We start from the raw sequence: 109,640 nt of genomic DNA on the forward strand, positions 1-109,640 counted from the left end.
CTCTGGCCGCGCTCGGTGACCAGGTAGCGGAAGACCAGGCGCATCATCGCCTCCATGGGGACCCGTCCGATCCGGCCCGGGATCTTGGAACTGCTCGACCGGGCGCCGACGGCGACGATCCGCTCGACGCGCGCGCGGCGAGCGGACTCGAAGGCCGCGAAGGCACCCGCCTCCGAGTCGGAGTCGCGCAACGACGCCGCCATGACGACCGCATCCTCGAGGGCCATCGAGGCACCCTGCCCTGAGCTCGGCGACGGAGCGTGCAGCGCGTCGCCGAGGATGGCGAGCCGCCCGCGGTGCCAGACGGGCACGTGCGGCAGGTCGTAGGTGTTGTCACCGGCCAGTTCGAGCTCACCGGACTCGATGAGCGCGCGGGCCGGACCGGCATCGACGCTCGCGAGCTCGGCGAGGTGCTGCTGCCACTGGTCGAGGCTGGTGGACGCCCGCCGCTCAGTGGTGATCTCCGGTTCGGGCACGTTGACGAACCACACCACGTCCCCGTCCGGGGTTGGGTGGGCGCCGAAGAAGGACCGTCGCCCGAAGATGAACGACCACGACTCCTCCGGAAGCTCCGCAGCCAGGGCGGTGTCGCGGGTGATTCCGCCGAAGTTGGTGAGGCCGACGAAGCGGGGGGTCGGGGCGTCGGCGTCGATCGCCCGACGGACTTTGGAGTGGACGCCGTCGGCACCGATGACCAGGTCCGCGGTCAGCTCACTGCCGTCGGCCAGCTGCACGCTGGCGTGGTCCCGGTCCGTGCGGGCCGAGACGACTTTGGCGTCCTCGCGCACCTCGATGCCCCGGGCCCGTGCCTCCGCGGTCAGCAGCCAGCCGAGGTGCGAACGCTTCATGGTGAGGGCCTGGGTGCCGTCGGCGAGCGGTGTCCCGGCGGTGAGCGTGCCCAGCCGGCGACCGGTCGCGCCGAACATCACGTGGCTGCGGGTGCTGGTGCCGACACTGTGGGCGAGGTCGAGGGCGCCGATGGCGTCCAGGGCGGACAGGCCGTTGGGGGCCAGGCCGAGGTAGGACCCGGCGTCCCGGTCGATGTGGGCGCGGGACTCGAGGACGACCGCCTCGATCCCCACCTGGTGCAGGGCCATGGCGGTGGCCGGTCCGGCGATGCCTCCTCCGACGACGAGTGCCTTCACGGTGCTAACCTTTCTTACGACAATCGGATAGTTCGATAATCGAAAGGATTGCACGCGTGGCACGGACCCGTCAAGCGGCCATCGAGGAGGCCGGGAGGGCGATGCAGCGCTATCAGCGCAGCGTCCAGTCCTTCGACGACGCCGTCGGACGGGCCCTCGGCCTCGGGCCGGCGGACATGCGTTGCCTCGACATCCTCAGCGAGGGACCCCGGACGGCCGGCGAGCTGAGCGCGGCGACCGGGCTACGTCCGGCGGCCACCACGGCGCTGATCGACCGGCTCGTCGTGAAGGGTTTCGTGGTGCGCCGGCCGAGCGAGTCGGACCGGCGCCAGGTCCTCGTGGCCATGACGGAGGAGGGTGCGCGACGGACCTGGGACGCGTACGGCCCCATGGTCACCGAGGGTCAGCAGGCCTTCGAGTCGTTCACCATCGCGGAGCTGGACCGGATGCGCGACCTCCTCGACGGCGTCACCGAGCTGACCGACCGGCACCGCGCGCGGGTGGACGTCGAGACGCGGTCGGCCGCGCCGCGGCATACCTCCTAGCGGGACAGCAGGACTAGCGGGACTGGAGGGCGTCGAGGGCGACGGCCATGCCGAGGCCCACGCGCCAGTCGAGCTGCCAGCCGTTGCTCGCCTGGGGCATGTGGATGTCGTAGCGGTCGCGCAGCGAACGCTTGCGCTCCGAGGAGAGCACGAGGCTCCCGTCCGGGGCGTTGAAGTCGAAGTGGAAGATGAAGGGCAGCGGGATGTCGCCGACGACCGGCAGCAGGTCCCAGACGCGGCGCAGGATCGCGATGTTCTTGTTGCGCTCGGTCCCGAAGGCCTGCAGCCCGTCCGGGGTGCCGATGTGCCACGACGAGCGCAGCAGCGACTTGCCGAAGTCCTTGCGGAACCAGCCGATCGGGTTCCCCGCGGCATCGAGCACGTCATAGGTCGCGCCCAGGTCCATCCGGGTTCGGGCCTTGAACGAGAACACCGGCTGGGTGCGGGCCTCGTCGGAGTAGAAGGTCACCTGCTCCTTGAACGCCATCCGCTTCTGCTGGGCGACCGCGATGACCGGCCCCTCGGCGCCCGACGCGTCGACCGCCCGGATCTCGTAGCGGTTGACCATCATCGTGATCTTCTGGCTGAGCGAGAAACGCTCGTTGACGGCAGGCTGGCTCATGGCGACAGTGTGCCCGACCGCGCAGCCGCTGCTGACCGAACCCCTGGGAAAGTCGATAGCCTCGGCGCATGGGGGACCCTCCCGAGCCGGGCGCCGTCTCGGCCCGGTCGGCCGAGCGGATGAAGTTCTTCACCGACGCCGTCGTGGCGATCGCGATGACGCTGCTCATCCTGCCGCTCATGGAGAGCGTGGCCGAGGCCGGCCGCGATGGCGTGACCACGTCCGGCTACCTGTCCGAGCACGGTGGGCAGCTCTTCAGCTTCGCGCTGAGCTTCGTCATCATCGCGAGCTTCTGGGCCGGCCACCACAGCCTCTTCGAACACGTCGAGCGCTACTCGGTCCGGCTCGTCTGGCTGAACATCGCCTGGATGTTCACCATCGTCTGGCTACCGGTCCCGACCGCCATGGTCGGCAGCATGGCGGAGGACGGTCCGCAGAAGGCCGTCTACATCGAAACCCTGATGGTCTCCAGTGCGGTCATGGTCGTCATCAACCTGCTCCTCCTGCGCAGCCCGGACCTCTGGGTGGCCGACTACCCGCCCAGCGGGGGTGACCTCACGGCCGCGATCGTCCTCACGCTCCTCTTCGGTGCGCCCTGGTGCTCGCGCTGGTTGTCCCGGGGGCCGGGTACTACCCGATGTTCGTGCTGTTCCTGACCGGTCCGCTCCAGGCCCTGCTGTCCCGTCGGCTGAAGCACCGGCGGGCACAGCGCGCCGATGGCTGAGCGGTCGCGCGACGCGGCGGTTCGCGAGCAGTACCTCGCTTTTGCCCGGGGTCAGGCGGCAGGGGTCTCGCCGAGCTACGAGGCGCTCGCGCTCGCCGTGGCTGAGGACACCTCGGTGAGCGCGCTGCTCGCGGGGCTGCCTCGTGGCAAGCAGCAGCCGAACCTGCTCTTCGGGGTCGCCCGTCACCTGGGCGGCCCCGTGTCCTCTCCGGTCGAGTTCTGCGCGTGGGTGGTGGAGCAGTGGGAGGACGTGCGTCCCGAGCTCCTGGCGCGGACCACGCAGACCAACGAAGCCGGCCGCTGCGCAACCCTGCTCCCCGTCCTCGCCGGTATGCCGGGTCCGCTGGCCCTGCTCGAAGTCGGCGCCTCCGCGGGGTTGTGCCTCTACCCCGACCGGTATCGGTACGACTACGGACGAGGGGTGGTCGGGGACGACGACGGCCCGGTGCTCGACTGTGCCTGGCGGCGTCCAGAGCCGCCGCCGAGCGCGCTGCCCGAGGTGGTCTGGCGCGCCGGCCTCGACCTCAACCCGCTCGACGTCACCGACGAGGACGACCTGCACTGGCTGGAGTGCCTCATCTGGCCGGAGCAGGCGGTGCGGCGGGATCGACTGCGCCGGGCTGCCGCGGTCGCGCGGGCCGAGCCGCCCCTGCTCGTCATGGGCGACCTCGTCACCGACCTCCCCGGCCTGGCCGCGCGTGCACCCGCGGACGCGACCTTGGTCGTGTTCCACACCGCGGTGCTCGGCTATGTCGACCCGGACGGGCGGCGACGTTTTGCGGACGTGGTGCGGGAGCTGCCCGGCCACTGGATCGCCAACGAACACCCGTCGCTGCTGGAGGGCCTCGTGGTGGTTCCGCCCACCCGGCCACGCAGGGACGGGCCGGAGCCCTTCCTCACTGCGCTGGACGGCATACCCGTCGGCTGGTCCGGACCACATGGACAGTCCTGCGACTGACACCCGCCGCGACTGACAGACTGAGGCCGCCATGGCTGACCTGATCATCACCTCGCCGTCGAACCCGCGGCTGAAGTCGCTCGCCGGACTCCGGCGGCGCCGGACCCGCGAGGAGACCGGCCAGACCCTGATCGAGGGGTACGAGGAGCTGACCCTCGCGCTCGGCGCGGGTGTCCGGCCCGAGGCGCTCTACTACTGCCCCGAGCTGATGCTCGACGCCCCCACCCAGACCCGCGTCGTCGAGCAGGCACGGCGCGACGGGGTGGAGACGGTCCAGGTGTCGCGGACGGCGTTCGAGCGAGCCGCGTACCGCGAGGGGCCCGACGGTTTCATCGCGGTGGTTCCCTCGGTGGTGCGCGCGTGCGCCGAGCTGACCGTCGGCCCCAGCGCGCTCACCGTGCTCTGCCAGGCCGTCGAGAAGCCGGGCAACCTCGGGGCCATGCTCCGCACTGCCGACGCGGCCGGCGCCGAAGCGGTCGTCGCGGCCGACCCGGTGACCGACTGGGGCAACCCGAACCTCGTCCGGGCGTCGAAGGGCACCGTCTTCAGCGTGCCGGTCGCCAGCGACTCCACGGCGGACACGCTGGCCTGGCTCGACACCAACGGCATCGCGCTGATCGCCACGACCCCCGACACGGACCTGCTGCACACCGAGGTCGACTACACCGGTGCGGTGGCCATCGCCGTAGGGGCGGAGAAGTACGGCCTGACCGACGAAGTGCTCGACCACGCGGCCCACAAGGTGCGGATCCCCATGGTGGGGAAGGCGAACTCGCTCAATGTCGCGACCTCTGCCGCGATCGTGATCTACGAAGCGGTGCGACAGCGAGGCGCCTCGGGGACGCCCTCGCCCCACTGAGCACACCCGTGTCAAGAGCACCCCCTGACGTATGTCACGATGTCGGGTATGCGAGTTGACCACGTTTCGTATGCGGCAGAGCACGACGGACTGCAGGCGACCGCGGAACGCCTCGCCAAGCTGATCGGGGTCGACCCGGTCGATGGGGGAATCCACCCGCGGTTCGGTACGCGCAACGTGATCCTCCCGCTGGCGCATGAGCGTTACGTCGAGGTCGTCGAGGTCCTGGACCACCCAGCATCGGACAAGGCGCCCTTCGGGCAGGCCGTCCGGGCGCGTTCCGAGGTCGGGGGTGGCTGGCTCGGGTGGGTCGTCGCGGTCGACGACCTCGCCCCCTACGAGAAGCGCATCGGCCGCGAGGCCGTGGTGGGCAACCGGCACCGTCCCGACGGGGTGGAGCTTCGCTGGCGCCAGCTCGGGATCAAGGGCCTGATGTCCGACCCGCAGCTGCCCTACTTCGTCCAGTGGGAGGACGCCTCGCTGCACCCGTCGACGGCGGCCATGACCACGGTGACGATCGACAGCCTCCAGATCGCCGGCGACCCCGAGCGGGTGCGCGACTGGCTCGACCTTCCCGCCGACCAGACGTCGTCGGTCATCGACTTCACCTTCGTGGCTCCGCACGGCCATCCCGGTCTGCTGGCGGTCACCTTCGACACCCCCACGGGCAAGGTCGTTGTCTGACCTGAACTTCCTCGACGAACGCCCTGCCCGACCCCGGTCGCCGCGGGGCGTCGTCGCGTCCGGGACTGTTCAGGACGGTCGTGGTTGGGTCGCGGCTGGTCTGGGTCGCCGCCGTCCGGTCGGTTACTCGGGGGCGCTCCGGGCCACCTCGCGCACCATCACGCAGTTCCCCAGTCCCTTGGGCCGGTCGTAGGTGAAACCCTCGCGTTCGTACATCGTGCGGGTGCCGTTGTAGAGGAACGACGAGTTCTTCTTCCGGACCCCGCCGGTGTCGTGGGGGTACCCCTCGACCAGGCCGCCTCCGGCGTGCGCGATCAGCTCCACGGCTCCGCGCAGGGCGACCGCGGCCAGACCCTGACCGCGATGGCTGCGCTCGACCTGGATGCAGGTGACCCGGTAGTCGGGGAGCCGCTCGGTCGTGGCGAGGTACTGCTTGCGGTGGTGGATGTTGGGCAGCTCCTCGGGCGTGCCGTACTCCGCCCAGGCGATGGCGAGGTCGCCGTCGTAGACGAGCGCCGCGTGCGCGATCCCCTCGTCCACGCGGCGCTTCTTGAACGCCCGGTTGTCCTCCGCGGTGCTGTCCGGCTCCCGGTCCTCGGGGTGGAACCACGTGCACCAGCAGTTGGCGAACATGCCCTTGTTCCGCTCGACGAGAGCGGCGAAGTCGTCGAACGTCACCGGCGTGAGTGCCTTGATCGTGTGGTCGGACATGCGTGGCAACGTACCCGTGATCCCGGGCGCTCGGCATCCGGTGGGTTGCCGCTACGCCACCTCGGGCTCCGACCCGAAACGGCGAACCTCCTGTGGCCAACCGCAGCCCTCCGCGAGCTTGCCCGCCCACATCGTGGCGGTCTCGTCGTCAACGACGTCCACCACGGCGAACCCGCCGAGGAACTCCTTGGTCTCCACGTACGGTCCGTCGGTCACCAGCACGGCGCCGCTCGTCGCATCGGCGCTGTAGACCGGAGCGCCCTCCTCCAGACCGCCGGCGAAGACGTAGACCCCCGCGGCCTTCATCTCATCGATGACCGCTACGGACGTGGCCACGCGTCCGCGGAACCACTCCTCGCTGTGGTCGCCGACCCACTGCTGGTTGAAGTACAGGAGGTACTTGGGCATCGCTGCTCCTCATTCTCGTGACGGACCTCGTGGTCCGCGTTCACCTTCCCCACGAACGTCGACAAGCGAATCCGACACTTCCCGGGGAATGATGAAACCATGCCGGCGGTGAGCCCTGGGGATGTCCGGCAGGCGTACGCCGCGCTCACGCAGGCAGCCCGTCAGTCCCAGGTGCGGTAGCTGCTCGGGACCCGTTCGTCGTCCGCGTCGCGTGCCGGCCACGGATGGTCGTCCGATGCATGCGCGGTGTTGTCAGGCTGCTTGACGACGTGGAGCTGTGGCTTCCAGTGCGCGACCCTGTCTGGAAGGACCTCGATGTCGTTCCACCGGGCGCGTTCGCCACTCGGCGGTTGGTAGGCCGCCGCGCCGGGTGATGGCGGCGGGTCGCCGCCGGGCCGGGCAGCAAGCTCGGCAGCTGTCGGAGGTCGTACGGCCAGCCCGTAGCGGTTGGTGACGACCAGCCCGTCCGGTCGGGTGGGGTTGCCGGTGATGCGGAAGTCGCCGCGGTCGATGGCGTCGTGGTGGAACGGGCACAGGCTCACCTGGTTGTCGACGTCGGTCGCGCCGCCGGCCGCCCACTCGTGGAGGTGGTGGATCTCGACGAAACGGGTGGCCGTGCAGCCGGGGAAGCGACAGCCACGGTCACGGTCCTCAATCAGCCGACGAGAGCGGCGCGGGAGGATCCGCATCGACCGACCCACGCTGACCGGCCGTCCCTCGGTCTCCCAGACCGGCTGGACCATGCCGTCGGAGAGGAAGCGGTCGAGGAGTCGACGCGGGATCGCGCCACCGCCGTTGACCCAGGCGCCATCGGTTGAGAGGTGCAGGTAGACCCGGTAGTGGCTGGCCCGCCCGGTCGACGTCACGGACGAGAGGGACCGCTGGGCCAGCTCCTCGAGTGCTTCCGCGTAGGTCGGGCGCTCAGTCGCCGCGATGCCGTGCGTGACCCGGGGAGAGCCAGCCGAGTCGCCCTCACCTGAGGATGCTGCCAGGAACAGCGCGTCCTTGGCCTCCCTGAGCGCCTGCTCGACGAGCGCGCCGATCGGCGCGGGGGCGCTGTAACGCAGCTGGAACGGGCCGTCGTGGTCGTAGTGCATCGAGAGGTCAGGGCGGGCGCAGGCCCGGCGCTCGGACTCCTGCTGCCCGGGAAGCGCGGCAGCAGCCAGGTCCGGCGCGGGCGAGTCGGCCGTGCCGTCATCACCGGGCCCTTCGGCATCCGCCGCCGGTGCGGACGCGAAGGCGTGCCGACTCAGCGCGCGACGCAGCTGGGGCACGGTGGCGTGCTTGGCGAAGTCGGCCGCCGACTGCTGGTGGCTCGTCGGCGCATGGTGGGCCACGACGGCGGTCTGGTCGAGCGACAGGAGCCCGTCGCGCAGCGCCTCGGAAGCCGCCGTCAGCTCGTGCCGCCGCCTCGCGACCGCCACCACGTCTCGCGCGTGCGACGGTGACAGACCGGCACGCACGACGAAGTGTGCTCCGGCGAACGGAACGCGCCGTCACCCCAGTGCTTGCCGTGGATGACCTCTTCGGCCAGGTCGACGAGCTCACCGTGCACCCGGTTGAGCTGCCCCGCGACCTCGGCCGTGCGCGTCCAGAGGTCACGCTGGATCTCATCGCGCTGGGCGGCCAACGGGCTGATCGACATACGCCCATCGTACACCTGTTCGAATGAACAGGCCAGTGATCTACAGGGAAAAGCGCTGCTGTGCAACGGATTTGGCCATCAGCGAACAGCTCACGCGTCGCCGAAGAACTCCTGCACCAGCTTCTTCGGCGCCGAAACCGCCCACGCGTCGGTGATGACCTCCGCGAGCTCCGAGCGAGTCAGCCGACCGAGGTCGCGTTGGCGAAGCAACACCGCGTTGTAGCCGTCGAAGTGTGGCGTCGTGAACCACGGCCCGTCACCCTCGATGAGCGCTTCCTTGTCGCTCTGGTCGGGCACGCTGAAGATGATGACGTCCTGCATCCGCTCACCCGTGTCGGGATCGATGGCATCCGGCCGCGGCTCGCGGAAGTGCAGGAACGACTTCTTGCGCACCACGTATGCCGGGTTGCCCCACGACTTGCCCTCCTCCACCCCGGGGAGGGACAGCGCGATCTCAGCGAGGTCGGACAGCTTCGCCTTGCGTGCGGCCATGCTGGTGACGCTACGCCGACCGGCCGCCGCGCGCCTCCGCGTCAGGTACCAGCGCCTGGATCGACGGCAGTAGCGCGAGGCCGTTGACCACGACCGAGAACACCAGGAACGTCACGGCCCACCCGTGGTGCCCGGCACCCCACAAGCCGAGACTGGCCAGGCCGAAGACCAGCACCTTGGTCACCGGACGCACCACGGGACCACCCAGCGGCGCCTTGGGCGACGCGAATATCCACCAGACTGCGACAACCACCAGGGCCATCACGATCGCGAGCAGTACTCCACTCTCGTGGTTGCCCCACACGGCCGCCGCCGCCGCGGCCAGCAGCTCGTCGACGAACACCAGCGCCAAGACCAACCAACCCACTGCCACCATGCGCCAACTCTCGCACGGAGGCCCGGCCATACGACGCGATGCGGTCGCGCCGGGACCACGCGGCATACCGGTCAGTCGAGGTAGTCGACCAGCTCGGGAGCCGCGCCGATGTAGCTCTGAGGAGTCATCTCGGCCAGGCGCTTGGCGACGTCGTCCGGAAGGCCAAGGCCCGCAACGAACTCGCGCAGGTCGTCGCCGGTGATGCGACGTCCGCGGGTGAGCTCCTTGAGCCGCTCGTAGGGGTTCTCCATGCCGGCCACGCCCTGGGCGCCGAGGGCGCGCATCGCGGACTGGACCGGCTCGCCGAGGACCTCCCAGTTGGAGTCGAGGTCGGCGGCCATCGCGGCCGGGACGGCGTCGAGGCCGTCCAGTCCGCGCGCGGCGTTGTCGATGGCCAACAGGGAGTGGCCGAACGCCACGCCGATGTTGCGCTGCATCGAGGAGTCGGTGAGGTCGCGCTGGAGCCGGCTGTTGACCAGGGTCGACGAGAGCACGTCGAAGAGCGCGTTGCTGACCTCGAGGTTGGCCTCGGCGTTCTCGAACCGGATCGGGTTGACCTTGTGCGGCATCGTGCTCGACCCGACGGTGCCCTGGCCACGGACCTGTGCAAAGTAGCCGAGCGAGATGTAGGTCCACACGTCGGTGCAGAGGTTGTGCAGGATCCGGTTGAACCGCGCGATGTCGGCGTAGAGCTCGGCCTGCCAGTCGTGTGACTCGATCTGGGTGGTGAGCGGGTTCCACTGCAGTCCAAGGGATTCCACGAACTCGCGACTCAGCGCGGGCCAGTCGGCACCGGGCACGGCCGCGAGGTGGGCGCCGTAGGTCCCGGTCGCGCCGTTGAGCTTGCCGAGGAACTCGGCCGCCCCGATCCGGCGCAGCTGGCGGCTGAGCCGGTGGGCCAGGACCGCGAGCTCCTTGCCCATCGTCGTCGGCGTCGCGGGCTGGCCGTGGGTGTGCGCCAGCAGCGGCACGTCGCGCAGGTCGGACGCCATCGTGGCCACCGACTCCACCAACGCGGCGGCGCGCGGCAGCCAGACGTCGGTGACCGAACCCTTGACCATGAGGGCGTAGGACAGGTTGTTGATGTCCTCGCTGGTGCAGCAGAAGTGGATCAGCTCGGCGAGCCCTCGGTCCTCGTCGCCGGGGGCGATCGCGGTGAGGCGTCGCTTGAGGAAGTACTCGACCGCCTTCACGTCGTGCTGCGTCTCGCCCTCGATCTGCGCGAGCTCGGCGATCTCGTCGGCACCGAAGTCCTCGACGACCTGGCGCAGCTGCTGCTGCTCACCCTCGGCGAGGGCGCGGACGCCTGGCACCACCTGGTGGGTGGTGAGGAAGATCAGCCACTCGACCTCGACCCGCACCCGCTCCCGGTTCAGCGCCGGTTCGGAGAGGTGGTCGACGAGGGGCGCCACCACACCGCGGTAGCGGCCGTCGAGGGCGCCCAGCGCGATAGGAGGGGTCGCGTCAGCAAGCGAAGCCATGAGCCACAGTCTCCCAGAGTGCGCGGCCACCTCCGGACACCGGTATGCCGGGCGCCTGCCGCCCTGACGCGCGGCCCCGACGGCGGTGAGCCGAGTTGGCATGACCTGGCCTGACGCGCCCGCGCGCGAGTCAGGCACGCGGCATACCGTGAGCAGCATGCGATACACCACGCTCGGCTCAAGCGGCACCGTCGTCTCCACCCAGTGCCTCGGCACGATGACGTTCGGCGCGGAGGCCGACGAGGCGACGTCCGGCGCGATCATCGAGGCGTTCGTCGAGGCCGGCGGCACGTTCGTAGACACGGCAGACGTCTACTCCAAGGGCGTCTCCGAGGAGATCATCGGCCGGTGGCTCAAGGCCCACCCGGCGGACGCGCGGGACCTGGTGATCGCCACCAAAGGCCGCTTCGCGATGGGGGACGGAGCCAACGACCTCGGGCTCTCGCGCCGCCACCTGCGGCGCGCCCTCGACGACTCGTTGCGGCGCCTCGGCGTCGAGCACATCGACCTCTACCAGATGCATGCCTGGGACGCCGTGACCCCGCTGGAGGAGACGCTGCGGTTCCTCGACGACGCCGTCACCGCCGGGAAGATCTCGTACTACGGCTTCTCGAACTACCTCGGCTGGCAGGTCACCAAGGCGGTCCACACGGCTCGCGAGCACGGCTGGTCTGCGCCGGTGACCCTGCAGCCGCAGTACAACCTGCTGGTCCGCGACATCGAGCACGAGGTGGTCCCGGCCTGCCTCGACGGTGGGCTGGGGCTGCTCCCGTGGTCGCCACTTGCGGGTGGGTGGCTGACCGGCAAGTACCAGCGCGACACCACGCCGACCGGGGAGTCGAGGCTCGGTGAGGACCCCGAGCGGGGCATGGAGGCGTGGGAGCCGCGCAACCGGCAGGAGCGCACCTGGGGCGTCATCGACGCGGTGGGTGAGGTCGCCGTGCAGGCTGGGGTCACGTCCGCCCAGGTCGCGCTGGCCTGGGTCGGTGCTCAGCCCGCCGTCACGTCGGTGATCCTCGGCGCCCGCAACGTGGAGCAGCTCGCCGACAACCTCGCGGCCGCGGACCTCGACCTCACGGCTGATCAGCTCGACCGGTTGAGCGTAGTGAGCGCACCTCGGATGGACGACTACCCCTATGGGACCGCCGGTGTGGGCCAACGGCACCGGGACCTGGACCCCTCGTCGACCGACTGAGTCGCCGGAGCCCCGCCCCGCCCGTCAGCCCGGCGAGGGCGCAGCGAGCAGAGCCTCCACGCGGTCGAAGGGCTCCTGGTCGCGGTAGCTCGCTCGTGCCGCCCGGCACAGGTCCAGGGCGGTCGCACCGTCGCCGTCGATGCCGAGCGGATCAGCCCCGAGCGCGAGCAGGTGGGCGACCGCGCGGTCCCGCCCACCCTCGGCGGCGAGGCGCAGCGGGTGGCGGCCCCAGACCGCGTCAGCCTCGTCCAGAGCCGTGCCGGCAGCGACCAGGACGTCGATCACGTCGAGCCGCTGGTGGTCGGCCGCCATGGCGAGCGCGCGCAGGCGAGCCTGCTCGTCGGCGTCCTCCACGAAGCCGGTGACCTCCCCAGCGGCTGCTGCCTCCTCGATCGACGCCGGAGTCGCACCGGCCGCCACCAACACGTCGACGACGGCGGTCATGCCGAACACGGCGGCGTGGAGCAGGGCGGTCGCATCGGGCACACCTCCCGAGGAGGACGTCGAGTGGGCGTCGAGGTCGGCTCCCGAGGCCACGAGCTCCTCGGCCACGGCGGCGTCGCCGTAGCTGGCCGCCGTGATCAGCGGTGTCTCGGAGTCGCCGGCCTCGCCGTCGACCGGAGCTCCCGCCTCGAGCAGCGCCCGCGCGAGCTCTCGTGTCCCCGCCACGTCACCCCACACGCCCGTGGCGGTGTCGTACCGACGCATCGCGACGTACCCCAGCGGAGAAGCGCCGCGCGGGTGCCCGGGCAAAGGTCCCATTGGTGTGGCGGCTCGACCGGGTTCGGCGGCCAGCAGGTCGCGCAACGCCTGCGCGTCCCCGCTCTCAAGGACGACGAGCAGGCGCTGGTCGGACGGTGCGTCCTGAGGGGCCACCAGCGGAACGTATCCCGCTACGACCCCCCGGGGCCAGAGCCGCGCTGCCCGTGCGTCACTGGAAAAGTGCGTCAGTAGAACCCGTGGCGGTCGAGCGCCGGCACGAGCTCGACCTCCTCGTACGACAGGTGCTCGAGCAGGGTCGTCGACAGGCGGTCGACGACCCGCTGCAGCTCGGCCGTGCCGGAGCCGCCGGACACCAGGCCGACGAGGGCCTCGTCGAGCTGTTCGAGCACGTCGTGGATGACGAGGTGCTCCGACTCCAACCGGTCCAACACCGGCGTGAGCGCGGGATCGCTGCGGCGAAGGTGGGGGAACACCGAGCGGTCCTCCATCCCGTGGTGCCCCGTCACGAACCGGCAGTACTGCGCGCAGTAGGCGCCGAGCGTCCAGTTGTTCTGGCGCATGGTCAGCTCGTTGATGGCGTTGCGCGCCCGGTGGGCCTGCTCCTCGCCGTCCACCACCTGCTCGACGATGTCACGCAGCCGGGTGAGCTCGGCCCGCAGCCCATCGTGCACCTCGACCAGGTGCGCCCCCGCGCCCGAGTGCGCCTGCGCTGCAACGCCTTCTGTCTCCGACGCAGGGGTATGCCGGCTCGTCGCCTCCCCATCGCCGCGGACCGGGACCGCACTCACCGCGGACTGGTCTGGGGACCCCTCTGGTGAGGAGGGGGACGAGGACGACGGGGACGGTGCCGCGGCGCGTCGGTCGCGCTCGTCCTGCACCAGCTCGCGCACTGCCGGGGCGACCTCGCTCGCGAAGCGATGCACGTCCGTCAGCGACGACACGGGGGCGATGAAGGTGCTCATGCCTTCCTCGAGCGCGAGCTCGGCCAGCTGCTCGGCGCCGACACGGGGGGTGATGTTGTAGAGGCGACGGATCGCGGCTGGGTCCCGACCGGCCTTGCGGGCGGCGTCGTCGATGGTCTGGTTCATCTCGCGCAGGGCCGACGGCTCGGCATACCCCATGCTCGGGAGCCAGCCGTCCGCGAGGCGACCGGTGAGGTGGAGCATCCGCGGCTTGTAGGCACCGATCCAGATCTCGACCGGGTGCGCCGGCGCGGGGCCGGGGTGCAGGCCGACCACCCGATGGTGCTGGCCCTCGACCCGGACCGATGGCGCGCCGTCGCCCGCCCAGACGGCGCGGATCACCTCGATCGCCTCGGTGAGTGACTCGATGGACTCACCGGGGGACAGACGGGTGCCTCCCGCGGCGACGATGGCGTCCCAGAAGGCGCCCGTGCCCAGCCCCAGCTCGACCCGTCCGCCGCTGAGCCGGTCGAGGGTCGCGACGCTCCGCGCCAGGACCACCGGCGGGCGCAGCGGAAGGTTGCCGACGTTGAGGGCGACCCGGACCGAGGTGGTCCGGGCCGCGATGACCGACAGCAGGGTCCAGGCGTCGAGGTGCTTGGCCTGGTAGGGATGGTCCTGGATCGTCACCAGGTCGAGCCCGGAGACGTCGGCGGCCTCGCTGAGCTCGAGCGTCAGGTCAGCGGCGGTGGCGTCAGGGCTCGGGAAGATCCCGAACTGCAGGTCGTGTCCGTAGTCGGTCATCAGCGCTCAGTTCGTCGGCATGGTCTCAGCTGGGTGGCGTATCAACTGGTCGGCACGGTGCTGGGTTCACCGTAGGCGGCGGGGCGCTGGTAGTCGCCCAGGACCTCGGCGAGAGCCAGGTGCCGGCGGGCATCGCCGTGCCGCGCCTGCCGCTGCAGGGTGCGTCCGAGCAGCAGGTGGAGGTAACCGTCGTCGGGGGCGTCCTCGACGAGTCGGCGCAGCACGGTCTCCGCGCGTCCGAGCTGGGCAGACCCGAAGTAGGCCCGGGCGAGCAGCAGCTCCAGCTCGGCCGTCCCGTGCAGCGTCTCGTCCACGCGGGTCTCGTCGACCAGCTCAGCCAAGGCCTTCGCAGCGGCACTGAAGTCGCCGTGGTCGAACTGGCTGCGGGCCCACTCGAGCCGCAGGGTGATGGGGGTGCTGGTCGTGGTCATGACCCGTCAACAATAGTTCGATATTCAACTATTCCGGGCGCGGCAGAGCGGGGGTCAGTTGTCCGCGAGCTCGCGACGGACGTGCTCCACGACGCCATCCGCGGCGGCCACCACCTCGGCGTAGGTCTGGTCGAAAGCGGAGTCGTCGCCGTACCAGGGGTCGTCCATGTCGAGGTCGCCGGCGCGCTCTGCGGAGGGGTCGAAGGAGCGGAACAGCCGGATCTTGGCGCGCTGCTCCTCGGTGCGGGCGATCCGGGTCAGCTCGCGCAGGTGCCCGGCATCGGCGGCGAGCACGAGGTCGACCTCGGGCAGCCAGGACGCCTCGAACTTGCGGGCGATGTGGTCGCGTCCGCCGAAGTCGTCGTGGCCGTTGCGGGCAAGTACGGCCAGCGTGCGTGGGTCGGCAGGGCTGCCCACCTCCCAGGAATGCGTGCCGGCCGAGTCGACGACCACCTCGTCGCCGAGCCCGGCCTCGTCGAACCGTTCGCGCAGGACGAACTCGCCCATCGGGGAGCGGCAGATGTTGCCGGTGCAGACGACGGTAACGCGGTAGGGACGCTCAGCTGCCATGTGCCCATTCAACCGGTGCCTACGCTTGCGGATTCCACTGGCTAGGGTCGAGGTATGCCGCGTCCCGTCGTCCTCGTCGCGGCGCGCTGGGCCGACACGATCGGGAGCCCCGACCGCCCCGGGGTCTACGCGACCCGCACCGTCGTCGACGCCGTCGTCCGCGCGGGCGGCGAGCCAGTGCTGGTCTGGCCGGACTCACAGGAGCGGGCCGAGGCGCTCGTGGCGATCGCCGACGCGGTGCTGCTGCAGGGTGGCAACGACCTCGACCTGCGCCCGTTCGGCGTCCCTGACGTCCATCCGCGCGAAACACACTCGCCACCGGAGCAGGACGCCGCAGACGTGTCGATCGCGCGCGCAGCTGCCGCGGTCGGGCTCCCGATCCTGGCGATCTGTCGCGGCATGCAGGTGCTCAACGTGGTCCTCGGCGGCACGATCCACCAGCACTTCGACGAGACGACGGTGCCGCACGCCAACAACGCCCACGACGTCGACGTCGCCCCGGGGACCGTGCTGGAGCAGGTGATGGGCGCCGGCTCCTTGTCCGGCTGGTCGAACCACCACCAGGCCTGTAACGGGCTCCCCACTGGGCTGCTGGTCAGCGCCACGACGCCCGACGGTTGCATCGAGGCGTTCGAGTCAGTCGATGGGAAAACCATTGCGGTGCAATGGCATCCGGAGGTCGACGCAGCGACCGTGCCACACCAGCAGGCGCTGTTCGACTGGCTCGTGACGGCTGCCCGTGCCACGTCGAGCGAGTCCAGGACTCCTCAGCCCGGGACTTCTCAGTCCGGGTAGCCCAAGGGGTTCCCGCGCTGCCAGCGCCACTGGTCGGCGCAGATGTCGTCGATGGTGCGGGTGGCCTTCCACCCGAGCTCGCGCTCTGCGCGGGAGGGGTCGGCATACGAGGCAGCGATGTCCCCGGACCGCCGCGCGACGACCTCGTAGGGGAGCTCGTGACCGCAGGCCCTCTCGAAGGCGTGCAGCACCTCGAGCACCGACGTCCCATGACCCGTGCCGAGGTTCCACGTCGAGACCCGCTCGTCGGTGCTGCCGAGCCTGGTCAGTGCCGCCAGGTGGCCGGCGGCCAGGTCCTCGACGTGGATGTAGTCGCGCAGGGCCGTCCCGTCGGGGGTGTCGTAGTCGTCGCCGAAGACGCTGAGCTTCTCCAGCTTTCCGACCGCCACCTGTGCGATGTACGGCATCAGGTTGTTCGGGATGCCCTGCGGGTCCTCGCCGATGGTCCCCGAGGCATGGGCGCCCACTGGGTTGAAGTAGCGCAGCAGCCCGATCCGCCAGCGCTCGTCGGTGGCGGCGACATCCCGCAGGACCTGCTCGATCATCACCTTGGTCCAGCCGTACGGGTTGGTCGCCGAGGTCGGGAGCTCCTCCTTCATCGGCACCGGAGGGTTCTCGCCGTAGACGGTCGCGGAGGAGGAGAACACCAGCCGGAAGCACCCGTGCCGCTGCATCGCCCGGACCAGGGAGAACGTCGAGTCGAGGTTGTTCTGGTAGTACTCGAGCGGCACCTCGACGCTCTCGCCGACCGCCTTGAACCCACCGAAGTGGATCACCGCGTCGAACGACCGCGCCGCGAACAGGGACTCGACCTTGTCGCGGTCGGTGAGGTCGAAGGCGTGCACCTCGAGGGGGGTCCCGGTCAGCGACTCCAGCCGCCCGACGACGGTCGGCTTGGAGTTGGAGAAGTTGTCGACGACGACGACCTCGTGCCCCGCCGCGACGAGCTGGACCACCGTGTGGGACCCGATGTAGCCGGCACCGCCGGCGATGAGGACGCGCATGCTCCTACCGTATGCCGCGCCGCGGGCTCTCGGCCCACGTCGCCACACCCTGAGCAAACCAGGGGTGGGCGACGAGCGAGAGCCGCGCGGGCGGCATACCAGTGCTGTTGGTCAGCGGCCGCTCTTGGCACGCTCGATGACGACCGGGCTCGCCGGGGCGCCGTCCTCGGGCGTGCCCTCGGTGCCGGGGTCGATGCCACCCGCGGCGATCTCGTCGAGCACCTTCATCCCGGCCTCCGTGACGTGTCCGAACACGGTGTAGTCGGGACGCAGCCGGGAGTCCTTGTAGACCAGGAAGAACTGGCTGCCGTTGGTGTCGGGACCGCCATTGGCCATGGCGAGGGTGCCGCGGGTGTAGTTCTTGCGGCTGCCGTCGGGGAAGCCGGGCCAGTTCGGCAGCGCCTTGGCCGAGTCCAGCTCGTCCTTGAACGCATAGCCCGGGTCGCCCCAGCCGGTCCCGAGCGGGTCGCCGCACTGGAGGACCGACAAGGCGGACGGCGGTGTCTGGTAGGCGGTGAGACGGTGGCAGACGGTGTCGTCGAAGTACTTCTGGTGGGCGAGGAACACGATGTTCTGCACGGTGCACGGCGCCAAGGCGCGGTCGAGCACCAGGGGGATGTCGCCGTGGTTGGTCTGCAGGGTCACCATCTGCTCGCCGAGGCTCGGCGTCTGCCGCGGGTCCTGGGGCAGTCCCGTCCAGGTGGAGTAGGTCTGGTCCGCAAGTGGCGTGTAGGCGCACGGACCCTGCGTGGGCCCGTCACCCGGGGAGTCCGCTGCTGAGGCCGAGGTTGCGGGCGTGACGGCAGCCAGGGTGGCGATGGCGGCCGCGGCCGCGAGTGTCCTCAACCTGGTCAGGTTCGATGTGCGCATGGATCCTCCAGAGGGGTCTCGGCCGGGTTTCGGCCATATCGGACCCTAGGGACAAAGGCCGCATCGCGCGCGGCGAGCCGGCGGTCCGTGGCCCCTCAGGCTGGCCGCAGGCTGCGGGAGCGACCGCGGAACTCGGCGACGAGGGCGCCGTCGGACTCGCGTGTGACCGTCACGTCGGTGATCCCACTGCGTCCGTAGGCCGCCCGCACGCGGCCGTCCGCGATGAGGACGTCGCCGAGGCGTGCGGAGGCGACGAACGTGATGTCGGCACCTGCCGCGACGGTGAGGGCGCCACGGCTGTTGCAGGCCAACGCGAAGGTCGAGTCGGCGAGGGTGAAGATGAAGCCACCGTGAGCGATCTCGTGCCCGTTCACCATGGCCGCGGTGACGGTCATCCGCACCACGGCGTGGTCGACCTCGATGACGTCTGCCACCATGCCGAGCTCTCGCGATGCCTGGTCGTCGGCCCACATCCGGAGCACGTGCGCGAGGCTCTCGCTCATGTGGTACCTCCGAAGGCCGGGATCGCGGGTGGTCGGAACCACGTCACTGCCCATGGTCGCGAAGTCACGTCTCGCAGTCTGACAGACACCAACGGGGGTGGTGCCGCGGCGAAGGCTCCGCGGCACCACCCCCGTTGGAGGCTGACTTGGTCAGCTGAGCGGCGTCGCAGCCTGCACGAACTCGTTGGTGTAGGTCTTGGCGAGGTCGATCGACTTGCCCTTCACCTTGGGGTTGAACTCGCTCAGCACTGCCAAGCAGGTGGGCGGGCCGTCGGCCGGCATGATGCCGGTCGGGTTGAAGATGCCCCGCTCGCTGTCGAGCGCCTTGATGTAGGCCGCCTTGCCGACGCCGCTGTAGTAGTCAGCGGGCATCTGGTCGGCGATCTGCGCCCCGGTGTGGGCCTGGATCCACTTGAGGGTGGCGACGTAGGCGTTCACGAGCTTCTGGACGGTGTCCTTGTTCGCGTTCACGTAGTCCGTCGGCATGTAAAGCGAGGTCGCCGGGTAGGTCCCGCCGAGGGCGGCCTTGGATCCCTCCGCCGTGCGCATGTCGAGCAGGATGAAGGCGGTCCCGTCGGACAGTGCCTTGGACACCGTCGGCTCGGTGGTCATGCCGCAGTCGATGGCCTTCTGCTTCATCGCCGCGATGAAGGTCTGGCCGGCGCCCACACCCCGACGGTTCTCCTGGGTGGGGTCCACGCCGTTCTTCTTGCTGAGGTACTGCGTGAGGAAGTCAGTCGACGAGCCGACGTCGGTGATGCCGAGCGAGCGGCCCTTGAAGTCGGCCGGGCTCTTGACCTTGCCCTTGAGGTCGCTGCGGCACAGCTCGACCTCGCCGGGGATCTGGAGCATCGAGACGACGGCCTCGGAGGACTTGCCCTGCGCCTGAAGCGCGATGTTGTGGTCGTAGAAGCCGCCCACGCCCTGGACCTGTCCGGCGAGCATGTTCTGCGTGGCGTCACCGCCGGCAGGCTCGTCGATGAGGTTGACGTTCACGCCGGCCTTGTCGTAGTAGCCAAGGCGCTTGGCGAGCATGAACGGCAGGTAGATCTGCTTGCTCATGCCGCCGATCATGATGGTGACCTTGGGGGCGTTTGCGGCGACCGAGCTGGATGACGTGCCGCCGGCTGCGGCCGCGCCGGACGAGCCCGAGGCGTTGTTGGCACAGGCGGCCAGGCTCGAGGCGGCAAGCACTGCGACCCCGAGGACCGCGAAGCGATGAGTGGTGGACATGAACTCTCCTTTGAGCTGCGTGGTGGTGGTGCGGATCGTGCGGGTGGTGCAGATCGGGCGGGTCGTGCGGGGGGTGCCGCGACTGGTGCGGCGTGCTGTCACTGGACTGCCGCACCTCCGTGGGTCTGGGGAGGACGCCAGCGGAGCAGGCGTCGCTCCAGCAGCGTGATGAGCCCTTCGGCAGTCAGGGCGATCACGGCAACCAGGACCATGCCGGCGAGCACGCCGTTCATGTCGAAGTTGTTCTGCGACGAGCGGATCAGCAGGCCCAGTCCCTGGTTGGCGCCGAGGATCTCGCCGACCAGCGCGCCGATGAGGGCGAACCCGAAGCTGATGTGCAGGCTCGCCAGGATCCAGGTGAACGCCGACGGCAGGACGACGTCACGAGTCACCTGCCAGCGCGAGGCGCCCAGCAGCCGGGCGTTGGCGATGAGGTTGCGGTCCACCTCACGCGAGCCCTGGTAGGCGTTGAAGAAGACGCCGAAGAACACCAGGACGACGGCGAGGATCACCTTGGACTGGATCCCGAAGCCGAAGGCCACCGTGAAGATGGAGCCGAGGATGATGCGGGGGATCGAGTTCGCGGCCTTGAGGAACGGGCCGAAGATCTCTGACAGCACGGCGACGCGACCCAGGGCGATGCCGCAGACTATGCCGAGGATCGACCCGATGACGAAGCCCATCACGGCTTCCTCGAGGGTGATGATGACCTGCTGCCCGAGCGAGCCCTGGCTCGTCCCGACGGTGAACCAGTCGATGAGGGTCTGCCACACGCCCTTGGGCTCACCCCAGAAGAACGGGTCGACGATCTTGGCGTGCACACACAGCTGCCACAGCGCGAGGGCCACCGCGACGATGCCCAGGCGCACCCCGGCGAGGGTCAGGCGGCGACGGGTGCCACGGGGCGCGCGACGCCGCGCCGAAGCGACGCCGGCCGGGTTGACAGGGGTGGGGCCTGCTTGCGCGGCCATGGCGTCAAACGTGGTGCTGTCCTGGGCCCCGTGGATCGAGGAGACGTCATTCATGACGCCACCGCCGATCGGGTGGTGCGGTCGTACGCCTCGGCGACCTCGGCCCGCAGGGCTTCCCAGATCTGCTCGTAGAGCTCGATGAACCGGGGGTCGAAACGGATCTCCTGCACCACACGGGGGCGGGGCAGGTCGATCTCGAACTCTGCCTTCACCGTGCCCGGGCCAGCCGTGAGGACGACGACCTTGTCGGCGAGGGCGATGGCCTCCTCGAGGTCGTGGGTCACGAACACCACTGCTGGCTTGGTCTGGTCCCACAGGTGGAGCAGCTCGGTCGACATGATCGCCCGGGTCTGGACGTCGAGAGCGCTGAACGGCTCGTCCATGAGGAGGATCCGCGGCTCGTTGATCAGCGTCTGGGCGAGGGCGACGCGTTTGCGCATGCCGCCGGAGAGCTGGTGGGGGAAGCGGTCCTCGAAACCGGACAGCCCGACGCGGCGCAGCCAGTCGCGGGCGAGGGTCGTCGCCTCGCCTCGGTCCTTGCCCCGGTAGATCGGACCGGCAGCGACATTGTCGAGCACGGAGCGCCACGGGAACACGGCGTCCTGCTGGAAGACGAACCCGGTGCCGGTCTCGATGCCGTTGACCTCCTGGCCGTGGACGAAGGCCTCGCCGCGCGAGGGGCGTTCGAGGCCCGAGACCAGGGTGAGGGTGGTGGACTTGCCGCATCCGGTGGGTCCGACGACCGCGCAGAACTGGCCCTCCTCCACGGTCAGCGACAGGTCCTTCAGGGCGGTGTAGGTGCCGCCGTCCGCTGTCGCGAACTTCTTGGTGACGTTCCGCAGTTCGATGGCCGCCATTGGCCGAACCTCTTTCCTCGACGATGAGTTGCGTCACCGTAGGAGCGGGTCACTCGAGCGCGGAACCCTTCTGTGCGTTGCCCCCGTATGCCGCGATAGCCGTGGTTTTGTGCGTTCTGCTCAGTCATGCTGGGGACGCGACGTCAGACCGCGTCGCCGGTGGGCGGATGCCCGCCAACGACGAGGAGACGTATGCCGCGCATGGGCCGCACCCTGGCCTCCCGGATCCTCTTCGCCGTCCTGGGGATCATGGCCGTGACGATGGCCCTCGGACTCGTGCTGTTCACCCGGGTCACGAGCCGCGCCACCGACCAGCAGGCGGTCGAGCAGACCCGCAGCATCGCCGTGTCGCTGGGGCACGTGCCCCAGGTGGCGACCGCAGTGCAGGCCGGCGACCCCGACCAGGTGCTGCGGCGGCTCGCCGACGCGGTGCGCCGCGACTCCGGGGCGTCCTACGTCGTGATCATCGGGCGTGACGGCACGAGGTACTCCCACCCCAACCCGGGCCTGATCGGACAGAAGATCGAGGAGCCGGTGGTCGCCCTCGACGGCCACGTGCACACGGGGGTCGACCAGGGCAGCCTCGGGCGCTCCGCCAATGCGCGCGCGCCCATCTTCGGTGTCGACGGCAAGCCCGTGGGCGAGGTCTCGGTCGGCCTGCTCGAGTCGGAGGTCGGGGTCCGGTTCAGCCACGAGATGGCTGACATCGTCCTCTACACCGGCGCCGCGCTCGCCGTCGGCGCGTTGGCCTCCCTGATGCTGGCCCGGGCGATCAAGCGGGTGACGTTCGGGCTCGAACCGGCGGAGATCGTCGCGCTGGTCCAGGAGCGCGAGGCGATGCTGCACGGCATACGCGAGGGTGTCCTGGGCGTCGACCCGTCCGGGCGGATCAACGTCCTCAACGACGAGGCGAGGCGACTCCTCGACATCCCTGCGGCGGTGCTGGGGGAGCGAGTCGTCGACGTCCTGCCCGACAACCGCCTCCGACGGGTGGTCACCGGCGATGTCGCAGGTCAGGACCTCGTCGCAGTGACGGACGAGCACCTGCTCGTTCTCAACCGGATGCCGGTCGTCGTGGGTGAGCGCCACGCCGGGTGGGTGGTGACGATCCGTGACCGCACCGAGCTCGAGGCCCTGCTGCGGCAGCTCGACTCCGTCGAGGGCCTGACCACCGCCCTGCGCGCGCAGGAGCACGAGTTCTCCAACCGACTCCACGTCTTGTCCGTGCTGCTCGAGCTCGGGGAGGTCGAGGAGGCGACGCGATACAGCAGGCATCTCCAGGCTGACACGGCCCTGGTCGGCGAGGAGGTCCGGTCGCGGATCGGCTCCCCTGTGGTCACCGCTCTGCTACTGGCCAAGACCACCGTGGCCGCGGAGCGCGACGTCCTGGTGCGCCTCGACCCGGCCAGCCGCCTGGCCACGCCGGTCGCCGATGAGGTACCCATCGTGACGGTGCTGGGCAACCTCATCGACAACGCGGTGGATGCCGTCGCCGACGACCCTCGAACCGTGGGTGAACACCCGCGCGGGGTGGTCACGGTGGCGCTGGGCTGCGAAGACGGGGTGATCCAGCTGTCGGTCAGGGACACCGGACCCGGCATCTCCGCGGACCGACTCGAGCACGTCTTCGTCGATGGGTTCTCCACCAAGGAACCGCGGCGTGGGATGCGGCGCGGGGTGGGGTTGGCGCTGGTGCACCGACTGGTTACCCGCGACGGGGGGACCATCTCGGCCACCAGTCCCGACGGCGCCAGGTTCGACGTGACACTGCCGATGCGGCCCAAGGAGGCCGTCGAGTGATCCGTGTCCTTGTGGTCGACGACGACTACCACGTGGCCCAGGCCCACTCCCTCAGCGTTGCCCGCCTCGACGGGTTCAGTGTCGTCGGTGAGGCGCACACGGGCGCGGAGGCCGCCGAGCTCGTGGCCTCGCAGGCCCCCGACCTCCTCCTGCTCGACATGTACCTGCCCGACTTCAGCGGGCTGGAGCTGGTACGCCGCCTGGCCGCGTCCGGAGGCCGAGTGCCCGACTTCCTCCTGGTGACGGCGGCGCGGGACATCGACTCCGTGCGCACCGCGATGCAGCTCGGCGCGTTCTACTACCTCGTCAAGCCGTTCACCTTCGTCGCGCTGCGCGAGCAGCTGGAGGCCTACCGCACGTGGACCGAGAGCATGGGCCGGGAGGGTGAGGCCGACCAGCAGGTCGTCGACACGCTCTTCAGCCTGAGGGGTACCCCGCCTCGACGGGCTGTCGCGTCTCGGGCCCTCCAGCCGACCATGGCCCGCGTCCTGGAGATCGTCACGACGGCGAAGGAGCCCATCGGGGCCTCCGACGTGGCAGAGATCCTCGGTGCGAGCAGGCCTACCGCTCAGCGGTACCTCGCATCCCTGGTGAGCAAGCAGCTGCTCGACCTCGACCTCAGCTACGGCGGCACCGGTCGGCCGGAGCATCGCTACCTGCCCAGGAAGCGCTGAACCTCAGACCCCGACCTCAGACCCCGGTGAACCGCACGTCCCACGGCTGGACCGTGACCGCCAGCGCCTCCCCGACGACGGAGGGGTCATCGCGCCGTGCCAGCTCCTCGAGCTCGGTACCCGAGCCGGCCGGCACCTTGACGACGGCCATCCCCTCACCCTTCGCCGCGTCCACCGGGCCAGCCGCTACCAGCCAGCCGCGCTCGCGGAGCCGGCCGAGGAAGGCGAGGTGCTCGGGAAACAGGGGGTAGGCAAAGATCGACTCGCCGTCGGCGAGCGCGGCCCAGGGATGCGGGTGCAGCGCGAACCACTCCTGACCGTCAGAGCCCTCGTCTGCGTCACCCTCGACCAGGTGGCCGAAGCCGGCGAGCACGTGCGGCCAGCCGCCGTTGTACTCCTCGCGGGCGGCCGCGGGTTCGGCCAGCCGCTCCCAGCCGGTGTGGGTGAGCGTCACCAGCGTGCCGTCGCCCTCGGACTCGAACGACACGGCGACCTCGGTGGCCCGTTCGGCGCCCTGCCCCGGGTGCCAGGTCATGGCGAAGCCGGTCGGTCGCTCCCACGCGAGCACCGTGCCCCAGACGGCGTGCTGGGCTCCGAGCCGCTCGACGACCCCGTCCTCGAAGGCGACACTGCCCTTGGCCCCGAACACGCTCGAAGGCCGTGTCGGTGTCGCACTGCACCCGGACCTCGCGCCGGATCGGGGCGACTCCTCGCTGGGCGCTCTTGGAAGTCTCAGCGGTCACGGGGCGATCCCTTCTCCTGGTGCTGTGCGACATACGTGGCGAACGAGCTGAGCGTGGTGTCCCACGTGGCGACCAGCCACTGCTGGAGGTCGACCAGCCCGTCGGGCGCGAGGGCGTAGAGGTTGCGCGTGCCGCGGCTCTCGTGGTCCACCAGGCCGGCTCCCTCCAGCACCTTGAGGTGCTTGCTCACGGCGGGCCTCCCGATCGGCATGGCGGCAGCGAGCTCGCCGACTGCTCGCGGGCGCTCGGCGAGGAGCTCGAGGATATGGCGGCGGCTGGGGTCGCCGAGGGCGTCGAGGGCGAGGGCTGATTGGTTACTCATGGGCAACGGTTACTCTAGAGTGACCAATCGCGAATGTCCATAGACTGGCCTCATGACCACGGCAACGGCGCCCAGCACCCACCCCCTCGTCGACAAGCACGCCGAGGTGATCGCCCAAGCGACCCAGGCGCTCGCCGACCGCTCCTACTTCAGCCGCTTCCCGGAGTCCCCCTCGCCCCGCGTCTACGGCGAGGGATCGGCGGAGGCCGGCCAGGCGGCCTACGAGGCGTTGCGTGACAACGCCTTCGGGGGTCTCGGTGACGTCCGCACGGACGGTGACTGGGTCGGCGAGGAGGTCTCGCCCTACGGTCCCGCGCTGGGCATCACCTACCCCCACCTCGACGTCGACGCGGCACTCGCCGCTGCGACCGAGGCGATCCCGGCCTGGCGCGACGCCGGCGCCCGCACCCGCGCGGCCGTGTGCGTCGAGATAGTCGAGCAGATCAACGCCCGCTCGTTCGAGATCGCCCACTCGGTCATGCACACGACCGGCCAGCCGTTCGTCATGGCGTTCCAGGCTGCGGGTCCGCACGCCCAGGACCGCGCCCTCGAGTCCATCGTCGCAGGCCTGGTCGAGCAGGAGCGGGTGCCCGCGTCCGTCGTCTGGGAGAAGCCCGGCCGCGACAAGGAGGGCAACCCGGCGCCGCTGCGGATGCAGAAGGACTACCGGATCGTGCCGCGTGGCGTCGCCCTCGTCATCGGCTGCAACACCTTCCCGACGTGGAACGGCTACCCCGGACTGTTCGCCTCGCTGGTCACCGGCAACCCGGTCATCGTGAAGCCGCACCCGCGCGCGGTCCTTCCCCTCGCCATCTCCGTCGCCGTGTGCCGCGAGGTGCTGGCCGCGGCCGGATTCAGTGCCGACCTGGTCCAGCTCGCCCCCGAGGCCGAGGGTGAGGGCCTGGCCAAGGTGCTCGCCGAGCGCGACGAGGTACGGATCATCGACTACACCGGCGGCCCCACCTTCGGCGGCTGGCTCGAGGAGCACGGTGCCGCCCGCGGCCAGCTCGTCTACACCGAGAAGGCCGGCGTCAACACGATCGTCGTCGACTCGACCGACAACCTGCGCGGGGTGCTGGGCAACCTCGCCTTCTCGCTCACGCTCTACTCCGGGCAGATGTGCACGACCCCGCAGAACATCTATGTCCCTCGTGACGGCATCGCGACCGACGAGGGCCAGCTGTCCTTCGAGGACTTCGGCGTGAAACTGGCTGCGGCAGTAGGCAAGCTGACCGGTGACGACGCACGGGCTGTCGAGCTGCTCGGCGCCACGGTCAACGACGGCGTCCGCGCCAACGCGGCCGGTCTCGCCGAGCTCGCCGAGGAGGCGGGTGGCACGGTGGTGCTCGACTCACGTGAGGTGGCCCACCCGGCATACCCCGATGCGGTGGTCCGCGCCCCGGGTCTGGTGAGCATGGACGCCAGTCGCGAGGACGTCTACACCCAGGAGTGCTTCGGGCCGGTGACGTTCCTGATCGGGACGTCCGGGACCGACCAGTCGCTGGCTCAGTTCCGCGATACGGTGCGCGAGCACGGCGCGATGACGGCGGCGGTGTACTCGACGTCCGAGGACGTGCTCGACGCCGCGCGCGATGCGGCGGCCGATGCGGGAGTCGCCTTGTCGGAGAACCTCACCGGGCCGGTGTTCGTCAACCAGACCGCCGCGTTCTCGGACTACCACGGCACCGGCGGCAACCCGGCTGCCAACTCGGCCTACGTCGACGCGGCGTTCGTGGCCAACCGGTTCCGGGTCGTCACGTCCCGCAGGCACGTCTAGACATCTGGCACGATCGGGACCATGAACTTCGTCATCAAGGTCGCGGTCAACGCGGTGGCACTGTGGGTGGCAGCCTGGCTGCTGCCCGGGATCAGCTTCGGGGACGGCAAGTTCGGCTCCAAGTTCGCGACCGTGCTGCTCGTGGCGCTCGTCTTCGGGCTGGTCAACGCCGTCGTGAAGCCGATCGCCAAGTTCCTCAGCTTCCCGGTCATCATCCTCACGCTGGGCCTGTTCACCTTCATCGTGAACGCCTTCATGCTCCAGCTCACCGAGTGGATCGCGGACCCCTTGGGGCTGAGCTTCACGATCAACCACTTCTTCTGGGACGCGGTGCTCGGCGCCATCATCATCACCATCGTCTCGATGGTGCTCGGCTGGGTCATCCCCGACGGCGACGACGACTGAGCCCCCTTACAGTGGGCGCATGAGCGACCCGACCCGTGACAACGGGGTGCAGCTGCGCAGCGCCCTCGACCAGGTGCCCGCCTACGTCCCGGGCAAGTCCGCGTCCGCGCCCGAGGGCGTCACGGCCTACAAGATCTCGTCGAACGAGAACCCGTACTCGCCGCTGCCGTCCGTCCTCGAGGTGGTGCGCGAGGCGGCCGGCTCGATCAACCGCTACCCCGACATGGCCGTCACCGAGCTCACCCAGGTGCTCGCCGACACCCTCGGCGTGCCTGCCGAGCACATCGCCACCGGCACCGGTTCGGTCGGCGTCCTCGGCCAGGTCATCGCGGCCACCTGTGACCCGGGCGACGAGGTCGTCTACGCCTGGCGCTCGTTCGAGGCCTACCCGATCGTCACGGCGCTCGCGGGCGCCAGCTCGGTGCAGGTCGGCCTCGACGACCACGCCCGCCACCGGCTCGACGCGATGCACGCGGCGATCACGGACCGCACCAAGGTCGTCATCGTCTGCACCCCGAACAACCCCACCGGCCCGATGGTCACCCATGCCGAGCTGGAGCGGTTCCTCGACGCCGTGCCCAGCCGCGTGCTGGTGGTCATCGACGAGGCCTACGTCGAGTTCGTCACCGACGAGGAAGCACCGCGCAGCCTCGAGCTCTACCGAGACCGGCCCAACGTGATGGTGCTGCGCACCTTCTCCAAGGCTTACGGCCTGGCCGGCCTGCGCATCGGGTATGCCGTGGCGCACCCTCCGGTCGCGTCGGCCCTGCGCAAGACGGCGACTCCCTTCGGCGTGAACTCGATCGCGCAGGCGGCGGCAGTGGCCTCGCTGAAGGCGTTCGACGAGCTGAAGGAACGGGTCGACGCCCTTGTCGCAGAACGCACCCGCGTGGTCGAGCTGCTGCGCGGCCAGGGCTGGTTCATCCCCGAGACGCAGGCCAACTTCGTCTGGTTCGGACTGGGCGAGCGCTCCGGCGACTTCGCGGCCGCCGCCCAGGAGGCCGGGCTGACGCTGCGGCAGTACGGCACCGACGGCGTGCGCGCCACGATCGGGGAGACCGAGGCCAACGACGTGCTCATCCAGGTCGCCGGCGACTTCCTCGCGGCCAACCCGGTCGAGCCGCCTGACACCCAGGCGACCGACACCGACGACCCCAGGTAGTCGGGGCGGGCCGGCCGCGACAGACTGTGGGCATGGTCGACACCTGGCTTCCTCCCTATCTCGCCCGCCCGGACCGTTACGGCCCGATGCCCTACCGGAGGGTCGGGCAGAGCGGCCTGCGCCTGCCGGCCGTCAGCCTCGGTCTGTGGCACAACTTCGGCGGTGACAAGCCGTTCGACGTGCAGCGCGCGATCCTGCGGCGGGCCTTCGACATCGGGATCACCCACTTCGACCTGGCCAACAACTACGGCCCGCCCTACGGCAGCGCCGAGGCGAACTTCGGCCGCCACTTCGCCGCCGACTTCAAGCCCTACCGCGACGAGCTGGTGATCAGCACCAAGGCCGGCTACGACATGTGGCCCGGTCCCTACGGTATCGGCGGCTCCCGCAAGTACCTCCTCGCCAGCCTCGACCAGAGCCTGACCCGGATGGGTCTGGACTACGTCGACATCTTCTACAGCCACTGCCCCGACGAGGACACGCCGCTCGAGGAGACCATGGGTGCCCTCGCCACCGCGGTCCAGCAGGGCAAGGCGTTGTATGCCGGCATCTCCAGCTACTCGCCCGAGCGCACCGAGCGCGCGGCCGAGGTGCTCGGCCAGATGGGTGTCCCGCTGCTCATCCACCAGCCGTCCTACTCGATGGTGAACCGCTGGATCGAGGGTGGGCTGCTCGACACCATCGGCGAGCGCGGCATCGGCTGCATCGCGTTCAGCCCGCTGGCCCAGGGGATGCTCACCAACAAGTACCTCGACGGGATCCCGGAGGGCTCCCGCGCCAGCCAGGGCAAGTCGCTGTCGCCCGACCTGCTCAGCGACGAGTCGCTGGCCCACGTCCGCAAGCTCAACGACCTCGCGTCCGAGCGGGGCCAGTCCCTCGCCCAGATGGCGCTGGCCTGGGCGCTGCGTGACGACCGGGTCACCTCGGTGCTGATCGGCGCGTCCTCGGTCGGTCAGCTCGAGGACTCGGCCGCTGCGGTCAGCAACCTGCGGTTCAGCGACGCCGAGCTCGAGGAGATCGACCGCGACGCCGTCGAGGCCGGGATCGACCTCTGGCGCTCCCAGTCCCGGCTCACCTGACCGGCCCACCCGGCATACAAACGTGCTGGTGGTGAGCGCACCGGAGTCCGGATTCTGAGATTTCCGGTGGTCCCGTTATCTTTGGCCTCAGCAAGGCCCACATGTGAGCGTCGCCACAAACGACGCCGCCAGCCTGCCGCAGATCCAGCAGCGGAGACCCCGCAGGGTTCCCGCGGCCCGAGCCGACGATGCCGCCACCCGCGGCTCGACGGAAGAAGGAGTGCCTGTGAGCGACAACGCAGTCGCCAGTTCCGGCAGCACCGCCGGCACCAGTCCCGCTGAGGACGAAGTGCTGGCCGAGCTGACCGCCCCGGTCCCGGAGGTCGGTGACGGCGGACCCGAGATGATCCAGCTGCTCACCCCCGAGGGCCAGCGCGTCGAGAACACCGAGTACGACGAGTACGTCAAGGACCTCACCGACGAGGACCTGCGCGGTTTCTACCGCGACCTCGTGCTGATCCGTCGCGTCGACGCCGAGGCCACCGCGTTGCAGCGCCAGGGCGAGCTCGGCATCTGGGCCAGCCTGCTCGGCCAGGAGGCGGCCCAGGTCGGTTCCGGTCGCGCGATGCGCCCGCAGGACTACGCCTTCCCGACCTACCGCGAGCACGGCGTCGCCTGGTGCCGCGGGGTCAACCCGCTCAACCTGCTCGGCCTGTTCCGCGGCGTCAACCACGGTGGCTGGGACCCGAACGAGAAGAACTTCCACCTCTACACGATCGTCATCGGCGCGCAGACGCTGCACGCGACCGGCTACGCGATGGGCATCCAGCGCGACGGCGACGTGGGCACCGGCGACGCGGACCGCGACGCCGCCGTGATCGCCTACTTCGGCGACGGCGCGACCGCGCAGGGCGACGTCAACGAGTCGTTCGTCTACGCCGCGGTCAACAACGCCCCGGTCGTCTTCTTCTGCCAGAACAACCAGTGGGCCATCTCCGAGCCCAACGAGCGCCAGACCCGCATCCCGCTCTACCAGCGCGCCCGCGGCTTCGGCTTCCCCGGCGTGCGGGTCGACGGCAACGACGTGCTGGCGGTGTATGCCGTGACCCAGCAGGCGCTCAACGCGGCCCGCAGCGGCAACGGCCCGACCTTCATCGAGGCCTACACCTACCGGATGGGCGCCCACACCACCTCGGACGACCCCACCAAGTACCGCGTCTCCGCCGAGGTCGAGGTGTGGAAGCACCGCGACCCGATCGAGCGGCTGAAGTCCTACCTCGTGCACACGCAGAAGGCCGACCAGGCGTTCTTCGACGCGCTCGAGAAGGAAGGCGACGAGCTCGCGGTCGCCGTCCGCGAGGGCTGCCTGTCGATGCCCGACCCGACCCCCGACTCGATGTTCGACCACATCTACGTCGAGGAGCACCCGGTCGTCGAGGCCGAGCGCAAGGAGTTCGCCGCCTACCACGCCGGCTTCGAGGGCGAGGGGAGCCACTGATGGGCAGCATGACGATTGCCAAGGGCATCAACAACGGGCTGCGCGCCGCGATGGAGCGCGACCCCAAGGTCGTCCTCATGGGTGAGGACATCGGCAAGCTCGGTGGCGTCTTCCGCGTCACCGACGGCCTCCAGAAGGACTTCGGCGAGGACCGCGTCATCGACACCCCGCTCGCGGAGGCCGGCATCGTCGGCACCGCGATCGGCATGGCGCTGCGCGGCTACCGCCCCGTCGTCGAGATCCAGTTCGACGGGTTCATCTACCCGGCGTTCGACCACATCGTCAGCCAGGTCGCCAAGATGCGGGCCCGCTCACTCGGCAAGATCAAGCTGCCGATGGTCATCCGGATCCCCGTCGGCGGTGGCATCGGGGCGGTCGAGCACCACTCCGAGTCCAACGAGGCCTACTTCGCGCACACCGCCGGCCTCAAGGTCGTCTGCTGCTCGAACGCCGAGGACGCCTACTGGATGATCCAGCAGGCCATCGAGTCCGACGACCCGGTGCTCTTCTACGAACCCAAGCGCCGCTACTGGGACAAGGGTGAGGTGGACGAGTCCGCCGCCCCGCGTCCACTGCTCAAGGCGCAGGTATGCCGCGAGGGCACCGACCTGACGCTGGTCGCCTACGGCCCCATGGTCAAGACCTGCTTGCAGGCGGCCGAGGCCGCTGCCGCAGAGGGCAAGAACCTCGAGGTCATCGACCTGCGGACGCTCAGCCCGCTCGACCTCGACACGGTTGCCGCGTCGGTGGAGAAGACCGGCCGGACCGTCATCGTGCACGAGGCGTCGACGTTCCTCGGCATGGGTGCGGAGATCGCCGCAGCGCTGCAGCAGCGCTGTTTCTACCACCTCGAGGCTCCCGTGCTCCGGGTCGGCGGCTACAACCTGCCCTACCCACCGAGCAAGCTCGAGGAGGAGTTCCTCCCCGACCTCGACAGGGTGCTCGACGCCGTCGACCGCTCGCTCGCCTTCTGAGAGGGACACCATGTCTGTACGTGAGTTCAACCTCCCGGATCCCGGTGAAGGCCTGACCGAGGCCGAGATCGTCACCTGGAACGTCAAGGTCGGCGACACGGTCAAGGTCAACGACATCGTCGTCGAGATCGAGACCGCCAAGTCGCTCGTCGAGCTGCCGGTGCCGTTCGCCGGCACCGTCACCGGGCTGCTCGTGGCAGAGGGTCAGATGGTCGAGGTCGGCACGCCGATCATCGCCGTCGACACCTCCGGTGGCGCGGCCCCGGTGCAGGACGCCCCGGCGGCGGGTGCCGTCGAGCCCGGCATCGAGGGCTCACCTGCTCCGAAGATGGCGGCCGCCGCGGCTGCCGCGGCTTCGGACGAGGAGGAGATCGAGGAGGGCAAGATCGGCGGCACCACGTCGACCGGTCGCACCGCCGTCCTCGTCGGCTACGGCGTCAAGCAGACCGAGGCCAAGCGCCGTCCCCGCAAGGGTCTGCCGTCGAAGGTCGACGCGCCGGACCTCTCGTCCCACGGCACCGACATCGCCATCGAGCCCGTCGCGATCAGCCCGGAGGGCACGCTGGCCGCTGCTCCGGTCGGATCGAGTGCTCCGGCTGCTCGAGAGGGTGGCGCCCGCGCGCTGGCCAAGCCGCCGGTCCGCAAGTACGCCAAGGAGCTCGGCATCGACCTCTCCAGCGTCGCGGGCTCCGGCGAGGGCGGCATCATCAGCCGCGCCGACGTCGACGCCCACGCGAGTGGTGCTGGCAACGCCGCCATCGGTGTCTCCCCGGTCGTCCCCTCGGGTGCGACGGGTGCGACAGCTGCGCCAGCCGGCCAGACGGCATACCAGGCACCGGTCTTCACCCGCGGTGGTGAGCGCGAGACGCGCATCCCGATCAAGGGTGTCCGCAAGATGACCGCCCAGGCGATGGTGGGCAGCGCGTTCACCGCGCCGCACGTCACCGAGTGGGTCACCATCGACGCGACCGCCACCATGGAGCTCGTCGACCGGCTGAAGAAGGACCGCGAGTTCAAGGACGTCAAGGTCACGCCGCTGCTGGTGCTGGCCAAGGCGATGACCGTCGCGATCCGTCGGCACCCCGAGATCAACGCGACGTGGGACGAGGCCGCCCAGGAGATCGTGGTCAAGAACTACGTGAACCTCGGCATCGCCGCCGCCACCCCGCGTGGCCTGATTGTCCCCAACATCAAGGACGCCGACCAGATGTCGATGCGCCAGCTGGCCGAGGCCATCGGCGCGCTGACCGCGACCGCGCGTGAGGGTCGCACCCAGCCGGCCGAGATGTCCGGCGGGACGATGACCATCACCAACGTCGGCGTGTTCGGCGTCGACACCGGCACCCCGATCATCAACCCGGGTGAGTCGGCGATCATGGCGTTCGGCGCCATCCGCCGCCAGCCGTGGGTGGTCACCGCTGCCGACGGCACCGAGACGATCGAGCCGCGCTGGGTCACCCAGCTCGCGCTGAGCTTCGACCACCGCCTCGTCGACGGCGAGCTAGGCAGCAAGTTCATCGCGGATGTCGGCGCCATCCTGGCCGACCCGGCTCGCGGCCTCGTCTGGGGCTGAGCCGGACCGGCTTCCGCCGAGCGTTCACCTGACTGTGCCGTGTCCCACCACGTGCGGCACGGCACAGTCACGTCCGACGTGGTTGCCGATTCAGGGCAGGTGCTTGTCCAGGCGCCGTAGCAAGGCGCCAAGGACCGGCCAGTCCTGCAGTCCGGCTCGGATGACCCGCGGCCGAGCCGCGGCGATGCCCCGACGCACCGAGCTGCCCGGCGTGCGGGTGCCCGCCTCAGCGCTGGCTCGAGCCCGGCGGTACAGCCACTGCGCGCAGCCGGCGCACACCCCGACCTCCGGATGGGACCCGAGTCGGGACAGGTCGTGCTCGTCGAAGGCTTCCCCGCAGCACCAGCAGGCGGGGCGCTCCAGCTGGTCGTCCGCGATCGCTTCGGTTGCCATCTGCCCATCGTCGCCCCGCCCGACGCTGGTGACCAGAGCTACTCGTCGCCCCGCAGGGTGAAGGACCGCAACCGGTCGCCGGTGAACCACAGGGATCCGCAGGTCACGAGGGCCGCAGCCACCACCGCGTAGCCGAGGCCGATGCCCTGGGCCGGGACCTTCGAGCTGATCTCAGTGGCGACCTCACGACCCCACGCGCCGATGGCCACCCACCGGATGCCGTCGAGGACGTTGCCGAGCACGCCTTCCCAGAGGAGGGCGAAGAGCAGCCCGATCACGACCGCGTGCCGCGTGAACGCCGCGAGCCCCAGGAAGAGCGCCGTGTATGCGGTGCCGGCCACCGCGCCGCCGACGCCCCAGGCGATCGCCTGACGTGGGTCCGACGTGTCCAGGACCAGCCCGGCAACCAGGAGCGGGAGGGCGCCGAGCACCACGGTGGCGGCCCATGCGACGACGTACTTGCTGGCGGCGATGACGTGCCGGCTCACCGGCTTCGACAGCAGGTAGACGATGGACCCATCGTCTACCTCAGGGCCGAGGACTGCGGTCGCGGCGAGCAGGGCGACGAGCGGCAGGGCGAGGGTGAAACCGAGGTGGAGGACGGCGTCGTAACCGACGGCGTCGTCGGTCAGGGCCTGGACGACGACGGCCAGCACCAGGAGCACCGCCGGGATCAGGACGAGGACGACACCGCGCCTGCGTCCCAGCAGCGCCTGGGCCGAGAGCCTGAGGATGGTGGGGTTCATCGGTCAGCCACCCACCAGGTAGGCGAAGACGCTCTCCAGCGACTCATCGGTGGGCGTGAGCTCGAGGATCCGGATCCCGTGCTGGCGCGCCACCTGGGGAAGCCGGACGGTGAAGGCGCCGAAGTCGGACACCGAGACATCGACCCCGCCCGCTCGACGCAGGGCGACGGCCACCACGGACGGCTCGGCGATCAGCGCGCCCGCGAGCGCCCGGTCGTCGTCGCCGACCACGACGTACTGCACCGGTCGGTCGGTCATCAGCCGTCGGATCTGCCCGAAGTCGCCGGAGGCTGCGTGCCGGCCGGAGACCATGACCTCGATCTGCCTGGCCACCTGCTCGACCTCCTCCAGGATGTGCGAGCTGAACAGCACGGTGCGTCCCTCGGCGCCCATCCGGCGCAACAGGCTCATCAGGTGCAGCCGCTGGCGGGGGTCGACGCCGTTGAACGGCTCGTCGAGCAGGAGGACGGATGGGTCGTGGACGAGGGCCGAGGCGAGCTTGACCCGCTGCCGCATGCCCTTGGAGTAGGTGCCGATCCGGCGCCCGGCCGGTTCGGTCATCTCGACCACCTCGAGCGCCCGCTCCGCTGCCGCGCCGGGATCGGCGAGCCCGTGCAGCTCGGCGTTGGCGAGGACGAACTGGCGACCGGTGAGGTAGCCGAAGCTGAGCTCCCGTTCGGGTACGAGCCCGATGGTGCGGTAGGCGTCGGTGTGGCGCCAGATCGGTTCGCCGTCGAGGGTGACGGTGCCCGCCGACGGCGCCACGAATCCCGACATGAGCGCGATCAGCGTGGTCTTGCCCGCCCCGTTGGGTCCGAGGAGGCCGGTCACGCCCGGTCGCACGGTCATCGAGATGCCGTTGACGGCAACGACGTTGCCGTACCAGCGCGATGCCTGGTCGATGGTGATGACACTCATGCCGTGGCCACCCGCCGGTAGCGCCAGACCAGTCCGCCGAGGCACGCTACCGAGAGCGCGATGAACACGACCACGTAGGCAAGCTGCATCGGCATGCCTGTCGGTGGAGTGGGGGTCTTGTTGTCGGTCCAGATGGACATCAGTCCGCGGTAGAGCGAGTAGGGCGAGAAAAGACCGGCGACCTCCCCCACCCGCGCATGCCCCTCCTGCTGGGAGATCCCCTGGATCGCTGTCACGATGCCGTTGCCGATGAGGAGCAGGGCGATGGTGGCGACCACGGCAAACCCGCGCCGAGTGGACCAGGAGGCGATCAGCCCGGCCAGCCCGGTGAGCGACAGGGCAAGCAGGAGCGCGAGTCCCACGGCGACCGCAGCGTCGCTGGTCTGGTCGGAGACATCCAGCTCGCCGAGCAGCGCCACGGCATACAGGACCAGGATCGGGAGCAGCAGGAAGACCAGGGTCGCCCCGAGCAGAGACGCCCAGCGGGCGATGGCATAGGTGCTCGACGGGAGTGGCCGCGCGAGGTACAGCGAGATCGTGCCGTGCCGGAGGTCGCGTGAGAAGAGCACCGGCGCCTGCGACGCCACGAAGATCCCGAGCAGCACCTGCGTCGTGGAGGCGTACTGCGCGTAACCGATGGGGAGCGCGTCGAGTCCGACGAACACCATCACCCCACCCACGATGACGGCGGGCATCAGGTTGAGCGCAAGCAGGATGAACGGCAGCACCTTGGACTTCCCCGAACGGCCGAGGCCGAACGCGTTCCGGAAGCCGGTGATGACCAGGGCGCGAGCGATGGCCGCAGGCCCCAACCGTGGGCCGGTGTAGGGCCGGTAGCCCAGGTCGTGGATGACGCTGCCGCCCTCGGGCGTCGCCGACGTCGGGTCAGTCATGCGTCACCTCCCGGGGGTCGGCGCTGGGCTGCGTCACAGCACCCGACCCGTCAGCGAAGACGTCCTCGATGTGGCGGTGGTCGACCTGGAGCCGGACCAGGCCCAGGCCCAGGTCGCTCGCGGTGTCGCGGATCAGGTCGTGCACGTCCCGCTCCCCGGCGGCCGCATCGACGGTCAGCATGGCGCCGCGCGGAGCCGTCGTCACCCCAGCCAGGCTCAGCGCCGCGACCATCCGCGCCTGCGCGTCGTCGCCGAGCACCTCGACGAGCAGGACACCCGTGGCATCCAGGAACTCATCAGTGCGCGAGGCCCGCAGCAACCGGCCGCCGTCGAGGACGACGACGTGGTCGCTGACCCGCTCGAGCTCGCCGAGGAGGTGCGAGGTCACGATCACCGCGATCCCGAAGTCACGCCCGATCCGCTGGACCAGGCCCAGCATCTCCTCGCGGGCGGCCGGGTCGAGGCCGTTGGTCGGCTCGTCGAGCAGCACCAGCCGAGGGTCGTGGGCCAGGGCCTGGGCGAGCTTGGCCTTCTGCTTCATGCCCGTGGAGTAGCCACCCATCGGCCGGTAGCGCTCCTCGGCGAGACCCACGTGGCGCAGCACCTCGGCGGCCCGCTCCCGGGCGGCGACCCGGGGAAGGCCGGACATCATCGCCATGTGGACGACGAAGTCGCTGGCGCTCACGTCCGGCGGCAGGCAGTCGTGTTCGGGCAGGTAGCCCACCGCTGCCCGGATCGCGGGGCCGTCCGACGCGATGTCGTGACCCAGCACCTGCGCGCGGCCTCCGGTCGCGGGGACCAGGCCCAGCAGGATCTTGAGCAGCGTCGACTTGCCGGCCCCGTTGGCGCCGACCAGCCCGGTGATCCCCGGACCGATCTCGAGGTCCAGGGAGTCCAGGGCGAGCACCGGACCGTAGTCCTTGGTCAGCCCCTGGGTTCGCACGACGGGTTCCACGCCAGCCAATGTAGCCGCGCCTCCTCGGCGGGCCGGCTCTTTCCGGATCAGGTCAGGGACGGTTCAGGGTGAACCCTTGCAAGGCGCTATGCCGTGCCCCACCACGTGGGGCACGGCATAGGACCGGCAACGAGCACGCCATCCGGGAGGTATGCCGCGTGGTTGCCCACGCGGCATACCTCGCCTCGGTGTGCGTGCCGGTCAGGCGGGAGGCGCGGAGGCGGCGTTCGCAGCGTCCGCGTCGGCCTTGTCGGACGCGCCTCGCTCGGAGTAGGCCGACCCGCCGCGGAGCTCGACGTGCGGGAGCAGCAGCATCACGAGGAAGCCGATCACCATCACGCAGGCGCCCACGAGGAAGACCAGGTCCATCGAGTTGGAGAACCCGGTGAGGATCGGCTTGGCGAGCCGTGCGTCCAGCTTCTCGATGATCGAGCTGTCCTTGAGGACATTGGAGATCGGTCCGGGGTCGCCGCCCTGGGCTGCGGACTGCAGGCCCTTGGCGAACGCGGCGTTGGCCGGGTCGGCTAGCACGGCCGGGTCGTGCAGGGCGCTCTGGAACTCCTTCGTCGGGGCAGCCTTGACCATCGCCGCGTTGATCTTGTCGGGCACCGTGGAGAACAGGATCGACAGGAAGACGGCCGTGCCGAGGGTGCCGCCGATCTGGCGGGTGAAGGTCGCCGACGAGGTGGCGACACCGATCAGCCTGGGGGACACGGCGTTCTGGACGGCCAGGGTGAGCGGCTGGAAGTTGAAGCCCAACCCCAACCCGAACGCCACCATCACGATGCTGGTCTGCCACAGCGGGGTGTCCGCCTTGATGTAGTGGAAGACGAACAGGGCGACGGCCAGCAGGGCCGACCCGATGATCGGGAACCGGCGGTACCGGCCGGTGCGGCTGATGATCTGGCCCGACAGGATCGAGCCGAACATGATGCCGAGCGTCAACGGGAGCAGCAGCAGGCCGGCCTTGGTCGGCGAGGCGCCCTTGACGATCTGGAGGTAGAGCGGCAGCGACGCGAGGCCACCGAACATCGCCATGCCGATGAGGACGGAAGCGCCGGAGGCGACCGCGACGGTGCGGTTCTGGAACAGGGTGAGGGGCAGCAGCGCCTCGTCCTTCATGGCCCGCTCGACGAGCAGGAAGGCGATGACGCCGATCCCACCGACGACGAAGCAGGCGATCGAGCGACCCGAGCCCCAGCCCCAGTCGCGGCCCTGCTCGGCGACGAGCAGCAGCGGGACGAGTCCGAGGGTCAGGGTGGCCGCACCCCACCAGTCGATCCGGTGGTCGAGGCGGGTGTGCTGCAGGTGCAGCGTGCGCGAGACGACGAACAGGGCGGCGATGCCGATCGGCACGTTGACGAGGAACACCCAGCGCCAGCCGTCGACCCCGAGGATGCTGGACTGACCGGCGAAGAACCCGCCGATGACCGGGCCGAGGACGCTCGAGGTGCCGAACACCGCGAGGAAGTAGCCCTGGTACTTGGCGCGCTCGCGCGGCGGCACGATGTCGCCGATGATGGCCAGCGCCAGCGAGAACAGGCCGCCGGCGCCGAGGCCCTGGACGGCGCGGTAGAACGCCAGCTGGAGCATCGACTGGGACAGCGTGCAGAGCACCGAACCGATGATGAAGATCGTGATGGCGGCCGAGAAGAACTTCTTGCGGCCGTAGATGTCGCTCAGCTTGCCGTAGAGCGGCGTCACGATCGTCGAGGTGATGAGGTAGGCCGTCGTCGCCCACGCCTGCTGGTCGAGACCCTTGAGGTCGTCGGCGATGGTGCGGATGGCCGTGGCCACGATGGTCTGGTCGAGTGCGGCGAGGAACATCCCCATCATCAGGCCGACCAGGATCGTGACGATCTGGCGGTGGGTGAGGGGTCCGTCGGGCCGCGCGGGCGCGGTGGCAGCCATGTCAGTTCTCCGGGTTGAGAGTGGGGGAAGGGGCGGTGCTGCGTGAGGTAGCGGTCGGGGTGGTGGTACGGCGGGCAAGCATCAGCTCGCGGGAACGTTCGAGGTCTGCGCCGAACCGCTCGAGGTGACCGGCGAAGTCGCTGGCCTCCTCGGCGGTCCACTCGCCCATCAGCTCGCGGAACCACTCGGTCCGCTGCTGCTGGATGCCTGCGAGGAGGGTCTGGCCCTCCTCGCTGAGGCGCACGACCTGGGCCCGTCCGTCGTCAGGGTCGCTGACCTTGTCGACGAGACCATGGCCCTCGAGGGTGCTCACCTGTCGGCTCACCGTCGAGACGTCCGAGTGCACGTACTCGGCGAGCACCGAGACACGACGCGGCTCGGCGGCGAGGTTGAACAGGATCGGGTAGGCGGTGGCGTCCACGGCGGGGTGGATGCGTGGCGCGTGCTGGCGCAGGGCCTGCAGGAGCTTCATCAACCGGATCAGGCCGACGCTGACGCGCTCAGCCGTCTGCCGGTCGAGGTGGTGCTTGGACATGGACGACCTAAGAAATCAGAAGGTTGCTTGCGACATACAAGTATCACGAAGTGGTTGTGTGCCGCAAGCAAAGATCACTCAGGGCACGAAGACGAGGTTCTCCAGCACCCGGCGCGCGACGTCCTCGTCGCCGTGCACGGTGTAGTGGATGTCCTCGAGCCCACCGCGGCCCGCGGCGCGGCGGGTGAGCGCGTCCGTCGAGAGGGTGATCGTGGTGAAGACGTCCTCGGGGTCACCGTCGTGGGCGATGCCGGAGAAGAGGGGTATGCCGCGCGGCTTGCCGTCGTCGCTGTCCTCCACCCACACCCCGGCCCGACCGGCCACCGGCCCGGTGCTGTCGATGATCACGACGTTGCCGGGCTCGATCCCCGCGTTGCGCGCCACCAACCTGGGCAGCGAGGCGAACAGCAGGTCCATGAAGACGGACGCGCCACCGGAGTCGAGGTTGCCCGGCCGTCCCAAGGCCTGGCGGATGTCCTGCTCGTGCGTCCAGATGTCGAGGATCCGGGTGCGGAGGTTCTCACCTGCGGGAGCCGGGCCCCACGCCCCCTGCACGACGCTGTCGATCGTCAGGTCCGGCGCACTGAACTGCTCCACCCGTTTCGCCGCAATGGTTTCCAGCTCGTCGACGACCTTGGCTCCCACCATCGTGCGGCGCAGCTCCACCGACCGCTCGACGAACTTGCCGGCCTCGTGTTGCACGTGGTCGTAGTCGGGCACGTCCACTCGGGGCACCTCACCGGTGTGCAGCCACGACTCGAGGCCCACGACGTGCGAGATCTGGTCCTTGACCGTCCACCCCGGGCAGGCCGTCGGGAGGTCGAAGTCGGCATCCGAACAGGTGCGCCCCAGGTCGACGACGGCCTGCGTCGTCTGCTGGTAGGCCGTGACCAGTCCGGCCAGGTCTTCGGGTGCTGCCGGGTGCAAAGACATGACCCCACCTTACTTAGGCTGTCGGCATGAGCTCCCCTGTCGCCCAGACCGTGGCGACTCCACCAGCACCGCTCGCGCGCCTGCCGCTCCCGGCGCTGGTGCTCGCGGCTCTGCTGGCACTCCCGCTGGCCGCGGTCATCGGCGAGGCGGCCACGGCTCCGGTGGTGGGAGACGCCGGCGGCTTCGTCCGGTGGGGCGTGCTCTACGCGAGGGTCATCCACGACCTCGCGGCCGCGGTGACGGTTGGACTGCTCATCCACGCGGCATACCTCGTGCCGGAGACGACCCGCACGAACCGGCGGATCACCGCCACCCGGCTGGCCGGGATCGCCGCCGGGCTGTGGGCGGTGGCGGGCGTCGCGGGTGCGGTGCTGGGGATGGCCGACCTGATCGGGATCCCCCTCTCGGACCCGTCCTTCGGGCAGCAGTTCACGACGTTCGCCTGGCGGATCGAACCGACCCGGGTCGCGCTCATCACGGCGGGCGTCGCCGCGCTCATCTCGGTCGTCGCCCTCGTGGTGACCAGCCGGGTCGCGATGGCCTGGCTCTCGGTGCTGGCCGTGCTCGGCCTCCTGCCGCTCGCGCTCGCCGGGCACTCGGCCGGGGCGACCGACCACAGCACCGCCGTCAACGCCCTGGCAGTCCACCTCGTCGGCGTCACCGTCTGGGTCGGCGGCCTGCTGGCGCTCGCGATGCTGCGGCCGATGCTGGGGGGCGACCTCGCCGCCACGGCGGCGCGCTACTCGGTGCTGGCCGGCTGGTGCTTCGCGGCGGTGGCCCTGTCCGGCCTGCAGAGCGCGCTGATCCGGGTGGGGTCGTGGAGCGACCTCGGCACCCGCTACGGCGTGCTCCTCATCGTCAAGTCCGTGGCCCTGCTCCTGCTCGGGTATGCCGGGTGGCGGCACCGCCGTTCGCTGCTCGCCGGTCTCGGGCAGGGCTGGACGTCCGCGTTCGTCCGCCTCGTCGGTGCCGAGCTCGTGGTCATGGGGGTGGCGATCGGCACGGCCGTGGCGCTGGCGCGGAGCGCGCCCCCGGTGCCCGACGTGCCCGTGCAGGACGCCACACCGGTCTTTGCGCTGACGGGGTACCCCGACCCCGGACCTCTCACCGGCGACTCGTGGTTCACGACCTGGACCACGGACTGGCTGTGGCTCAGCCTCGCGATGGTGGCCGTGGGGCTGTACGTCGCGGGCGTGCTGCGGCTGCGCCGCCGTGGCGACGCGTGGCCCGTGCACCGGACGATCGTCTGGGTGCTCGGCTGGGCCGTCTTCGCGTATGCGACCTCGGGCGCACCCGGCGTCTACGGCCGGGTGCTGTTCAGCATGCACATGGTGATGCACATGGTCGTCGCCATGCTCGTCCCGCTGCTGCTGGTTCCGGCCGCCCCGATCCTGCTCGCGCTGCGGGCCCTGCCGTCCCGGCCGGACAAGACGTGGGGGCCGCGCGAGGTCATCCTCCAGGTGGTCCAGTCGCGGCTGTTCAAGGTCTTTGCCAACCCGGTCGTGGCGGCCGCCCTGTTCTTCTTCAGCCTCGCGATCTTCTACTACTCATCGCTGTTCGAGCTGGCCCTGCGCACCCACACCGGACACGTCCTGATGGTGGTGCACTTCCTGCTCACCGGGTACCTCTTCACCTGGGTGCTGATCGGTATCGACCCCGGCCCGAAGAAGTGGCCGCCGATCATGCTCCTCGTCGTGCTGTTCGCCACGATGTCCTTCCACGCGTTCTTCGGCGTGGTCATGACCGGCAGCACGACCGTGCTCGCGCCTGACTTCTTCGAGGCGCTCAAGCTGCCGTGGATGACCGACGTGCTCGGCAACCAGCGCGAAGCGGGTGCCATCGCCTGGGGCATCGGTGAGGCGCCGACCCTGATCCTCACGCTGCTGGTCGCGGTGGCCTGGGTCCGCACCGACCGCGCCGAGTCCACCCGCAAGGACCGCCAGGCCGACCGGGACGGGGATGCGGAGCTGGCCGCCTACAACGCACACTTGCAAGAGCTGAAGCGACGCAACGAACGAGGCAACGGACCGCGCAACCAACCACGTCGAAGTCAGCCCGACGAAAACCTGCGCGACGAAGCTGGGGAGGACTGACCATGCGGGTGGCGGTGCTGCAGATCGGGTACGGCGACGACGAGCTGATGGCCGACCGCCTCACGCGGGTGGCGGACCTCGTGCGCGCGCAGGCCGGGCACGACCTGGTCGTGCTGCCCGAGCTCTGGGCCCCGGGTGGGTTCTCCTACCGCGACTGGGCGGACCGCGCCCAGCCGGTCGACGGCCCGATCGGCACCGCGATGTCTGCCGCGGCCCGTGACGCGGGAGTCCTCCTCCACGCCGGGTCCATCGTGGAACGCCCCGCGTCGGGCGAGGTCGGCTCGGACGGCCACGGACTCTGGAACACCTCGCTCGTCTACGCCGCGGATGGAGGTCTCGTCGCGGCATACCGCAAGATCCACCGGTTCGGCTTCGGCGCCGGTGAGCCGAAGCTCATGGACGCCGGCGAAGACGTCGTCCTCGTGGATCTCCCGGGCGACCCACTGCCAGATGGATCGGCAGCGTTCCGCGCGGCCCTGTCGACCTGTTACGACCTGCGCTTCCCCGAGCTCTACCGGCGCCAGCTCGACGCCGGCGCGACGGCGTTCATCGTGCCGGCCGCGTGGCCTGCGGCTCGGGTCCGGCACTGGACGCTGCTCGCCCACGCCCGGGCCATCGAGAACCAGTGCGTCGTCATCGCCTGCAACACGGCGGGTACCCACGCCGGCACCGAGATGGGTGGGCACTCGCAGGTGATCTCGGCGACCGGTGAGGCGCTCGCGATGGCCGGGACTAGCGAGGAGGTGCTCAGTGTTGAGGTCGACATGGCTGCCGTGACGACCTGGCGTGAGAAGTTTCCCGTGCTCCAGGACCGGCGGCTGTGAAACGAGGAATGCGCCTCCGCGCTCCGGAGCTCGTCGGCCGCGGTTGGCTGAACACCGGGGGCGAGTCGCTCTCGCTGGCCGACTTGCGCGGTCGGATCGTGGTCCTCGACTTCTGGACGTTCTGCTGCGTCAACTGCCTGCACGTCCTCGACGAGCTCCGTCCCCTCGAAGAGAAGTACGCGGATTCCCTTGTCCTCATTGGGGTCCACTCCCCGAAGTTCGAGCACGAGGCCGACGCCGACGCTCTGGCCGCGGCCGTCGAGCGCTACGCCGTGCACCACCCCGTCCTCGACGACCCGGAGCTGGTGATCTGGCAGGCCTACACCGCCCGCGCGTGGCCGACGCTCGTCGTCATCGATCCCGAGGGCTACATCGTCGCCTCGATGTCCGGCGAAGGCCACGCCCACGGCCTGTCCGTCCTCGTCGAGGAGCTGATCGCCGAGCACAGTGCCAAAGGCACCTTGCGCCAAGGCGATTCGCCGTATGCCGCGCCCGCACCTGCCGAGACGGCGCTGCGCTTCCCGGGCAAGGCGGCCGTCCTGTCGGATGGCTCGTTCATCGTGTCCGACACCGCGCACCACGAGATCGTCTGGCTGGAGTCGGACCTCGAGACCGAGCGACGACGCTTCGGCACGAGGGTCCACCGCGAGTACCGCGAGCACCGCGAGCTGAACGAGCCGCAAGGCGTGCTCGTCCTGCCGGCCGAGACGGCGGCCCGGGTCGGCTATGACGTCGTCGTCGCCGACTCGGTCAACCACCAGGTCAAGGGGCTGCGGCTGGCTGATGGCGCGTGGACGCTCCTGGCCGGCACCGGCAAGCAGCTGCGCGAACGGTCCGGCAGCGGCCCGGCCCTCAAGCAGGACCTCTCGACCCCGTGGGACCTGGCCTGGTTCATCGGGCGGGTCGTCATCGCGATGGCCGGCACCCACCAGCTGTGGGCGCTGCACCTGGCCACCGATCCCGCCGACAACACGGTCGCGGTGCTCGGCGGGACGTCAGCGGAAGGCATCCGCGACGGCGCGGCTGACGAGGCCTGGTTCGCCCAGCCGTCCGGTCTCGCCGTGTCCGAGGACGGTTCGCGGCTGTGGGTCGCGGACTCCGAGACCTTCGCCCTGCGCTCGCTCGACGTGACCGACGAAGGGTTCGTCGTCACGACCCACGTGGGGCAGGGGCTGTTCGACTTCGGCCACCGGGACGGCGCGGCTGACCAGGCGCTGCTCCAGCACCCGCTGGGGGTGACCGTCCTGCCCGACGGTTCGGTGGCCGTCAGCGACACCTACAACGGCGCGATCCGTCGCTTCGACCCGGAGATCCGCGAGGTCAGCACGCTCACGACCGGCTTGCGCGAGCCCTCCGACGCAGTCGTCGAGGCGAGTGAGGACGGCCACGCACGGCTGGTCGTCGTGGAGTCCGGTGCCCACCAGCTCGTGCGGATCGCGTTGCCCGACAAGGCGCAGCGCCTCGATGGCCTCGCCCACCAGAGCCAGCGGCCCCGCACCGAGGTCGCGCCTGGCCCGCTCACCCTGATGGTCAACTTCACCCCGCCCACCGGTCAGAAGCTCGACTTCCGCTGGGGCGACCCGACTCGGCTGATGGTGTCGGCGACACCCGACGGCCTGCTGCGCGACGGAGCAGGCAGCGCCGAAGGCCTGACCCGCACGCTGACCCTCGACCCGGCGGCCGGTGACGGCGTGCTGCACATCTCGGTCCAGACCGCGTCGTGCGACGGCGACCCCGACAGCGGCGAGGTGCCCGAACACGCTGCCTGCCACCTCTACCAGCAGGACTGGGGCATCCCCGTGGTGCTGGTCGACGGGGCGACCACCGAGCTCACCCTGGACCTGCGCGGCGTCTGACGAACAAACTCTCGCTTCAGGTTCGCAGGGCGAAGATGACGGACTTCCTGCCGCGATGGTTGGTGTCGATCCGATGGGCGTAATGCGGGTCATGGACTCTGCGGTGGTGGTGTCCGCACAACGGCACCGCCAGGGCCAGATCGGTCCGGCCTCCGCTCGCCCACGGGTCCTCATGATGGAGCTCGGACCAGGCGTACGGTCGGTCGCACGCCTCGGCGGCGCAGGTGTCATAGGTAGTGGCCAGCGCTACCCGCTGGGCTTCGGTGAAGAACCGCTCCTGGCGGCCGAGGTCGAGGGGCACGGATCGACCACCAAGGACGGCCGGAACGATCCCGGCATTGCAGGCCAGGCGTCGCGCCTCGCCTGCTGAGAGATCCTGGCCGGTGTCGAGGTGCGCCGCACCCACGCCGGCCATGAGCTGGTCGTGGTCGATGGTGACCAGGACGGTGGCGGCGACCTTGCCGGAGAGCGCGTCGGTGGGCAGGTGCTCGAGCAGCTCGACGAACGCCTTGCCGTACCGGTGCGCCCAGTCACCGTCAGCCGCGCGGAAGGCGTCCCACGTGGCGGCCTGGACCGCCGCGGGAGTACCGGCACCGGCAGCCGTCGCGGCCCTGGCCGCCTGCTGCGCGAAGCGGCGGGGCGAGGCGATCTGCTGCACGGTCTTGGCCAGGATCGAGGCCGCCAAGGTGGGCACGGTGAAGTGCCCGGTGGTCGTGCCGTCGCCGTTGTGGTGCCAGGTCAGGCGTGTCTTCGCCACGGCGGCATCTTCTTCCGTGCGCAGCACGCGGTCCTCGTGTGCGTCGACCTCCGCCTGCGAACGCTCCGTGACCGACAGGATCCGCCGGCCCTCCTTGCGCAGGGTGCCCGGGTCGACGAGCTTGGCACGGCGCACCAGATCCGTTTCGATGGCGGCTCGCTCCTGCTGGCTCAGCCCGTCCGGCAGCTGCGCGGTGGCGGTGGCGATGACCTGGGCGTGATCGGTCGACACGTCCCCGGCGGCCAATGCCTCACGGGTCGCCGGAAGCCCGTTGTCCAGCGCCGTCGCCAGCCGCACGTCGCGGGCCGCCTGCCCGCCGTCACGTCGGGTGCTGACCGCCAACCAGGCGGACGTCCCCGTCAGTCCAGAGCCAGCGGCGACCCCCGACCGGTCCGCCTCAGCCACCAAGGACAGCCGCACCGCCTGCAACCGGCTGATCACGCGTTCGACCTCGCCCAGCGCGGTGGCGGCAGCCGGGCCCCCGCACACGTCCCCGGTGTGCACCCGGTCGAGCAGTGCTTCGATCTCGCGCAACACGTCCACCGTCCCGATTGGGGCGGTGCGAAGGGTGGCGACTGCTGCCATAGGTACATTCTATTCGAACATACGTTCGAACACAAGCCTCGAGCCGAGGCGATTTCGGCGGACCTCACCACCGTCCACTGCGTACTCCGGTCCCTCACGGCCGGCCTCCTGCAACGGCCCGTGGCCACGCGGCATACCCATCGTGCGACTCAGCCGCCGCTGAACTCCCAGTGCCATGGCTCGGGCAGGGACCCGGTGGCCTGCGCCCAGCCTGGGTGCACCCAGCCGAACCGCGGGGCGTTGGCCCGCATCCAGTGGTGTGCCGACGTGCCGAACCGGTCCACCCCACCGCAGAGGTCCACAGCGAGACCAAGGCCGTGCTCGCTACGTCCCGGCGTCGCGGCCCACTTGCCGCGGGAGGCCTTGACGGCGACCTGCTCGTCGTAGGAGCGGTATGAGTCGGTGACGCAGAGCGGCCTGCCGTTCGCCTTCTCGAACGCGGCGCTGAGGGCGTTGAACGATGCAGCTGCCCGCGGCCGCAAGGACTCGCCGGGCTCTGCCCGCAGGGAGCACAACGCACTGCGTGGCACCCGGCCGTTGGGGTACGGGCGCTCGTTGCTGCTGCACGCTTTGCCCACAGAGACAACGGCACGCGTCTGGCCAGCGGTGCACGGCGGCGCCTTCTCGTTCGAGCTGGTGAACGCATCCGCCACGTAACGGCCCTCGCCGATCTTGTTCCACACGCTGGTCGCGCCGTACGGACCGGACACCCGGGTGCCCTTTGTCTGGCACACGATGTTGAGCTTCGCCCCCTTGGCCACCGAACCCACGGCCTCGAACCCGGTGCCCGGTCCCGAGCGAACGGTCAGCGGGGTGCTCTGGGTGCGCACGTGCCCGACCGCCGCGGTCGCAGCGGCCGCGCCTCCGACGAGAACCCCGACTCCCAGCGCCGTGACCACGGCGAGCCGCACCGGCCGCTTCGTGGCGAAGGTGGTGATGAGACTCATGACGTGCTCCTGTGGGTTCCCCGGGCTGCTCTGCGGGCTGGTCGCCCGCTGCGATCTGCGAGGAACGTAAGGTCCGTCTCGCCGGCCCGTCGATGGGGACAACTCCCCCGGGATGGGGCCTTGGGCACGGGAGACGGGCAGGGAGGACTCCCCTCACGCCCGCGCCCGATATACCCCATCCGCGCTGCGTTCCCGCAGGTCAGGGCGATTCGGGTCTACAGTCGAGGCAACGGGTCGCCCCACGGGACCCGGAGATCCACACCCGAGCACCACCCATCACCCAGGAGTGAGCATGTACATCGGAGTCGGCATCTTCCTGATCGTCGTCGGCGCGATCCTGACCTTCGCCCTCAACGCGTCGGTGGACGCGATCAACCTCGGCATGATCGGCTGGATCTGCATGGCGGCCGGCGTGCTGGCCATCCTCTTGTCGCTGGTCGTCACGAACCGTCGTGGCGTCGGCGGCGCTGGCTACTCGTCGCGTCGCGTGAGCCACACGGACCCGGCCACGGGCACCCAGGTCGACGAGGTCGAGGTCGACCCGCGCGCCTGACCACTACCCCCTGAGCCACGACAAGGGCGGCACCGGAGCGATCCGGTGCCGCCCTCGTCGTGTCCGACTGTGGGTATGCCGCCCGCGCACCTCCCGGGGAGAGCTCCCCTCGTGGTGGCGCGTGCTCAACCCCCTGACCCGGGTAGTTCTCCCCATCGACGGCCCCACCGATCGTTCCTACCTTCATCCTCAGCAGCCGGTTCCAGCAGGGAGCCAGGCGGATCCGAAACATGATGCAGGAGAACGAAATGCGCACTCCCAAGCTCAGTCAGAAGCCAGTTCGCCTGGCCCTCGCCGGTGCCATCGGGCTGTCCGTCGTCGCGGGTGGGGCGGCCATCGCCGATGCCGCCACCGGCACGATCAGGACCAGCGCCGCGAGCCTGACGGTCCGCTCCGGCCCGGGCACCGGCTACGGCGCTGTCACGACCATCAAGAAGGGCACCAGGGTCACCATCAGCTGCCAGACGTACGGGTCGACCGTCAAGGGCACCTATGGCACCTCGAACATCTGGGACAAGATCGGTAGCGGGCGCTACGTCTCGGACGCCTACGTCTACACCGGTCGCGACGGCTTCGTGGCCCCCAAGTGCGGCGGCACCACCACCCCACCGTCCAGCGCCGTCAGGGATGACTACCCCTACCGCGGCGCCTCCTCCGGCGTCGACCCGTGGAACTTCTACAAGGGCCAGTGCACCTCCTTCGCCGCTTGGCGAGTTCGCCACAACCTCGGCGTCGCGTTCTCCAACTCCTACAAGGGCCAGCACTGGGGCAACGCCGAGCACTGGGACAACGCCGCCCGCGCCGCCGGCATCCCCGTCTACAAGTCTCCGAAGGTCGGCGACATCGCGGTCCGCAGCAGCGGCACCTACGGCCACGTCGCCTACGTCGCGAAAGTCAACAGCGACGGCAGCTTCATGGTGGAGGAGTACAACCACGTGCGCTCCGACACCTACAGCTACCGCAAGGCCACCAAGGGCACGGGCAGCGAGCAGTTCAGCGACTTCATCCGCTTCTCGCGGTAGCGGGACATCAGGCTCAGCAAGGGCTGAGTGGGTCGAGGGGTCGCCGGCGAACGAGCCCATCCGTTTCGCCGGCTGATCCGAACAGAGAGTGCGTCCGTCGTCGCAGGGGGTGGCGGGGCAAGCAGAGCAGGTATGCCGAAGGGCTGGCTTCAGGGGAAGCCAGCCCTTCGGTTGTGCCGGGAGCACCCGGCATACCTCACGTGGAACGCGTCAGAACGCGGACTCCGGGATGTCCATCAGCGCGTTGTCGGTCGCCTCGGCGATCTGGCGCTCGGCCGCGATCTTGGGCAGCACGTTGCGCGCGAAGAACGACGCGGCAGCGATCTTGCCCTCGTAGAAGTCGCGGTCCTTGGCCGAGACGCCCTCGCCCTCAAGCGCCTTCGAGGCAACGGCGGCCTGGCGCAGGAGCAGCCAGCCGATGACCAGGTCGCCGGCGGACAGCAGCAGGCGCGAGGTGTTCTGACCAACCTTGTAGAGGTTGGCGAGCTCGCCGCCCTCCTGGCGCGGGTCGGACTTCATCAGCTCGCCGACCATGTAGCCGAGGATGCCCTGGACATCCTCGAGGCCCTTGCCGAGCAGCTCGCGCTCGGTGTCGAGGCGCCCGCCGTTGGCACCGAGGTCCTTGGCGAACTCCTGGATCTGCATGGCCACGTGCGAGAGGGCCTGGGCCTTGTCGCGGATGATCTTGCGGAAGAAGAAGTCCAGTCCCTGGATGGCGGTGGTGCCCTCGTAGAGCGTGTCGATCTTGGCGTCGCGGATGTACTGCTCGATCGGGTACTCCTGCAGGAAGCCGGAGCCGCCGAGGGTCTGTAGCGACTCTGTTCCCAGCAGCACCCAGGCGCGCTCGGAGCCGACGCCCTTGACGATCGGGAGCAGCAGGTCGTTGACCCGGTTGGCCATCTCGGCCGGGGTGTCCTTGGCGATCTCCTCGGACCCGCTCGCGAGGAACGCCTCATGGACGATGTCCTGCTGGGTCGCGGTGTACATGACCAGTGCGCGCAGGCCCTCGGCGTAGGACTTCTGCGTCATCAGCGAGCGGCGCACGTCGGGGTGGTGCGTGATGGTCACGCGCGGCGCGGCCTTGTCGGTCATCTGGGTCAGGTCGGCACCCTGGACGCGCTCCTTGGCGTAGTCGCGGGCATTGAGGTAGGCGGTCGACAGCGTCGAGATCGCCTTGGTACCAACCAGCATTCGCGCGTGCTCGATGACGCGGAACATCTGCGCGATGCCGTCGTGGGCATCGCCGAGCAGGGTGCCGACAGCCGGCTCCTTGTCGCCGAAGGTGATCTCGCAGGTCGTCGAGACCTTGAGGCCCATCTTGTGCTCGAGGTTGGTGACGTTGGCGCCGTTGCGCTCGCCCAGCTCACCGGTCTCGAGATCGATCTGGAACTTGGGGACGATGAACAGGGACAGGCCCTTGGTGCCCGCGCCGGCGCCCTCGGGGCGGGCCAGCACGAAGTGGATGACGTTGTCGGTCATGTCGGACTCACCGGAGGTGATGAACCGCTTGACGCCCGTGACGTTCCAGGTGCCGTCGGCGTTCTCGCTGGCCTTGGTGCGGCCGGCGCCGACGTCAGAGCCGGCGTCGGGCTCGGTCAGCACCATCGTGCAGTGCCAGCCCTTCTCGACGATCCAGTGGGCGAGCTTCTTCTGCTCGTCGTTGCCGAGGATGTAGAGCAGGTTGGCGAAGGAGTAGGACGCGGCGAACATCGCGATCGCCGGGTTGGCGCCCAGCACCATCTCGTTCATGGCCCACTTCAGGCTCGGCGGGGCGACGGTGCCGTCCAGTTCGCGTGGCACGTCGATGTTCCAGAAGCCGGAGTCGACATAGGCCTGGTAGCTCTTCTTGAACGACTCGGGCATCGTCACCGAGTAGGTCTTGGGGTCGTAGACAGGCGGGTTGCGGTCGGCGTCGGCGAACGACTCGGCCAGCTCGTTCTCGGCGAGCCGCGACACCTCCTTCAACATCTCCCTGGCGGTGTCGGCGTCGACGTCGGCGTAGGGGCCTTTGCCCAGCACGTCGCCGCGGCCGAAGACCTCGAAGAGGTTGAACTCCAGGTCGCGCAGGTTGCTCTTGTAGTGGCCCATGTCGGGGAACCCTCCGGGTCGTGACGTGCGGTCGGCCGGCCTGTGTACTGACCGGTAACTTCCATGGTGCTACCCGTGGGTAACAATTGCAACCCTTTCGTGGGATGCGCCACAGAGCCGCAGGTATGCCGCGTGCTCGCGGTGCTGCCCGCCGATCCGCGGGTGGTGGCCACGAGCGCGCTGGGGAGGGCACGGCATACTCACGTGGTGTGAGCCAGGAACCCCAGACGGAACCTTCGAGCCAGCCGAGCAGCGCCGTCCAGCGCGCCCGGGCCGACCTCGACGCGGGTCGGGAGTGGAAGGCCCGCGAGCGGCTGGTGGGGCACCTGGCCGGCGAGTTCGATGCCGAGGCGCTCGAGCTGCTCGGCGAGGTGAACTACGCGATGCGCGACCTCCCGGCGGCGGGGGCTGCCTGGTTCGGCACCGCCCGACGCGGCAAGGACGTGGACGAGGCGGTCGAGGCGTGGCGCGAGCGGCACGGCGACCACTTCGCCCAGATGTGGAGCAGCCTGCCCCGGTCGGTACGTGAGCGCGATGGCAACAAAAGGGTCGATGCGCTGCATCGGCGGGCCGAGCAGGACAGGGCGTCGGCGACCTCGGGCGGTTCGCCGCGACCCCCTGGCGCCGGCCAAACGGGGGCAGGGTCGGCCGGTAGCGCGTCCTCCGGAGATGGCGGCCTGGACGCGGCGACGGTCATCGCGCTGGCGCTGGCCGTGCTGTTCGTGGCGTGTGCGGTCATCGGCCTGGTGACGCTGCTCGGCTGGCTGGTCCCCGGCTGATGGCCGAGGGTTCGGCGAAGCTGGGTGCGCGCGCTGACCTCGTGGCCGAGGTGGCTTCGTACGTGCCTGCGGCAGTGGGCGCGGACTGTGTCCGGGTGGGGGTCGACGGTGTGGATGGCGCGGGGAAGACCTTCTTTGCCGCCGAGCTCGCGTCGGCCCTGCGAGACCGTGGGCGTCCGGTCGTGGAGTTCTCGGTCGACGGGTGGCACCGGGTGCGGGCCGAGCGCTACGCCCGAGGACCCCAGTCGCCGGTGGGCTTCTGGCTGGACTCGTACGACTACCCGCGCCTGATCGACGAGGCCTTGACGCCGCTGGGTCCGAGGGGATCGCGGCGGTTCCGGACCGCGGGGCACGACGTGCGCACCGACGAGCTGTTGTGGCCGGACCTCGTCGAGGCTCCCGCAGCGTCGGTCGTGGTGATCGACGGGCTGTTCCTGCACCGGGCCGAGCTGGAGGGGTGCTTCGAGTTCACCGTCTTCGTCGACGTGCCGTTCGAGGTGACAGCCGAGCGGATGGCGGTGCGAGATGGTGCTCGCGGCGATCCCGCGCACCCCGCCATGCGTCGCTATGTCGAGGCGCAGCGGACCTACTTCGCCGAGCGCGCTCCCTGGTCACGCGCCGACCTCGTTGTGGACAACACCGACCTGGTCAACCCGGTGTTGGTGACCGGCCGACTCGACTGAGGGTCGCGGCCGCTGATCGCTGGTCTGTGCACAGACTCTGGACGTGCTGCGCAGAGACCCGCTCTCTGCGCAGCAGCCCAAACCTGTGCGCAGTGCCGCGGTCGCGGTCCGGTTGCTGCCGCGAACGGCGTGGGTGCGCCGTCCTGTCGGTGCCCCGTGTCACTCTCGACGCATGGACAACGCCTCGGATGTGCTGCTGTTGCACGCGGTCCAGGCCTGGTGCGACGAGTGCCAGGGCGAGCGGATCCTCGTGCCGGTGATCGACGACCTCCCCGGTGGCTTCTGCTGCACGGTCTGTGACACCGCCGTCTTCTCGGCGCTCGACGACCTGCCCGCCGTCGCGGCCTTGCGTCGTTCGGCCTAGAGAGCCGTCGGCCTAGCCGGCGGGTGGCGCGACTGCGCGCCACGGCCTCGAAGCCGGGCTCGGCGAGGACCTGTCAGGTGGGTCGGCCGAAGCGGGCGAGGTAGTGCCAGACCCGCTTGAGGTCCTGCGGGTCATGTCGCCCGGATGCCAATGCCGCGCCGATCACGGCAGGGTCGAGCCGGTCGTGCACCGCGATCGCGGCGGCGAGGTCGACGATGTGCTCGCCCCGGTAGTCGGGGTGCGAACGCACGGTGTCGAGGTCCACGCTGAAGCCGTCGTGCCACTCGACGGGGCAGGGGAGACTGGTGGCTTCCTGCTCGACGGTGGTCCCGCGGAAGACCGGGTCGAGGACGACCGCCTCAACGTCCGACGAGAGGTCGACGACGCCGTGGACGTGGGCCTCGATGTAGTTGTCGAGGTCGTCGGTCACCCCAGCTGCCCAGTCGGCATCCGCGAGGTCCGTGAACGCGAGGTGTGTCGCGGTACCGAAGTTTTCGGGCTGCATGAACGAGTCGGGGTAGCAGAACGTCGACCGCTCCAGGGTGTGCGCTCGGAGCCGCAGGTGGGCCGAGCCGAACCGCGGCGCGCCCCCGACGGTGCTCCGTCGGTGGTTGAGGGCGCCGTACTTGGGTCGCTCGCCTGCCGGCGCCTCGTCATAGGCCCCGCCGAAGATGCGCCGCTCCCACGTCCAGCGGTCGCCGCCCGGGTATGCCGTGAGGCCGCCGTTGCCGGTGCCAGTCTCGAACTGGTTGCGGTAGGTGCCAGCGGTGGCCATCGCGGCGAGGATCGGAGTGCCGTCGTGGGGCCGGTCCGGGTGGAAGTTCAGGGTGACCCGCAGGGCGGGGTCGAGGGGTGGCCCTGTGACCGAGCGCTCGACGTGCTCGACTGCGGCCACGGCCCACGGCGACAGGTCACGCATGGCCCGACCCTTTCACGTCGGGCCCAACTCGCTCGAGAGACCGCGAAGTCGGGGACACTGAGGCCCATGTACGTCCCCCATTTCAACGCCATGACCGACGACGCTGAGATCCGCCGCCTGGTCGCGGAGATCGGGTCGGCGCAGCTGATCACCGTCGGTGCGGACGGGTTCCCGCTGGCGACCCTGCTGCCCGTCATCTGGCGTGACGACACCGTCATTGCCCACATGGCGCGGGCCAACCAGCACTGGAAGGCGATTGGTGCGGACCGTCCGGTCCTGTTGGTCGTGACCGGCCCGCAGGCCTACATCTCGCCCAACTGGTACGCCAGCAAGGCCGAGCACGGCAAGGTCGTGCCGACCTGGAACTACTCCGTCGTCCAGCTCAGCGGACGGGCGACGGTCCATGACGACCCGCACTGGGTGCGCGGAGCGGTGGACGAGCTCGGCGACCGGCACGAGGGACATCGGGACGAGCCGTGGCGCAGTTCGGATGCGCCGGACAAGTACATCCAGGGACAGCTGCGGGCCATCGTCGGCGTGGAGATCTCGGTCGAGCGGGTGGAGGCCAAGGCCAAGTTCAGCCAGAACCGTTCCGGTGAGGACCGGGCCGGGGTGGTGACGGGTCTGCTGCACGAGGACTCTCGAGACGCGGTGGCCGTCGCCGAGCAGATGCGCGCCGCTGGGGATCGCCCGGCCTGAGTCCGGTTCATGCCATCGTACGTTATGTACCTTGACGGGTACGTAACGGAATTGGTACGTTCGGGTGATGGAAGCGGTGATGCACGCGCTCGCGGACGAGAGCCGCAGGACAGTGCTGAACGCCTTGGCCGAAGGCCCGGCGAGCGCAGGGGAGCTGGCGGCGCTGCTGCCGATCGCGCGCCCCGGGGTGTCGCGGCACCTGCGGGTGTTGCGGGAGGCGGGACTCGTCGAGGTCCGCCAGCAGGCACAGCGCCGCGTCTACAGCCTTCGCCCCGAGCCGCTGGCCGAGGTCGACGAGTGGCTAGGGCGCTACCGAGCCCTGTGGGAGCAGCGACTGGATGCTCTGCACACCGAGGTGGCCCGTGGAAAGCGTGAACGAAGGAGCAGCAGATGACGAGCAGTACACGTGGTGACAGCCGGATCCTGGGCAGCCTGCGATCAGAGGACGGCAAGGGCGCGGTACGCATGCAGGACCGCTACGACACGCATATCGACGACCTGTGGTCTGCGCTCACCGACCCGGATCGTCTCGTGCGCTGGCTCGGCGAGGTGACCGGCGACCTGCGACCCGGCGGCGAGTTCCGGGCACACTTCTTCGGCAGTGGGTGGAAGGGAACCGGCCGCGTGCAGACGTGCGAGCCGCCACACCGGCTGCTGCTCGTGACCCAGGATGCAGACGAGCCGGACGAGCACGTCATCGAGGTCACCCTGACGGCGGACGGCGGCCAGACCATCCTCGTCCTCGAGGAGCGCGGGATGCCGCTGGACCAGCTCCATGCTTACGGAGCCGGTGTGCAGGTGCACGTCGAAGACCTCGCGGCCCACCTCGCCGGACAGGAGCGCTGCGACATGCAGCAACGCTGGGCCGAGCTGATGCCTGCCTACAAGGACCTGGCTACGAACGTCGGCTAGTCACAGAGTCGCCGGTCCGTGGTCCGTGGTCAGTCGTCGCTGGTCCAACCGTGCTTTCAAGTGACACGGACGGCACGCTGAGTCCACCAGGGGAGTGCCCGACGCGAGTGCTTGAGGAGGACCAGTGCTGTTCCACATCACGCAGGTTCACAGTCCCGAGCTCTGCCCCAGGGACGAGGGAGGCTCCAACTCGCTGTATGACGCCGGCGTCGAGGGGGTCAGGCTGATCGGTCGCTACGGCGCGAACGCCCAGCACACGCTCTTCCTGGTCGTCGAGGCCGACGACGTGGATACCGTCCACAAGTTCCTGTGGCCCGGCTTCAAGCGCTGCACCAGCACGGTAACGCCGGTGAGCGAGATCCCCGTTCCCAAGGACTGAGGCGACAATCGGAGCAGGCGACCGAGTCCGGGGACCGTCCCAGCAAGGCCGCAGACCAAAGGCAAATGTGGAGCCGGTGACGAGAATCGAACTCGCGTGTCCAGCTTGGGAAGCTGGCGCTCTACCATTGAGCTACACCGGCACACGCCGCCCGAGAGCGGCGTGAAGTCCGCCCGGGGGCGGTGCGGCAGGAAGTCTAACCGAACGCGCGGATGAGACTGACGGCCCCCGGCATACCCCTGGCGTTAGTCTCTCCCCGTGCTGCTGAGCGACCGTGACATCAAGGCCGAGATCGACAACGGGCGAGTCGTCCTCGACCCCTGGGACCCCGAGATGGTCCAGCCGTCGAGCGTGGACGTGCGCCTCGACCGCTACTTCCGGCTGTTCGACAACCACAAGTACCCCTTCATCGACCCCGCCGAGGACCAGCCCGACCTGACCCGCCTGGTCGAGGTGGACAAGGGCGAACCGTTCATCCTGCACCCCGGCGAGTTCGTCCTCGGGTCCATCTACGAGACGGTCACGCTCCCCGATGACGTCGCCGCCCGCGTCGAGGGCAAGTCCAGCCTCGGCCGCCTGGGACTGCTCACCCACGCGACCGCCGGCTTTGTCGACCCGGGCTTCACCGGACACGTCACCCTCGAGCTCAGCAACGTCGCGACCCTCCCGATCAAGCTGTGGCCGGGCATGAAGATCGGCCAGCTCTGTTTCTTCCGCCTGTCGAGCCCGGTCGAAAACCCTTACGGCTCAGCGAAGTACGGTTCCCACTACCAGGGCCAGCGTGGCCCCACCGCGAGCCGTTCCTTCAAGAACTTCCGCGTCACCGACGTCTGAGCGACGCCTCACAGACGGCTCGGGTATGCCGCGTGCGCACCACCCGCCGCTGCCTCAGTCCCCGAGATCCCACCTCTCGGCCTTCCGGGCCTTCGGGAGGCCCGAGAGCTGGGATCTCGGCGCGTGACCCCGGCGCGTGCAGCCCGAGCGGCGAGGGACCAGAGTGGCCCCATGACCGCTGACCTGAACATTGCCCTGGGCGCCATGGAGTTCGGCACCCGCATCGACGAGGCCACCTCGTTCGCGCTGCTCGACCAGTTCGTCGACGGCGGTGGGGTCTGGATCGACACGGCCGACTGCTACGCGTTCTGGCTCAGCGACAGCGGCACCGGCGGGGACAGCGAGGCGCTCATCGGCCGCTGGCTCGCCCAGCGGCCAGGCATGCGCGAGCGCGTCAAGATCGCCACCAAGGCCGGCTGCGAACCCGTCCACGACGGCGCTCCCGGCGCGACCACCGGCCTGTCGCACTTCGCGATCGACATCCAGTTCGAGGCGTCGCTACGGCGCCTCGGCCTGGACAGCGTCGACCTCTTCTTCGCCCACCGCGACGACCGTGAGGTCCCCGTGGAGGAGGTGGCGGAGACCTTGGGCAGGCACGCTGCCGAGGGTCGGATCGGTCGCGTCGGGCTGTCCAACTGGCCGGTCTGGCGAGCCGAACGCGCCCGCGCCCACGCCGAGAGCCAAGGGCTGCCCGCCGCCGACACGCTGCAGCTGCGCTACTCCTACCTCCAGCCGCGCCCGATGGTCCGCAACCACAGCCACGACCACCGGATGGGCTGGATCACCGACGAGACCCTCGACTACCTCGAGGCCAACCCGGGCTGGGAGGCCTGGGCCTACAGCCCGTTGATGCAGGGCTCGTACGACCGGACCGATCGCGAGCCCGAGGAGGCGTTCGACCATCTCGGCAGCGACCGACGCAAGGCCGCCATCGCCGAGGTGGCCGATGGCCTCGGGGTGACGCGTAGCGCGGTGGTGCTGGCCTGGCTGGTCGGCGGCACCCCGGCGATCCGCCCGATCGTCGCCACCAGCCGCGCCGCCCAGCTCGCTGAAGCGCTCGACGGTGCCCGGCTGACCCTGACCGACGACCAGCGCGCGGTCCTCGACGACGCCTGGTGAGCGCGAGCGTCTCGGGTGCGCGAGCGGCCGGGATCACGACAGCCGCCAGCGGCCAGGAACAGCACCCCCGGCCGCCCATCCGCGTGGCCACCCGCTACGAAATACTGCGACTGACCCACCCCTGAGGAGAACCTGTGCGCGCCCCCCGACTGCTCTGGCCCACCGAGGTCGACCAGCCGCGCGCCGTCGTGCTGGTCCTGCACGGCGGCAAGTCGCGCAGCAACCGGCCGGTCCGTCCCTGGCACGGTGCGGTGCTGCGGATGGCGCCGTTCGCCAAGGCCGTGGCCGACGCCGGTGAGGGCGCGATCGCCGTGGCCTCGCTCCGGTATGCCGTGCGCGGCTGGAACGGCGACAAGGCCAGCCCCGTCGCGGACACCCGGCTGGCCCTCGAGCAGATCGCCGCGAAGCACCCCGGTGTCCCGATCGGCCTGCTCGGCCACTCGATGGGCGGTCGCGTCGCCCTGCACCTCGCAGACGACGAGCGGATCACCACCATCGCAGCGCTGGCACCGTGGGTCGAGGGCAAGGACCGGGCCCGTTGGCACCGCGGGCTGCACGTCCTCTTCATGCACGGCACGCTGGACCGGATGACCTCGCCGCGAGCCTCTCGCGCGATGGCCGATGCGATGGGAGCGCTTGGCGCCGACGTCACCTATGACTCGGTCAAGGGCGAGAGCCACGCCATGCTGCGCCAGGCAGGCCGGTGGCACCGCGAGGCCGCAGCCTTCCTCGCCATGCACCTGCTAGGCAGCGCTGTCGGACCGTCGCGCCATGATGGCCGGGACGGGACCGTAGCGGCCCGCTGAGCGAGGAGCGAGGACATGCGAAGGGACCTGACATGGCTGAGTTAGTGCTGTTCCACCACGCCCAGGGGCTGACGACCGGTGTGCTCGACTCCGCCGACACCCTCTGCACGGGCGGCCACACGGTGCACACGCCCGACCTCTATGACGGACACACCTACGAGACTCTCGACCAGGGCCTGGCCTACCTGCGGTCCCAGGGTTTCGGCGCGATCCTTGGGCTCGGCAAGGCCGCCGTCGCGGACCTGCCCGAGGAGCTCGTCTACGCCGGGTTCTCGCTCGGCGTCATGCCCGCCCAGCTGCTCGCCCAGACCCGACCGGGCGCCAAGGGTGCACTGCTGATGGAGTCGTGCGTGCCGCCGTCGGAGTTCGGCAGCACCTGGCCGGACGGGGTGCCCGTGCAGGTGCACGGCAAGGACGCCGACCCCTCGTTTGCCGGCGAGGGTGACATCGACGCTGCCCACGCCCTGGTGGCCGAAGCCCCCGACGCCGACCTGTTCATCTACCCCGGCGAGGAGCACCTGTTCGCCGACAACAGCCTCGGCTCCTACGACCCCGAGGCCGCGCGCCTGCTGACCGAGCGGGCTCTCGCCTTCCTGGACCGCGTCTCCTGACGCGCCGTCGCAAGGGTGCCTAACGCTCCTCCGGTGTCGACACGGCATACCGCTCGACGATGTGCTCGGCGGTCGCCAGCTCGGGGGACAGGTCGCGGTCCTCGACCCCCGCGGGCAGGCTCTCGCACCGCGCGAACGCCTCACCCAGCTCACCGATCGGCACGACTCCGCGCATCCGCAGGGCGCGGACGGTGCACACGAGCTCGACGGCGAGCATCCGCCGGTAGGCCGCCGTCGCGTCGCCCAGTCGCATTGCTGCCTGCCCGGCAAAGCTCGCGTCGTCCTCGATGCCCGCCGAGACGCCGGCCGTCTGCACGCTCGACGGTGTCGATGCCACCCCGCGGATGGTTGACAACGCTGACGCCGCAACGTATTCCGCGATCAGCACGCCCGAGGAACCCATCGTCGAGTCCGACAGGAACAGCGGCAGCCCGCTGTCGGAGTCGGTGAGCGTGTGGCTGATCCGCGACTGCACCGCCTGCGCCGACCGCGTCAGTGCCAGCAGCGTCGTGTCCACTGCCAGCACGAGGTATGCCGCGTGGAAGCCGCCGTGGTGGGTCACCTCGGCGACATCGCCGGTCCCGGTGAAGAGCGGGTTCTCGGACGCCGTGTTGGCGGCCGTCTCGACCACTGCCTTGAGGTCGAGGATCGTGTCGAGGACGGGGCCGTGGACCTGCGGCCAGGTGCGCAGGCCGAAGAAGTCCTGGAGGTGGGCCGGCTCTCCGGGTTGGTCGGCCAGCAGCTCACCGAGCACCCGGATGACCTCACGTGCCCCGCGGAACGGAGTTGCCGCCGCGGCGGTCTCGCTGACTGCTTCCGGATTCCCCTGCAGGGCAACGAAACTCAGCGCGCATACGGTGTCGGCTGCACGGGCCAGGGCGTGCAGCGACGCGGCGTGCAGGCCCGTCTCGGCGATGGCGAACGCGTTGGACGACATCAGCGGCAACGCATCTGCCGAGGTGAGCTGGACGTCGGCCCGACGTTCGCCCCCGGACCGTTCGCGCTCACCGATGAGGGCCAACCCGACCTCGGCCAGCGCCGTCAGGTCCCCGGTCCCGAGCGAGCCGTAGCGGTGCACCACCGGCAGGTCCTCGTCCGGCGCGCCCACGAGGTCGGCCAAGGTCTGGGCCAGGACAGGGTTGGCTCCCGAACCGCCTGCCAACAGCTGGTTGGCGCGCACGGCCAGAGCTGCGCGGACCACCGTGGACGGCATCACCTCGCCCCAGCCGGCCGCATGGGAGCGCAGCAGGCGGAGGCCGTGGTCGACCTTGGAGTCGGTGCTCTCCTCGCGGGCGGCCCCGACGCCGGTGGTGCGCCCGTAGACCGGTCGCCGCGAGCTGACCTCCGCGGCATGCTGGTGCGACCGCTCGGCGGCCGCCATGGCGGCCGGTTCGATGGAAGCAGGAGCCCCCTGGGCAGCCCGCTCCAGCGCGTCGAGATCGAGGCTGCGGCCGTCGAGGTGCACCGGTTGCGTCACGCCCGCCAGTATCGCGCCCGTCGCGCCTTGTCGGTGTGCTGGGTTAGGTTGATCCGCATGATCGCCTTCGACGGTGTCACGAAGAAGTTTCCGGACGGCACTGTTGCTGTCGACAGCTTGAGTCTCGAGGCACCCAGCGGCAAGATCACCGTCCTGGTCGGGCCCTCCGGCTGCGGCAAGACGACGTCCCTGCGCATGATCAACCGGATGATCCGGCCCACCTCGGGCACGATCACCCTGGACGGCAAGGACACCGGGCGGATGAAGGAGTCCGAGCTGCGCCGCGGCATCGGCTACGTCATCCAGCACGCCGGCCTCTTCCCGCACCGCACCGTCCTCGACAACGTCTCGACCGTCCCGCGCCTGTTGGGGATGGACAAGACCGAGACCCGGAAGCGCTCGATGGAGCTGCTCGAACGCGTGGGGCTCGACCCGGCGTTCGCCAAGCGCTACCCGGCCCAGCTGTCGGGTGGTCAGCAGCAGCGCGTCGGTGTCGCTCGCGCACTCGCGGCCGACCCGCCGGTCATGCTGATGGACGAGCCGTTCAGCGCGGTTGACCCCGTGGTCCGCGAGCAGCTGCAGGACCAGTTCCTCCGGCTCCAGGGCGATCTCGGCAAGACGATCATCTTCGTCACGCACGACATCGACGAGGCCATCAAGCTGGGCGACCAGGTGACGGTCCTCAAGGTCGGTGGGCATCTCGCCCAGATGGCCGCACCGGCATACCTGCTCGCCCACCCGGTCGACGACTTCGTGGCGGACTTCGTGGGACGTGACCGCGGCTACCGCGCGCTGTCCTTCCAGGCCACGCCGCGCCTGCCGCTCGCGGCGGAGCGCACGATCGCCATGGGGGAGAGCGCCGAAGGGGTCGACGCCGACTGGGTGCTGGTCGTCGACGACCAGAACCACCCCCTGGGCTGGGTCGAGCCGTTGCGGGCCAGGGGGGCGATCCGCACCGAGATGTTGCACCGCGGAGGCACGGTGGCTCGCGCGAGCGGCCCGCTGCGTGGGGCCCTGGACTCCGCGCTGTCCAGTCCCAGCCGCCGCGGCGTGATCGTGGACGACAGCGGCTCCCTCGTGGGCACCGTCAAGGCGCACGAGGTGCTGACCGCCATCGAGCAGGCGGACCGTCCCGAGCTCGCAGATCCCCGCAAGCCGGGGGCGCCGGCGGCATGACCTGGTTTTTCGACCACCTCGACGATGTGCTGAGCCGCGGGCTCCAGCACGCCTACCTTGCTGGCGTGCCCTTGGTGATCGGTCTGCTCATCGCACTGCCGTTGGGGTGGTTGGCTCGGCGCTACAAGTTCCTCTATGCGCCCTTCACCGCCGGCTTCGGACTGCTCTACACGATCCCCAGCCTGGCCCTGTTCGTGATCCTTCCCGGTTTCCTCGGTATCCCCATCCTCGACCCGGTCAACGTCCTGGTCGCCATGACGATCTACACCGTGGCTCTCCTGGTCCGCACCGTGGCCGACGGACTCGGCGCAGTGCCGGACCACGTGCAGCAAGCCGCTACCGCGATGGGCTACACCCGGGTCAAGAGGTTCTTCGCGATCGAGCTGCCGCTGGCAGTTCCGGTGATCTCCGCGGGCATGCGGGTGGCGGCGGTGAGCAACGTCAGCATCGTCAGCGTGGGGACCATCCTGGGGATCAACCAGCTCGGACTGTTCTTCAGTGACGGTTTCAACCGCGACTTCTACGACCCGTTGTTCGTCGGGATCGCCGCCTGCATCGTGCTCGCGCTGCTCTTTGACGCGGTCATCATCGTCCTGACGAGGCTGTTCACCCCGTGGCTGCGCGCGACGGGAGGACGGGCATGATCAGCGGCCTCATCGACTGGCTCACCGACTCGGCCAACTGGTCGGGAAGCGATGGTGTCGTGGCTCGCACCGTCGAGCACCTCTGGTACTCCGGGATCTCCCTGTTCGTCGCCTGCCTCATCGCGATCCCTCTCGGCCTCGCGATCGGCCACACCGGTCGCGGCCGGTTCTTCGTGGTTAACCTGGCCGGTGCCGCGCGGGCCATCCCGAGCCTGGGCCTGCTCTACGTCATGGTGCTGTGGCTGTTCCCCAAGCTGGTCGGCGACTCCGCCTTCCTCGTGCCGAGCCTCATCGTCCTCATCGTGCTGGCGATCCCCCCGCTCATGGCCGGCGCCTACGCCGGGGTCGAGGGCGTCGATCCCGCCGCGCGCGATGCGGCCAAGGGAATGGGTATGACCGGCGGCCAGGTGCTGGCCAAGGTCGAGGTGCCCAACGCGCTGCCCCTGATCTTCTCGGGGTTCCGCTCGGCCACCCTCCAGGTGATCGCGACGGCAACCCTCGCTGCGGTCGCGGGCACGGGTGGCCTCGGTCGGTTCCTGATCGACGGCCAGAAGGTCCGCGACTACCCGCAGATGGCCAGCGGCGCCCTGCTCGTGGCGGTCCTTGCCCTCGTGGTCGACCTCCTGCTCGCCGTGGTGCAGCGGTATGCCGTGTCGCCGGGGCTCACCGGCCGGGGCAGCGGGCGCCCCGCAGAGGGCGGAGGAGTCCGGAGGTCCAGCAGGCGATCAAATACCCCCCTCGATGTAGAGATTGTGTCTTCGCAGCGTACGGTGGATTCCCAGCACACCTGACCCAACGGTAGGAGCGGTTCCGTGAAGTTCAGCAAGATCACCCTGACCATCGCCACGGTGGCCGCACTCATGGCCACGTCCGCGTGCGGCAACTCCGGAGGCGACCCGCTGGCCACCTCCAGCACCTCCAGCTCCGGTGGTGGTGCTGGCAGCATCAAGGTCGGTTCAGCCGACTTCCCCGAGAGCGCCCTGCTCGCCGAGATCTACGCGGGTGCCCTCGAGGCCAAGGGCATCAAGGTCACCAAGAATCTCAACATCGGTGCCCGCGAGGCCTACATCCCGGCTCTCCAGGACGGGTCGATCGACCTGATCCCCGAGTACACCGGTGTGCTGCGCGACTACTTCAAGAAGGGCCAGACGGGCACTGACTCCGAGGCCGTCTACACCGAGCTCAAGGCCTCGGTCCCGGCCACGCTGACGGTGCTCGACAAGTCCGCGGCCGAGGACAAGGACGCCCTGGTCATGAAGAAGTCGAAGGCCGACCAGCTGGGCGTGAAGTCGATCGCCGACCTCGCCGGCAAGGCCGGTCAGCTCACGGTGGGTGGCCCGCCGGAGTGGAAGACGCGCGACACCGGCATCCCCGGGTTCAAGAAGATCTACGGGCTCGAGTTCAAGTCGTTCCGTCCGCTCGACGCGGGTGGCCCGCTCACGCTCGCTGCTCTCAAGAACGGCCAGATCGACGCCGGTGACCTGTTCACCACGGACCCGAGCATCGCCGCCAACAACCTGGTGGCGCTCGAGGACCCGAAGAGCATGTACGCCGCGCAGAACGTCGTCCCGCTGATCACCAAGACCAAGAGCAACCCCACCATCGAGGGTGCGCTCAACGCCGTCTCGGCCAAGCTCGACACCGCAACGCTCGCCGCCCTCCTCAAGGAGGTCGTGGTGGACAAGAAGGACGCCGACGCGGTGGCCAAGGAGTTCCTGACCAAGAACGGCCTCGGCTGAGGTAGGACGGCCTCACCTGACGACTCGTCAGGTGGCCAGGCTCTGCAGGACCCCGGACAGGACAAAGGCCGGGTGTGGCTCCCCCCGGAACCACACCCGGCCTTTTCGGCGTAGACCCCCCGGTCCGCCAACCCCAGATCCGCCGCCTCGGGAGACGCCCCTCCGCGTCTCCCGCAACTTCGGATCCAGTGATCTCCGTTGTCCACAAGAGTGCCGGGAGGAGGTATCGCCCGGCATCGGTGAAACCACCGATATTCGTCAGTAGGTATTCGATAGCCTGAGCGGGTGCTGACTCCGTGCGTGGGTCGCGACGACGTTCTCGATCGCCTCCGACTTCTGCTCAGCAGCAACCGCTGGGTGACCCTGACCGGGGCTCCCGGGTGTGGGAAGACGCTCGTGGCCCGGCACACTGCCAGCGCCGCAACGCCCGTCGTCTGGGTCGCCGGCCACCACCACGCCACAACCGAGTCGCTCGTCACGGCCTGCCTCGACGCCCTCGATGCCGAGGTGGCCCCCGGTGACTCTCCGACCATGGCGCTCAAGCGCGCTCTCGACGGTCGGGACACCCTGCTGGTGCTCGACGGGGTGGACGCGCTCGAAGGCCTGGGCGAGATCCTCAACGACCTGGTGGAGGACGCCGACGGCTGGCGGCTTCTCTGCACGGCGACAACAGTCGCCGGGCGCCCCCACGAACGCGTCGTGCGGATGCCGCCGCTGCCGCTCCCATCGCCGAGGCAGCCCCTGGAGGGACCCGCCCTGGAGCTGCTGCTCGCTCGAGTGGCCGCGGCGGGTGGACACTCGGTCGACCTCGAGCAGCATGACGCCCTCCTGCGGCGACTGCTCGGCGCGAGCGGTGGACTCCCGTCGCTCATCGAACAGCTGGCCGTCCAGATCGCCCTCATCGGGGTCAGCGACGTCTCGCCGGCTGCCTCGCTGGCCGAGGCCGTCCGTCGTTCCTACGACCTGCTCGACGCCGAACAGCAGCAGTGCTTCAGGCGGCTCGCACTGATCGGCCGACCCGTTGGACTCGACGTGCTCGCGGACGTGTGCGGAGTCGGCCGTCCGCAAGCGGTCCAGCTCGCTGCGGCGCTGGCCAGGCGCAGCCTCGTGGAGGTCGGCCCCGACGGCAGGTTCGACATGCTGCCACCGATGAGGGAGGTCGGCTGTGCCCTCGCCGAGGCCACCGACGATGCGCAGCAGTCCCTGACCGGCCTGCTCACCTGGGCCGACCGGGTCATCCCGCAGGACGTGAACGCCGGTTCGGCGGACGCTCCGTTCCTGTCCCAGCTCGCCCTGGTAGCCACCGCTGTTCGCCAGGCGTGTGCGGTCGAGGCCACCCGGCCGCGGGGTTACGCGCTCGCCAACCGCGCCTTTCCCTCGTTGTCGGCGGCCATGCGGGCCCGCGAAGCCCTCGACCTGATGGATGCCGCGCTGGCCAGCGGCGACGGGCCGCCCATCATCGGCTCGCAGCTGGCCCGCAGGGCCGGCATCTGCGCCTCCGAGGTACGCGGCACCTACGAAGGGCTTCGTCTGCTCGACCGGTCCGAGGAGCACGCCCGCGCCCTCGGCGAACCCATGCGGGACGTCGAGCTGGCCCGCACCGCCGCGATCCGGGCCGAGATGCACCTCGACGCCGGCGACCTCGTCTCGGCCCGCGCCGATGCCAAGCGGACCCTCGCCCTGGGCGGCGACGACCCCTACGTGATCCGTCAGGTGCGCCGCACGCTGATGGATGTCTGCGTCTCCGCCGGCGACTTCGGGGAGGCCGAGCAGCTGGCTGCCCTCATCGTGGACTCTCCGCCTCCCGACGAGGTGTGGATCGCGCTGTCCGCCCGCACCCTCCAGGCCAAGGTGGCCTGGGAGCAAGGTCGTCTGGTCGAGGCGGCCTCCTTGGCGCTCTTCGCCCGGGCCCAGGCGCAGGAGATCCGCGAGGACCGCATCGCGCTGCTCGCCGACACGGTGCACCGGATGGTCGCCGGCGGTCCTGGCCTGAGCGTGGACGCCGAGACCCTGCCGTGGGCCGTGCGACTCACGGTGCAGCTCCAGGACGCTCGCGAGCTCCTGGCCATGGGTGACATCAGCCGCGCCGCGGGTCGTGCCGCCGACATCGTGGTGCTCGCCGACAGCAGCAAGCTGGGGCGCGACGCGGTCGAGGCCCGGCTTCTGGTGGCGGACGCCCTGATGAGTCTCGGAGAGCCCGTCCAGGCGCAGGCGTCCTACCTGTCCGTCTTGCGCCGTGCGGTCGAGGTCACGATGCCGCTGCGAGCCGCGGACGCACTCGACGGGCTGGCGGCCATCGCCGCCGAGTCGGGCACGACGGCATACCGGCCGGTTGCCGGGGCGGCGGCAGCGCTGCGCGTCAGTCGCCGCGCCGTGGGGCGGGACCGTCCCGGTGTTGTGTATGCCGCGGGCGCGCTTCGTGACTGTCCCGCCGGGTGGCTCGAGCGGGGCCAGTTCACCGCGGACGGTGTCGCGGCGGTCGCGGCCCTGTTTGCCGGGCGCGAGCCGGCCGAGTCGTCGTCGTCACCGTTGCGAGTCCTGACCAAGGCCGAACGTGGGGTCGCCGAGCTCGTGGCCGAGGGACTGACCAGCCGGCAGATCGCGGAGCAGCTCTTCGTTTCACCGCGCACGGTCGACGCCCACCTGTCGCACATCTTCCGCAAGCTCGAGATCGCCTCGCGGGCCAAGCTCGCCGCGTTGATGGTCGAGATCGCCTGAGCCGCCAAAAGCTCCGGGGCAACCGGCGCTGGTCGCGGCTCCGAACAACTCCCGTGCAGGACCTCACCTATCGAGTCGTCATCGGGCTCTGCCGCGCCCTGTTCCGCGCGTTCGGTCTGCGGATCACCGTGTCCGGTGCCGAGCGGCTGCCGGCCGCTGGTGCGGTCGTCGTGGCCGCGAACCACAGCAGCTTCCTCGACTTCATGTTCGTCGGGCTGGTCGGAGTGCGACGCGGCCGGCTCGTGCGGTTCATGGCCAAGGAGTCGGTGTTCCGGTCGAGGCTGTCGGGCCCGTTGATGCGCGCCATGAGCCACCTCCCCGTCGACCGCGCGCACGGTGAGCTCGCGGCCCGGCAGGCGCACCGGGCGCTGTGGGCCGGTGAGGTCGTGGGGGTCTATCCCGAGGCGACGATCGGCCGGGCGTTCGTCGTCAAGGACCGCGAGGACTTCCGACGGGGGGCGGCCTACCTCGCGATCGCGACCGGAGCGCCGCTGGTCCCGGTGGCGCACTGGGGCATCCACCGCATCTTCACCGTCGACGGCCGCTACTCCCTGCGGCGCGGCAAGGCGGTCGAGGTGGTCGTCGGTGAGCCCCTGGTGCCGCTCGCCGGGGAGACCGCGGAAGCCCTCACCGTCCGACTGCACGACCGACTGGCCGAGATGGTCGACGAGCTCGTGGAGCGCTATCCGCAGCCACCGGCCGATCCCGTGAACGCCTGGTGGTGGCCGGCATCCCGCGGCGGTGCCGCCCCCACGCTCACGGTCGCACGAGCGCTCGACGAAGCAGCCGTCAGCAAAGCCGACACCCGACGGTGAAATGGGGCCAGTTGGCCCCGTTCCCGCGGCGCCACGGGTATGCCGCGGTGCTGGGTGAGCGGTTGGCTCGACGTCAGGCGACGGGCTGGGGCTCAGGGTCGGGGGTCGGCTCGGGCTCGACGGCGTCGGGCTCGGCCGGCTGGCCGTCGTCGCGGCGCTTGACCGCGGCGAGCAGCATCTGTGCGACGTCGACGACCTCGACGTCCTCACCCTTGCCTTCGGACTGCGCGGCGGTGAGGCCGTCGGACATCATGACGCGGCAGAACGGGCAGCCGATGGCGATCCGCTCTGCGCCCGTGTCGATGGCCTCCTCGGTGCGGTTGGTGTTGATCCGGGTGCCGAGCTTCTCCTCCATCCACATCCGGGCGCCGCCGGCGCCGCAGCAGAACGACTTCTCCTTGGTGCGCTCCATCTCGCGCAGCTCGACACCGGGCAGTGCGCCGATCAGCTCGCGCGGCGGGGCGTAGACACCGTTGTGCCGACCGAGGTAGCAAGGGTCGTGGTAGGTCACCGTCGCGGCAGTGGAGGCCACGTCCTTGTTCGACGACTTGCCGGGGACGTCGTCCGGGCGGGCGACGGGGACCAGCTTCTTCTCGCGGACCAGGCGGTTGAGCAGCTGGGTGTGGTGCACGACCTCGTACTTGCCGCCGAGCTGGGGATACTCGTTCTTGATCGTGTTGAAGCAGTGCGCGCAGGTGACGACGATCTTGGTCGCGCCGACCTCGTTGAGCGTCTCGACGTTCTGCTGGGCGAGCATCTGGAAGAGGAACTCGTTGCCGGCCCGTCGCGCGGAGTCGCCGGTGCAGGACTCGCCGTCACCGAGGATCGCGAAGGTGACGCCGGCCTGGTCGAGCAGCTCGGCGACGGCGCGGGTGGTCTTCTTGGCGCGGTCCTCGTAGGCGCCGGCGCAGCCGACCCAGAACAGGTAGTCGACGTCGTCGGCGGACTCGACGTCCTGGCCGAGCATCTTGACCTCGAACGGCAGGTCCTTGGCCCAGTCGAGCCGGGCCCGGGCGGCCATGCCCCACGGGTTGCCCTTGTTCTCGAGGTTCTTGAACAGGCCGTTGAGCTCGTTTGGGAAGGCGCTCTCGATCAGCACCTGGTAGCGGCGCATGTCGACGATCGCGTCCACGTGCTCGATGTCGACGGGGCACTGCTCGACGCAGGCACCACAGGTGGTGCAGGACCACAGCACGTCCTGGTCGATGACCGCGTCGGGTCCGTGCGGGTTGTAGGCCGCGAGGGGGTTCCTGATGTCGTAGCCGGTGTCGCCCACCAGCGGCACCTCGGCCAGCTTCGCCGCGTCCTCACCGAGGCCCTCGCGCTCGGACTCGGTGGCCAGCAGCCACGGCGCCTTGGCGTGGGCGTGGTCGCGCATCGCCATGACGAGCATCTTGGGGGACAGCGGCTTGTCGGTGTTCCAGGCCGGGCACTGGGACTGGCAGCGGCCGCACTCGGTGCAGGTGGTGAAGTCGAGCAGGCCCTTCCAGGTGAAGTCCTCGACCTTGCCGACGCCGAGCGCGGCGTCCTCGTCCATGTCCTCGATGTTCTCGAAGTCGACCGGCACGCCCTTGACCTGCATCGGCTGGAGCTCGCCGAGGGAGGTGCGGCCGTCCGCGTGCCGCTTGAGGAAGATGTTGAAGAACGCGAGGAACCGGTGCCACGCGACGCCCATGGTGGGTGTGAGCGAGATGGTGATCATCCACGCGAACGAGATCAGGATCTTCACGGCCGCGACGACGACGATGACCTTCTCGAGGGTGCTCACCGAGGCTCCATCGAACGCGCCGCCGAGCCAGCCGGTCAGCGGGTAGTGCAGCGCGTTCGCGTGCCCCTCGGCGGTCGTGCCGGTGGTCCCGCCCTTGGCCTCCAGCGCGTACTCGAGGGCGCGCAGGGTGATGATGCAGATCGTCACGCCGAGGATGGTCAGCTCGACGTAGTAGGCCTGCCAGAACGTCGACCCGAAGAACCGCGAGCGACGGCCACCCTCGCCGGCCGCACTCCGCGGGTGGTTCTTCTGGCGGATCACCATCAGCGCGACGATGCCGACCATGCCGGTCCAGGCGAAGAACTCGGTGACCCACTCGTAGAGGAAGAAGTGGCCAATGATCGGCAGCGCGAAGTCCGCCTTCACCAGCTGACCGAACGCGTTGACCAGCGTGAAGAACAGCACGCCGAAGCTGATCATCGTGAACCAGTGCGCCACCGCCACGACCGGCAGCCGCGACATCCGGGTGTGCCCCAGGAACTCACGCAGCAGTGTCACCGTCCGGGTGCCCTTGTCGCCGGTGCGCGAGCCGTCCGGCTGGCCGAGGCGGAAGACGGACAGGAACTGCCGGATGACTCGTGCGAACAGGGCGATCCCCACCAGGGCGACCACTCCACAGACGACGAGCGCGACGATCTCGAGCGCAGACATGGCCGTCACTCTACTGGCCGGTAAGCGCCCGCTCAGCCCTCTGTGACCCTTGCCGCACGACTGTTTCCCGAGGTGGCGGCCCTGCGGATCCCACCGCCCCAACGCGACTTCGGCACGCCTGAGGTGGGGCCCCGCAAGAAACCGAACGATGGGCGCGCGTTGCCAGAAGGCATAACAATCTGTTGGAATACACATAACGTCTGGTTCGCTGAACAGGACGAACGTCCACGTCCGCGGGCACGGCACGCCGCGGCATACAAGCAAGGAAGTCCGCATGCCCATCTATGACGACGTCACCAAGCTCATCGGCAACACGCCCCTGGTGCGGATCAACCGGCTGATCGACAGCGACGCGACCGTCGTGGGCAAGCTCGAGTTCTACAACCCGGCCTCATCCGTGAAGGACCGCATTGGCGTCGCCATCATCGACGCGGCGGAGGCCTCGGGCGACCTCAAGCCCGGCGGCACCATCGTCGAGGCCACCTCGGGCAACACCGGCATCGCGCTCGCCATGGTGGGTGCTGCGCGCGGCTACAACGTCGTGCTGACGATGCCCGAGACGATGAGCAAGGAGCGCCGGGCGTTGCTGCGCGCGTACGGGGCCGAGCTGGTGCTCACCGAGGGCGCGCTGGGCATGAAAGGTGCGGTGGCCAAGTCCGAGGAGATCGCCGCCGAGCGTGGGGGCATCCTGGCCAAGCAGTTCGCCAACGAGGCCAACCCGGAGATCCACCGCAAGACCACGGCCGAGGAGATCTGGAAGGACACCGACGGCCAGGTCGACATCGTCGTGGCGGGTATCGGCACCGGCGGCACCATCACCGGGGTCGGGCAGGTCCTGAAGTCCCGCAAGCCCGGCGTGCAGATCATCGCCGTCGAGCCCGAGGAGTCGCCGATCCTCAACGGCGGCAAGCCCGGCCCGCACAAGATCCAAGGCATCGGCGCCAACTTCGTGCCCGAGATCCTCGACCGCGACGTCTATGACGAGGTCATCGACATCAACGCCGAGACCTCCGTGGAGTGGGCCCGTCGGGCCGCGAAGGAAGAGGGACTGCTGGTCGGGCTCTCGTCCGGCGCTGCGCTCGCCGCCGCCGACCAGGTCGCCCGACGTCCCGAGAACGCCGGCAAGACCATCGTCGTCATCATCCCGTCCTTCGGTGAGCGCTACCTGTCGACGATCCTCTTCTCCGACCTCCTCGACTGACCAGCCCGACAGCCCGACAGCCCGACAGCCCGACAGCCCGACCAACCGACCAAGGCCACACAACCCCTCTGCTGCAACGGAACCCGATGACCCTCGCTCTCTACGCAAGGCGCGCGCGCAGTCGCATCGTCGACGACCTCGACGCGGCGATCGCGCGCGACCCGGCCGCTACGTCACGGGTTGACGTCGCGCTGAATGCCGCTGGGCTGCATGCGATCTGGGCCTACCGGTTCGCGCACCGACTGTGGCTGCGTGGTGGGTGGACCAAGCCGGTTGCGCGGGTCGTGATGACCATGACGCGTTCGCTGACGGGCGTCGAGATCCACCCTGGCGCGGTGATCGGGCGCCGGTTCTTCATCGACCACGGCATGGGTGTGGTCATCGGCGAGACCGCCGAGGTCGGTGACGACGTGATGCTCTACCACGGGGTCACCCTGGGTGGCCGTTCGATGGAGCGGGTCAAGCGACACCCCACCGTCGGATCACGCGTGACGATCGGGGCGGGAGCCCGGGTCCTCGGCCCGGTCTACATCGGTGACGACGTCCAGATCGGCGCGAACTCCGTTGTCGTCAAAGACGTTCCGGCGGGCGCGATCGCCACCGGGATCCCCGCTGTTATCCGCTTCCCGCAGGGGCATGAAGACCCCTACGAGGCGATGTTCAAGGACCCCGCCCTCTGGATCTGACCCGGGTCGGGGCGCCAGTCGGTGCCATAGAGGCAGAACGCCCCCGCGGCGGGGTGCTCGGTCAACGTCGCAGCGAGGGCCTCCGAGGCGGAGCTGCCCCCGGCCAGGTGCTGGTGGTAGGCCACCATCGCGTCTGCAGCCGCAGCATCTGACACGGGAGCAACCGGCGCGACGACACTGCGCACCCCCAGGGCCATCAGCGCAGCGGTGAGTCCCAGGGGCTCATCGCCTGGACGGGGGTCGAGGCGGCCCACGTCGCAGGCCGACAGGACCACGTGCTGCGCTGCCGACTGCCGTGGCAGCTCGTGCGCGAAGACCGGGCCGTCGGCCATCAGCAGCGACGAGAACCACGGGCTCTGGCGCTCGTGGGTGCCATGGGCCGCCACGTGGACCACACCGTCGACGGCGAGCGCCTCGCGGACGGACTCCGCGGTCGCCGCCTCGTGGGCCGTCGCCAGCGCACCGACCTCGTCCCAGACCCTGGCCACGGCTGCTGCTTCCGCAGCGGCCCTGTGCAGCCTCGGTCCGGTGAGTGTGGTGACGCGAAGCTGCTCGGTGGGTGCAGGCTCGCCCGAGAGTAGCGGCCCGGACCACCGGGTCACCGATGGAGCAACGGTAACGGGACGCCCGGAGAGGCTGGGGAGCATTCCCCAGGGCGCGGCCATCAGGGTCCGCCCCGGGATCACGACGACCGGCCCGTCGGCCAGGTCCACGTCGGCAAACAGGCGCTGGTCGAGCGCGGCCACCGAGCCCGCGACAGCCCGCCCGACCGCTGCCTCGAGAGCCGGGTTGGTGCCGGCGAAGGCGTGTGCGTGCAGGTCGCGTGTGAGCCGGTCCGCCAGAGCGGCGACCTCGATGGCCGACCCGACGTGGTGCAACCGGGTTCCCCGAGGGGTGACGACGAGGACGTACTCCTCGCCGTCCTGGGCAACCCAGACGAGGGCCTGCTCACCGCGGGACCCCAGCAGCTCGCGTGCGGTCGAGTGTCCCACCGGTGCGATTGCCGCCCGGCCACCGTCCTGCTCGGCACGCGACCAGTCGAGGCGGCTGACCTCCCACTCGAGCTCGGTGGCGCGGGCGCGGTGCTGCGCTCCCTCGTCTCCGGCAGCGACGCTCTCTCGGCGAGCGTGGCGCAGCTCAGCCACCAGGGCTGCCGAGCGTTCGTCCTCCGGTGCGGACAGCGTCGGCAGGCGGTGCGACACCGCACGCCAGCGCTCTACGGCGTCGAAGACCTTGGTCGCCGATCCGCTCGCGAGGCCGTCGTTGACATCGAAGTCCGCGATCCGGCGCCCGTGCAGGGCCAGGGCCGCGCGGATCTCGAGGCTCTGGCTCGGCGCCTGGCGCTCGGTCAACCGATGCAATGCCGACCGGACCGCCCGGCGAGACCGAGCGCTGTCGCCTTGCGCCGCAGCCACTTTCGCGACCAGAAGGCGGTCGTGCATGTCGGCGGAGAAACCCTGTCGCACCCGCCCTCGGAGCCGTTGGACGGCATACCCGGCCTCGGTGAAGTGCCCACGCAGCAGCAGGGCCTCGACGTGCACGCGCACCGCGAGACGCTCGTCGGGTGTGACCGGCCGTTCGACGCCGAGCCACGGTGCGAGCGTTCGGTCGAGCCCGCGCGGGACGACCCCCTCGGTCACCGCAACCCAGGCGCGGAGCAGGGCAGCACTGCGCTGGCGCTCGCCCGCCCCCCGTGCACGAAAGGCCGCCACCGCCGCGTCGAGGTGGTCCCGCGCCGCCGAAAGGTCGTCGCGCAGCAGTGCGGTGGTGGCGAGGTCGAGCCGCAGGTCGGCTTCCTCGAGGCGGTGACCGTCGTGTCGCGCCTCGTCCAGGGCCCTGGTGAGGGTGACCCGGGCCTGGTCGAGCAGCCCGACCTCGAGCAGCACCAGCGCCAGGTCGTGCTGGGCCCTGACCCGTCCCACCTGCACATCCATCTCGTCGGCCTCGCGCATCAGGCGGATGGCTTCCGGCAGGTGGCCGGCGTAGTACTCGAGGCAGCCGAGGTTGTGCCGCACCTTGAACTGCTGGTTGACCAGTCCGTGCTCCGTGCTGATCTCCAGTGCGGTCATCAGGTCGGCGCGGGCGGGCCCGAGCTCCAGCAACGACAGGTGGGCTAGGCCGGCGTTGATGTGACCGGCCACCTGCTCGGCCGGGGTCAGCAGGTCCTGCGCATCGCCCACCCGGTCCAGGGCCGCCAGCGCCGCGCGCCAGTCCTGGCAGGAGACCTGGACGACCGCCTCCTGGATCCAGCTCAAGGCCCGCAACCGCGCGGAGTCGCTCTGGGCCCTGGAGTCGTCGAGCATCGTGAGCGCCTGGTCCAGGCCGTGCAGGGCCAGCGTCGGCCAGGCCAGGGTGATCAGCAGGCGCGCACGGGTCGCGACCCGCTCCTCCTCGTCCAGACCCTCCGACAGCGCGAGGGCACGGCGCAGCGCGCGTTCGGCATCGCGGAACCTGCCGATCTCGTTGAGGCTCCGGGCCCGGGCCAGCAGCTCCGCGACCTGGTGATCCGCGACCTCGATGGCGTCCCCTAGATCTCGATGGCAGGCGTGATGACCGGACGGCTCTGCGGGTCGTCGAGCCGTCGCATCACGAGGTGGATCATGCCGCGCTCGACGGACGAGAAGGTGAACCGACCCGCATCGTCGGTCGTCGTCTCCTGGGTCCGGGACCGCTCGCGCAGCTCGACGTGGGTGGAACCGGTCGAGACCCAGCCACTGAGCCGGGCGTTGCCGCCGTCCACGACCTCGATGGTGATCATGGCGCTGAGCTGGTCGCTGGAGAACGTGATCGTGCCGGCGCGGTCGTACTGCGTCGAGCGGACACCGGCCAGCTCTGCCGTCGTCGTGGTGATCTCGGCGATCTCGGCCTCGAGTGCGGCCACGGACATCGCGAACTTCGCGCGCTCCGCAAGCCCGCTTGGCACGGGGTCACTCGCCTGCACGACGGTGCGGAGCGTGGCGAGCACGCGCAGGTCCTGCTCGTCGATCTCGCCCGCCGCTGCCGCTTCCCAGTCCGGCCCGTCCCAAGCCTGCCCCTTCCAGTCCTGGCCGTCCCAGCCCTGGTCCTCCCAGCTGCCGCTCATGGCGTCGCCCACCCTGGGTCGCCGAGCAGGGCTGTTCGGAGCTTGGCCAGGCAGCGCCCGCGGGTGGGGCCGATGCTGCCCACCGGCATACCCAGGGCGTCCGCGACCTGTGCGTAGTCGGGTCGCTCCGCGATGGCGATCACCCGCAGCAGCTGCTGGCAGCGCACGGGAAGGTCCTTGAAGTGGCGCCACAGCAGGCCCTGTTCGGCGCTGCGCACGACGGCCTCGGCCGGCTCGTCGCTGGTCGCGGCGACATCCGGCATCGCCTCACCCATGTCGTCGCGGACGTCCTCGCGCCGCGACCGCTTGGACACCGCCCACGCCTCCCGGCGGGTGGTGGTGAGGAGCCACTTGAGCACCCCCTGGGGGTCGGTGATCCCCGACGCGCTCTGGACCAGGGCCAGCCAGGTGTTCTGCACGACGTCCTCGGCCTGCGGGCCGCTGAGCCCCTGGGCCCGCGCGGTGTGCCAGAGCAGCGCGGTGGTGCTGTCCACGAGCTCGGACATCGCCTCCGGTCGCCCGTCCCGGTAGTCGGCGAACGCGCTGGCTGCGAGCTCGGCAAGGCTGCGGGTGCCGCCCTCCGCGTGCATCACTCCTCGCCTCCCTCGATCGTCGCCAAGGCCTTGGTGAGGGCCTCGACCCGGGCGTCCGGATCGGAGTCCTCGCACCACCCGTCGCTGAAGAGGCTGGCCGCGATGTCACCGGCATACGCCGGCGCGGCGAACGAGGTGCCGCTCCAGAGGGCGAACCCGCTGGAGTAGTCGTCCGGGTCACACGACCCACGGGCCGGGTCCGCCGCCCCAGCGTGGTGCATGACGGACTGGAGGCTGCCGTTGAACGTGGTTGGCATCGTGCTCACCACCGCGGTCCCGCAGCGGTAGGCGCGGACCCAGTGCCCGGTGTTGGAGTATGCCGAAACCGTGGCACCGTCCGGGTTGTAGGCGCCGACGCTGGTCAGGGGCAGGTCGAAACCGCCGCTGGCCGCGAAGGCTGCGGGGTAGAACTCGTGGTTGGTGCCACCGTTGCCAGCAGCGGCCACCACGGCGACCCCGGTGCCCGCGAGCGCCCGAAGGACGCGGTAGAACGCCGGCTCGTCATCGAAGGACCCCGGCGTCTCGTGGTAGTAGCCGAGCGACAGTGACAGGACATCGATCGCAGGGCCCTTGCCGCGCTGGGAGTGGGCCAGCAGCTGCCGGACGTAGAGGAGGGTCAGCGTCTTGACGAGGAAGGCCTCGTCGGTGACGCCGTCACCGTGCATCACGGGCACGATCATCAGGGTGGCCTCGGGGCAGTGCTGCCGCACGACTCCCGCGATGAAGGTGCCGTGCCCGGCCAGCGGGTCGAGCAGTCCGTTGACCCGGTCCAGGGTACAGCCGGTCAGCTCGGGGTCGTTGGCCGGGTGGAACCGCAGGCCGATGGGGATGCTGTCGACGGTGACGTCCGTGATGATGCCCTCGGTGAACCAGGGGTGCTGACCCAGTCCGGTGTCGAGCAGCGCGACAACAGGGCCGGTCACCTCGCCCTTGGCATCGCCCTGCGCCACGGGTGAGGGACCTCCCCACACCACGGGGCAGCGCGGCGAGGGCCCGCCGCCCGGCATCTGGACGTCGTCGTCGCCGACTCCCGAGCCGTAACCCACACCGGAGCCGTACCCGACGCCAGACCCGTACCCGACACCCGAGCCGTACCCGACACCAGACCCGTACCCGACACCAGACCCGTAGCCCGAGGCCGTCACGATGTGACACAGGCCCACCGACTTGGCCGCCTCGCGGTCCTCCGCACGGAGTGTCTGCAGGATCAGCCAGGCATCCGGGGCCGCGACGGGACGGTCCGGCAACGGCCGGAACTCCACCGTCGTCGAGACCGCCAGGTCGACGACGTCGCCGAGCTCGTTCTGCTCGATCAGCGCCTCGAACCGTTCGTCCCGCTCGGGCTGGACGTAGTAGCCCAGCCGCTCGGCGATCGCCGACAGCGCCGTGATCGGACCATCGGCAGAACGGTTCGCGAGCCCGCGCACGAGCAGGCGGTTCCCGGCATACAGGGTGGGCGCAAAGGGGTCGTCGCCGTCGAGGCGCACCGCCTTCGCGGGGTCGAGCGTGCGCACGTCGAGGCGCTGCGCCGCCGAGCGCGGGATGGCAACCCAGGGCGCGGGTCCGGGCCCAGAGGACGGCGGGGGGGCTGATGCGGCCATCGGTTCTCCTGAGGTCGTGCCGACCACGCGGTGCAGTGTTCAGCGTAGTGAGGGAATGCGTCATCTGACAGGAGAACGTCACGCGCCGGCTGATACCGGACAGCCCCGAAAACTTGCCCGCGAAATCTTTTCGCCGGCGATGTATCAGGAGCCCTGCACCCGACTCTTCTCCGTTGTCAGACCTGGTCGGGGGACCGAGGAGGACACAACGGAGAGGAAGCCTCATGTCGTACAGGACCTGTCGCAGGAGGCGGCAGGTGCGAGCGACCAAGGACCGCTGGGCACAGGGGTGCCAGCGGACTGGACGGCAGGTCGTGGGGGCGCGCTGCCGTTCCGCCCTTCGGGGCGCGTCGCCGGGTAGGTCAGGTTGTGGAAGGTGCTGGTCAGGGGTTTCCAGCACGCGCCCAGCCGGACCTCCTCGGCGACGCCGTTGAGTCCAGCAACACACGAGCGGCACGGCATACCAGACTCCGTATGCCGTGCCGCTCTCTGTCTGCCCGGGTGCGGTGCACCCGTGGTCGCCGCTGCCGTGGTTACGGCAGCTTGCCGGCTCCCGGCCCGAAGCCCGTGGTGTCGGCGTGCAGCCGCCCATCGGTCCCGCGGTGCAGGGTCTCGGGGAGCTCCTCGCCGGTGAAGCGCTCCTTGGCGCTGGCGCCGGCGGTCTTCGCGACGTCGCCGAGCTTGGCCGCCACGACGGGGGCCTGGTCCTTGACGACCTGCTTGACCGTGTCGACCCGCGCCTGCACGGGGGCACTGCCCCACACGCGGTCGGTCTGGGTCTTGATCTGCTGGTACCGCTTCTGGCCGGCCTTGGCCCCGAGCACGTAGCCCGCAGCGAGACCGGCGAGGAAGGTGAGCTTTGCCATGGTTCGGATCCTTTGGTCGGGTTCCCCTCGACCCTAACAAAACTGCTGGTCAGAGCGGTGTCGAGCTGGCGGCGGGTGTGGGATTTGAACCCACGAGAGGTTGCCCTCTGGTCGCTTTCAAGGCGACTGCACTAGGCCACTATGCGAACCCGCCCGGTGGTGCGGGCCAAGTCTTCCAGACGCTGCGGACCGGCCCAGAGCGAGTACCGTTGTCTTCGCACGGCGACACGCCGAGGCACAGGACCCTGCACCACCTCGCACGGTCCTAAATGCGTTGAATCGCAGCAAAATTCGCGCCGCGACCTCACCAATTCGACCGCACTCATACGCGAATTGAAGGATCCTGATGAGTACCAGGGACGGTTAGCGTTTGCGACTGGGGGAATGAGCGTCCGCTTTCGGGCGGCGGGCCGGAGGCCGGGCAACCCTGCAGCCCGGCCTTCGTGCCGTCCGGGCGCAGTTCAGCCCGCATCACCACGGCCGCGCTGACCGCCGGTCAGCGGGCGCGGGCGGGGCGGCCGCCGGCGAGGGCCGCGTCGGCCAGGGCGTCCGCGAGTCCGTCGAGGTCGTCGCCTGCGGCCCCCACGGTCACCCGGAGGTGCCCACCGCCCTCCGGCGCCCCAGTTGGCGGACCGAGCCGGAACGGCGCACCCGGCGCGACACCGATCCCCTGGCTGGCCAACCGCACCATCGCCGCCGTCTCGTCGTGGACCGGCACCCAGATGTTGATGCCTTCCGTCCCCGGCACGGTGATCCCCCGCGCGGCAAGGGCGGCGACGACCTGGGCCCGCCGCGCGGCATACGTCGCGGTCGCTCGTGCCACTTCCGCCCGGGCCGCGCCGCTGCTCAGCAGCCCCAGCAGCACCTGCTGGAGCAGCCGGCTGGACCATCCCTGGCCGAGCTCCCGACGGGCTGTGATCGCGCGGTGCAGCGCTGGTGGCGCGCTCAGGGCCGCCAGCCGCAGGTCCGGTCCGTGCGACTTCGAGAACGACCGGATGTAGGCCGTGTGGCCGGGTCGCCACCGACCTGTGCTCGCGAGGGTGGCCGAGGACAGGCCCGCGGCCGAGTCGTCTTCCACGACAAGGGTTTCGGAGCCCTGGAGCAGTGTCGCGATCGCCCGTGCGCGGCCCGGCGTCATCGTCACGCCGACGGGGTTCTGGGCACGGGGTTGCAGGAAGATGGCGGCCACCGGCTCGGTCAGGGCGGCCTCCAGTGCGGGGAGGTCGAGCCCCTCGGCGTCCACCGGCACCCCGACGAGCTGGACGCCCACCGACTCGAGGAGGTCGACCAGGGGCGGGAAGCCCGGGTCCTCGACCACCACGCGGTCGCCGAACCGCAGCGAGGTGCGCACGATGAGGTCCATCGCGTCCATGGCGCCGTCGACGACGGCGAGGTCCGGCGCGGCATACGGCCAGTCCTGGCGGAGCACGTCGGCGAGGCCGGGCAGCACCGGGTCGTCGAGATAGCTCCCCGTGGTCGGCGCCGAGGTGAGCTGCGCCAGGACGGGCCCGAGCGAGGGGAGCAGGGCGGGGTCGGGGACCCCCGTGGACAGGTCGAGGGTGAAGCCAGACTCGTGCCGCAGCGCCTGTCGGTAGCGGCCGCCGTCGGGACCCCGCTGGTCCCGCACCGTGGTCCCGCGTCGGCCATCGGTGCTGACCGCTCCGGAACGGGCCAGCAGGGCCCAGGCTGCGCTGACCGTCGTCGGTGACAGGGCCAGCTGTGCCGCCACGGTCCGGATCGGCGGCAGCCGGTCACCCGCGACCAGCTCGCCGTCGCGGATGGCACCGGAGACGGCGTGCGCCAGACCTTTGGCCGTGGGCTGGTCGAGACGCTGCTCGAGGGCGGAGAGGGTCGTTGACACATTTTGTACCATAGCAATACTTGTATTGTGTTACTAGTGGGTGGATCGTATGGTGTGGGGTATGACGACACGCATCTCCCACTGGATCGACGGCCGGCTCCGCGAGGGCACCTCCGGACGCACGTCCCCCGTGCACAACCCGGCCACCGGACAGCGGACGGCCGAGGTCGACCTCGCCTCCGTCGAGGAGCTGAACGCCGCGGTGGCGAGCGCCGCGGAGGCCGCCCGCGAATGGCGGCACTCGTCGCTGTCCCGGCGCGCGGCCGTGCTCTTCGCCTTCCGGGAGCTGCTCAACGAGCGTGCGCCAGAGCTGGCCAAGATCGTCACGGCCGAGCACGGCAAGGTGCTCTCCGACGCCGGCGGCGAGATCGCCCGCGGCCTGGAGAACGTCGAGTACGCCACCGGCGTGCCCAACCTGCTCAAGGGCGGCTTCAGTGAGCAGGTCTCGACCGGGGTCGACGTCTACAACATCCGGCAGCCGCTCGGCGTCGTCGCCGGGATCACGCCGTTCAACTTCCCGGTGATGGTGCCCCTGTGGATGTGCGCCAACGCGGTTGCCTGCGGAAACGCGTTCATCCTCAAGCCCAGCGAGAAGGACCCCTCCGCGTCGCTGTTCCTGGCCCAGCTGTGGAAGGACGCCGGTCTGCCGGACGGCGTCTTCACCGTCGTGCACGGCGACAAGGTGGCCGTCGACGCGATCCTCGACCACCCCGACATCGCCGCGGTCAGCTTCGTGGGCTCCACCCCGATCGCCAAGTACATCTACGAGCGAGGGACGGCCAACGGCAAGCGGGTCCAGGCTCTCGGTGGCGCCAAGAACCACGCCCTCGTGCTCCCCGACGCCGACATCGACATGGCGGCGGACGCGGTGGTCTCGGCGGCCTACGGCGCGGCTGGTGAGCGGTGCATGGCGTTGTCGGTCGCTGTCGCGGTCGGTGACGTGGCCCAGCCCCTCGTCGACGCCATTGCCGCCAGACTGCCCAAGCTCATCGTCGGCGACGGGGCCGACCCCGACACCGACATGGGGCCGCTCATCACGGCGGAGCACCGGGACAAGGTGGCCGGCTACGTCGATGCAGGCGAGTCCGCCGGCGCGGCCGTGGTCGTCGACGGGCGCACCGGCGACCACCCGAGCGAGGGATTCTTCCTCGGCACCACCCTGCTCGACCACGTCACCCGCGAGATGACCGTCTACACCGACGAGATCTTCGGCCCGGTGCTGTCGGTCGTCCGCGTCGACACCTACGAGGAGGGCATCGCCCTCATCAACTCCAACCAGTACGCCAACGGCACCGCCATCTTCACCCGCGACGGTGGCGTGGCCCGCCAGTTCCAGTACGACGTCGAGGTCGGCATGGTCGGTATCAACGTGCCCATCCCGGTTCCCGTCGCCTACTACTCGTTCGGCGGCTGGAAGGACTCGCTGTTCGGCGACACCCACATGTACGGCCCCGAGGGCGTCAACTTCTACACCCGGGGCAAGGTCGTCACCCAGCGGTGGCCCGACCCGGCCACCTCATCGGTCGACCTCGGTTTCCCGCGCACCCGCTGACGCGCCGACCGCTCTCCGAGCGCCCCGGCACCTGAGCCGCCAGACTGTCCGGAACACCCGGCATACCAAGGACTCCCGATGACCGACACGCTGCCAGCCGCCACCTCCGCCGCCGCCACTGCCTTCACGACCAACACCGAGGAGCAGGTGCGCCGTGACGACCGAGCCCACGTGTTCCACTCCTGGTCGGCGCAGGGGCTGATCGACCCGCTGCCGATCGCGGACGCGCTCGGTTCGTACTTCACCGACTACTCGGGCAAGCGCTACCTGGACTTCTCCAGCCAGCTGGTCAACGTCAACATCGGTTACCAGCACCCCAAGCTGGTCGCCGCCATCCAGGAGCAGGCGGGCCGGCTCACGACGATCAGCCCGGCGTTCGCCAACGACGCCCGCTCGGAGGCTGCCCGGCTGATCACCGAGCTGGCGCCCGGCGACCTCACCAAGGTGTTCTTCACCAACGGCGGCGCCGAGGCCACCGAGAACGCGCTGCGGATGGCTCGGCTGCACACCGGGCGCCACAAGGTGATGGCTGCCTACCGCAGTTACCACGGCGCGACCGCGGGAGCCATTGCCATGACTGGTGATCCGCGTCGCTGGGCATCAGAGCCTGGTATGCCGGGCATCGTGCGCTACTGGGGTCCCTACCCCTACCGCTCGGCGTTCCACGCCGAGACCGAGCAGGAGGAGGGCGTGCGCGCGCTGAAGCATCTGCGCGACCTGATCATGGTCGAGGGGCCACAGACGATCGCCGCGATCATCCTGGAGAGCGTGGTCGGCACCAACGGCATCCTCGTGCCGCCGCCGGGCTACCTCCAGGGTGTGCGCGACATCTGCGACGAGTTCGGCATCGTCATGATCGCGGACGAGGTGATGTCCGGGTTCGCCCGCTGCGGTGAGTGGTTCGCCGTCGACCACTGGGACGTGGCGCCCGACCTGATCACCTTCGCCAAGGGCGTCAACAGCGGCTATGTCCCGCTCGGCGGCGTCATCATCTCCGAGCGCGTCGCCGCGACCTTCGACCAGCGTCCCTTCCCCGGCGGGCTGACCTACTCGGGTCACCCGCTCGCGTGCGCCTCGGCCGTCGCCTCGATCAACATCTTCAAGGAGGAGGGCGTCGTCGAGCATGCCCGCGACCTCGGCGAGGACGTCATCGGACCGGGCCTGCGCAACCTCGCCGAGCGGCACCCCAGCATCGGGGAGGTGCGGGGGCTGGGTGTCTTCTGGGCACTCGAGCTCGTCCGCGACCGGCAGACCCGGGATCCCCTGGTGCCGTTCAACGCCGCCGGCGCGGATGCCAAGCCGATGAACGACTTCGCCGCGGCGTGCAAGCAGCGCGGGCTGTGGCCGTTCATCCACTTCAACCGCACCCATGTCGTGCCGCCGTGCACGACGACGGCCGACGAGGTCCGCGAAGGCCTGGCGATCCTCGACGAGGCGCTGTCCGTCGCGGACGGCTTCTACACCGGCACCGACGCCTGACGCCGGTGGGCCATCCGGCGGCTCACCCCGCTCACCCCGCGCTCGTCGACGCCGCCCCGGCGGTGTTCTGGCTGGACCAGCCGGACCGGCCCGCGCCCAGAGCGGGCTTGGAGGGCGTGCGCTCGGCCGACCTCGTGGTGGTCGGCGCGGGCTACTCCGGGCTGTGGACCGCGCTGCTCGCCAAGGAGGCCGACCCCTCCCGTGACGTGCTCGTCCTCGAGGCCGGGTCCGTCGGCTGGGCCGCGTCCGGCCGCAACGGCGGCTTCTGCGCAGCGAGCCTGACGCACGGCGAACCCAACGGGATGGCGCGGTGGCCGCAGGAGTATGCGGCGCTGCGTCGCCTCGGGCGCGAGAACCTCGAGGCGATCGAGGCCACCGTCCAGCGGTACGGGATCGAGTGCGACTTCCGGCGCTCCGGCTCGCTCACCGTGGCCACCGAGCCGCACCAGGTGGAGTGGCTGGCGGAGGAGCCTGGCGAGCTCCTGGACCGGGATGCGGTGCGCGCACACCTGGACTCACCGACCTACCTCGCCGGGGTCTACGAACCGGACGAGACGGCGATGGTCGACCCGGCCAGGCTGGCGTGGGGGCTCGCGCGGGCGGCCGAGTCGCTGGGTGTGCGCATCGCCGAAGGTGCGCGGGTGACCGGGCTGTCCACGGCCGGTTCCGGGGTCGACGTGACGACCTCCGACGGGGACGTCATCAAGGCGGCCCGAGTTGCGTTGGGTACCAACGCCTTCCCGTCCCTGGTGCGCCGAACGCGGCTGCATACCGTGCCCGTCTACGACTACGCCCTGATGACCGAACCGCTGACCGACGCCCAGCTGGACTCGATCGGCTGGACCTCACGAGCCGGGGTCGGGGACCTGGCCAACCAGTTCCACTACTACCGACTGTCCGCCGACAACCGGATCCTGTGGGGCGGCTACGACGCGATCTACCACTATGGCCGGCGGCTCCGGCCGAGCCTGGACCAGCGGCCCGCGACGTTCGACCGGCTGGCCGGTCACTTCTTCGAGACCTTCCCCCAGCTCGAGGGCCTGCGGTTCAGTCACCAGTGGGGTGGGGCGATCGACACCTGCACCCGGTTCTGCGCCTTCTACGGCACCGCGCACCGCGGACGGGTTGCCTACGCCGTCGGGTTCACCGGACTCGGTGTCGGCGCCACCCGGTTCGGTGCGCAGGTCATGCTCGATCTGCTCGACGGCCGCCAGACCGAACGCACCCGGCTCCAGATGGTGCGCGAGAAGCCGCTGCCGTTCCCCCCGGAGCCGTTGGCCTACACCGGGATCCAGCTCACCCGCTGGTCACTAGCGCGTGCCGACCAACGCTCTGGTCGACGCAACCTCTGGCTGCAAGCCTTGGACAAGGCCGGTCTCGGCTTCGACTCCTAGCGCAGCGCGTCCTGGTCCCGTGCGGACTCGGGGGGTCGGGCCGACTCCTGGCTGGGCACCTGGGTGAGGTGGGTGCGCAGGATCTCGGCCGCGACCTCGTCGCGGGACCGGCCGGTCGCGGCCGCCCGCTCGGCCAAGGCGGCGGCCACATCTGGAGGGAGCACGAGCGTCGGCCCACCTGGGACGTGGTCGCTGGTGGCGCCCGGCCCGAACTTCAGCAGGGCGGCGCCGACAACGGTTCCGAGCACGTCCAGGATGGCGACGACTCCCACCGCTCGGTAGAAGCCGTCGTCCCCGGGGTGCACGCCGAGCACCAGCAGGCTGGTCAGCAGGGCCAGGAGGGCGGCGAGCCCGATCGTGACGGTCAGCATCCGACGGGCCAGCGAGCTGCCCCGTCCACCCGGTGCGAGCAGCAGGCAGGTCTGGGCGAGCGTGGCCGCGACGATGCCGCTGATGGCGAACGTCTTGACCACCGACTCGTCCAAGCCATTGTTCGAGTCGACCCAGATCAGCAACAACCCCGTGACGAGGGGGACCAGGACGGTCACGCCCCCGATCACCCCGACCGGCTGCGACCGGCGTCCGGCGGTGGTGAGGAAACAGAGCACCGCGATGCTGACGACGCCGACGAGCAGCGTGGTCAGCAGGATCCGTCCCTCGGTCTCGCCGAACTCACCTCCGCTGAGGAGCGCGACGATGCCGAGCAGAGCCGCGAGGGAGAACGAGCCGATGGTGACGCGCACGATCCAGCGTCGGACGGGTGCGGTGCTGGGGGTGGCCATGGTTCATGGTGGCGGGTCGAGCCCTGCGGCGCGTGGGTTTGCGGACCCTTGTGCGGGCGGTCGTGGGAGGACACCTGATCCGGAACGCCGCGTCGCCGCCCCAACGCCGGGTGACAGGATGGCGCGGTGAGCCTTCCGGAGCCGCAACCCCTCGACCTTCCGCGCACCCCGCCCCTGCGGTTGCGGGGCCGGACGTTCGACGCGTCCAGCCCGGCCGTGATGGGGATCATCAACCGCACCAACGACTCCTTCTTCGCGGGCAACCGGCACGCCGACCTGGACTCCGCCAAGCGGGCCCTCGACGACGCCGTGACCGCGGGTGCAGACATCGTGGACATCGGTGGGGTCCGGGCAGGACAACAGGGGGAGACCGTCGAGGCCCAGGAAGAGATCGACCGGGTCATCCCCTTCGTGGCGCACGCCCGGACGGCCTACCCCGACCTCGTCCTGAGCCTGGACACCTGGCGCTCCGAGGTGGCCGCTGAGGCGGGTCACCACGGCCTCGACCTCGTCAACGACACCTGGGCCGGCCACGACGCCGAGCTGGTGCACGTTGCCGCCCGCATCGGCGCCGGTGTGGTGTGTTCGCACACCGGCGGCCTGCCGCCGCGCACCGACCCGGTCAAGGTGACCTACGGACCCGACCCGCTCGACGTCGTCCGCGACGTGCTCCGCACGCTGGCCGACGGTGCGCAGCAGGCGAGGGTGGCCGGCATACCCGCGGACCGCATCCTCATCGACCCCACTCTGGACTTCGGCAAGACGACGGCCCACTCGCTCGAGGTGCTGCGGCACACCGCGGACGTCGCGCAGCTCGGCTTCCCGATCCTGCAGGCGCTGTCGCGCAAGGACTTCGTGGGGGAGTCCCTCGGTCTCGAGGCCGACGACCGACTCGAGGGGACTCTCGCGTCGACGGCGATCGCGGCCTGGCTCGGGGCGTCCGTGTTCCGTGCCCATGACGTGCGCGCGACCCGCCGCGTGGTCGACATGGTGGCCGTCATCAGGGGCGACCGGATGCCGCTGCGCCCGGTCCGCGGCACCTGACTGGCGGCCCCGCAGAGCGGGTGAAGGGATGGTTCCGGCTTACCGGAATTTGACCCGCCATGACCTCCACGATCCGCTTCCTGCGTGCTAGCGTTTCTCACGGTTGCATCAAGCAGTTCCTCGCAAATGGTCGATGAAGTGCCCGCCCTAGCACCACAGAGCGGGCCTTTCTCATCTGAGGGCGGGCATGTCTCGTCGGTGGGGTTGTGTACGGCAGCCTGGGTTTCGCGAAGTGCGAATTCCCAATGGCTACAAAAGAAAGAGTTACCCCATGGCACAGGGAACCGTTAAGTGGTTCAACGCTGAAAAGGGCTTCGGCTTCATTGCCCAGGACGGCGGCGGCCCGGACGTGTTCGTCCACTATTCGGCGATCGACTCCTCGGGCTATCGCTCGCTGGACGAGGCGCAGCGCGTGGAGTTCGAGGTCACCCAGGGACCCAAGGGTCCCCAGGCTGACGCCGTTCGCCCGATCTGATCCGAGGACTGCTCAACCAACAGTCTTCCGACGAGGCCCTCACCGCATGCGGTGGGGGCCTCGTCGCGTGCTCGGTATGCCGGGTCAGCCGCCGGCCAGGGCGGTGAGGAAGTCCTTGGCGATGGGGGCGGCCACGCTGCCGCCGCTCTTGCCGTTCTCGACGAGCACCGCGAACGCGATGTCTCCCTGGTAGCCGACGAACCACGCGTGCGTCTCGGGTGGGTTCTTCGCGCCGAACTCCGCCGTGCCGGTCTTGCCCCGCACCGTGCCACCCGGAGTGCCCTTCAGCACCGTGGCCGTGCCCTGGCTGACCACCTCGCCCATGAGCGTCCTCAGCTGGCCGACCACCTTGGCGTCCAACGGCTTCGGTGCACGGTCGGCACCGGCGACTGCCGGATCGGTGACCATGGCGGGAGCGATGGCCGACCCGCGCGCGACGTTGGCGGCCAGCACAGCCAGGGCCAGGGGTGAGGTGACGTTGCGGCCCTGCCCGATCGAGGCGGACGCCTTGTCGGTCTTGCCGTTGTTGGCGGGGACACTGGCGTCGAAGGCGTTCGGCAGCCCGAGGGTCTTGGCCCACCCGGTCATCCCGAGTGCGTCAGCGGCCTTGGCCAGGTCGTCGTCGGCGAGCTTGGTCGAGAGCTGGACGAACGCGGTGTTGCACGAGTGGGCGAAGTCGGTCGTGAAGTCCGGCGTTCCCAGCGACTCGCCCTCGAAGTTCTTGTAGGAGCGACCGTCGACCACGACGTTCTTCGGGCAGGTGACCGGCGTGCTGGGGGTGACCTTGCCGGCGGTGAGCAGGGCGTAGGTCGTCGCGATCTTGAAGGCGGACCCGGGCGGGTAGTGGCCGGTCAGGGCCCGGTCGAAGCCGAGTGCCGGCGAGTCGGCCGAGGCCAGCACGTCACCGGTCTTGACGTCGACGGCCACGAGGGCGGACGGCACGCTGCCGGTGCCCTTGAGCGCCTTCTCCGCGGCGTCCTGGACGCTCGGGGACAAGGTCGTCGAGACGTCCTTGCCGGCGACCGCGTCCTTGGCGAAGAGAGGGGTGTCCGGGGCCGCGCTCGAGGTGACCTGGACCCCGGCCGTGCCACCGAGGACCGCGTCGTACTGCCCCTGCAGTCCGCTGATCCCGGCGTAGTCGCCCGCGGCATACCTGCCCTTGCTCTTGGCGATGAGCTCGGCGCTCACGGCGCCGAACGACCCGAGCAGCGGCTGGGCGAACGTGCGCGACTTGGCCAACGGCTGTTCACGCGCCGGGTAGATGACTCCCTTGAGCGCATCGAGGGCGGTCTTGCGCTGGTCGAAGTCGGCCTGTCGGTAGGTGATGACCGCGATCGGCGCCTTGCTGCCGGCCTTCGTAGCTGCCGCGAGCTTGGCGACGAGCGACCCCGCAGGCTCGTCGACGACCTTCTCCAGCTCGCGCACGGTGGCGGCCGTGGCCCGCGCCGGGTCGATCTGCACCGGGTAGACCTTGCCGATCGGGGTGAGCGCCTTGCCGTCCCGGTCGAGGAGGGTGCCGCGATCGCCCCACGTGCGGGTGGCGACGAGCTTGTCGGCGGTTCCGAGCTTCGGGTGCCACGGCGAGGTGCTCGTGGACAGCGCGATCGCCCAGCTGTCGCCGACGCGACGGGAGGTGACGGGCACGTCGTACGACCACGGCACGCCGCCGGCCAGCGACCAGGTGACGTGCAGCGTGCTCTTGGCGCTGTCGCCAGTGCGGCGGGTGGGGGTGGCGGTGACGCTGACCGGTCCCGAGCCAAGGCCGTTGGTCGCCGTGGTGAAGGAGGTGCCGACCGCTGCAGCGGTGCTGCCCGAGAAACGCAGGGCCGGGTCAGTGAAGGAGCGCTTCTGCCACGCCTGCGCGAAGGCGCTGACCTCGGACTGGGCCGCTCGATCAGCCTCCTTCTCCTGCTCGGTGTGCCGCCACCACAACCCCGCGCCGGCTGCTCCGGCAACCAGGACGGCGACGGTGATTCCCCCCACGACTGTGCGTTTCCTCATGGGCCCCATCCAACATCACTCGTGACAGGGTTCGTCCCATTTGTCACCGGAGGGCAACCTGGGGGCCCGCTGCGGCGTCTTGAGACTGGAGGCGCACCTGGGCCAGCACTCAGGATGCGCCCTTACACTCACGGAGGCGATTCGTCGCCCGAGCCACCTGCAGGCGTGGCTTTTCGGAATCAGAGAGGTATACGTGAGCGAGCCCACCAATGGCTCTGCGCCCGGCGACGACGTCACTGGCCAGAGCACGGGTGCCACGGGGGACGGCACACAGAGCAGCAGGTCGTCCCACCGTCGCCGGTCCGAGCGCCACACCGGAAAGACCCACCGCCACCCCTGGCTGCGCCGTGCTGCGTTCGGCGTGTCGGGGCTGCTCGTGGTGGCCCTCGTCCTCGGTGTCGCGGCCTACGTGAAGCTCAACGGCAACATCCAGCGGCTGGACATCAGCAGCGCCCTGGGCGACCGGCCGCAGCAGGAAGCCACGACCGACGCCAAGACCAACCTGGCCCCGGTCAACATCTTCGTGATGGGTTCGGACAGCCGGGAGGGGACCAACCTCGGCAAGGGGCAGACCGAGTACGGCATGGCGGGCAGCCGCTCGGACACCAACCTGATCGTGCACCTGTCCGCGGACAGGCAGTCGGCGATCGTCGTGTCGATCCCGCGTGACTCGATGACGATGGCGCCGCGGGACTGCAAGAACAAGAACGACAAGGTCGACAACGGCGTCATCCGGCAGTGGAACCAGAACTTCACGCTGGGCGGGCCGGCGTGCACCATCCGCACGTTCGAGGGCCTGACCGGCATCTTCATCGACCACTTCGTCGTGATCGACTTCCGCGGGTTCCAGGACATGGTCAACGCCCTCGGTGGGGTCACCGTCTGCCTCCCCGAACCCGTCCAGGACCGGCAGAGCCACCTCGACCTCCCGGCCGGCAAGACCAGGGTCAACGGCAAGAACGCGCTGGCCTACGTCCGGCTGCGGCACAACATCGGCGACGGCTCGGACCTGGGCCGGATCGACCGCCAGCAGGCGTTCCTGTCGTCGGTGATCCAGGAAGCCACCAAGTCCTCGCTGCTGCTCCGGCCCGACAAGCTGTTCCGCTTCCTCAACGCCACCACCTCGGCGATGACCACGGACAAGGGACTCGACGTCGGCGAGATGAAGGACATCGCCAGCAGCGTCTCGAAGATCGGCACCAACCAGATCCGGTTCGTGAAGCTCCCGACCACCACCTACCCGCCGGACCCGAACCGGGTGCAGTGGACCGCGGGTGCCGGGCCGATCTGGAAGGCGATCCGCAAGGACGAGCCGCTCCCGGGCACGAAGGTCCCCTCGAGCACGACCACGGCGACCGCGCCCGCGACCACCGAGCCCGCCCTGACCGTGAGCCCCGGTGACATCCAGGTGCGCGTCACCAACAACTCGGGAGTGGCTGGGCTGGCCAAGCAGGCAGCGGCCGAGCTCCGGGTCCAGGGCTTCACGATCACGTCGTTCGTCACGGGCACGGGCGCACCGACCGACGGTGTCGTCGTCCGCTACGGACCGGACATGAAGGAGGCCGCCCGCACCGTGGCCGCGGTCTACCCGGACGCGCAGATCCGCGAGGACAAGCTCCTGGGTTCGACGATCGAGCTGAGCATGGGAGTCGGTTCCCCACGAGCCGTCGAGATCCCGAACCGGCTCGGCACGACTCCGCTGCCCAAGCCGTCCGTCACCGCGACCCCGGATCCCAGCTCCAGCGCGAGCGTCAAGGCGCGGACGGCAGCGCAGGACATCTGCACCTGACCGGCACGGGCGGCGTTCGCCTACACCAGATGAAGGACCCGACACGTGCGTGTCGGGTCCTTCATCGTTGGCGGAGGCGGAGGGATTTGAACCCTCGATGGGTGTTAAACCCAAACCGCATTAGCAGTGCGGCGCCATAAACCGGGCTAGGCGACGCCTCCTCGCCTGATCGACTGGCAACCAAGCCCGCACAGGGTATCTGCACCCCGTGGACCGGAGCAAAATGGCCGCCCTCACCTGCCAACGCGGCATACCCCGATCTGCGGCGAGGGCTCACTGGGGGAGTATGCCGCGGGCGTCCGTTCGGGTGGCATTCACAGATTTCCACGCCTGAGCCCGGTAGGTGCGCAATTCTGTGGGCGACCACAGCCAAGGAGTGTCGATGTCCAACCCGTTCGCCCCGCCCGGACCGCAGCCGCAGCACCAGCCGCAGCCGCAGCCGCAGCACCAGCCGCAGCCCCCGCAGGACCCGTTCGCCCAGCCCGCACAGGGCCAGTTCAGCTCACCCGCCCAGGGGCCGGTCGCGCAGCCCGGACAGGGCCAGTTCGGGCCACCCGTCACCCAGGCCACGTATGGCGGGTCGGGGCCCATGTGGGCGCAGCAGCAGCCGTTCGCGCCCGCGCCCAAGGGCGGCAACGGCCTGACGATCACGGCCATCGTGCTGAGCGGGATTGCCCTGCTCAGCGTCCTGGCCATGGCCGCGTTCATCTTCTTCGGGTCCGGCGGGTCCGGTGGGTGGGTGCTGTCCGGCAAGGTGACGGTGGTCGACAAGGGCGTGGCCGACATCGCCCTCCAGGACGCGCTGACGTCGGCCATCGAGGACGACGGCGGGTCGGTCGACCACCTCGAGTGCCCGCTGCGCTCACCGGCCGGTCAGGGGCTGGTCACGGTCTGCCACGGCTCGGTGGATGGCTGGGACTGGACCGGTGTCGTCGTGTTCGAGGACGACACCGGCACGTTCATCGTCACGGAGCACTGACGGGCGGAGGTCTGCGGCTCGCGGTCCCGACCATCGGGAACGCGGGGCTCACCGCTCCGGAACTCGCGGTCCTGGGGCTCGCGCCGGAACATCCAGCTGCGCATCGCGACGAAGCGCAACCCGGTCGACGCGGCCGTCGCGCTCGCGACGACCAGGGTCGCGAGGGCTGTGCCGGGGTTGCTGACGAACGCGTGCAGCAGGGCCAGCGCGCCGGCGGTGACCAGCCAGGTGAGCGCGAAGATCGACAGCCCCTGAAGCTGGTGGCGGACCGCCCCGGGGCCGTGGACTCCGAACGTCCAGCGACGGTTCGTCGCGGTGTTCACGACGGTCGCGAACAGCAGGGCCACCAGGTTGGCGGCCTGGGTCGAACCCAGGGCCGGCGCCAGGGCAGCGAACAGCCCGAGGTGCAGCACCGTGGAGGCGACCCCGACCGCGGCGAACCGGGTCAGCTGTTGCCACCCGTCCCCGCCACGCTGACCGCGACTGCTGCCTGGGGCGTGCCGCCCGATTCGGGCGGCGATGTCGGCCACGGGGAGTCGGCCCGACGCCAGCGAGCGTCGGACCCGGACGACGCCGCGCAGGTCGTCAAGCGCGGTGGCGACCACGTCGACCCGCGAGTCCGGGTCGTCGAACCAGTCGACCGGCACCTCGTGGATCCGCAGGCCGCAACGCTGCGCCAGCACGAGCAGCTCGGTGTCGAAGAACCACGTGGGATCCTCCACGAGCGGCAGCAGCTCGGCGGCCACGTCGGACCGGATCGCCTTGAACCCGCACTGCGCGTCGGTGAACGTGGCCCCGAGGGTCGCACGCAGGACCAGGTTGTAGCAGCGCGAGATGGCCTCGCGCTTGGTCCCCCGGACCACCCGGGCGCCGTGGGCGAGGCGCGAACCGATGGCGACGTCCGAGTGGCCGGACATCAGCGGCGCCACCAACGGCCACACGGCGTCCAGGTCGGTGGACAGGTCGACGTCCATGTACGCCAGGATCGGTGCGTCCGAGGCCAGCCACACCTGCTTGAGCGCCCGGCCCCGGCCCTTCTGCGCCAGCCGCACCAGCGCCACGCCGTCCAGCTGGGCCACCAGCACCGATGCGACGGCAACCGTCGCATCGGTGCTGGCGTTGTCCGCCACGGTGATCCGGAACGGGTAGGGAAAGGTCTGGACCAGGTGCTGGTGCAGCCGCCGGACGCTGGCTGCGACCGTGTGCTGCTCGTTGTGGACGGGGATCACGACGTCCAGGACAGGGGTGGTCATCGCGCCGCTCCTCAGGTGGTCTGGGTCGTGGTGCCGGCGGCTGTCGCGCCCGTCGACGTCACCGGCTGGGTGAGGTCGTAGAACGTCGAACCGCCGATGGTGACCTGGGTGAAGTTGGCAGCCACCCATGCGGAGATCTGCGTGCCGGTCCCGCCCGCTCCACCACCGGGCCCGCCACCCATGCCGCCACCCCCTCCACCGGTCCCACTGGAGAAGAAGTAGTGGATGTCACCGTCGGCGACGTACTGCTGGAACTGCGCCAGCGTGGGGCTGGGGTCGCTGCCGTTGAAGCCACCGATGGCCATGACGGGCAGCCCGGAACCGAGCTGCAGTCCGGCCGCGTTCTGCGAGCCGATTGCCGCCGCGACCCAGCGGTAGGAGTCCGCGTTGGCCGACAGCGCCGAGACCACCTCGGTGTTGGGTGTGGAGGCGTTGAGCAGACCGCCCATTCCGCCGCCGGTGCGGGTGCCCTGGGTGCCCTGGACGCCCTGGGTGCCCGCCGTGCCACCGGTGCCCTGCTGGGGAGGTGCGCCCATCGTGCCGCGGCCGCCACCCGGAATACCACCCCCTCCGAACCCACTGCCCGCCGTAGCCGGTCCCGCCGTGACGATCGACCCGGTGTGGGCCGTGCCGACGGTCTGGACGCTGTAGGCCGCGGGGCCGGCCAGCGCCGACACGAGGGCTCCGGCGATCACCAGTGGCACGAAGCGCCGGTGCAGCTGGGTGATCGCGAGGAGCAGGAGGGCGCTCGCGAGCCCGAGTACCAGGACACCGATGCGCAGCCAGTTCTGCCAGTCGGTGCGCGACAGGAGGATGAACGACCAGGTCGCCGCGGCGGCCGTGGCGGCCGAGAGGGTGACCGAGCCGATCGCCTTGGCGCGGTGCTCCCACGCCTCTGCCGCACCCATGCCGACCAGCGCTGCGATGGCTGGCGCGAGGGCCACGGTGTAGTACTCGTGGAAGATGCCGGCCATCAGCGAGAACGTCACCATCGTGACGAGCAGCCAACCGCCCCAGACGACGTATGCCGCGCGGCGGGCGTCCGTACGTGGCGCACGGCCGCGGAGGAACAGTCCGACGGCGAGCAGGATGAGGGCCGAGGGGATCAGCCATGAGATCTGCCCGCCGATCGAGGAGCTGAACATCCGGCCGAGACCAGTGCTGCCCCAGCCGTTTCCACCGCCCACGGAGCCGGTCTCGTTGCCGCTGATGCGGCCGAGTCCGTTGTAGCCGAAGGTGACCGAGAGGAACGAGTTGTCCTGCGAGCCGCCGATGTAGGGCCGCATGCTGGCGGGGACGAGCTCGACGATGGCGACCCACCAGCCGGCGGAGAGCACCATGGCGGCCGTCCCGATGAGCGCGCCGGTGATGCGTCGGCGCAGCGTCGTGTCGGCGAAGAGCAGGTAGGCCAGCCCGAACGCCGGGACGACGAGGAGCACCTGGAGCGCCTTGGTGAGGAAGCCCAGCCCGATGAGGACTCCGACGATGGCGAACCACCTGGCCGAACCCTGCTCGATCGACTTCATCGTCGCCCAGGCGCCGAGGGCCATGAGCAGGACGAGCAGCGCGTCGGGGTTGTTGAAGCGGAACATCAGGACCGCCACCGGGGTCAGCGCCATCACGGCCCCGCCGATCAGCCCGGCCGCCGCGCCGAAGTGGCGCTTGACCGTCGCGTAGACCACGCCGACGGTGGCGACCCCCATCAGCACCTCGGGCATCAGGATGCTGAACGAGCTCAGCCCGAACACCCGCACCGACAGGGCCATCGCCCACAGCGACGCCGGCGGCTTGTCGACGGTGATCGAGTTGCCGGCGTCTGAGGAGCCGAAGAAGAACGCCTTCCAGCTGTCGCTGCCGGCCTGCACCGCGGCGGAGTAGAACGAGTTCGCGTAGCCGCTCGAGGTGAGGTTGTAGAAGTAGAAGAGGGCCGTCGCGAGGAGCAGCCCGAGCAGTGCCGGACGAGCCCACGTCGGGTCGCCCTCCGGACCAAGCCACAGGCGCTGGAACCGGCTCGGCGTCGTCGGCGCAGCCGAGCCCGCCTGCACTGGGATGGTGGTGGGCGGCACGCGGGTGGTGCCTGCCGCGCCGGTCGCTTCGAGCGTGTCGGGGTGGAGGGTCATCGTGTCCATGGACCTACCGTCGGGGCGCGCCCTGTGCAGTCGCTGTGCCACTCCTGAGGCGCGGTGATGAGCGTGGCCCTACCGTGGGTCGATGGCTGACGTGCAGGTCGACGACCAGGGACGACCCGAACCGCCCATGGCCGAGGGGGAGGCCGCGACCCTGCTGGGCTTCCTGGACTTCCAGCGGGCCACCCTCGACTGGAAGTGCCGCGGCCTCGACGACGACCAGCTCCGGCACCGGCAGCCGCCCTCGACGAACAGCCTCGGTGGCCTGTTGCGCCACCTCGCCTCCGTCGAGGACTTCTGGTTCACCGAGGTCGTGGCCGGGGAGCCCGTGCCTGAGCCGTGGACCGAACCGATCCCCGGATCCGGTCACACGCGCGACTGGGGCTGGCCGGGAGCGGCGGACTTCACTGGTGACCAGCTGCGCGCCCTCTGGTCGGAACGGGTGGAGCACTCCCGCGCCGTCGTCGCCGGACAACTTGCTGCGGAGGGTCCTGGCGCCCTCGACCGAACGCACTCGGCCTGGGGAGGTCAGGGCTTCCCGTCCCTGCGATGGGTGCTGGTGCACATGGTGGAGGAGTACGCGCGGCACAACGGACACGCGGATGTGCTGCGCGAAGCCATCGACGGCGAGACCGGCGAGTGACTGCGGAGGGTATGCCGCGAGGTCGGGTCAGGCAGGCAGCAGGACAGTGAACGTCGTGTCGCCGGGGGTGGAGGAGAGCTCGACGTTGCCGCCGTGCGACTTGGCCACCGCGTCGACGATCGACAGACCGAGGCCCGTTGAGCCGGCCGCCCGGTTGCGTGAGTCGTCGCCGCGGGTGAACCGGTTGAACACGTTGCCCTGCAGCGACTTTGGTACGCCTGGCCCGTCATCGGAGACGCTCACCCTGATCCACTGACCGTCCGGCTTGACCGACGTCACCACCCGTGTGCCGGCGGGTGTGTGGGTACGCGCGTTGGCCAACAGGTTGGCGACGACCTGGTGCAGCCGGGCGTGGTCGCCCGTCACCTCGATAGGCTCGTCGGGGAGGTCGAGCTCCCAGCGGTGGTCGGGCGACGCCGCATAGGCGTCGCTCACGGCGTCCATCGCCAGCAGGGACAGGTCGACGGGTTCGCGGTCGAGGGGGCGACCCGCGTCGAGCCTGGCCAGCAGCAGGAGGTCCTCGACGAGGCCCTGCATCCGCAGCGCCTCGGACTCGACGCGCGACAGCGCGTGGGTGACCGAGGCGGGCACCGGCTCGCGCTCGCGACGGGACAGCTCGGCATACCCGCGGATGGAGGCCAGGGGCGTCCGCAGCTCGTGCGATGCGTCGGCGACGAACTGACGCACCCGCTGCTCGCTCTCGTGCCGCGACTGGAGTGCTCCCTCGACGTTGTCGAGCATGTTGTTGAGGGCGAGACCGACCTGGCCGACCTCGGTGCGGGGGTCGGTGTCGGCGGGTGGGATGCGTTCGGCCAGGGCGACCGCCCCGGAGTCGAGCTTGAGGTTCGAGACCTGGGTGGCCATGTGGGCCACGCGCTGCAGCGGGGCGAGGTTGCGTCGCACGAGCCAGAGACCGCCCGCCGACACGATCACGAAACCAACGATGGTCCCGCCTGACACCAGCGTGATCATCGTGACCACGGTCTCGTTGATGCTGGCCACCGGCAGGCCGGTGATGACGGTGTCGCCGTCGACGGCCTGTCCCGCTGCGACCCGGTAGTCACCCAGGCCCGGCACCTCCACGGTCTTCGGCGTCGAGACGATGCCGGCCGCGTTGAGCGCCTCGATCTGCGCGGTGGTGAGGGTGTCGGTGGTCCGGTCGTGATCGACCCGGCTCTGCGTCGCCACGCCGTTGCTGAGCCGCAGGAACAGCGACTCGCCGCCAACGCCGGGTGGCCCACCCGGACCGTCCCCGGTGCCGTTGCCTGGTCGTCCCCGGTCAGGGCCGCCGGCCCGGACGAGGCTGGCGGTGACGCCGTCGTCGAGCTGACGCACGAGGCTCTGGTGCAACAGCAGGACCGTCAAGGCTCCCGACGCCAGGGTGACGACGAGGAACAGCCCGACCACCGTCGCCACGAGCTTCGAGCTGAGCGACCAGGTGGCGGGGTTGAGGTGCGACCGAGCGGAACCAACCACGGCGGCGGGGCTCATGTGGCGGGCTTGAGGACGTATCCGACGCCGCGCATGGTGTGGATCATCGGCTCGCGACCGGCGTCGACCTTCTTGCGCAGGTAGGAGATGTAGAGCTCGACGACGTTGGCCTGGCCGCCGAAGTCGTAGTTCCAGACACGGTCCAGGATCTGGGCCTTGGACAGCACCCGCTTGGGGTTGCGCATGAGGTACCTCAACAGCTCGAACTCCGTTGCGGTGAGGTTGATCTGGTCCCCACCGCGCATCACCTCGTGGCTGTCCTCGTCCATCGTGAGGTCGCCGACGGAGAGCACCGAGGCGGACTCGTCGGTCACGATGGCCGTGCGACGCATCAGCGCGCGCAGCCGGGCGACGACCTCCTCGAGGCTGAACGGCTTGGTGACGTAGTCGTCGCCGCCGGCGGTCAGCCCGGCCACCCGGTCCTCTACGGCGTCCTTGGCCGTCAGGAACAGGACCGGCACGTTGGGGTTGTCGCCGCGCATCCGGCGCAGCACCTCGAGGCCGTCGAAGTCAGGCAGCATCATGTCGAGGGCCACGGCGTCGGGCTGGAACTCGCGGGCCGCCCGGACTGCCGCCACACCCGTGGCTGCGGTGCGGACCTCCCAGCCCTCGTACCGCAGCGCCATGCTCAGCAGCTCGGTCAGGTTGTTCTCGTCGTCCACGACCAGGACGCGGACGGGCGTGCCGTCGAGGCGCTGGAGCTTGGCGGAGGCGGACTGCTGCGTGTTCATGGCTCTAGGAAACACCGGAACCATGTGCGACGCCCCCGTAACTCCTGTGCGAATCCTGTGAGCCCTCTGTGCCGAACGCTCAGTCGGTCGACACCCCGCGCACAGGATCGCCACAGCCGCCCAGCCGAGTCTCGGAGTCGACCACCTCACCCATCGACGTTCGGAGACCCCGATGACGACGACCCCACGCACCGAAGACACCGCCCAGCTCCCGTGGGCGCAGACCGAGACGCTGCCGACCACGACCATCCCGTATGCCGCGGGGCCGGCCTCGCCTCCTGCCTCACCTCCCAGCACGTCGCCGGCGCGCGACGAGGCGGAGTCCGCCCTCGCGGGCTCTGCGCCGACGACGGCGCCGGCACTCAACCCGCCCACGTGGACCGGTCGCAAGACGGCCATTGCCGCCGCCCTCGCAATCGGCATCTCCTCGATGGGAGCGGTGGCCGCGGCTGCTGCCCTCCCCGTCGGCACCTCTGTGGGTGGCGGCCAGGTCCAGCAGGGTGGTTTCGGCCGGGGCGGTCAGCTGCCAGGTGGTGGAACGGGTCCGCAGGGTGGCTTCGGCCGGCAGGGAGGGACCGTGCAGCAGGGCCAGGGTGGTCCCGGAGCTCTCCAGCAGGCGCCGGCCGACCCGAATGCGAGCACGCCATGATCCACCTCGCGCTGATCCGTCGTCCGGGCGCCGCACGAGGCGCGGCGCGGGCGAGAGCCCGCCACGCGGCATACCTCGATGAGTCGGAAGCGTTGCGGCGGAAGGACTTCAGTGCGGTGCCGGTGTGCGGCTCCGTGCGACCGCTGGCGTCGCAACGTGCCAAGGCCGTGGCGAAGGGCGACTAGGGGCGGATCTCGCCTGAGCCGCGTTCGACGAGCTCTGGGGCCAGCACCACGTGGCGTGGCGGTGAGGTGTCACCGTCGATCCGCGCGAAGAGTCGCTGCGCGACCTCGGCCCCGATCGCTCCCACGTTCTGTCGGATGACGGTCAAGGGCGGGTCGACGATGTCGGCCAACGGAAAGTCGTCAAAGCCGACCAGGGCGATCTGACCGGCCTTTCCGAGCCGATGCAGGGCGCGAATCGCGCCGACTGCCAACGAGTTTCGTGCGGCAAAAATCGCAGTCGGGGGCTCATCGCTGGCGAGCAGCCTGGAAACGGCGGCCTCGGCATCCTCGGGTGAACGCAGCGACGTGATGACCCTCGAGGGATCGAGAGGGATGTGCCTCGCGCGCATGGCGGCCTCGAACCCCTCGAGCCTGTTCCGCGCCGTCTGGATCGTCGGCAGGTCGCCCAGGAACGCGATCCGTCGGTGTCCGTGAGCGACCAGGTGGTAGACCGCGAGCCGCGAGCCACGAGCGTTGTCGATGGTGACCGAGTCGGTGTCGACACCGTTGGGCCGACGGTCCACGAACACGATGGGCAGGCCGCTGCGCAGGTCGTCAGCGAGGTAGTCGTGGCGCTCGGTGGCGGGCATGAGGAGCAGGCCGTCGACCCGTCGGCGCACGAGTCCCTCAACCAGCGCCCGCTCGCGCTCGGGCTCCTCATCGAGACTGGCCGCGACGATGACCACGTCGCGATCCCGGGCGGCGTCCTCAAGACTGCGCAGCAGGCTGGACGAGAACGAGTTGCTGATGTCCTGCAGCAGCGCGCCGACCATGGCCGTCTTGCCGTGGCCTCGGCGCAGGTTGCTCGCGGCGAGGTTGTGCCGGTAGTCGAGCTGGGCGACCGCCCGCTCGACCCTCGTGACGACATCGGCGGAGACGCCCGACTCGCGGTTGACGACGCGCGACACCGTCTTGAGGCTGACGCCCGCGAGAGCGGCCACCTCCCGCATGGTGGCGCGGGGGCGACGCGCATCCCCGTTTGACAACGATGTCACGATCACGTGTGCAGTTCTACAGGAACCGTTGACAAAAGCACAAGGGAGGACTAGAAACGCTCGTGACAACGTTGTCAGCGGCGATGGCGCCGCATGAGATGGGAGCCCCCATGCGTCACAACACCCTGCAGACCCCAGCCTTCCGCCGCACCCTCGCGGTCACCCTCGCTGCATCCACTGCCCTCGCCCTCGGCGCGTGCAACCGGGGCAGCTCGTCCGACGGCGCCAGTGGCGCTGGCGGTGGTGCCAAGGTGGGCGTCACGCTCATCACGAAGGACTCCACCAACCCGTTCTTTGTCGCCATGCAGAAGGGCGCCAAGGCCGACGCCGGCAAGAACAACGTCAAGCTGACGGTCGCCTCCGGCAAGCAGGAGGGCGACGACCAGGGCCAGATCACGGCCATCGAGGACGCGATCGCCCGCGGCGACAAGGGCATCCTCATCACCCCGATGAGCGACGGCGTCAACTCCGCCATCAAGAAGGCTCGCGATGCCAAGCTCTTCGTGATCGCCCTCGACACCCCGCCCGACCCGGCCGACACGGTCGACATCACCTTCGCGACCAACAACCGCAACGCCGGCAAGCTGGACGGCCAGTGGGCTGCCGCCCAGCTCGACGGCAAGCCTGCCGTCATCGCCCTGCTCGACCTCTTCAGCGACAAGATCGTCTCGGTCGACTACAACCGTGACCAGGGCTTCCTCGAGGGCATGGGCATCGACGTGGCTGACGGGAAGAAGAACGGCGACGAGGCCAAGACCGGCAAGTACACCGGTGGCAAGGGTGGCGACTACACGATCGTCTGCAACGAGGCCGGTCAGGGCGCCGAGGACGGCGGCCGCACCGCGATGGAGAAGTGCCTCGCGAAGAACCCCAACATCAACTTGGTCTACACGATCAACGAGCCCACCGCCGTCGGTGCCAACGCCGCCCTCAAGGCCGCAAACAAGACGGCCCTCATCGTCTCGGTCGACGGTGGCTGCGCCGGCGTCGGCAGCGTCAAGAGCGGCGTCATCGGTGCCACCGCCCAGCAGTACCCGCTGAAGATGGCCACCCTCGGCATGGAGGCGATCGCCAAGATCGCCCGCGGTGGCGAGAAGCCCCAGGTCACTTCGGGTCTGGACTTCTTCGACACCGGCGTCGCGCTCGTCACCGACAAGAAGGCCGACGGCGTCGACAGCATCTCGTCCGACGACGGCGCCAAGATCTGCTGGGGCAACTGACCATGAGCACCGAGGTCACCTCTGCTGCTGCCGAGTTCGCTCGGCGGCAGCAGTCCCCCCTCCAGCGTGTGCAGCACCAGCTGCACGGTAGGCCGTGGTTGAGCCCGCTCTTCCTGCTCCTCGTCGCGTTCGTCGCGTTCTTCATCGGGTCGGCGACGTTCCTCACCGCCAGCTCGATGGGCATCCTGCTCCAGCAGACTGCGGTGGTCGCAGCACTTGCGGTGGGGCAGACGATCGTCATCCTCACCGCGGGTATCGACCTCTCGGTCGGCGCGGTCATGGTGCTCTCGATGATGGTGATGGCCACCCTGGCCAAGGACGGTGGCATGCCCGGCATCCTCGCCCTGGCCGTGGGGGTCCTGCTCGCCACGGCTGCGGGGGCCCTCAACGGCCTCCTCGTGACCCGGATCAACCTGCCGCCGTTCATCGTCACCCTGGGAACCCTGAGCGTCTTCACGGCCATCGCCCTGCTTTACTCCGGTGGTGAGAGCATCCAAGCGGACCACCTGCCGAGGCTGCTCAACTTCCTCGGTGAGGGATTCGGCATCGGTGATTTCCGGCTGACGTGGGGCATCATCGTGGTGATCCTCATCTACGCGGTGATGGGCTTCGTCCTGTCACAGACCGCGTGGGGTCGCTACGTGTATGCCGTCGGTGACGACCCCGAGTCGGCGCGCCTCTCGGGCGTGCCGAGCAAGCGGATCCTGTTGGCGGTCTACACCGTCGCGGGCCTGATCTACGGCATCGCAGCGTGGATCCTCATCGGGCGGGCCGGTGCGGCGACTCCCAACGCCTTCCCGGACGCCAACCTGGCCAGCATCACGGCCGTCGTGATCGGCGGCACGAGCCTGTTCGGGGGCCGAGGTCGCCTGGTCGGGACGCTGATCGGTGCGCTCATCGTGCAGACGCTCCAGTTCGGGCTCTCCCAGATGGGCGTCGACCAGCAGTGGCGCGTGCTGGCCACCGGCATTCTCGTCATCGTCGCGGTCGCCGTCGACCAGTGGATCAGGAAGGTGAAGGCATGAGCACTCCCACTTTGGAGGTCGCCCACGGCGGCGTGCCCGAAGGCAAGGAGGACATCTACGCCAAGGAGCCAGTCCTCTCGGCCCGCAAGCTGGTCATCACGTTCGGCCGCGTCGTCGGGCTGGACGGGGTTGACCTCGACCTCTACCCCGGTGAGGTGCTCGCCGTGATCGGCGACAACGGTGCCGGCAAGTCGACCCTCATCAAGTGCCTCACCGGCGCCTACGTCGCCGACTCCGGTGTCATCACCCTCAACGGCCAGCCGGTGCACTTCAAGAAGCCGCAGGACGCCCGCGAGGCGGGCATCGAGACGGTCTACCAGCAGCTGGCCGTCATCCCGGCCCTCGACATCGCGAGCAACCTTTACCTCGCCCGCGAGGAGCGCCGCAGGGGCCCGCTCGGGTCGGTGCTGCGGATGCTCGACAAGAAGGGCATGGAGAAGCGGGCCGGCCAGTCGGTGCAGGACCTCGGCATCCAGACCATCCAGAACATGAGCCAGGCGGTGGAGACCCTCTCGGGCGGCCAGCGCCAGGCCGTGGCGGTCGCCCGTGCGGCGGCGTTCGGGAGCAAGGTCGTCGTCCTCGACGAGCCGACCGCCGCGCTCGGCGTCAAGGAGTCCGGGATGGTGCTCGACATGGTCAAGCAGCTGCGTGACAGGGGCCTGTCGGTCATCCTGATCAGCCACAACATGCCGCACGTGTGGGAGGTCGCCGACCGCATCCACATCCAGCGGCTCGGTGGCCGCGCCGGCGTCGTCACGCCGCAGACGCACGACATGGGTGAGGGCGTGGCGATCATGACCGGTGCCAAGCGACTCGAAGGCTCGTCGTGAGCGGCGTCGTCGTCATCGGCTACATCCCGACCCCCGAGGGCATCGCTGCCTTCGAGCGGGCCAAGGACGAGGTGGTGATCGACGGCTCGACGCTGGTGGTGGTCAACACCGGCCAGAGCGGGAACTTCGCCGGGTCGACGTTCGCGAGCCCCGCGGACATCGATGCGATCGACGTCGAGCTCACCGGCGCAGGGATCGCCCACGAGGTGATCCAGTCGACCGATGAGGTGTCGCCCGCCGAGGCGATCCTGCGGGTCGCTCAGGAGAAGGACGCCCGGCTCATCGTGATCGGGGTGCGGCGTCGCACCCCGGTCGGCAAGCTCTTCCTCGGCAGCACCTCGCAACAGGTGCTGCTCGACGCGCCGTGCGCAGTGCTGGCGGTCAAAGCCGCCAAGAGCGGCTGAGCAGGCCCCACGACCTCGGTCTGGGCTCAGGTTCGAGCTGAGCCCAGACCGAGTACCACCGCGATCCCCAGAGCGCTGCGGGGGTCGTAGGCCGTCCGCCAGAGTCCGCCGTGGACGGCGCCGGCCGCCTCTTCGCGCCAGGGCGTGGTCGGCGCGTGGGGCGCCGTGCGCAGGTCGTGGACGAGAAGGGCAGCCATGAGCGTGTTGCTCGTGGCCGGCTCGAAGACCTCGATACCGAACCGGTGTGCACCCGCGTAGGCGCTGGCGAGCGCGCGGTTCTTGACCACCGACCGGGTCCTGGTCGGCGGTGCGACGTTGAGCGACACGGTGCGGCCGTCGCGTCGGGACACAGTCGCCCGCCACCGTTGGAGTCGTTTGGCGAGAGCGTAGTTCGGCCCCTGCTGCGGGACGAGGCTGTCGTTGAGTCCCGGGTCGGTGCCCGGCGCGTAGTTGCGTCGCAGCAGTCGCCCGCCGCTGACCGTCCGCAGCGCCGGTCGGACCAGCAGCATCGGCTTCGATGGCCCGCGATAGCTCCGGGTGGAGTGCTCGACGGCGTCGCCCGGCACCGCGAAGACATCGGTCGGAGTGGCCAGGAAGGCCAACGAGACATCAGCCCGGCGACTCATCAGCTCGACGCTGAGGGCGTCGACCGCGGTGGAAACCCGGACGTTGGTGGCGCCGTCGGCATAGACGTAGTTGCCGAGCACGATCGGCCCGTCCACTGCGGTCAGCCAGTCGGCGATGCTCGGGAGGCCGTGCAGGAGGTCGGCTCCGGCATGAACCCCGAGGTTGCTGGCCGACCACGCTGCGCCGGCCGCCACCGGTAGGTGCAGGGTGCCGGCGGACATCGCCGCCACGTCCAGGACGCGCTTCCAGATGTCGGGGCGAGGCAGGTCGACACCGATCACCTCACCGCCCCACGACAGGATCGAGCGCAGCGGTCCCATCTCGGCCCCGGCCCCGAGGACGACGACCTGCTGGTCGCGGAGGTCGAGCCAGTCCGGGTTGGCCATCACGGTCCGGACCGCCTCGGCTGCCGACGGCTCGATGATGCCGCGCACCGTCCAGTCGTCGAGCTTGCGGCGCAGCGCGTCTCCGCGCAGTCGTTCGCCGTGCAGCGGGACGCTCAGCGCGGTCGCGCGCTCCCCGGTGCCGCGCACGGTCGCCGTCTCCAGCGGGGTGCCCCCGCCGGCGGCGAACGCGTCGCTCAGTGCCACCTCGTCGCCGGCCGCGGTCGTCGCCCGCATCCGGGAGTGCAACGAGTCCAACCCCGCATGAGCCACGTCGACGGCTGCCTCACCGTCCCGGAGCAGCCCCGCCTCGACCATCCGCTTGAAGTGGGTCAGGTACCCCTGGCGCCAGTTGGTCTCGCGCTCCGCGGCCTGCGCTCCGACCGGGTCGACCCCCCGGAGCGCGTCCGCCACGACGGCGCGACCCAGGGCCGACGTGCTCCGCTTGCCGTCGACCTCCGGGAAGACCACTCCGCGGGGTTGGTGGGGGTTGCTCTGCGCCATGCCGCGAGTATGCCGGGTGGCTCAGGGCGCGACGACCTTGAAGTCCGCGTTGGCCCGGTTCCCGGTGACGACGAGCCGTCCGGTCCGGCTGAACCGCTCGCGACTTCCGTCGCGGAAGTAGTTCCACGTCACCCAGAGCTGGCCGTCGTTGCTGCGGAAGGGGGCCATCGCCCCGGGACCGCGCTGGTTGCCGGGCAGCCCGTGCACATACATGTCTCGGGGGAGGTGGTCCTGCGGGCCGGTATAGGCGAACACGGCCTTGCGCGGTCCCGGGATCGGCGTGCACATCGCGTCGCTGAGCCGCGCGCCACACCACGCGATGCCGGTCGCGTAGTAGTTGGTCGGCCACGAGTTGCCCGAGTAGAAGAGGTACCAGCCGTGGTCATAGAGCAGCGCAGGGTTCTCGATGACGGTCACCCCTGCGCCATCGCGGTAGTGCGCCCACGCGAGTTCGTTGCTGCGCATGATCACGCGAGGGTTGCTTGCTCCACTGACCCGGTGGTGCTCGTCGAACTTGAGCAGCATGACCGACAGTGCCGACTCCGGCCCGTCGGCCCGTTGGCCATCACGCCAGGTGAACCACACGCCACCCTTGGGACCGGTGGCGACGTCGGCGTCCAGCGCCCACCGGTCACCCTTGGTCGGGCACACGAGAGGCGTGGCCGCAGGGGTGAACGGCCCCTTCGCCGTCGCCGACCAGGCGACGCCGATGCACTTGCGGCCGTTGTCGTCTCGGTGGGTTGCTGTGTAGAGCAGGTAGTAGCCGCGGCCGGTGGCGTCGGCCCGGTAGAAGGCCGCCGGGGCCCAGACCCCCGACCCCGGCGCGACCCAGGCGCCGGTGCGCGGCAAGGCGTCGCCGTTGATCCTGGCCGAGGTGGTCGGCACGTTGGCGTCGCCGTGGATCGTGAACGGCACCCGGTAGCGGCGCCCACCCTCGCTGGCGCTCGCGCCATAGCTGATGAACCGATCGGAGTCGGGCAGCGCCATCGTGTCGACCCCGGGATACCGCAGGTCGTCGCCCTCGTCACTGCCCTGAGCCGCGGTCGCCCCCTTGGCACCGCTGCCGGTCCTGTCCCCGTCACCCTTGGCCTTGCCGGCGGCGTTGCTGTTGCCCTTGCCGTTCCCCTGGCCCTTGCCCGTTCCCTTGCCCGCGCCGTCACCCTTGCCGTTCCTGGTCTGGCCGGCCTTGGTCTGGCCGGCTCCGCCGCCCTGCCCGTTGCCGCTGTTCTTGGACTTGTCCTGCTGGTTGCCCTGCTCTCGGCCGTTCCCTTGGCCCTGACCCTGGCCGGGTCCCTGACCTTGGCCCTGACCGTTTCCCTGGCCTTGGTGCTGCTCGCCGCGCCCGCCGCCGCCCTTGCCGTTTCCCTGGCCCGCACCTGCGGCGGCGACGCCGGTGGTCACGACCAGGACTGCGGCGGCGAGGACGACGACGCCCTTGCTGAGTCGACGTGTGGACATGGTGTGCTCCGATCGGTGGTTGGTGTCGCCACCGATCACACCGCGGGCTGCCGCCGCCGTCGATGGGGAGCAGTCCCCGCCGGCATGGCTGTTCAGCTCGTGGCGTCGGTCAACCGTTGAGCGATTCCCTTTGCGGCAGAACGCAGCTCGGGCCCGTTGACGATGCGGAAGGGCACCGGCAGGACGGCCAGCTGCTCGGCGTACCAGGTGGGGTTGCTGGTGCTCCCGACCAGGCGGGTGGACGTCGGACCCACCTCCTCGATGCGCCCGAGCGCTCGCGGCAGGATGTCCGCGACCCTGTCGAGCGTCGCCTCGATGAGTACCTCGGCGTCGTACTCCCAGCCCGCCGCGAGGTGGTCGTCGAGCTCGGCGACGGGGTCGAGACCTGGCGGGGGAGCGAAGGTGGGCTCGAGGACCGTGGTGGCGGTGACCCGGTCGATGCGGAAGGCGCGGCGGGCACTGGCGACATGGCTCCAGCACAGGAGGTACCACCGGCCGTGGCGGATGACCACCGCCCACGGGTCCACCTCCTGCGACCACTCACGGCCGGCCTCGGTGCGGTAGCCGATCCGCACCCGGCGTCGGTCGACACTCGCCTGGACCAACGTCGTCGTGATCTGCGGGTTGGGCCGCGCGGCGCCGCGGTCCGGCGCGGGGGCTGCCGCGCGGCGCACTGCCTCGGCCTGCGCGGCGATGGGCTCCGGGAGTGCTCGGACGATCTTCCCGAGGGCGCTCCCCGCCGGGTCGGTCGGGTCGGCGGCCTGGTGGTGCCCGTCGAGGACGGCCATGACCAGGGCGAGCGCCTCGGCCGCCTCGAACATCAAGGGTGGCAGTCGCAGTCCGCGCCCGACGCGGTACCCGCCGTACGGACCACGTTCGGACTCCAGGGGTATGCCGGCCTCCCGCAGGATCGCGACGTACCGCCGGGCCGCGCGTTCGGTGACGCCCAGCCGCTCGGCGAGGCGACCGGCGGTGATCCCGGGAGCACCCTGGATGAGCTCGAGGGCGAGCAGCGCGCGAGCGGTGGGACTCGTGTCCGGCGAGGCCATGCCCGAGATCTTAGGCAGAACCGGAAGCGCAACGTCCGGAACGGTCTCTAGCGTGCTGGCCATGGCTACGACGGACACGGTGACAGAGACTCCCTGGGAGCCGCCGCTGGCCGGCATCGAGACAGCAGCCCTGCTCGGCGCGCTCGACCGGTTGCGCGCCACGTTCCGCTACAAGGCGGACGGGCTCGAGGCCGACGGGCTCAACTCCCGCATCGGCCGCTCGACCCTGACTCTGGGCGGCCTGCTCAAACACCTCGCCTCCAACGAGGACTACAAGTTCACCGTCCAGATGACCGGCGCACCGATGGACCCGGCGTGGGACGACAACGGCTGGGACGGCAACAACGACTGGGAGTTCGAGTCGGCCGCGACGGACTCGCCCGGGGACCTCTACGCGTTGTACGACGGCGCCGTGGCCCGGGCCCGCACCAGGGTCGCCGAGGTGCTCGCCGACGGGGGCCTGGACCGGTCGGTCGAGGCGCACGACGACGAGGGCAACCACGCCAACCTGCGCCGACTGCTGTTCGACATGGTCGAGGAGTACGGCCGCCACACCGGTCATGCCGACCTGCTCCGCGAGGCGGTCGACGGCCGGGTCGGCGAGGATCCCCCGCCCGGGTGGCAGCCGGTGTCGGGCGCGTGGACCTGGCCGGTCCGATGAGGCTCGAGGACTACGACGCCAGCCACAAGGACCAGACCTACCGTGGGGTCGACTTCGGTGCAGCCACCTTCGACGACTGCCTCATGGAGGGGGCCCGGTTCAAGAACGTCGACCTGCGCGGGGTGGTGATCCGAGGGGCCTGGGTCGAAGCCGAGATCACCGGGGAAGTGGGTCGTCTGACCGTCAACGGGGTCGACGTGACCGACTACGTGGAGGCCGAGCTCGACCGCCGCGAACCAGACCGCACCAAGATGCACCCGACCGACCCGACCGGGTTCCGTGCGGCCTGGGACATCCTCGAGCGGCGGTGGGCGCAGACCTTCGAGCGGGCGGCTCGGCTCACGCCAGAGCAGCTGCACGAGCGGGTCGACGGCGAGTGGTCCTTCATCGAGACCCAGCGCCACCTCGTCTTCGCGACGGACGCCTGGATCCCCCGGGCCCTCCTGGGGGACCCGTCCCCGTGGAGCCCGCTCGACCTGCCGCACGACGACATGGCCGACATCCCCGAGGTGCCGTGCGACCGTTCCGTGCGCCCGTCGCTCGACGAGGTGCTCGCCTTGCGGCGCGACCGGATGGCCACGATGCGCCGTGTCGTCGACGGGCTCACCGACGAGCAGCTCGCCGGAAGGACGACACCGGTGACCGAGCCCGGCTACCCCGAGCCGCGCGACTTCGAGGTCTCCGACGTGGTCGGCTGCATCCTCAACGAGGAGTGGTACCACCACCAGTACGCCACCCGCGACCTCGCGATCCTCGAGAGTGCACGACACGCTGACGCGGCCCCCTGACGCCCAGCGTGTCGTGCACTCTCGAGCTGGGGGAGACCGCGAAAGGTCCGGAACCAGCACGGTTCCGGACCTTTCGTCGTATGCCGGTCAGCCGGCATACGAGCTAGCTCACCGACGTCACTCGACGCCGAGGCGCGCCTTGAGGCCGTCGAGCTCGACCTGGAGCTGGGTCGGCAGGGTGTCGCCGAACTTGGCGAACCACTCCTCGATCTGCGGGATCTCGGCCTTCCACTCCTCGGGGTCGACCTTGAGGGCGGCCGCGATGTCGGCATCGCTCATGTCCAGGCCGGACGTGTCGAGCGACTCCGGGGTCGGCACGTGGCCGATCGGGGTCTCGACAGCGGCAGCCTTGCCCTCGAGGCGCTCGATGGCCCACTTCAGGACGCGGCTGTTCTCGCCGAAGCCGGGCCACAGGAAGGCGCCCTCCTCGTCACGACGGAACCAGTTGACGTAGAAGATCTTCGGCAGCTTGGAGGCGTCGGCGTCCTTGCCCAGGTTGATCCAGTGCTGGAAGTAGTCGCCGGCGTTGTAGCCGATGAACGGCAGCATGGCCATCGGGTCGCGGCGGACGACACCCACGGCGCCGGTCGCGGCAGCGGTCGTCTCGGACGAGAGGGTGGCGCCCATGAAGGTGCCG

At 70.0% G+C, this 109,640-nt stretch carries 108 protein-coding genes and 3 tRNA genes (2 of these 111 cut by a window edge); 56 read left to right on the top strand and 55 right to left on the bottom strand.

Translation table 11 applies throughout. The features are described from left to right. Positions 1-1,145 carry the 5' portion of an FAD-dependent oxidoreductase gene (locus EAH86_RS10850; protein WP_140740371.1) on the bottom strand. The gene continues 49 nt to the left of window position 1, outside the view, so 1,145 of the gene's 1,194 nt are visible here — the first part of the coding sequence; the start codon lies at positions 1,143-1,145; the stop codon falls past the left edge of the window. 56 nt (positions 1,146-1,201) lie between these two features. On the opposite strand from EAH86_RS10850, the gene EAH86_RS10855 reads away from it, so the two are divergent. After that, a complete protein-coding gene (locus EAH86_RS10855; protein WP_140740374.1) occupies positions 1,202-1,690 on the top strand; it encodes a MarR family winged helix-turn-helix transcriptional regulator in 489 nt (162 codons plus the stop codon). 13 nt (positions 1,691-1,703) lie between these two features. On the opposite strand, the gene EAH86_RS10860 is transcribed toward EAH86_RS10855, so the two are convergent. Next, a complete protein-coding gene (locus EAH86_RS10860) occupies positions 1,704-2,312 on the bottom strand; it encodes a hypothetical protein (RefSeq protein ID WP_140740377.1) in 609 nt (202 codons plus the stop codon). A gap of 68 nt (positions 2,313-2,380) precedes the next feature. Here EAH86_RS10860 and EAH86_RS10865 point away from each other — a divergent pair, with 68 nt between their 5' ends. From EAH86_RS10865 to EAH86_RS10880, 4 genes are read left to right on the top strand one after another with little or no spacing between them, the layout of a single operon-like run. Continuing rightward, positions 2,381-2,968 carry a TMEM175 family protein gene (locus EAH86_RS10865; RefSeq protein WP_140740380.1) on the top strand — a complete coding sequence of 196 codons (588 nt, stop codon included), beginning with the start codon at positions 2,381-2,383 and terminating at the stop codon, positions 2,966-2,968. Between the two features lie 60 nt (positions 2,969-3,028). Then, complete coding sequence (locus EAH86_RS10870) at positions 3,029-3,994, top strand: DUF2332 domain-containing protein (protein WP_140740388.1); 966 nt, start codon at positions 3,029-3,031, stop codon at positions 3,992-3,994. A 31-nt stretch (positions 3,995-4,025) separates the two neighbouring features. Then, positions 4,026-4,853, top strand: a complete 828-nt coding sequence (locus EAH86_RS10875) for a TrmH family RNA methyltransferase (protein WP_140740390.1) — start codon at positions 4,026-4,028, stop codon at positions 4,851-4,853. A gap of 48 nt (positions 4,854-4,901) precedes the next feature. Next, on the top strand, positions 4,902-5,537 hold the full coding sequence (locus tag EAH86_RS10880) for a VOC family protein (RefSeq protein ID WP_140740392.1): 636 nt from the start codon (positions 4,902-4,904) through the stop codon (positions 5,535-5,537). Between the two features lie 123 nt (positions 5,538-5,660). Here the strand turns inward: EAH86_RS10880 and EAH86_RS10885 are convergent, their stop codons facing one another. The 7 genes from EAH86_RS10885 to purB form a co-directional block, all read right to left on the bottom strand. Beyond that, positions 5,661-6,248: a GNAT family N-acetyltransferase gene (locus tag EAH86_RS10885; protein ID WP_140740394.1), complete on the bottom strand. Its 588-nt coding sequence runs from the start codon at positions 6,246-6,248 to the stop codon at positions 5,661-5,663. Positions 6,249-6,299: 51 nt separating this feature from the next. Beyond that, positions 6,300-6,656, bottom strand: a complete 357-nt coding sequence (locus tag EAH86_RS10890) for a YciI family protein (protein ID WP_140740396.1) — start codon at positions 6,654-6,656, stop codon at positions 6,300-6,302. A 161-nt stretch (positions 6,657-6,817) separates the two neighbouring features. Beyond that, entirely contained in the window at positions 6,818-8,083 is a 1,266-nt protein-coding gene (locus tag EAH86_RS10895) for a DUF222 domain-containing protein (protein WP_161988629.1), read from the bottom strand. Next, positions 8,050-8,301, bottom strand: a complete 252-nt coding sequence (locus EAH86_RS10900; RefSeq protein WP_140740400.1) for a hypothetical protein — start codon at positions 8,299-8,301, stop codon at positions 8,050-8,052. The genes EAH86_RS10895 and EAH86_RS10900 overlap by 34 nt, the downstream gene beginning before the upstream one ends. Before the next feature lie 90 nt (positions 8,302-8,391). After that, positions 8,392-8,793: an MmcQ/YjbR family DNA-binding protein gene (locus EAH86_RS10905; protein ID WP_140740401.1), complete on the bottom strand. Its 402-nt coding sequence runs from the start codon at positions 8,791-8,793 to the stop codon at positions 8,392-8,394. Between the two features lie 10 nt (positions 8,794-8,803). After that, complete coding sequence (locus EAH86_RS10910; protein WP_161988630.1) at positions 8,804-9,169, bottom strand: DUF2568 domain-containing protein; 366 nt, start codon at positions 9,167-9,169, stop codon at positions 8,804-8,806. Positions 9,170-9,240: 71 nt separating this feature from the next. Next, on the bottom strand, positions 9,241-10,650 hold the full coding sequence (gene purB, locus EAH86_RS10915) for an adenylosuccinate lyase (protein WP_140740405.1): 1,410 nt from the start codon (positions 10,648-10,650) through the stop codon (positions 9,241-9,243). Positions 10,651-10,807: 157 nt separating this feature from the next. On the opposite strand from purB, the gene EAH86_RS10920 reads away from it, so the two are divergent. Next, the gene (locus EAH86_RS10920) at positions 10,808-11,845 is read left to right on the top strand and encodes an aldo/keto reductase (protein WP_140740408.1); all 1,038 of its coding nucleotides are present in this window, start codon (positions 10,808-10,810) and stop codon (positions 11,843-11,845) included. 24 nt (positions 11,846-11,869) lie between these two features. Here EAH86_RS10920 and EAH86_RS10925 read toward each other — a convergent pair whose 3' ends face one another. From EAH86_RS10925 to EAH86_RS10940, 4 genes are all read right to left on the bottom strand, one after another. Next, a complete protein-coding gene (locus EAH86_RS10925) occupies positions 11,870-12,721 on the bottom strand; it encodes an ankyrin repeat domain-containing protein (RefSeq protein WP_140740411.1) in 852 nt (283 codons plus the stop codon). Positions 12,722-12,792: 71 nt separating this feature from the next. Next, entirely contained in the window at positions 12,793-14,274 is a 1,482-nt protein-coding gene (locus EAH86_RS10930) for an LLM class flavin-dependent oxidoreductase (RefSeq protein WP_140740414.1), read from the bottom strand. A 41-nt stretch (positions 14,275-14,315) separates the two neighbouring features. Then, on the bottom strand, positions 14,316-14,705 hold the full coding sequence (locus EAH86_RS10935; RefSeq protein WP_140740416.1) for a tetratricopeptide repeat protein: 390 nt from the start codon (positions 14,703-14,705) through the stop codon (positions 14,316-14,318). A gap of 54 nt (positions 14,706-14,759) precedes the next feature. Beyond that, positions 14,760-15,275, bottom strand: coding sequence for a low molecular weight protein-tyrosine-phosphatase (locus EAH86_RS10940; protein WP_140740419.1), 516 nt, complete (start codon positions 15,273-15,275; stop codon positions 14,760-14,762). A gap of 54 nt (positions 15,276-15,329) precedes the next feature. Between EAH86_RS10940 and EAH86_RS10945 the strand changes: the two genes are divergently transcribed. Then, entirely contained in the window at positions 15,330-16,070 is a 741-nt protein-coding gene (locus EAH86_RS10945; protein ID WP_140740422.1) for a gamma-glutamyl-gamma-aminobutyrate hydrolase family protein, read from the top strand. On the opposite strand, the gene galE is transcribed toward EAH86_RS10945, so the two are convergent. The 6 genes from galE to EAH86_RS10975 form a co-directional block, all read right to left on the bottom strand. Next, complete coding sequence (galE, locus tag EAH86_RS10950; protein WP_140740425.1) at positions 16,058-17,074, bottom strand: UDP-glucose 4-epimerase GalE; 1,017 nt, start codon at positions 17,072-17,074, stop codon at positions 16,058-16,060. The two genes, EAH86_RS10945 and galE, sit on opposite strands and share 13 nt — an antisense overlap. Positions 17,075-17,185: 111 nt before the next feature. After that, on the bottom strand, positions 17,186-17,944 hold the full coding sequence (locus EAH86_RS10955) for a peptidylprolyl isomerase (RefSeq protein ID WP_140740429.1): 759 nt from the start codon (positions 17,942-17,944) through the stop codon (positions 17,186-17,188). Between the two features lie 95 nt (positions 17,945-18,039). Continuing rightward, positions 18,040-18,447, bottom strand: a complete 408-nt coding sequence (gene paaI, locus EAH86_RS10960; protein WP_206665799.1) for a hydroxyphenylacetyl-CoA thioesterase PaaI — start codon at positions 18,445-18,447, stop codon at positions 18,040-18,042. Between the two features lie 150 nt (positions 18,448-18,597). Next, positions 18,598-19,680 (bottom strand): ABC transporter substrate-binding protein, encoded by a 1,083-nt coding sequence (locus EAH86_RS10965; protein ID WP_140740432.1) that lies wholly within the window; start codon positions 19,678-19,680, stop codon positions 18,598-18,600. A gap of 98 nt (positions 19,681-19,778) precedes the next feature. Then, the gene (locus tag EAH86_RS20925) at positions 19,779-20,705 is read right to left on the bottom strand and encodes an ABC transporter permease (RefSeq protein WP_206665800.1); all 927 of its coding nucleotides are present in this window, start codon (positions 20,703-20,705) and stop codon (positions 19,779-19,781) included. Further along, a complete protein-coding gene (locus tag EAH86_RS10975; protein ID WP_140740435.1) occupies positions 20,702-21,508 on the bottom strand; it encodes an ABC transporter ATP-binding protein in 807 nt (268 codons plus the stop codon). The genes EAH86_RS20925 and EAH86_RS10975 overlap by 4 nt, the downstream gene beginning before the upstream one ends. 192 nt (positions 21,509-21,700) lie before the next feature. On the opposite strand from EAH86_RS10975, the gene EAH86_RS10980 reads away from it, so the two are divergent. Both EAH86_RS10980 and EAH86_RS10985 read left to right on the top strand, forming a co-directional pair. Next, positions 21,701-23,308: an ATP-binding protein gene (locus EAH86_RS10980; RefSeq protein WP_206665801.1), complete on the top strand. Its 1,608-nt coding sequence runs from the start codon at positions 21,701-21,703 to the stop codon at positions 23,306-23,308. Then, entirely contained in the window at positions 23,305-23,982 is a 678-nt protein-coding gene (locus EAH86_RS10985) for a response regulator (protein ID WP_140740438.1), read from the top strand. Before EAH86_RS10980 ends, EAH86_RS10985 begins: the two co-directional genes overlap by 4 nt. Positions 23,983-23,998: 16 nt before the next feature. On the opposite strand, the gene EAH86_RS10990 is transcribed toward EAH86_RS10985, so the two are convergent. Beyond that, entirely contained in the window at positions 23,999-24,631 is a 633-nt protein-coding gene (locus EAH86_RS10990; protein ID WP_161988631.1) for an SRPBCC domain-containing protein, read from the bottom strand. 83 nt (positions 24,632-24,714) lie between these two features. Further along, entirely contained in the window at positions 24,715-25,047 is a 333-nt protein-coding gene (locus tag EAH86_RS10995; protein ID WP_140740444.1) for an ArsR/SmtB family transcription factor, read from the bottom strand. A 52-nt stretch (positions 25,048-25,099) separates the two neighbouring features. Here EAH86_RS10995 and paaN point away from each other — a divergent pair, with 52 nt between their 5' ends. The 7 genes from paaN (at position 25,100) to EAH86_RS11030 (ending at position 33,455) form a co-directional block, all read left to right on the top strand. Next, entirely contained in the window at positions 25,100-26,824 is a 1,725-nt protein-coding gene (paaN, locus tag EAH86_RS11000; RefSeq protein WP_140740447.1) for a phenylacetic acid degradation protein PaaN, read from the top strand. A gap of 21 nt (positions 26,825-26,845) precedes the next feature. Further along, positions 26,846-27,229 (top strand): phage holin family protein, encoded by a 384-nt coding sequence (locus tag EAH86_RS11005; protein WP_140740449.1) that lies wholly within the window; start codon positions 26,846-26,848, stop codon positions 27,227-27,229. 19 nt (positions 27,230-27,248) lie between these two features. After that, positions 27,249-28,391, top strand: coding sequence for a histidinol-phosphate transaminase (gene hisC / locus EAH86_RS11010; protein WP_140740452.1), 1,143 nt, complete (start codon positions 27,249-27,251; stop codon positions 28,389-28,391). A 32-nt stretch (positions 28,392-28,423) separates the two neighbouring features. Beyond that, on the top strand, positions 28,424-29,470 hold the full coding sequence (gene mgrA / locus EAH86_RS11015; protein WP_140740455.1) for an L-glyceraldehyde 3-phosphate reductase: 1,047 nt from the start codon (positions 28,424-28,426) through the stop codon (positions 29,468-29,470). Between the two features lie 226 nt (positions 29,471-29,696). After that, positions 29,697-30,908, top strand: a complete 1,212-nt coding sequence (pdhA, locus tag EAH86_RS11020; protein ID WP_425325225.1) for a pyruvate dehydrogenase (acetyl-transferring) E1 component subunit alpha — start codon at positions 29,697-29,699, stop codon at positions 30,906-30,908. Beyond that, complete coding sequence (locus EAH86_RS11025) at positions 30,908-31,882, top strand: alpha-ketoacid dehydrogenase subunit beta (protein ID WP_206665802.1); 975 nt, start codon at positions 30,908-30,910, stop codon at positions 31,880-31,882. Before pdhA ends, EAH86_RS11025 begins: the two co-directional genes overlap by 1 nt. Positions 31,883-31,892: 10 nt before the next feature. Next, entirely contained in the window at positions 31,893-33,455 is a 1,563-nt protein-coding gene (locus EAH86_RS11030; protein WP_140740457.1) for a dihydrolipoamide acetyltransferase family protein, read from the top strand. A 90-nt stretch (positions 33,456-33,545) separates the two neighbouring features. Here the strand turns inward: EAH86_RS11030 and EAH86_RS11035 are convergent, their stop codons facing one another. The 8 genes from EAH86_RS11035 to EAH86_RS11070 all read right to left on the bottom strand — a co-directional run bounded on the left by EAH86_RS11035 (position 33,546) and on the right by EAH86_RS11070 (position 40,739). Then, a complete protein-coding gene (locus EAH86_RS11035) occupies positions 33,546-33,848 on the bottom strand; it encodes a hypothetical protein (RefSeq protein WP_140740460.1) in 303 nt (100 codons plus the stop codon). A gap of 38 nt (positions 33,849-33,886) precedes the next feature. Continuing rightward, on the bottom strand, positions 33,887-34,594 hold the full coding sequence (locus EAH86_RS11040; RefSeq protein ID WP_140740463.1) for an ABC transporter permease subunit: 708 nt from the start codon (positions 34,592-34,594) through the stop codon (positions 33,887-33,889). Positions 34,595-34,597: 3 nt separating this feature from the next. Beyond that, positions 34,598-35,512 carry an ABC transporter ATP-binding protein gene (locus tag EAH86_RS11045; protein WP_140740466.1) on the bottom strand — a complete coding sequence of 305 codons (915 nt, stop codon included), beginning with the start codon at positions 35,510-35,512 and terminating at the stop codon, positions 34,598-34,600. Then, a complete protein-coding gene (locus EAH86_RS11050) occupies positions 35,509-36,405 on the bottom strand; it encodes an ABC transporter permease (protein WP_140740469.1) in 897 nt (298 codons plus the stop codon). The genes EAH86_RS11045 and EAH86_RS11050 overlap by 4 nt, the downstream gene beginning before the upstream one ends. Next, complete coding sequence (locus tag EAH86_RS11055; RefSeq protein ID WP_140740472.1) at positions 36,398-37,360, bottom strand: ABC transporter ATP-binding protein; 963 nt, start codon at positions 37,358-37,360, stop codon at positions 36,398-36,400. The genes EAH86_RS11050 and EAH86_RS11055 overlap by 8 nt, the downstream gene beginning before the upstream one ends. 201 nt (positions 37,361-37,561) lie before the next feature. Then, on the bottom strand, positions 37,562-39,271 hold the full coding sequence (locus tag EAH86_RS11060; RefSeq protein WP_140740475.1) for an MDR family MFS transporter: 1,710 nt from the start codon (positions 39,269-39,271) through the stop codon (positions 37,562-37,564). Between the two features lies 1 nt (position 39,272). Further along, the gene (locus tag EAH86_RS11065) at positions 39,273-39,806 is read right to left on the bottom strand and encodes a MarR family winged helix-turn-helix transcriptional regulator (protein WP_140740478.1); all 534 of its coding nucleotides are present in this window, start codon (positions 39,804-39,806) and stop codon (positions 39,273-39,275) included. A gap of 78 nt (positions 39,807-39,884) precedes the next feature. Continuing rightward, complete coding sequence (locus EAH86_RS11070) at positions 39,885-40,739, bottom strand: maleylpyruvate isomerase family mycothiol-dependent enzyme (protein ID WP_140740481.1); 855 nt, start codon at positions 40,737-40,739, stop codon at positions 39,885-39,887. A 26-nt stretch (positions 40,740-40,765) separates the two neighbouring features. Between EAH86_RS11070 and EAH86_RS11075 the strand changes: the two genes are divergently transcribed. From EAH86_RS11075 to EAH86_RS11085, 3 genes are read left to right on the top strand one after another with little or no spacing between them, the layout of a single operon-like run. Further along, on the top strand, positions 40,766-42,832 hold the full coding sequence (locus tag EAH86_RS11075) for a cytochrome c oxidase assembly protein (protein WP_140740484.1): 2,067 nt from the start codon (positions 40,766-40,768) through the stop codon (positions 42,830-42,832). A 2-nt stretch (positions 42,833-42,834) separates the two neighbouring features. Beyond that, positions 42,835-43,656 carry a carbon-nitrogen family hydrolase gene (locus EAH86_RS11080; RefSeq protein ID WP_140740487.1) on the top strand — a complete coding sequence of 274 codons (822 nt, stop codon included), beginning with the start codon at positions 42,835-42,837 and terminating at the stop codon, positions 43,654-43,656. 8 nt (positions 43,657-43,664) lie between these two features. Further along, on the top strand, positions 43,665-45,512 hold the full coding sequence (locus EAH86_RS11085; protein WP_140740490.1) for an NHL domain-containing thioredoxin family protein: 1,848 nt from the start codon (positions 43,665-43,667) through the stop codon (positions 45,510-45,512). A gap of 16 nt (positions 45,513-45,528) precedes the next feature. On the opposite strand, the gene EAH86_RS11090 is transcribed toward EAH86_RS11085, so the two are convergent. Continuing rightward, complete coding sequence (locus EAH86_RS11090; protein ID WP_140740493.1) at positions 45,529-46,854, bottom strand: HNH endonuclease signature motif containing protein; 1,326 nt, start codon at positions 46,852-46,854, stop codon at positions 45,529-45,531. 149 nt (positions 46,855-47,003) lie between these two features. Further along, a complete protein-coding gene (locus EAH86_RS11095) occupies positions 47,004-47,801 on the bottom strand; it encodes a D-alanyl-D-alanine carboxypeptidase family protein (RefSeq protein ID WP_140740496.1) in 798 nt (265 codons plus the stop codon). Between the two features lie 292 nt (positions 47,802-48,093). Here EAH86_RS11095 and EAH86_RS11100 point away from each other — a divergent pair, with 292 nt between their 5' ends. Together EAH86_RS11100 and EAH86_RS20230 are read left to right on the top strand one after the other, a co-directional pair. Beyond that, positions 48,094-48,354 (top strand): DUF6458 family protein, encoded by a 261-nt coding sequence (locus EAH86_RS11100; RefSeq protein WP_140740499.1) that lies wholly within the window; start codon positions 48,094-48,096, stop codon positions 48,352-48,354. 248 nt (positions 48,355-48,602) lie between these two features. Continuing rightward, positions 48,603-49,376, top strand: a complete 774-nt coding sequence (locus EAH86_RS20230; RefSeq protein WP_161988632.1) for a CHAP domain-containing protein — start codon at positions 48,603-48,605, stop codon at positions 49,374-49,376. Between the two features lie 210 nt (positions 49,377-49,586). On the opposite strand, the gene EAH86_RS11110 is transcribed toward EAH86_RS20230, so the two are convergent. Further along, complete coding sequence (locus EAH86_RS11110) at positions 49,587-51,464, bottom strand: acyl-CoA dehydrogenase (protein ID WP_140740502.1); 1,878 nt, start codon at positions 51,462-51,464, stop codon at positions 49,587-49,589. Between the two features lie 209 nt (positions 51,465-51,673). Between EAH86_RS11110 and EAH86_RS11115 the strand changes: the two genes are divergently transcribed. The 3 genes from EAH86_RS11115 (at position 51,674) to EAH86_RS11125 (ending at position 53,290) form a co-directional block, all read left to right on the top strand. Next, positions 51,674-52,243, top strand: a complete 570-nt coding sequence (locus EAH86_RS11115) for a DUF6584 family protein (protein ID WP_140740505.1) — start codon at positions 51,674-51,676, stop codon at positions 52,241-52,243. Continuing rightward, complete coding sequence (locus EAH86_RS11120; protein WP_140740508.1) at positions 52,243-52,926, top strand: uridine kinase; 684 nt, start codon at positions 52,243-52,245, stop codon at positions 52,924-52,926. The genes EAH86_RS11115 and EAH86_RS11120 overlap by 1 nt, the downstream gene beginning before the upstream one ends. A 172-nt stretch (positions 52,927-53,098) precedes the next feature. Beyond that, positions 53,099-53,290, top strand: coding sequence for a hypothetical protein (locus tag EAH86_RS11125; RefSeq protein WP_140740511.1), 192 nt, complete (start codon positions 53,099-53,101; stop codon positions 53,288-53,290). A 73-nt stretch (positions 53,291-53,363) separates the two neighbouring features. On the opposite strand, the gene EAH86_RS11130 is transcribed toward EAH86_RS11125, so the two are convergent. Then, entirely contained in the window at positions 53,364-54,209 is an 846-nt protein-coding gene (locus EAH86_RS11130; RefSeq protein ID WP_140740514.1) for a DUF3626 domain-containing protein, read from the bottom strand. Between the two features lie 66 nt (positions 54,210-54,275). Here EAH86_RS11130 and EAH86_RS11135 point away from each other — a divergent pair, with 66 nt between their 5' ends. From EAH86_RS11135 to EAH86_RS11150, 4 genes are all read left to right on the top strand, one after another. Next, positions 54,276-54,908: an FMN-binding negative transcriptional regulator gene (locus EAH86_RS11135; RefSeq protein WP_140740517.1), complete on the top strand. Its 633-nt coding sequence runs from the start codon at positions 54,276-54,278 to the stop codon at positions 54,906-54,908. A 67-nt stretch (positions 54,909-54,975) separates the two neighbouring features. Then, on the top strand, positions 54,976-55,302 hold the full coding sequence (locus EAH86_RS11140; RefSeq protein ID WP_140740519.1) for an ArsR/SmtB family transcription factor: 327 nt from the start codon (positions 54,976-54,978) through the stop codon (positions 55,300-55,302). Beyond that, positions 55,299-55,820, top strand: a complete 522-nt coding sequence (locus tag EAH86_RS11145) for an SRPBCC family protein (protein WP_206665803.1) — start codon at positions 55,299-55,301, stop codon at positions 55,818-55,820. The genes EAH86_RS11140 and EAH86_RS11145 overlap by 4 nt, the downstream gene beginning before the upstream one ends. 124 nt (positions 55,821-55,944) lie before the next feature. After that, positions 55,945-56,199 carry a DUF3303 domain-containing protein gene (locus EAH86_RS11150; protein WP_140740522.1) on the top strand — a complete coding sequence of 85 codons (255 nt, stop codon included), beginning with the start codon at positions 55,945-55,947 and terminating at the stop codon, positions 56,197-56,199. A 68-nt stretch (positions 56,200-56,267) separates the two neighbouring features. Here the strand turns inward: EAH86_RS11150 and EAH86_RS11155 are convergent. Further along, positions 56,268-56,341 (bottom strand) — tRNA-Gly (locus EAH86_RS11155). 116 nt (positions 56,342-56,457) lie between these two features. Between EAH86_RS11155 and dcd the strand changes: the two genes are divergently transcribed. The 4 genes from dcd to EAH86_RS11175 all read left to right on the top strand — a co-directional run bounded on the left by dcd (position 56,458) and on the right by EAH86_RS11175 (position 59,569). Beyond that, positions 56,458-57,033, top strand: coding sequence for a dCTP deaminase (dcd, locus tag EAH86_RS11160; RefSeq protein ID WP_140740525.1), 576 nt, complete (start codon positions 56,458-56,460; stop codon positions 57,031-57,033). 171 nt (positions 57,034-57,204) lie between these two features. Then, on the top strand, positions 57,205-58,152 hold the full coding sequence (locus tag EAH86_RS11165; protein WP_140740528.1) for an aldo/keto reductase: 948 nt from the start codon (positions 57,205-57,207) through the stop codon (positions 58,150-58,152). Between the two features lie 134 nt (positions 58,153-58,286). Continuing rightward, complete coding sequence (locus tag EAH86_RS11170; RefSeq protein WP_140740531.1) at positions 58,287-58,958, top strand: dienelactone hydrolase family protein; 672 nt, start codon at positions 58,287-58,289, stop codon at positions 58,956-58,958. A gap of 32 nt (positions 58,959-58,990) precedes the next feature. Next, positions 58,991-59,569: a dienelactone hydrolase family protein gene (locus EAH86_RS11175; RefSeq protein WP_140740534.1), complete on the top strand. Its 579-nt coding sequence runs from the start codon at positions 58,991-58,993 to the stop codon at positions 59,567-59,569. A gap of 19 nt (positions 59,570-59,588) precedes the next feature. On the opposite strand, the gene EAH86_RS11180 is transcribed toward EAH86_RS11175, so the two are convergent. Continuing rightward, positions 59,589-61,046: an aromatic amino acid ammonia-lyase gene (locus tag EAH86_RS11180; protein ID WP_161988633.1), complete on the bottom strand. Its 1,458-nt coding sequence runs from the start codon at positions 61,044-61,046 to the stop codon at positions 59,589-59,591. Positions 61,047-61,103: 57 nt separating this feature from the next. Here EAH86_RS11180 and EAH86_RS11185 point away from each other — a divergent pair, with 57 nt between their 5' ends. The 6 genes from EAH86_RS11185 (at position 61,104) to EAH86_RS11210 (ending at position 68,138) form a co-directional block, all read left to right on the top strand. Then, positions 61,104-62,222, top strand: coding sequence for an ABC transporter ATP-binding protein (locus EAH86_RS11185; RefSeq protein ID WP_140740540.1), 1,119 nt, complete (start codon positions 61,104-61,106; stop codon positions 62,220-62,222). After that, positions 62,219-62,866 (top strand): ABC transporter permease, encoded by a 648-nt coding sequence (locus tag EAH86_RS11190; RefSeq protein WP_140740543.1) that lies wholly within the window; start codon positions 62,219-62,221, stop codon positions 62,864-62,866. The genes EAH86_RS11185 and EAH86_RS11190 overlap by 4 nt, the downstream gene beginning before the upstream one ends. After that, positions 62,863-63,657, top strand: a complete 795-nt coding sequence (locus EAH86_RS11195) for an ABC transporter permease (RefSeq protein WP_140740546.1) — start codon at positions 62,863-62,865, stop codon at positions 63,655-63,657. The genes EAH86_RS11190 and EAH86_RS11195 overlap by 4 nt, the downstream gene beginning before the upstream one ends. A 21-nt stretch (positions 63,658-63,678) precedes the next feature. Further along, complete coding sequence (locus EAH86_RS11200; protein ID WP_241668320.1) at positions 63,679-64,605, top strand: ABC transporter substrate-binding protein; 927 nt, start codon at positions 63,679-63,681, stop codon at positions 64,603-64,605. Positions 64,606-64,890: 285 nt separating this feature from the next. Then, positions 64,891-67,323 (top strand): LuxR C-terminal-related transcriptional regulator, encoded by a 2,433-nt coding sequence (locus tag EAH86_RS11205; protein WP_140740549.1) that lies wholly within the window; start codon positions 64,891-64,893, stop codon positions 67,321-67,323. A gap of 53 nt (positions 67,324-67,376) precedes the next feature. Beyond that, on the top strand, positions 67,377-68,138 hold the full coding sequence (locus tag EAH86_RS11210; protein ID WP_140740552.1) for a lysophospholipid acyltransferase family protein: 762 nt from the start codon (positions 67,377-67,379) through the stop codon (positions 68,136-68,138). Between the two features lie 73 nt (positions 68,139-68,211). Here the strand turns inward: EAH86_RS11210 and EAH86_RS11215 are convergent, their stop codons facing one another. Next, positions 68,212-70,557 (bottom strand): (Fe-S)-binding protein, encoded by a 2,346-nt coding sequence (locus EAH86_RS11215; RefSeq protein WP_140740555.1) that lies wholly within the window; start codon positions 70,555-70,557, stop codon positions 68,212-68,214. 274 nt (positions 70,558-70,831) lie between these two features. Between EAH86_RS11215 and cysK the strand changes: the two genes are divergently transcribed. Beyond that, the gene (cysK, locus tag EAH86_RS11220; RefSeq protein WP_140740558.1) at positions 70,832-71,758 is read left to right on the top strand and encodes a cysteine synthase A; all 927 of its coding nucleotides are present in this window, start codon (positions 70,832-70,834) and stop codon (positions 71,756-71,758) included. 86 nt (positions 71,759-71,844) lie between these two features. Then, on the top strand, positions 71,845-72,444 hold the full coding sequence (gene cysE, locus EAH86_RS11225; RefSeq protein ID WP_140740562.1) for a serine O-acetyltransferase: 600 nt from the start codon (positions 71,845-71,847) through the stop codon (positions 72,442-72,444). On the opposite strand, the gene EAH86_RS11230 is transcribed toward cysE, so the two are convergent. The 7 genes from EAH86_RS11230 to EAH86_RS11265 form a co-directional block, all read right to left on the bottom strand. Then, complete coding sequence (locus tag EAH86_RS11230) at positions 72,405-74,747, bottom strand: CHAT domain-containing protein (protein ID WP_140740565.1); 2,343 nt, start codon at positions 74,745-74,747, stop codon at positions 72,405-72,407. The genes cysE and EAH86_RS11230 overlap by 40 nt on opposite strands. Positions 74,748-74,971: 224 nt before the next feature. After that, on the bottom strand, positions 74,972-75,526 hold the full coding sequence (locus tag EAH86_RS11235; protein ID WP_140740568.1) for a hypothetical protein: 555 nt from the start codon (positions 75,524-75,526) through the stop codon (positions 74,972-74,974). Further along, positions 75,523-76,116, bottom strand: a complete 594-nt coding sequence (locus EAH86_RS11240; RefSeq protein WP_140740571.1) for an RNA polymerase sigma factor — start codon at positions 76,114-76,116, stop codon at positions 75,523-75,525. The genes EAH86_RS11235 and EAH86_RS11240 overlap by 4 nt, the downstream gene beginning before the upstream one ends. Beyond that, positions 76,116-77,720: a S8/S53 family peptidase gene (locus tag EAH86_RS20545; protein ID WP_161988634.1), complete on the bottom strand. Its 1,605-nt coding sequence runs from the start codon at positions 77,718-77,720 to the stop codon at positions 76,116-76,118. Before EAH86_RS20545 ends, EAH86_RS11240 begins: the two co-directional genes overlap by 1 nt. A gap of 533 nt (positions 77,721-78,253) precedes the next feature. Further along, complete coding sequence (locus EAH86_RS11255; protein WP_140740574.1) at positions 78,254-78,586, bottom strand: YtxH domain-containing protein; 333 nt, start codon at positions 78,584-78,586, stop codon at positions 78,254-78,256. 66 nt (positions 78,587-78,652) lie between these two features. Beyond that, positions 78,653-78,740: transfer RNA gene (locus EAH86_RS11260), tRNA-Ser, on the bottom strand. Between the two features lie 342 nt (positions 78,741-79,082). Next, positions 79,083-80,447, bottom strand: a complete 1,365-nt coding sequence (locus EAH86_RS11265) for a PLP-dependent aminotransferase family protein (protein ID WP_140740576.1) — start codon at positions 80,445-80,447, stop codon at positions 79,083-79,085. A 61-nt stretch (positions 80,448-80,508) separates the two neighbouring features. On the opposite strand from EAH86_RS11265, the gene EAH86_RS11270 reads away from it, so the two are divergent. The 3 genes from EAH86_RS11270 to EAH86_RS11280 all read left to right on the top strand — a co-directional run bounded on the left by EAH86_RS11270 (position 80,509) and on the right by EAH86_RS11280 (position 84,872). Further along, positions 80,509-81,999, top strand: a complete 1,491-nt coding sequence (locus EAH86_RS11270; RefSeq protein ID WP_140740579.1) for a CoA-acylating methylmalonate-semialdehyde dehydrogenase — start codon at positions 80,509-80,511, stop codon at positions 81,997-81,999. A 78-nt stretch (positions 82,000-82,077) separates the two neighbouring features. Then, positions 82,078-83,478 carry an aspartate aminotransferase family protein gene (locus tag EAH86_RS11275; RefSeq protein WP_140740582.1) on the top strand — a complete coding sequence of 467 codons (1,401 nt, stop codon included), beginning with the start codon at positions 82,078-82,080 and terminating at the stop codon, positions 83,476-83,478. Between the two features lie 5 nt (positions 83,479-83,483). After that, positions 83,484-84,872, top strand: a complete 1,389-nt coding sequence (locus EAH86_RS11280; protein WP_140740585.1) for an NAD(P)/FAD-dependent oxidoreductase — start codon at positions 83,484-83,486, stop codon at positions 84,870-84,872. Here EAH86_RS11280 and EAH86_RS11285 read toward each other — a convergent pair. Then, positions 84,869-85,654, bottom strand: a complete 786-nt coding sequence (locus EAH86_RS11285) for a ribbon-helix-helix protein, CopG family (protein ID WP_140740588.1) — start codon at positions 85,652-85,654, stop codon at positions 84,869-84,871. The two genes, EAH86_RS11280 and EAH86_RS11285, sit on opposite strands and share 4 nt — an antisense overlap. 126 nt (positions 85,655-85,780) lie before the next feature. On the opposite strand from EAH86_RS11285, the gene folP reads away from it, so the two are divergent. Beyond that, positions 85,781-86,698, top strand: a complete 918-nt coding sequence (gene folP, locus EAH86_RS11290) for a dihydropteroate synthase (protein WP_241668321.1) — start codon at positions 85,781-85,783, stop codon at positions 86,696-86,698. A 271-nt stretch (positions 86,699-86,969) separates the two neighbouring features. After that, a complete protein-coding gene (locus EAH86_RS11295) occupies positions 86,970-87,173 on the top strand; it encodes a cold-shock protein (protein WP_056915917.1) in 204 nt (67 codons plus the stop codon). 84 nt (positions 87,174-87,257) lie between these two features. On the opposite strand, the gene EAH86_RS11300 is transcribed toward EAH86_RS11295, so the two are convergent. Then, the gene (locus EAH86_RS11300) at positions 87,258-89,174 is read right to left on the bottom strand and encodes a penicillin-binding transpeptidase domain-containing protein (protein ID WP_161988635.1); all 1,917 of its coding nucleotides are present in this window, start codon (positions 89,172-89,174) and stop codon (positions 87,258-87,260) included. A 193-nt stretch (positions 89,175-89,367) separates the two neighbouring features. Here EAH86_RS11300 and EAH86_RS11305 point away from each other — a divergent pair, with 193 nt between their 5' ends. Beyond that, a complete protein-coding gene (locus EAH86_RS11305) occupies positions 89,368-90,963 on the top strand; it encodes an LCP family protein (RefSeq protein ID WP_140740594.1) in 1,596 nt (531 codons plus the stop codon). A gap of 68 nt (positions 90,964-91,031) precedes the next feature. Here the strand turns inward: EAH86_RS11305 and EAH86_RS11310 are convergent. Beyond that, positions 91,032-91,124, bottom strand: a tRNA-Ser gene (locus EAH86_RS11310). 221 nt (positions 91,125-91,345) lie between these two features. Between EAH86_RS11310 and EAH86_RS11315 the strand changes: the two genes are divergently transcribed. Continuing rightward, positions 91,346-91,942, top strand: coding sequence for a hypothetical protein (locus tag EAH86_RS11315; protein ID WP_161988636.1), 597 nt, complete (start codon positions 91,346-91,348; stop codon positions 91,940-91,942). Here the strand turns inward: EAH86_RS11315 and EAH86_RS11320 are convergent. Together EAH86_RS11320 and EAH86_RS11325 are read right to left on the bottom strand one after the other, a co-directional pair. Beyond that, positions 91,837-93,195, bottom strand: coding sequence for a bifunctional glycosyltransferase family 2/GtrA family protein (locus EAH86_RS11320; RefSeq protein ID WP_140740600.1), 1,359 nt, complete (start codon positions 93,193-93,195; stop codon positions 91,837-91,839). The genes EAH86_RS11315 and EAH86_RS11320 overlap by 106 nt on opposite strands. An 11-nt stretch (positions 93,196-93,206) precedes the next feature. Further along, the gene (locus tag EAH86_RS11325; protein WP_140740603.1) at positions 93,207-95,324 is read right to left on the bottom strand and encodes an ArnT family glycosyltransferase; all 2,118 of its coding nucleotides are present in this window, start codon (positions 95,322-95,324) and stop codon (positions 93,207-93,209) included. Positions 95,325-95,406: 82 nt separating this feature from the next. Between EAH86_RS11325 and EAH86_RS11330 the strand changes: the two genes are divergently transcribed. After that, positions 95,407-95,964 (top strand): DinB family protein, encoded by a 558-nt coding sequence (locus EAH86_RS11330; RefSeq protein ID WP_140740606.1) that lies wholly within the window; start codon positions 95,407-95,409, stop codon positions 95,962-95,964. Between the two features lie 27 nt (positions 95,965-95,991). Here EAH86_RS11330 and EAH86_RS11335 read toward each other — a convergent pair whose 3' ends face one another. Both EAH86_RS11335 and EAH86_RS11340 read right to left on the bottom strand, forming a co-directional pair. Continuing rightward, entirely contained in the window at positions 95,992-97,455 is a 1,464-nt protein-coding gene (locus EAH86_RS11335) for a sensor histidine kinase (RefSeq protein ID WP_140740609.1), read from the bottom strand. After that, positions 97,452-98,186 (bottom strand): response regulator transcription factor, encoded by a 735-nt coding sequence (locus EAH86_RS11340; protein WP_140740612.1) that lies wholly within the window; start codon positions 98,184-98,186, stop codon positions 97,452-97,454. The genes EAH86_RS11335 and EAH86_RS11340 overlap by 4 nt, the downstream gene beginning before the upstream one ends. A gap of 172 nt (positions 98,187-98,358) precedes the next feature. Here EAH86_RS11340 and EAH86_RS11345 point away from each other — a divergent pair, with 172 nt between their 5' ends. Next, complete coding sequence (locus tag EAH86_RS11345; RefSeq protein ID WP_140740615.1) at positions 98,359-98,835, top strand: hypothetical protein; 477 nt, start codon at positions 98,359-98,361, stop codon at positions 98,833-98,835. Further along, complete coding sequence (locus EAH86_RS11350; RefSeq protein ID WP_140740618.1) at positions 98,832-99,020, top strand: hypothetical protein; 189 nt, start codon at positions 98,832-98,834, stop codon at positions 99,018-99,020. The genes EAH86_RS11345 and EAH86_RS11350 overlap by 4 nt, the downstream gene beginning before the upstream one ends. Here the strand turns inward: EAH86_RS11350 and EAH86_RS11355 are convergent. Beyond that, the gene (locus tag EAH86_RS11355) at positions 99,017-100,009 is read right to left on the bottom strand and encodes a LacI family DNA-binding transcriptional regulator (RefSeq protein ID WP_140740841.1); all 993 of its coding nucleotides are present in this window, start codon (positions 100,007-100,009) and stop codon (positions 99,017-99,019) included. The two genes, EAH86_RS11350 and EAH86_RS11355, sit on opposite strands and share 4 nt — an antisense overlap. Before the next feature lie 155 nt (positions 100,010-100,164). Between EAH86_RS11355 and EAH86_RS11360 the strand changes: the two genes are divergently transcribed. The 4 genes from EAH86_RS11360 to EAH86_RS11375 are packed head-to-tail and all read left to right on the top strand — an operon-like array spanning position 100,165 to position 103,533. Then, on the top strand, positions 100,165-101,274 hold the full coding sequence (locus EAH86_RS11360) for a substrate-binding domain-containing protein (RefSeq protein ID WP_140740621.1): 1,110 nt from the start codon (positions 100,165-100,167) through the stop codon (positions 101,272-101,274). A gap of 2 nt (positions 101,275-101,276) precedes the next feature. Beyond that, on the top strand, positions 101,277-102,299 hold the full coding sequence (locus EAH86_RS11365; protein ID WP_140740624.1) for an ABC transporter permease: 1,023 nt from the start codon (positions 101,277-101,279) through the stop codon (positions 102,297-102,299). Beyond that, a complete protein-coding gene (locus tag EAH86_RS11370) occupies positions 102,296-103,129 on the top strand; it encodes an ATP-binding cassette domain-containing protein (RefSeq protein ID WP_140740627.1) in 834 nt (277 codons plus the stop codon). Before EAH86_RS11365 ends, EAH86_RS11370 begins: the two co-directional genes overlap by 4 nt. Continuing rightward, on the top strand, positions 103,126-103,533 hold the full coding sequence (locus EAH86_RS11375) for a universal stress protein (RefSeq protein ID WP_140740630.1): 408 nt from the start codon (positions 103,126-103,128) through the stop codon (positions 103,531-103,533). Before EAH86_RS11370 ends, EAH86_RS11375 begins: the two co-directional genes overlap by 4 nt. Positions 103,534-103,559: 26 nt before the next feature. Here EAH86_RS11375 and EAH86_RS11380 read toward each other — a convergent pair whose 3' ends face one another. The 3 genes from EAH86_RS11380 to EAH86_RS11390 all read right to left on the bottom strand — a co-directional run bounded on the left by EAH86_RS11380 (position 103,560) and on the right by EAH86_RS11390 (position 107,554). After that, positions 103,560-105,047, bottom strand: coding sequence for a hypothetical protein (locus EAH86_RS11380; protein ID WP_140740633.1), 1,488 nt, complete (start codon positions 105,045-105,047; stop codon positions 103,560-103,562). Positions 105,048-105,068: 21 nt separating this feature from the next. Continuing rightward, positions 105,069-106,505: a family 43 glycosylhydrolase gene (locus tag EAH86_RS11385; protein ID WP_140740636.1), complete on the bottom strand. Its 1,437-nt coding sequence runs from the start codon at positions 106,503-106,505 to the stop codon at positions 105,069-105,071. A 92-nt stretch (positions 106,506-106,597) separates the two neighbouring features. Next, positions 106,598-107,554 carry a helix-turn-helix transcriptional regulator gene (locus tag EAH86_RS11390; protein WP_140740640.1) on the bottom strand — a complete coding sequence of 319 codons (957 nt, stop codon included), beginning with the start codon at positions 107,552-107,554 and terminating at the stop codon, positions 106,598-106,600. Positions 107,555-107,615: 61 nt separating this feature from the next. On the opposite strand from EAH86_RS11390, the gene EAH86_RS11395 reads away from it, so the two are divergent. Beyond that, the gene (locus EAH86_RS11395) at positions 107,616-108,215 is read left to right on the top strand and encodes a DUF664 domain-containing protein (protein ID WP_140740643.1); all 600 of its coding nucleotides are present in this window, start codon (positions 107,616-107,618) and stop codon (positions 108,213-108,215) included. Then, positions 108,173-109,003: a DinB family protein gene (locus tag EAH86_RS11400; protein WP_241668322.1), complete on the top strand. Its 831-nt coding sequence runs from the start codon at positions 108,173-108,175 to the stop codon at positions 109,001-109,003. The genes EAH86_RS11395 and EAH86_RS11400 overlap by 43 nt, the downstream gene beginning before the upstream one ends. 117 nt (positions 109,004-109,120) lie before the next feature. Here EAH86_RS11400 and EAH86_RS11405 read toward each other — a convergent pair whose 3' ends face one another. Further along, positions 109,121-109,640: the final stretch of a phosphoenolpyruvate carboxykinase (GTP) gene (locus EAH86_RS11405; RefSeq protein ID WP_140740646.1), read on the bottom strand. The gene runs 1,316 nt beyond the window's last position; only the last 520 of its 1,836 coding nucleotides appear in the window; its start codon lies off the right edge, out of view — the gene reads right to left on this strand; its stop codon occupies positions 109,121-109,123.

This window comes from Pedococcus bigeumensis, assembly GCF_006438965.1.
GTDB lineage: Bacteria > Actinomycetota > Actinomycetes > Actinomycetales > Dermatophilaceae > Pedococcus > Pedococcus bigeumensis_A.

What these genes read in the sequence shown, in the direction of transcription:
- EAH86_RS10870 (WP_140740388.1), top strand. Translation starts at nt 3,029, where the DNA reads ATGGCTGAGCGGTCGCGCGACGCGGCGGTTCGCGAGCAGTACCTCGCT.
- EAH86_RS11395 (WP_140740643.1), top strand. Translation starts at nt 107,616, where the DNA reads ATGGCTACGACGGACACGGTGACAGAGACTCCCTGGGAGCCGCCGCTG.
- EAH86_RS11175 (WP_140740534.1), top strand. Translation starts at nt 58,991, where the DNA reads ATGGCTGAGTTAGTGCTGTTCCACCACGCCCAGGGGCTGACGACCGGT.
- EAH86_RS10995 (WP_140740444.1), bottom strand. Translation starts at nt 25,047, where the DNA reads ATGAGTAACCAATCAGCCCTCGCCCTCGACGCCCTCGGCGACCCCAGC.
- EAH86_RS20545 (WP_161988634.1), bottom strand. Translation starts at nt 77,720, where the DNA reads ATGGCCGCATCAGCCCCCCCGCCGTCCTCTGGGCCCGGACCCGCGCCC.
- EAH86_RS11320 (WP_140740600.1), bottom strand. Translation starts at nt 93,195, where the DNA reads ATGACCACCCCTGTCCTGGACGTCGTGATCCCCGTCCACAACGAGCAG.
- EAH86_RS11345 (WP_140740615.1), top strand. Translation starts at nt 98,359, where the DNA reads ATGACGACGACCCCACGCACCGAAGACACCGCCCAGCTCCCGTGGGCG.
- EAH86_RS10865 (WP_140740380.1), top strand. Translation starts at nt 2,381, where the DNA reads ATGGGGGACCCTCCCGAGCCGGGCGCCGTCTCGGCCCGGTCGGCCGAG.
- EAH86_RS11075 (WP_140740484.1), top strand. Translation starts at nt 40,766, where the DNA reads ATGAGCTCCCCTGTCGCCCAGACCGTGGCGACTCCACCAGCACCGCTC.
- paaN (WP_140740447.1), top strand. Translation starts at nt 25,100, where the DNA reads ATGACCACGGCAACGGCGCCCAGCACCCACCCCCTCGTCGACAAGCAC.
- EAH86_RS11240 (WP_140740571.1), bottom strand. Translation starts at nt 76,116, where the DNA reads ATGCACGCGGAGGGCGGCACCCGCAGCCTTGCCGAGCTCGCAGCCAGC.
- EAH86_RS11195 (WP_140740546.1), top strand. Translation starts at nt 62,863, where the DNA reads ATGATCAGCGGCCTCATCGACTGGCTCACCGACTCGGCCAACTGGTCG.
- EAH86_RS11030 (WP_140740457.1), top strand. Translation starts at nt 31,893, where the DNA reads ATGTCTGTACGTGAGTTCAACCTCCCGGATCCCGGTGAAGGCCTGACC.
- EAH86_RS10940 (WP_140740419.1), bottom strand. Translation starts at nt 15,275, where the DNA reads ATGGCAGCTGAGCGTCCCTACCGCGTTACCGTCGTCTGCACCGGCAAC.
- EAH86_RS11125 (WP_140740511.1), top strand. Translation starts at nt 53,099, where the DNA reads ATGGACAACGCCTCGGATGTGCTGCTGTTGCACGCGGTCCAGGCCTGG.
- EAH86_RS11325 (WP_140740603.1), bottom strand. Translation starts at nt 95,324, where the DNA reads ATGGACACGATGACCCTCCACCCCGACACGCTCGAAGCGACCGGCGCG.
- EAH86_RS11330 (WP_140740606.1), top strand. Translation starts at nt 95,407, where the DNA reads ATGGCTGACGTGCAGGTCGACGACCAGGGACGACCCGAACCGCCCATG.
- EAH86_RS11135 (WP_140740517.1), top strand. Translation starts at nt 54,276, where the DNA reads ATGTACGTCCCCCATTTCAACGCCATGACCGACGACGCTGAGATCCGC.
- EAH86_RS10975 (WP_140740435.1), bottom strand. Translation starts at nt 21,508, where the DNA reads ATGGCGGCCATCGAACTGCGGAACGTCACCAAGAAGTTCGCGACAGCG.
- EAH86_RS20230 (WP_161988632.1), top strand. Translation starts at nt 48,603, where the DNA reads ATGCGCACTCCCAAGCTCAGTCAGAAGCCAGTTCGCCTGGCCCTCGCC.
- EAH86_RS11300 (WP_161988635.1), bottom strand. Translation starts at nt 89,174, where the DNA reads ATGAGGAAACGCACAGTCGTGGGGGGAATCACCGTCGCCGTCCTGGTT.
- EAH86_RS11120 (WP_140740508.1), top strand. Translation starts at nt 52,243, where the DNA reads ATGGCCGAGGGTTCGGCGAAGCTGGGTGCGCGCGCTGACCTCGTGGCC.
- purB (WP_140740405.1), bottom strand. Translation starts at nt 10,650, where the DNA reads ATGGCTTCGCTTGCTGACGCGACCCCTCCTATCGCGCTGGGCGCCCTC.
- EAH86_RS11270 (WP_140740579.1), top strand. Translation starts at nt 80,509, where the DNA reads ATGACGACACGCATCTCCCACTGGATCGACGGCCGGCTCCGCGAGGGC.
- EAH86_RS11140 (WP_140740519.1), top strand. Translation starts at nt 54,976, where the DNA reads ATGGAAGCGGTGATGCACGCGCTCGCGGACGAGAGCCGCAGGACAGTG.
- EAH86_RS11095 (WP_140740496.1), bottom strand. Translation starts at nt 47,801, where the DNA reads ATGAGTCTCATCACCACCTTCGCCACGAAGCGGCCGGTGCGGCTCGCC.
- EAH86_RS11110 (WP_140740502.1), bottom strand. Translation starts at nt 51,464, where the DNA reads ATGGGCCACTACAAGAGCAACCTGCGCGACCTGGAGTTCAACCTCTTC.
- EAH86_RS11085 (WP_140740490.1), top strand. Translation starts at nt 43,665, where the DNA reads ATGCGCCTCCGCGCTCCGGAGCTCGTCGGCCGCGGTTGGCTGAACACC.
- EAH86_RS10875 (WP_140740390.1), top strand. Translation starts at nt 4,026, where the DNA reads ATGGCTGACCTGATCATCACCTCGCCGTCGAACCCGCGGCTGAAGTCG.
- EAH86_RS10955 (WP_140740429.1), bottom strand. Translation starts at nt 17,944, where the DNA reads ATGCGCACATCGAACCTGACCAGGTTGAGGACACTCGCGGCCGCGGCC.
- cysK (WP_140740558.1), top strand. Translation starts at nt 70,832, where the DNA reads ATGCCCATCTATGACGACGTCACCAAGCTCATCGGCAACACGCCCCTG.
- mgrA (WP_140740455.1), top strand. Translation starts at nt 28,424, where the DNA reads ATGGTCGACACCTGGCTTCCTCCCTATCTCGCCCGCCCGGACCGTTAC.
- EAH86_RS10920 (WP_140740408.1), top strand. Translation starts at nt 10,808, where the DNA reads ATGCGATACACCACGCTCGGCTCAAGCGGCACCGTCGTCTCCACCCAG.
- EAH86_RS11255 (WP_140740574.1), bottom strand. Translation starts at nt 78,586, where the DNA reads ATGGCAAAGCTCACCTTCCTCGCCGGTCTCGCTGCGGGCTACGTGCTC.
- galE (WP_140740425.1), bottom strand. Translation starts at nt 17,074, where the DNA reads ATGCGCGTCCTCATCGCCGGCGGTGCCGGCTACATCGGGTCCCACACG.
- EAH86_RS11065 (WP_140740478.1), bottom strand. Translation starts at nt 39,806, where the DNA reads ATGTCCAAGCACCACCTCGACCGGCAGACGGCTGAGCGCGTCAGCGTC.
- EAH86_RS11350 (WP_140740618.1), top strand. Translation starts at nt 98,832, where the DNA reads ATGATCCACCTCGCGCTGATCCGTCGTCCGGGCGCCGCACGAGGCGCG.
- EAH86_RS10860 (WP_140740377.1), bottom strand. Translation starts at nt 2,312, where the DNA reads ATGAGCCAGCCTGCCGTCAACGAGCGTTTCTCGCTCAGCCAGAAGATC.
- EAH86_RS10910 (WP_161988630.1), bottom strand. Translation starts at nt 9,169, where the DNA reads ATGGTGGCAGTGGGTTGGTTGGTCTTGGCGCTGGTGTTCGTCGACGAG.
- EAH86_RS11340 (WP_140740612.1), bottom strand. Translation starts at nt 98,186, where the DNA reads ATGAACACGCAGCAGTCCGCCTCCGCCAAGCTCCAGCGCCTCGACGGC.
- EAH86_RS10890 (WP_140740396.1), bottom strand. Translation starts at nt 6,656, where the DNA reads ATGCCCAAGTACCTCCTGTACTTCAACCAGCAGTGGGTCGGCGACCAC.
- EAH86_RS11355 (WP_140740841.1), bottom strand. Translation starts at nt 100,009, where the DNA reads ATGCGGGAGGTGGCCGCTCTCGCGGGCGTCAGCCTCAAGACGGTGTCG.
- EAH86_RS11230 (WP_140740565.1), bottom strand. Translation starts at nt 74,747, where the DNA reads ATGCTCGACGACTCCAGGGCCCAGAGCGACTCCGCGCGGTTGCGGGCC.
- EAH86_RS11190 (WP_140740543.1), top strand. Translation starts at nt 62,219, where the DNA reads ATGACCTGGTTTTTCGACCACCTCGACGATGTGCTGAGCCGCGGGCTC.
- EAH86_RS11370 (WP_140740627.1), top strand. Translation starts at nt 102,296, where the DNA reads ATGAGCACTCCCACTTTGGAGGTCGCCCACGGCGGCGTGCCCGAAGGC.
- EAH86_RS11365 (WP_140740624.1), top strand. Translation starts at nt 101,277, where the DNA reads ATGAGCACCGAGGTCACCTCTGCTGCTGCCGAGTTCGCTCGGCGGCAG.
- EAH86_RS11315 (WP_161988636.1), top strand. Translation starts at nt 91,346, where the DNA reads ATGTCCAACCCGTTCGCCCCGCCCGGACCGCAGCCGCAGCACCAGCCG.
- EAH86_RS11235 (WP_140740568.1), bottom strand. Translation starts at nt 75,526, where the DNA reads ATGAGCGGCAGCTGGGAGGACCAGGGCTGGGACGGCCAGGACTGGAAG.
- EAH86_RS11100 (WP_140740499.1), top strand. Translation starts at nt 48,094, where the DNA reads ATGTACATCGGAGTCGGCATCTTCCTGATCGTCGTCGGCGCGATCCTG.
- EAH86_RS11145 (WP_206665803.1), top strand. Translation starts at nt 55,299, where the DNA reads ATGACGAGCAGTACACGTGGTGACAGCCGGATCCTGGGCAGCCTGCGA.
- EAH86_RS10900 (WP_140740400.1), bottom strand. Translation starts at nt 8,301, where the DNA reads ATGTCGATCAGCCCGTTGGCCGCCCAGCGCGATGAGATCCAGCGTGAC.
- EAH86_RS20925 (WP_206665800.1), bottom strand. Translation starts at nt 20,705, where the DNA reads ATGAATGACGTCTCCTCGATCCACGGGGCCCAGGACAGCACCACGTTT.
- EAH86_RS11185 (WP_140740540.1), top strand. Translation starts at nt 61,104, where the DNA reads ATGATCGCCTTCGACGGTGTCACGAAGAAGTTTCCGGACGGCACTGTT.
- EAH86_RS11285 (WP_140740588.1), bottom strand. Translation starts at nt 85,654, where the DNA reads ATGGCCACCCCCAGCACCGCACCCGTCCGACGCTGGATCGTGCGCGTC.
- EAH86_RS11215 (WP_140740555.1), bottom strand. Translation starts at nt 70,557, where the DNA reads ATGTCTGCGCTCGAGATCGTCGCGCTCGTCGTCTGTGGAGTGGTCGCC.
- EAH86_RS11060 (WP_140740475.1), bottom strand. Translation starts at nt 39,271, where the DNA reads ATGGCTGCCACCGCGCCCGCGCGGCCCGACGGACCCCTCACCCACCGC.
- EAH86_RS11380 (WP_140740633.1), bottom strand. Translation starts at nt 105,047, where the DNA reads ATGGCGCAGAGCAACCCCCACCAACCCCGCGGAGTGGTCTTCCCGGAG.
- EAH86_RS10980 (WP_206665801.1), top strand. Translation starts at nt 21,701, where the DNA reads ATGCCGCGCATGGGCCGCACCCTGGCCTCCCGGATCCTCTTCGCCGTC.
- hisC (WP_140740452.1), top strand. Translation starts at nt 27,249, where the DNA reads ATGAGCGACCCGACCCGTGACAACGGGGTGCAGCTGCGCAGCGCCCTC.
- EAH86_RS11080 (WP_140740487.1), top strand. Translation starts at nt 42,835, where the DNA reads ATGCGGGTGGCGGTGCTGCAGATCGGGTACGGCGACGACGAGCTGATG.
- EAH86_RS11040 (WP_140740463.1), bottom strand. Translation starts at nt 34,594, where the DNA reads ATGAACCCCACCATCCTCAGGCTCTCGGCCCAGGCGCTGCTGGGACGC.
- cysE (WP_140740562.1), top strand. Translation starts at nt 71,845, where the DNA reads ATGACCCTCGCTCTCTACGCAAGGCGCGCGCGCAGTCGCATCGTCGAC.
- EAH86_RS10885 (WP_140740394.1), bottom strand. Translation starts at nt 6,248, where the DNA reads ATGTCCGACCACACGATCAAGGCACTCACGCCGGTGACGTTCGACGAC.
- EAH86_RS11165 (WP_140740528.1), top strand. Translation starts at nt 57,205, where the DNA reads ATGACCGCTGACCTGAACATTGCCCTGGGCGCCATGGAGTTCGGCACC.
- EAH86_RS10965 (WP_140740432.1), bottom strand. Translation starts at nt 19,680, where the DNA reads ATGTCCACCACTCATCGCTTCGCGGTCCTCGGGGTCGCAGTGCTTGCC.
- EAH86_RS10935 (WP_140740416.1), bottom strand. Translation starts at nt 14,705, where the DNA reads ATGACCACGACCAGCACCCCCATCACCCTGCGGCTCGAGTGGGCCCGC.
- paaI (WP_206665799.1), bottom strand. Translation starts at nt 18,447, where the DNA reads ATGAGCGAGAGCCTCGCGCACGTGCTCCGGATGTGGGCCGACGACCAG.
- EAH86_RS11275 (WP_140740582.1), top strand. Translation starts at nt 82,078, where the DNA reads ATGACCGACACGCTGCCAGCCGCCACCTCCGCCGCCGCCACTGCCTTC.
- EAH86_RS10905 (WP_140740401.1), bottom strand. Translation starts at nt 8,793, where the DNA reads ATGGCCGCACGCAAGGCGAAGCTGTCCGACCTCGCTGAGATCGCGCTG.
- EAH86_RS11130 (WP_140740514.1), bottom strand. Translation starts at nt 54,209, where the DNA reads ATGCGTGACCTGTCGCCGTGGGCCGTGGCCGCAGTCGAGCACGTCGAG.
- EAH86_RS11050 (WP_140740469.1), bottom strand. Translation starts at nt 36,405, where the DNA reads ATGACTGACCCGACGTCGGCGACGCCCGAGGGCGGCAGCGTCATCCAC.
- EAH86_RS11090 (WP_140740493.1), bottom strand. Translation starts at nt 46,854, where the DNA reads ATGGCAGCAGTCGCCACCCTTCGCACCGCCCCAATCGGGACGGTGGAC.
- EAH86_RS11025 (WP_206665802.1), top strand. Translation starts at nt 30,908, where the DNA reads ATGGGCAGCATGACGATTGCCAAGGGCATCAACAACGGGCTGCGCGCC.
- EAH86_RS11390 (WP_140740640.1), bottom strand. Translation starts at nt 107,554, where the DNA reads ATGGCCTCGCCGGACACGAGTCCCACCGCTCGCGCGCTGCTCGCCCTC.
- EAH86_RS11045 (WP_140740466.1), bottom strand. Translation starts at nt 35,512, where the DNA reads ATGAGTGTCATCACCATCGACCAGGCATCGCGCTGGTACGGCAACGTC.
- EAH86_RS11385 (WP_140740636.1), bottom strand. Translation starts at nt 106,505, where the DNA reads ATGTCCACACGTCGACTCAGCAAGGGCGTCGTCGTCCTCGCCGCCGCA.
- EAH86_RS11035 (WP_140740460.1), bottom strand. Translation starts at nt 33,848, where the DNA reads ATGGCAACCGAAGCGATCGCGGACGACCAGCTGGAGCGCCCCGCCTGC.
- EAH86_RS11335 (WP_140740609.1), bottom strand. Translation starts at nt 97,455, where the DNA reads ATGAGCCCCGCCGCCGTGGTTGGTTCCGCTCGGTCGCACCTCAACCCC.
- EAH86_RS11005 (WP_140740449.1), top strand. Translation starts at nt 26,846, where the DNA reads ATGAACTTCGTCATCAAGGTCGCGGTCAACGCGGTGGCACTGTGGGTG.
- EAH86_RS11070 (WP_140740481.1), bottom strand. Translation starts at nt 40,739, where the DNA reads ATGTCTTTGCACCCGGCAGCACCCGAAGACCTGGCCGGACTGGTCACG.
- EAH86_RS11295 (WP_056915917.1), top strand. Translation starts at nt 86,970, where the DNA reads ATGGCACAGGGAACCGTTAAGTGGTTCAACGCTGAAAAGGGCTTCGGC.
- EAH86_RS10945 (WP_140740422.1), top strand. Translation starts at nt 15,330, where the DNA reads ATGCCGCGTCCCGTCGTCCTCGTCGCGGCGCGCTGGGCCGACACGATC.
- EAH86_RS10930 (WP_140740414.1), bottom strand. Translation starts at nt 14,274, where the DNA reads ATGACCGACTACGGACACGACCTGCAGTTCGGGATCTTCCCGAGCCCT.
- EAH86_RS10880 (WP_140740392.1), top strand. Translation starts at nt 4,902, where the DNA reads ATGCGAGTTGACCACGTTTCGTATGCGGCAGAGCACGACGGACTGCAG.
- EAH86_RS11360 (WP_140740621.1), top strand. Translation starts at nt 100,165, where the DNA reads ATGCGTCACAACACCCTGCAGACCCCAGCCTTCCGCCGCACCCTCGCG.